The organism is Bacillus gaemokensis (assembly GCF_001590835.1).
GTDB lineage: Bacteria > Bacillota > Bacilli > Bacillales > Bacillaceae_G > Bacillus_A > Bacillus_A gaemokensis.
This window is the reverse complement of record NZ_LTAQ01000034.1, coordinates 1-103,363: the sequence shown is the minus strand read 5'-3', so window position 1 is coordinate 103,363 and position 103,363 is coordinate 1. Positions and strand designations below refer to the sequence as shown.

Genomic DNA, 103,363 nt, shown 5'->3' with positions numbered 1-103,363 from the left:
TCACGATTATATTGAGTATTATAATACGGAACGTATTCAAGAAAAGTTAAACTACCTGTCTCCTATAGAATACAAGAAACAGGTAGCATAGGTGTTTTTTCATGTCCCAAATCCGTGGGTCAGTTTTGTTCATGTCTCATTAATTGGGTTCACTTTAAATAGGAGTCGGCTTTTCTAATACATAACGTATTTAACCTCTGTTAAAGAGGGTCACCTGGCGTAATCGGATCAACTGGCTGTCGCACAAACTGCCCATGAAGCAGAGTATTCCCATTCTGAATAACCCCCGCAGCACTGATTCCCCATGTGTTTACGGTAACTGGCGAAAGAGGATCAGTAGGTGTTATCGGGTCTTGCGGCGCCGTCACCCGAACTACATACAGAGGGTCCCCTGATATGAACGTTCGGACGCTAAATAATTGCCGAGGTGGAATCGTAAATGTAACCGGAGCGATAAACGGATTTACGCCCTCTGGTGTACCTTTAGATTCGCCCATCTTTGTGTAGTTGATAGAGGTTGTTATCGTCCGCTACAATATCGATAGATGCTGTGTTGTTGTCTAATAACTGTCATTGCATAAAATGGGGAGTAGGCGGAAAAAACGGGAGCTTACCGTGTTTGTTGGAAAATTACTGACCAAGAACGCGTTCCATTTTGTGATACGGCAGTCCCAACACCGAAGTAATTAAAACCCGGGTTCAAAATCATCTCTCTGTGTCCAAATGTGCTAATATTTATCCACCAGTTTATTGCTTCCTCGACAGTTCCAGGTCGTCCGCAATAAAGAATCCAACCCAAATATACTCCTGTAATACCGGCGTCCTTTAACATTTTACCCTCGTCTCCACCAAAGGTAGGACTGTAATGCTGACAATTTCCAGTAGTAGCCACGTCATTTGCTTTTAATTGGGCTACTTGAGTTAACTGGTTATTTATAGATAAAGGGTTTCTCCCGGCTTTATGTCTTTCTTGATTAATAAGGCTTATCATTCGAGTTACTTCAGGATCAATTTGCCTTATATACTCCTGAAAATAGTCAAAAGGATATTGATCATAATTTTGGTTATATCCAAAAGGATAATAGTACGGATGAAACATAAATTGCCCTCCCAATTTAGTTGAATTAACCATATATGTTATGCGTGATTCAATCATTTGGTAACTTGTTTATTTAGTGGAATACTAGGGTGATTAAAGGGAGTAAAAAATATATTTGGGATTTTACCGCTTTTAGAAGAAATCCTCAACCGTTACCTCAAAAAGCTACTACCAAAGTCCTATTTACTCTTTTCCAAGACGATGAAGAAACTTTTCAGTTCGGACTAGCACAAGTAAATGGAAATTATTATTATACGGAACCTGATATTCATCCAATTGTCGATGATTGTTATAAAAATCTATATGGTCAAGAAGAATAAATTTTTTAAGCTTTTCTGTAACTAATGGGGGGCTGTATTTGAATTTTTAAAATTTAAGTCTTGATAACCATTTGCTACAATGCCGGAACAATTTGTAGGTATTCAACCAATTATGGGGGAGAACATAAAAATACCACGTCCTATCATAACGTAAGACACCTAGGAACGAATTGAAAATCGGCTAATGATTTCGTTATTAACCGAAGAAGAAATACTAATTACATACTGCGAAAACGGTGTTTATTGCGGTATTTATTTAACGAAATCGACACATTACGGCTTGTACAAATAGTAAGATGTAGGGTGAAATGTGGATAACGATAAACATTGTTAAGAGTGAACGGTATCAATAACCCTATCGAACAAAAACATCCCTCATAAAACGTCTTCAACGAGTATGCTATCGGTACTGTATAGTAAATGTCCAAAATTACCGATACATCGTCCACATTCCAATATCCTTAAATCCTAACCGCTTATAAATTCGTCCAGCAGCTGGATTGTTATAAAACAAGCAAAGCGTACGACTTTCTCTAGTAAAATCCTGAATCATTTTTTGCAATATGAGTGAAGCGTATCCGTTACCACGATGGTTTGGATGCGTACATACACCAACAACCATTGCAGATAGGGAGTTTTCAGCGGATGTGGAAGCGGAAGCGACGATTTCACCATCTTCTTCAATGTAGTATGTACGACCTGTATTCGTTTCTAGAGATTGTCGCAAAAAAATTTCTGATTGTTCTGTATGAGGGAATTCATTAATTTGACTTCGTAGCTTCATAATTCGTTGTACATCATTTACAGATGCGAGTTTAATTATAGTATCAATTGGAGTTTGAGGGAGTCTAGTATCATCTGCACATTCACAAAAGTACATTTTATTTTTTGTCCCTAGATGTACACCATGTATATCTTCAAATTTTTCTACAATGTTCGATTTACCAGAGATTTTAAGTGGCATATGAGGTGAAAGAATTGTCTCATAGTCAGCAGCTGAAAAATCATTTTTTCCATATGGGATAAACGAATCATGAAAGCGTAGTAATACTGACTGTATGACTCTATTTTCGGCAAAATCTCCCCACAATTCTTGAAAATTTGCCTCGTAACCGAATGCTTCAATATCGCCAATGATAAATAAGTTAATGGCGGCTTCTTCTTTTAGAAATGTAAGCACTTGTTCATGATCACTCTTTGTTAATTTCCGTATCATACATTATCGCCTCTTTATTTTGTTTTTTCTAAATATTATTACTTATTGTTTTTGAAATCAATAAAAAATTTTATGTTTAGTTCACAAAGTTTCGGAAAAACTAGGAAAGATATGACAAAGGAGGTTATAAACGGTGGATCATCCAATTCAAGGATTAATGAAGGCAGCGATGGAAAATTTAAAGGAAATGGTTGATGTTAATACAATTGTTGGAGAGCCGGTTCAGACGGCTGACGGTGGTGTAGTATTAACTGTTTCTAAAGTAGCATTTGGATTTGGAGCAGGGGGATCTGATTTTCAGACAAATGATGGACTGAAAGCGCAAGGGAATCCAGCGTTTGGTGGCGGTAGCGCAGGCGGTGTCTCAATTACACCAGTAGCATTTCTTGTAGTGAACAAAGATGGCGTAAATATCCTTCACTTGCAAAATGCGACGCACTTAGCTGAAAAAATGATTGAACTTGCGCCGCAAACGATTGATAAGATTCAATCCATTTTTCAAAAAAATGAAAAGTACGATGAACCTCATCGTCCGCAAAATCCAGAAGAAATCGCGTAAAAAAGCCTGTTTTTTAACAGGTTTTTTTTCTTGTAATCAGTATGTAATAAAACTCATGAAATTGTAAATAGTTTTTGAAGTTTTTTCTATGTTTCTAAAATTTTTCATGTTAAAATATGCTATAGAATTGAAACATATAAAACGAAGGTGGCTAGGTGCTTTGTCTGGAGGATCTGACCAAGTAAAAAATATGATATATATTAATGGTAATCGTCGAGGTCATTGTTTTATTACATCTGGAATAACGTTTGAAGAGTTTGCAAGTAACATCCCTTCACCACTTCATCAAGTATTGCTTTTAAAACATAATTTTGAGTGGACAGATTTTCATTATCATACTTTATTTGAATATGTTGAAGAAGAAAATATACATAAGCTAATTAAAGCAGAGATTGATGAATTTGATGAATTTTGTTGGGTGGATTTTGATGATGCAAGCGATTTAGATGAATTGGAGCCAAAGGAAATTGCAGAATTGTTATATTTGGCTCACAAAAAAGAACCACTTGGAAGAGCGTTTTTCCCACTTTTGAAAAATAGATTTGTCTATTTTTCACATGATGACGGTTGGTATAACAAAGTGTATTACCGTAGAATTTCTGATTTTGTAGGGATGCTTAGCAAAGTGATTCCTTATAAACTCGGTTCATTTGGAAAAAAACGATTTTCTTTCTTTCAAAAATCAAAAATATTCCCAGCGATTTCAAAAGAAGTCATCCTTGGGCTTGTTCCATTAATGGAAGACGGGATGTACATTGATTTAGCAGGGAAAATTGAGTCAAGAAGAGGTCTAGAGATTCCTGTATATGTAGTTGGTTCGTATGAAAGTACGGATGAGGTACTAGATAATATAGAGGAATTAAAAGAAAGTGCAACAGAAACTGGTTGGCTTATTTTTGATAAGAAAGAACAAGAGTGGCAATGGGTTATGGACTAAGAAAACTTGACGATATCGGTCAAGTTTTCTTGCTTTTTTGAAAGGAGAAAAGATGAAGAAATATTATACAATTGTGGGTATTGTAAGTATTATTCTTGTTGCAGTACTACTTCTAACTTGTCCAAAAGAATCTGATTTTGGGTCATATTTAAAAGATAAGTATGCTTTAAACTGTAATCAAAATAACTTTGACTGTACACAAAATGTAGGGAAGTCAAAAGAAAACATGAAATTTGTAAGCACTGATACAAGAAATGGTGTGTTCTTTATAAAAGTGAAGCAAACATTTGAAACAGCAGCTGGTAAAAAGAAAGAGTATAGCGGAGTAGGTATACTTGGGACATTTCTTTTTGTTACGGAAAAGACTTTCTAGTTATAGAAGGTCTTTTTTTTGTGCGTATGTTCATATAGATGAAATAAGACAAGCTAAGGGGGGAGAAATATGGAAAGAAAATGTATTGTTTGCGGTGGCAAAGAGTTTTTTTCATCTACACTATACGCACGTACGAAACAAGATTGGGCCTATGCTCCGAATATGTATCGGTTTGAAAAGGTATTTATTGAACATAGAGATGAAGAAAATTATCCAGTGTTTCAAGAGATTACGGCAAATCATTGCTGTGAGTGTGGGCATATTATGCTATATCATGAATGAACACACCAAGTATAACTTGGTGTGTTTTTCTATAGCGCTGACAAAGCAAGTGGATATAACAAAGTAAACAAAACAGAAAAACTACCAAATCCAATTGCTGTATAACCCAGTGTTTTTGTCCCAAAATTGACAGCTAATAAGCCAATTAAAATAGAAAGGGAGCCAAGTGTAACAGGATAAAAGGCAATCGAGAATAAAGAAAGAAATAGTGCCACATAACCGATAATTGTGCCGGTATTGGTGCCTTCTATCTCATGTGCGATCTCTTTACGCCTTTGTCTTATCGGAAGATGCCCTGGCGTGATTTCAGCTGCATACTCTTCGTTTTTTTCACCACTTTTAAAATGATGTGTTCGTTTTCTAGGCATGTACATCCCTCTCTTTCAATTGGGTGTATCTTTATTATTTTTCATAAAGAAAAGAACATGAGTATGAATTATATCCAAGTCATACAAAATTTGGAGAATATATGAGTCTGTTGCTATCTTATCCATCTCTCAGCGAGAATAAACAGGAATTCAGGAAAATGATGTAGAATGAAATGAATGAAAACAAGTGAAGGTAGGGGAATGCATGACAAAATTTAATTGGCATGAATCAGCAGAGAAAAAATGGGACAATAATGCAGAATTTTGGAATCAAAATAGCGAGGAAATGTGGAATCATGGGAGTCGTAGTACAATTATCCCGTTTTTTGAAAAGTATGTAGAGAAGGGCAGAGCGGTTTTAGACGTCGGATGCGGTGATGGATATGGTACATACAAATTAAGTCTTGCAGGATATAAAGCGTGCGGAATAGATTTATCAGAACAGATGATTCAAAAAGGGAAGGAGCGCAGCGAGGGACCTAATTTATCTTTTATAAAGGGAGATCTTTCTTCATTACCTTTTGAAAATGAGCAATTTCCAGCAGTATTAGCAATTAATTCATTAGAATGGACAGAAGAGCCATTACAGGCATTAGAGGAGATAAAACGTGTGTTACAACCAAATGGATATGCATGTATTGCTATTTTAGGACCAACAGCAAAGCCACGTGAAAATAGCTACTCTCGTTTATATGGAGAAGATGTGGTTTGTAATACGATGATGCCTTGGGAATTTGAAAAGCTTGCAGAAGAGCGAGGGTTCCAAATAGTGGATGGTATTGGCGTATATAAACGAGGGGTAAATGAAAAAATGCTGGGACAATTGTCAGTAGAACTTCAGCAAGCATTAACATTTTTGTGGGTATTCATGTTAAAAAAATAAAGCCTGAAGAAATACACAAGATTTAGAAGGTGAATAAGTGCAGAAAATACAAAAAAATGATACAATATGGGCAGAATCAATTAAAGGGGGACTAGGGTATATGACAACTACTACAACAGTTAAATCCGATATTGAAATTGCACAAGAAGCAAGTATGAAGAAAATTCAAGAGATTGCAGCTGAGTTGGACCTTTTAGAAGAAGAATTAGAGCCGTATGGCCATTATAAGGGGAAGTTATCTCTTGATATTTTTAAGCGCTTACAAACGGAGAAGGACGGAAAAGTTGTTTTAGTGACAGCAATTAACCCAACTCCAGCAGGGGAAGGTAAATCAACAGTAACAGTTGGTTTAGGCCAAGCATTTAACAAAATTGGTAAAAAAGCAGTAATTGCACTTCGCGAACCATCTCTTGGACCAACTATGGGATTAAAAGGCGGGGCAGCAGGTGGCGGTTATTCACAAGTAGTACCAATGGAAGATATTAACCTTCACTTTACTGGTGATATTCATGCTATTACAACTGCAAATAACGCATTAGCGGCGTTTATTGATAACCACATTCAACAAGGCAATACACTTAAGATTGATACACGTAAAATCGTTTGGAAGCGTTGTGTCGATTTAAATGACCGCGCTCTTCGTAATGTTGTAATTGGTCTTGGTGGACCAGTTCAAGGTGTGCCGCGTGAAGATGGCTTTGATATTACAGTGGCATCTGAAATTATGGCCGTATTCTGCCTTGCAACAGATATTCAAGATTTAAAAGCACGTCTATCTCGCATTGTAGTTGCTTATAACTTTGACAATCAACCTGTAACAGTTAAAGATTTAGGTGTAGAAGGGGCATTAACACTTCTATTAAAAGATGCGCTAAAACCAAACTTAGTACAAACATTAGAAAATACACCAGCGATTATTCATGGTGGACCGTTTGCTAATATTGCTCACGGTTGTAACAGTGTTATTGCAACAACAATGGCAGCAAAATTAGGTGATTATGTTATTACAGAAGCTGGTTTCGGAGCGGACTTAGGTGCTGAGAAGTTCTTAGATATTAAAGCACGTGCAGCTGGTATTAAACCAGAAGCGGTGGTTATCGTTGCGACAATTCGTGCCCTTAAAATGCACGGTGGTGTGGCAAAAGATCAGTTAAAAGAAGAAAATGTAGATGCATTAGCAAAAGGAATGGAAAACTTACAAAAACACGTTGAAACCATTCAAGCGTTTGGTGTTCCATTTGTGATTGCCATTAATAAATTCATCACTGATACAGATGAAGAAGTTACATACTTACAGGAATGGTGTAATGAGCGCGGTTATGAAGTATCATTAACAGAGGTTTGGGAAAAAGGTGGACAAGGCGGCGTGGACCTTGCTGAGAAAGTGTTGAAAGTAATTGAAAAAGGTGACAATAAATACGCGCCACTTTATGAACTAGAATTGCCATTAGAAGAAAAAATCCGTACAATTGCTCAAAAAGTGTATGGTGCAAAAGATATTGAATTTGCTCCAAAAGCGCGTAAGCAATTGACTCAATTTGCAGGAGAAGGTTGGAGTAACCTACCAGTATGTATGGCAAAAACACAGTATTCTCTTTCTGACGATGCAACAAAATTAGGTCGACCATCTGACTTTATTGTTACGATTCGTGAATTAAAACCATCTATTGGTGCAGGGTTTATTGTAGCATTAACAGGAACAATGTTAACAATGCCAGGTCTTCCAAAACAACCAGCTGCACTTCAAATGGATGTAAATGAGGATGGAAAAGCAGTAGGTTTATTCTAAAAGGTTGTAATTCATCTCGTTTATCTGTAAACTATATATACATCAAGTGGCGCCTTTCCATCGAAAGGCGCCTGTTTTTTGGAGGAAATTATGTTTGATCCAACTGCTTTTGAAAATTTAAAAGTAATCGTTGAAGGAGCTGTCTACGATTTTGATCTACATGGTGATATTCTTGTAACGGATCGAAAAGATATGATGGACCTTGCATCGCTAAGCCGTATATATAACATTTCATTTCGATTAAATGAACCGTTTGAATCGCTAGTAGAAGCGACATTTTCTTTATCTGTCGATGCGAAGAATTTATCCGGTGAGATATTAGAAGTGCCGCAATTTATACCAGGTTGTGAAATGAAATTGCAATTTACATTTTCGCTACAACAACCAGAAACAGATTGTCAAGAACTTGAATTATTATTACAATCCATCTGGGGAAAAGAGCGAATGATTACGCAGAAAATTTCATACGATTATAATAAGAAAGCGATTTCATATTATAATAAGGTAGAGGTTCTATTTCAAAAAGCGATTACAGAAGACCATGTTGATGATTTAATAGCTGTTATTTCTCACATGATAGAAACGGTGCGAACAATACAGCATTTTCTTCAAAAATAGAGATAAAGGAGAAAAACAAATGATAAAAGATATGCAACCATTTTTACAACAAGCTTGGGAGAAGGCTGGTTTTAAAGAGTTCACTGAAATTCAAAAACAAGCGATTCCAACCATTTTAGAAGGACAAGACGTTATAGCTGAATCTCCAACTGGGACAGGAAAAACATTAGCGTACTTATTACCACTTTTACATAAAATTAATCCTGAAGTGAAACAACCACAAGTTGTAATCCTAGCACCAACGCGTGAACTTGTTATGCAAATTCATGAAGAAGTTCAAAAGTTTACAGCAGGAACTGATATTTCAGGTGCATCTTTAATTGGAGGTGCGGATATTAAGCGCCAAGTAGAGAAATTGAAGAAACATCCAAAAGTAATTGTTGGTTCACCGGGACGTATTTTAGAATTAATTCGCATGAAAAAGTTAAAAATGCATGAAGTAAAGACGATTGTATTTGATGAATTTGATCAAATTGTAAAACAAAAAATGATGGAAGCTGTATTGGATGTAATTAAATCAACAATGCGCGATCGTCAATTAGTATTCTTCTCAGCGACAATGACAAAAGCTGCGGAAGAGGTAGCGCGTGATTTTGCAGTTGAGCCACAATTAGTTCGCGTAACACGTACAGAGACAAAGAGCCTAGTTGAGCATACGTATATCGTTTGTGAACGTCGTGAAAAAAATGATTATATTAGAAGAATTATGCATATGGGTAATGTGAAGGCTGTTGCCTTTTTGAATGATCCCTTCCGCCTAGATGAAATTACTGAGAAACTGAAATTCCGTAAAATGAAAGCAGCAGCTCTTCATGCGGAAGCAAACAAACAAGAACGTGAAGCGACGCTACGCGGAATACGTCATGGAAAATTAGAAATCTTACTAGCGACAGATATTGCAGCACGTGGGTTAGATATCGATGATTTAACACATGTAATTCATTTAGAATTACCTGATACACTAGATCAATATATCCATCGTTCAGGACGTACAGGACGCATGGGTAAAGAGGGGACAGTTGTTTCGCTTGTAACACCACAAGAAGAGAAGAAATTACTTCAATTTGCGAAAAAGCTAGGCATTCAGTTTAAGAAGCAAGAAATGTTTAAAGGAACATTTGTGGAGTCTAAACCGAAAGTGCCAAAGAAAAAGAAACCAGCATTTACTGGGAAGAAAAAACCTAGATAATGTGAAGCGTTCATTAATAGTGGAAGAATAAAAGTGAGAAGACGTGTCTGTATAAAGCAGTCACGTCTTTTTATTGGTTTTCTCTATAACACTTCTTATTGAAGTATAACGAGCGCGTTATACTTCAATAAGAACCTAAAAAATGATCTTCAAAGGCTCTTTTATTTTTGGGGATTTTCAACAGTATCGTTTAACAGATCTTTTCTAAAAAGAAAACACCTTGTTCAATAGAAGTTTCTATATAGCCGATAATTTGATCGAATGTAAACACCTGTAAGTCTATATGCAAATCTTGCTTTGGATACAGCATATCGTCAAAAATAAGTTTTTTAAAGGCTAGCAAATTTTCTTCTGTTACTCCTTCAATGTTTACTATATTTGCTTTTTGGTTAAGGAGCGGAAGGAATTGCTGATCTCTATCGTAGTGGTGTAACAATTTTCCGTTTAATAATTTAAAATCATTATAATACATAGATACAATTGCTTGATCATGCTCTATCCTATTTTTGAGCCAAGGAAGAAAAAATCCATTGAGCCAATTATTATCGGCAATAAGGTGGGTATAATACCCTAAAACAAAAGGGGAATTTATATACTTTTTATATTTTTGAAGAAACGCGTCAAAGTCAATTCTTCTTGTATAATTCTTTGTTGTCCCAGCATAGAAATGTGAAGCCACTTTTTCTTCTTTTGAACGAACTGCATCAGGAGCGACTCCACCAAGTAAGAAAGATGTTTTATCTTGGATGGATAATTTCTCTGCAATACCATTTGCAATAATTAAATGCATAATTCGTGATCCCATAAATGACACCTCTATTTAACATCAAGAATGATTTTCCCTGTACTCTGTCTACTTTCGACCCATTTATGTGCTTTCCCTGCATCTTGAAGTGTAAACCGTTTACCAACTTCAATTTGTAAGCTGCCATTACGTAAGTACCGAAAAACTTGCTCCGCAGTGTTATGAAGTAGCTCAGGATGTTTTTTACGAGTTGTTCCAAAGCTAAATCCAAGAATCGAACGACAACTTGCGTGTAAATCCTTCGTCTGGAATGTACCGATTTCACCGCTTGCATTACCAAAATGGACGAGACGTCCATAGTAAGCAAGACATTTCAAACTTTTCTCTGACACAGTTCCAGAAATGGAATCTAATATAACGTTAGCACCTTCTCCGTCAGTAAGTTCATTTACCCTCTCTACAAAGTCTTCATTTTGATAACAGATTACGTGGTCAGCACCAGCGTCTAAAGCGATTTTTCTTTTTGACTCGCTTCCGACTGTTCCAATAATTTTTCCAGCGCCCAGTGTTTTAGCTAATTGAATAGCTGTTGTTCCAATTCCGCCAGCTGCTGCATGAATGAGAACTGATTCACCTTGCTGTAATCTTGCAACATTTGCAAGTAAATTATAACTCGTAAAAGATACGATCGGACAAGCGGCTGCGGTTGTGAAGTCAACTTCATCAGGTAACACAAACGTAAGGTTTTCATTTGCGATAACATATTCAGCATATGAACCATTAAGAGGAAAGGCGATTACACGCTGTCCTACTTGAATGCTTTTTACATCTGCTCCAACTTTTTCTACAATTCCTGCTGCGTCTATCCCAGGAGTAAATGGAGGGGGGCTGTTTCCTTTTTTACCATAGCGAGATTTAATATCAGCAAAATTGACGCTTGTAGCAATAACTCGAATTAACACCTGCTTTTCATTAAAAGTCGGCATATCTACTTCTGTATACTTCATTGTTTCAGGTCCACCAAATGCAGTTACAACAATAGCCTTCATTTGTATGTCCTCCTAAAAATACATTCTACATATTATTTTAAATCCCCATCACAAAATGGAAAATTATATAATTGTTATAAAAGATTATAAGTGGACGTTATAAAGCGATTAATTAGTTTATGGAAAAATTCATATTAAAAAATCGAACGAAATGTTTTTTACTTGCCAATATATAGTGTAGGACAAAGGAGGGGAGAAGCATGGATCAGGAAACAGACTATCACTATCTCATCGAGCGGACCTTATCAGGAAATCAAGAGGCATACAGTGAACTGTATGATAAAACGATTCAAGATGTTTATAAGGCAGCTCATTTTTTGGTGGGGGATGAAGCCCCCCACTGATTAAAGTTTCACTTTATTTGTGTATATCCAGAAGGGTTTCATTCTTGTCGGATTTGTATAATGTTAGTTTGCTTTTTTTATGAAACTATCTAACAAAGAGTAACCGGCTATTATACTTATTGTTGTGGTAAATGTTGTATTTAAAATAGTCATCATAGCTAAATAGGGAAGAAAATTTACGATAGATGAGGCTAATAGAATAGGGGAAAAGGCCAAAATTGTTGCAGGTAGGACAATTCCAACAAATTTTTCTAGCTGAAAGTGCCAGTGTTGTTTGTTCTGTTTATTATTGAGAAGTTGAAAGAATCGTAGTGTGATGCCGATGAAGAATGGGAAAAATGCAAAAAAATAATTTAGGATAAAAATTATAAAACACTTCGGCTTGTTGATTTAGATAAACTTGAAGTCGTACTCCTGCAAATAGCAATATAACAATAAATAAAGTGAAACATAAATATTTGGTAATGCCCCTCATTGTATCACTCCTTGTTATTTATCATATTTTTCATTATAAAAGAAAAGGCAGAAAACGAAAAATCGTTTTCTGCCTTTATGTAATGACGATATTAATTTTTCTGTTCTTTATTAATTGTCATAATAAAGAATCCGACAAGACCACCAACTAGTGGAAGAGAAATCATTCCTGCAAGAGAAAAGTATTTACTTAAAAATAGTCCGTTTACATCCATCACCCAGCCAGCGACAAATAATAACATCATGTATAGTACGAAATAAAACTCGCGATTTGAAAGCATTTCACGTTGTGCAGTTTTCATTATCAACACCATCCTTTTTTCAGTATAATGGAATTGAAAATGTCACAATTTAGAATGTAAACTGTCACATTTTGTTCACGATTTAATCGTAAAACTTTCCAAGGGGAATGTCTAGTAATTTGTGTTGAATTATTGAAGAAAAATAAAACGCTGTCATTAGACGAGAAAGATAAATACATATATGATTAGAATAAGTATGAATTAGTAGAGGGGGATGGTGACATATGACAATTTATGATTTTTCTGCAAAAATAATTACAGGAGAAGAAAGATCGTTGAAAGGTTATGAAGGAAAGGTGCTTCTCATTGTAAACGTTGCAAGCAAATGTGGATTTACACCGCAGTATAAAGGGTTACAAGCTATTTATGAAAAATATAAAGACCAAGGATTTGAAATTCTAGGTTTCCCGTGCAACCAATTTGGAGGACAAGAGCCAGGTGCAGAAGAGGACATTACTAGTTTTTGTGAATTAAATTACGGTGTATCCTTTCCAATGTTCGCTAAAGTTGATGTGAAAGGTGACGGTGCTCATCCGCTATATACGTATATGACGGAGCAAGCGCCAGGCATACTTGGCATGAAGGCAGTGAAGTGGAACTTTACGAAGTTTTTAATAGGGCGTGATGGAAACGTGATTGATCGTTTTGCGCCGCAGACGAAGCCGGAAGAGTTGGAGAAGGAAATTGAAAAACTTCTCCGTTAAAAAATCACGAGTCACACCCGCAGCGCCGATTCTCTATGTGTTTACGATAACAGGCGAATGTGGGTTAATTGGTTGTATCAGATCAGTTGGAAAGAACGCTCGAACGCTAAATAATTGCCGTGTAGGTATCGTCGTTGCTGTTGCCATTTCGTAACGAACTAATTAGCTCTCCGTAAAGGTATTCGTACTTTGGGTATTCCAGAGCGACACAAGTATTTTTCTAATTAGTTATCGATACGGTTACGGTTTGTGATTCGCCACTTTGATTTAGAATGGAAACCTGAATGAAGTCGGTGTTTGCGTTTCGGAATAAAGGACCAGAGGAGAATGTTTGCCAATAACAACAACTATGATTTTTTCGACTAAGATACATTTTTTTAATATAACAATCGTAATCATAGTCGTAATAATATTCAGATATATCCATGCCTAATTCAATCCTCATTTCTTTTTAGTACATGCTATGCGATGTTATTCCCTTTTACCAGACCGCATTCTTATCCAATTACTTACTTTTTTCTTAAGAAATATATATTTTAATAATTTACTAGGTGATTTATGGTAAAGTGTTTATTAAATTAAGAAAACAAAGTGGGAATGGTAGAGTGGAGTATCAAGATACATATAGATTAGAAGTGAAAATGGGGGTATAACATATGGAAAGTTCTATTGATAAAACATTAGATTTCCTTTTTGGAGGGAACAACTCTACATTATTGGTTGCAAATTTTATTTTTAGTATTATTTTAATCATTATTGGTCTGGTATTAATTAAAAGCCGTAAGAACAATCAAAAAAGTACAATTGGTTCCACCCTAGTCGTCATTGGACTTGCCGTAACCGTATTTAATCTAGTAAGGATTGTACTTTAAAAGTAATATAATGTCGATATAACACGAAGCTGGGCGGGCTATACTCACAACGTAGAAAGATAAGCCCGTCCTCTTAGAAACCGATCCTTTACTAGTGGTCATCAGATTTTGGTAGGAAATTAACGATAGCTAATGCAATCAGAAAAATTGGTAGCATATACAGTGTAAACCTAATTATTCCTGGATCATCATAGAGTAGGTAACTAATAATTCTTAAATTGGAATATTGAGTTCCAAAAGACGTGGTGACGCTACTACAACCTCAAATAAAAAGAGCGCTATTATTTAGCGCTTTTCTCATCTTCTATAATGATTTCTCCATTTTCTTGTTCTTACTTTTTAATTTCTTCAATAAAGAATGCAATGATACATAAGAGCTATTAAGAATAAAAATGCATCAATATTATTCAAAAGTTCCATTTTTATACCTCTTTTGGATAGGAATAAAAAACTATTTTTCATTATATACGGAAAAATAGATATTGTTCCTATTACCTTTCTACAATAAATTCATAGATTACTAGTAACTCGTCTGAAAGGAGGGGGATAAATGGAATTGCAATTATTAGTAACTTGTATTTTACAAGAGAATGGTGCGTTCTTTTTAGTGACAAAAGTAGATGATGTTATTACATTAAAAGTGCCAATCACAGCAAGTATAGCAGCTCTATTTCTAGCATTAGGTGTTCCAAGATGCTCCTAGTTTAATGTAGAAAATAGTAGGTAGGTGAGGCATGCTTCTGCCTACTTACTATTACATAATAATATTATGTAAATTTAAATGCGAGTTAGATATAAATATTTTCTAAATAAATGAGTGAAGAGCATATATAACTTCAGCTAGTTTTAATCTCATTTAATGCTTACAGAATATTCCTTGATATCGTTTCATTTACAGAGATGTCACGGCTTTAAAAGGACGAGCATATACTATAGTACTTCATTAACTTTAATTACTTTAGCTTTCGTTAATGAAAGATTTCAAAATCTCTAAAAAGGATAATCTTGAATAAGAATAATCTTTTTTAATGATGAAAATCGATGAGGTGACAATAGATATGAGAAAAAGGACGTATGATATTCCGATAGAATTACGAAGAGAATGGTTTTTAGTAGAGTTAGCCTACTTAACTAAGAAATATGGAATTGAAATTGCAACAAGAGAGAGGGAACAGCTACCATTTTTGAAAGACCAAATAACAAAATTAAATATAGGTGTTGGATTACAATACGATAAATATGATGAAGAATATATTATTAATTTATAGGTTAATGGTAGCTACTTTTACACTATCTCTAGAGTAGGGGGTTCTTTTTTCTTTAAGTTAAATGAATTGAAAAATTAGAAAGAATGTATGCACACCAAATAGCATTTAATAATAATATGTAGAGTGATATAAAGATATTTGTATAAATGAAAATAATGTAAAAGTATTTCTAGCTACTTTTAAAAGCGGGGGATGTGAGCGTGTGGAAGAAATCAATAATTTAAAAGCAAAATTAGAAAATTTGAAGGTAGATCAAAAGGAAATAATGCGGGATATTCGTAACTTAGAAACACGTACAACAATTAATGAAAAGGATATATCCACAATCAATAAACAATTAGAAAAAATAAGTCTAAATACAACTTGGATTTTACGAATTATTGTTAGTTCAATTGTTTTGGGAATCTTGGGGTTATTAATGAAAGGGACGTTGTAATATGGATAGCATCTTTATGCCAAGTACATTGGAAAACTTGCTGTAAAGTAGAATTACCATTTGAACCTCCAAAAGTCACATCAAGATAATCTTTCTATCAATATACGAGCTGTTAATTAGGAGGGGAAAGCTTATACCTGCACTATCATACGTTCTGTCTATATTGAAAAATAAAAAACATTTACGTATTTAGTGTAGATAAGAGCTTATTTCGTGATTAATTTTTTAATCCGATTTCATGCGAAAAGACATAAAAATATATAACCATTTATAGGATCAAGTACAAATAAAAAGTGTCACAAATGCTTGTGTAACAAGCGTTTATGACACTTTTATATTTTACAAAATGGACAAATTTAAAACTGCTCATTCTTCTCCCAAGATTCTACGAGATAACTACAAAGTCCTTATATATCAAGGGTTGTGTGGTGTGAAAACTGTAAATGACCACTTATCTCCACGTTTGCGAAAATATCCTTTCGTGTTTAATACCTCTTTAAAAGTTAATTGTTAAGTTTGCAATGTTGAGCTATTGCTTCATGTAATTTACTAGCTAATAAGGATAAAGTCCCTCGATTAACAAATAAAGGCCAACTTATTGAGTATTTTAAGAATGAATTGGAGAATAAAGCTAAATTGTATACGTCATTGGATTTAAATAAAATAAAGCAAGTAATTGAAAAAATAAAATATTTGAACAGTTGAGAATGGGTATTGAAATTTTGTTTTAATTTTAGGTAAAGAGGGGAATGGAATTGAAGATTTTTATTATTATCTTATAGTTTTAAAATTAATACATTAAGAGATTTTATACTAGATATCAAAATTAATATAAAGAAACAAAAAGCGTCGTATTATAAAGTTCACCTAATCTCTGCACAATATGTAGTTTTTTTATAAAGCAAAGCCCCACCTTTTACTTGAAGTACTCTAATATTAATTTCGTTTTATTATATTTATAATTAGATATTATAATGTAAAATCCTTAATTTGATATTATTATTTGGGCATAAGCTTCATGAAAAAAGGAAGAATAGGAATAGGATGTTTTTAAAGAATCATTCTTTAAAAACATCGAAGGGAGGTTATAATAATGTCAGTAAGTAATTTAGATAAACTAGGATTAGCTCTTTCGGGTGGAGGTTTTCGAGCGGCATTTTTTCATCTTGGAGTTCTTGCGAAAATGGCCAATTTAGGATTACTTCGTCATGTGGAAGTTATATCTACTGTATCGGGTGGTTCTATAATTGGTGCATTATACTATCTTCATATAAAGAAATTACTAGAAAATAAAACAGATGATGAAATTAGTGATGAAGATTATCAAGAAATCATCGAGAAAATTGAAATTGACTTTCTTCGGGCTGTTCAAAGGAATTTTCGATTATATACTTTTCTCAACCCATTGAAAAATTTAAAAATGAGTTTACCTAACTACTCTCGAAGTGATTGTATTGGTGAACTTTACGACAAATATTTATATCGCAATGTACTTGATCATCATAATAATGTTCCAATAAAAATGAAGGATTTAAAAATAAAGCCACTTGGTGAAGAGTGTCCTTTTGATCCAATTGAGGGAAATAAAAATCGGAAAGCCAAAGTGCCCATTTTAGTTATGAACGCTACGGTTCTAAATGATGGACATAATTGGAATTTTAGTGTAGGGAATATGGGGGAAACAAATGTAGAAGAATTAAATAAGACGCTTGATAAGAATCTAAGGCTTAAACCAGTCAAGTCATATGAAAATGTATACAAACATGGAGGGTTTGAACTAGGGTGGGCTGTTGCTGCTTCAGCATGTCTGCCAGGAGTTTTTGCTCCCCTTGCTATCAGTGGTCTTTATGATGAAGGAATACGTGTACAATTAGTTGATGGCGGTGCTCATGATAATCAGGGAGTTATTGGATTGTTGGATAATAAATTAAAATGCACATATTTTATCATCAGTGATGCATCTGGACAACTAAATGATGAAAAGGAACCTGGCGTAGAGATACCTAGTGTTTTAAAACGTACCAATAATATTTTTATGGATCGTATACGTGAACAACAGCTTTCAAGAATTATAAAAGAGCACTCAGATAATGTAGCTCTCTTACACTTGAAAAAAGGCTTACCAATAAAGGAGATTTCCTATTATGATAAAGAGCATAAGCTTTGTGGTGAAACTATATCACATGTAACCGAGCCATCTTCAGAAGTCTTTGGTGTTAATGAAGAAGTACAAGATTTTATTTCTAAAATTAGGACGGATTTAGATTCCTTTTCAGAAGTTGAGGCATATTCACTTATGTTGGATGGGTATAAAATGAGTGGGTATGAGTTTGATAAAACAAACATAAAAAATTTAATTTGTAATAAATCCTTAAAAGAGAAGAAATATCAATTTTTTAAAATGGAAAAATGGGTCTCATCTTCAATTGCTGATTCCTATTATAGGGATATACTCGAAGCTGCCGGTAAGAGATTTTTTAGAACTTTTAGGATAAGCTTGTTAGTAAAGATAATAATTACTTTATCAATCATCTGTTTTTGTTTTACTTTAGTTCATATTTATGGTGCTAGCTTTGAACAGTGGAGAAATGAGCCTGTAACAAAAGGGCGTATATTGTTATTAGTTGTATTGCTAATTTTTTTAGTTAGTTTATATTTAAATAGGTATGGTGTTTCATACCAAAATCAAATTCTACAGTTCTTACTAAGTGGTATACCAACAGCGATCCTTTCATTAATGGGGTCTGCTCTTATTTGGATTCATCTTCTTACATTTAATCGGTTATTTTTATATCTAGAAAGTTTTACATATTTTGAGAAGAAACAAGTTATAAAGAAAAAATAAATTGTTATTATTCCGTTTTTTATGCTGTATTGGAAGAACCTGTTGTCAGGTTCTTTTTATATTCCGAAAAGAATCAATTGGAGCGAAACATGCAATTCTTTGGTTCTTAATTTGGATAGGATAAGTGAGTTTGATTAAATTTATAATTACTTATTTTAGACGCTACCGTGATCAGTACAGCGTTTTATTATTTTATATAAAAAAGGGTGAAAATATATAAATATTCGCTCCTTTGTTAAAATAAAATCAAGTACAAATGAAAAGTGTCATAAATGCTTGTATAACAAGCGTTTATGACACTTTTATAATTTTTATATTTTACAAAATGGACCAATTTAAAACTGTTCATTCTTCTCCCAAGATTCAACAATATAATGAGCAATTGTTGGGTTAAAACCTTTTCCAACTAAAAACATAATCGCAGCAACTTCTGTTAAGGCATGCTTATGGGATGTATACTTTGCTTCGTTCATACCGTATTCTACCCATGGTTTTACAAAGTCTAATACAGGTTTCTTTAAAGGTAAGAATTGTGTACCAACAACTTGTTGAATTTGCTGCTGTGTTGGTTCAGTTGGAATTTGCGTAGCAGGACCTGGCGGTAAGATTTGTATTTGTGTCGGATCAAATGGAGCTGGCGGCAAGATTTGTGGCTGTGTTGGGTCTAATGTTGGCGCTGGCGGTGAAACACGCGGATCATGGTATGGTTGATACATTTGTGGTTGTTGATATTGGTATTGTTGCGCGATGTATGGATTTTGCTGGTATTGCGGCTCTTGAGTTTGCTGAGATACGTGTTGATTTTGTTGACGTTGAGGCTCTTGAGTTTGCTGAGCGATGTATTGATTTGGTTGGTATTGAGGTTCTTGAGTTTGCTGAGATACGTATTGATTTGGTTGGTATTGAGGTTCTTGAGTTTGCTGAGATACGTGTTGATTTTGTTGACGTTGAGGTTCTTGAGTTTGCTGAGATACGTGTTGATTTTGTTGACGTTGAGGCTCTTGAGTTTGCTGAGATACGTATGGATTGTGTTGGTATTGCGGCTCTTGAGGGTGTTGCGCGACGTATAGATTATGTTGATATTGCGATTCTGGATATTGTTGCGCTAAGTAAGGTGGTTCTTGCTCTTGGTATGGATTTTCAGTTTGTCCTTCTTGGTACCGCTCTTCTTGATTTTGGAAGTAGTATGGTTGTTCTGGATAAGGATGTTGATTATTATAGAACATCTTATTTCCTCCTCTATGATCGTACATACAACATAGTGTATGGGCGGACAAGAAAATATGTGATGAAAAAATGAGAGCGTGTTACAATAAGAAATTGGGTGAAGATAAATGAAAAAACAAGAACAAATTCAAGAAACAGTTACTTTTGTAAAAAGTATTTTAGAAAAAGATGCCAGTGGGCATGATTGGTATCATATTGAGCGTGTACATAAATTAGCGATTTCTTTATCAAAGCAAGAAGGTGGAGATCGCTTTGTAATTGAAATGGCAGCATTGCTTCATGATGTAGCGGATGAAAAGCTGAATGACAGTGAAGAAGCAGGTATGAAAAAAGTTTCTGATTGGCTAGAAGGATTAGGTGTTACTGAAGAAGAAAATGAACATATCCTTCAGATTATTGCAAATATGTCTTATAAGGGTGGACATGGTGGTAAAGTAGAAACATTGGAAGGGAAACTTGTTCAAGATGCCGATCGTTTGGACGCTCTTGGCGCAATTGGTATTGCTCGTACGTTTGCTTATGGCGGAGCAAAGGGACGTTTAATGTATGATCCAAATGTTCCTCCGCGTGAAGAGATGACAAAAGAAGAGTATCGCAAAAATAATGATCCGTCATTAAATCATTTTTATGAAAAACTTTTAAAGCTGAAAGAATTAATGAATACAGTTACTGCAAAACGAGAGGCCGAAATTCGCCACCGTTATATGGAAGAGTTTATAGAACAATTTATGAAAGAGTGGAATGCGCAAATATGAAAATGCTAACAGTAGAAAACGTATCGAAATCATATGGAGATAAACCGTTATTTGATGGATTATCATTTAGTATTACAGAAGGACAGCGTGCAGGGATTATTGGTGTAAATGGAACAGGAAAATCAACACTATTAAAAATTATTGCAGGGCTAGAAATTCCTGATACGGGTGATATGACGCATACACGTGGCTATACAATTAGCTATTTGTCACAGCAACCGGATTTCAAGGGGAATTTAACAGTACTTGAACAAGTATTCCATGGTGATACACCACTTATTCGACTTCTTCGTGAATATGAACAAGTATTATTAAATATAGAAAAAAATCCAAGTGACGAAAAAGTACAAGAACAACTATTTGCGGTGCAGCAACGTATGGATGCAATGAATGCATGGGAAGCGAATGCGAATGCAAAATCGCTTTTAACGAAGTTAGGCATTACAGATTTTACCGCAACTGTTGAGAACTTATCTGGTGGACAAAAGAAACGTATTGCCATGGCGCAGTGCTTTATTGAAACACCTGATTTATTAATTTTAGATGAGCCAACCAACCATCTTGATCATGAGACAGTAGAATGGTTAGAAGAATATTTATCACGGTATACTGGAGCAGTTTTACTTGTAACACATGATCGTTATTTCCTAGACCGTGTTACAAATCGTATTTTTGAACTAGATAATGGTAATCTGTATAGCTATGAAGGAAACTATAGTACATTTTTAGAAGCAAAGGCACTTCGTGAGGAACAAGAATTAGCGCAAGAATCAAAGCGTCAAAATCTATATCGCCGTGAACTAGCTTGGATTCGCCGCGGTGCGAAAGCTCGTTCTACAAAACAAAAAGCACGTATTCAGCGTTTTGATGAATTGAAAGAACAAGAAGGTCCAGCAGTGAAGCAATCTGTTGATATTTCACTCAGCGGGAGCCGTTTAGGCAAAAAAGTACTTGAATTAAAGGATGTAACGAAGAGGTTCGGTGAAAAAACCGTATTACATAATTTTAATCATATTGTGAAACCAGGCGATCGAATTGGTATTATTGGGGCGAATGGTAGCGGGAAATCATCTTTATTAAATATGCTTGCCGGCAAATTATCTCCTGACAGCGGTGAAGTTGAAGTCGGACAAACTGTGAAAGTTGCTTATTATACGCAAGAAAATGAAGAGATGAATTTAAATCAACGTATGATTGAATATATTAAAGAAATTGCAGAAGTAATTCATACAACAGATGGAAAAGTCATCGGGGTATCTCAAATGCTTGAGCGCTTCTTATTCCAGCCACATTCACATGGAACGCCACTTGGTAAACTATCTGGTGGTGAAAGAAGACGTCTGTATTTATTACGTCTTTTAATGGGAGAGCCAAATGTACTTCTATTAGATGAGCCGACGAATGACTTGGATACACAAACGTTAACAGTACTAGAAGATTATTTAGAAGATTTTCCAGGTGTCGTTCTTACGGTATCGCATGATCGCTATTTCTTAGATAAAGTCGTAGATGAATTATTTATATTTAGTGGTGGCGGAGAAGTTCGTAAATTCTTAGGAAGCTATAGTGATTACCTAGATATACAAAAGGTGCAAGAAATATTAGAAAAAGCAGAAGTACAGAAAGAAAAGAAGGTCGAAGAAGCTCCAAAACAGCAGCGTAAACGTAAACTTTCCTATCACGAACAACGTGAATGGGAAACGATTGAAGATACGATTGCAGCTCTTGAGGAGAAGCTTGAAACGATTGGAGAAGAACTTGCAAATGTCGGATCTGATTTTACAAAGGCGCAAGAACTTTCTGAAACGCAGCAACAAACAGAAGAAGAGTTAGAAAAAGCGATGGAACGTTGGAGCGAACTATCTGACATCGTTGAAGGTTTAAAATAAAAACAAGCTGCATATATTGAAATGTAAAGAGAAAAACTTTACACTATTGGTAGAACCTATTTTAGGAGGGAAAAAATGAGAACATCTAATCCAATGTTGAAAAAAGAGGCATTTCGTAAAGAAGGAGCGAGCGCTTCTGCGATGACGATTGGTGGAGCAGTTGGTAAAACATTCATTATGCTTGTCTTACTTCTTGCGACGTCTGTCTATTCATACATACAGATGATGCAAGGCACAATGAAAATGCCAGTTTTAATTGGTTCATTAATTGTTGCGGCAATCATCGCATTTGCGTCTATGTTCTTCCCACGTATATCACCGATTGGCGCACCAATTTATGCGGCAGTAGAAGGTGTTGTGTTAGGAAGTATTTCAGCAGTTTATACAATGAAATTTGGAAATTCTATCGTATTGAATGCTGTATTACTAACAATTTCAATTTTATTTGCAATGTTAGTTTTATACGCAACTCGCGTAGTAAAAGTGACGGATAAATTCCGTACAGGCGTAATGGCTGCAACGCTTGGAATTATGGTTATGTATTTAATCGTGTTCCTATTAAACATGTTTGGTATTACTGTTCCTTATATTCACCAAGGTGGAACAATTGGTATCATCATTAGTGCGGTTGTAATTGTAGTTGCTGCATTAAATTTATTACTAGATTTCGATTTAATCGAAAACGGCGCACGTAGTGGAGCTCCAAAATATATGGAGTGGTACGGTGCAATGGGTCTAATGTTGACTCTAGTATGGTTATACTTAGAAATTCTTCGTTTCGTTTCTTACTTTACGAAAAATGACTAATTGAAAGAAAATCCTGCATGTTTGAAACATGCAGGATTTCTTTTTGTATTTTTTTAGATTTAAAGTGGCTATTTTCTGTTAGAAATATATCATTTTGCATTTTTTACCTATCTTCTATTTTTTTCTACAATAAAGAAAAAATGTGAGGTGGTATAAAGATGATGAATCGAGTTGTATTAATCGGAAGATTGACCAAAGATCCAGAACTATACTACACAAAGCAAGGAATTGCTTATGCACGTATATGTGTTGCGGTAAACAGAGGGTTTCGGAATAGCTTAGGAGAACAGCAAGCAGACTATATTTATTGCGTAGTATGGAGAAGGGCTGCTGAGAATGTATCAGAGTATTGTCAAAAGGGGTCACTTGTTGGAATTACAGGGCGAATTCATACGAGTAATTATGATAATGAACAGGGGAAGAAGGTATATAAAACAGAAGTTGTGATTGAAAGGATTACGTTTTTGGAGCGGAAGAGGGAGGAGGCTTCACAGTAAAGGGAACACTATCGTGTGAAAAATAGACGAATGTACATGGGAGATACTTAGGTAATAAAAAATAAAATTATTGTTGAACTTGTGAATTCATATGAAGAAGTTTAACAATGCTTCGGGGAGAGCTTCCTCATTTAACGACGAAAGTAAATTTTTAGTTTGCTGAGTTTTCGTATGTTGATTTATCCCGCATTAACGGGCAGTAAGACCCCTACCTCAAAATTCAGCGAAAGCATAGAAGTTAGGTAGGGGTCTTACTGCCCGTAAAAGCCCGATTCGTTCAACTAATAATCAGTGGGGGATGAAGAAAACCCCCACTGATTAAAGTTTCACTTTATCTAAGTAATTGTATACAATTGCTTGACAAAGAGAATTATAGGGGGATTTTGATGAAGTCTTCTTACTTCATATTATGGCTTCGATATCTGTATTGTTACATTATGCAAGTACATAGACTAAGGCTTTATTTATAAAGATTTAAAAAATGATTATCAAATTAATGCCAAGAAGAAAATAGCAGCTATACAAACACTTTTTATAGAAATTGTGGTATTCAATTGAGGGATAAGTACTTGCTGGAGGGGAAGTATACTAATGTATATTGAATGAATTAAGGAGGGAAAAACATGCCTGTAAAAGACTATGGTGTATTAAAAGGAAAAGCTCAGGATACTAAACATAGTAAAGACGCAAAGCATTTAGAAGTTCTTATTCAAGATAGTAATGAAATAAAATATCGAATTGCCATTAATGTTGCATCACAAGCTTGTCCTTCTGAAGTATTATATTTTGCAAGTGAAAATTTTAATTCGGAAGAAATTACGCAATTACCTGAACTTCCAGATGGGTTTACTCGTATTAGAAACAATACTCCTGATATTGGTATTGATTTCATTCGGGGAAATTTATTTGATAGCAAACAAATGATCCCACTTCCTAATCAGGAAGCAGGACCAGACAATGATTTATATGAGAAATTAAGTAATTATATACAAAAAGCAATAGATGAAGAAGCTGTTGTATATGCGTTTGGAGATATCTGGGAAAATGAAGATAAAGAAGATCAATACTTTCATTTTCATCCAGGTAACGGGATCCATGATATTCATATGAATCAAGGGAATTTAGGCAAATGGAAACGTGATGATGGAATATGGCAGGATGGCGCTTTACTTATACACTTTGAAAAGCAGGGAAAATGGGTGGGGATTTTCCTTGCTTTCCAGTCTCAATCTTGGTGTACAGATGAACAAGGGCATGCGATTAAATCGGTGGAAGAATGTAATTATACTGGCGAAAAAATAGATCATAGTAATCAGTGTGCAAAAAAAGAGAATAGTGACCGCCCAAAAAAAGGGAAAAATAATAAGAAAAAAAGAAAAATCAAGAAAAAGAAAAATCAAGAGGGAAAAAGAATTAAGCAAAGAGAGAAAAAGCGAAAAAAGAGAAGTTAATTTTTAATGATATGTAAAACTAAAGGCCATCCAACAGTAACTACTGTTGAATGGCCTTTTAAAATGATATCAAATTTACAATTATGGTTTATAAGTGAAAAGGATATTCAAAGTTTTAGAATGTTTTTCCCCCTATAGTACTTATTGTCTGTAATATAGGGCACTCAAATTATGAATGCGTTACAGAAACAGTCTTTGTTACTAATTTTACTGCTTCTTTTGCATCAATTCGTCCTAAACCATATTGCTCATTCCATTCTTCCCCCTCTGGAGGATTTTTCCGTGCTGTTTTCACTAAGATGTCACGAATTTGGTCTATAGTGAGGTTAATACCATGTGCTTTTGCTTCAGCAAGAACTAATGCAACAATACCAGTTACAGCTGGTGCAGCCATACTTGTACCTGACATTTCGGTATTTTTATTAATTGTACCAGAAGCAGCTGCCATTACTTTATGGCCAGGAGCACTAATCTCTGGCTTTTGTCGACCATCTCGTGTTGGACCAGCACTTGAAAAGAATGAAATAGGAGCATTTGGAACATGCGCATCATAAGAACCCACTACAATACTTTTGTGTCCACAAGAAATGGAACCCAGTGTATGAGTATTATCATGAGGTGGCATAAAGTTAGATTGACCACCATCATCCCGTTCAATCCAAGCCTGGAATGTACCATTATTTACGTTAACGCCTTGAAGTCGGATGGTCCAATCCCCTGTAGGTAATCCACTCTCTAAGAAGATACCAATTACATTGTCGCCGTTGGTAGAATCACTTTTTCGATTAGCCACAAAAATTAAGGTGTTTCCCTCGCTATCATCTAGGACTCCGTTTTCTCCAAGTTTAATATCTCCGATGCTATCTCCATTAGGGGTAATAATCTCAACAAGAAAATCATCTTCACCGTTGTACCATATTTCTAATTCGTTGAAGGTGAAATCTCTCTTTTGAACTTGCCAGTGAAGGTCGATAGAGCTCCCTTGGGATACTACACCTTGTGCATGAATTCCATCATTAAACGAGTTACTAGCCGCAATAACTATAGAACGGTTCGGTTTCTCAATTAATAGACCGTCTATTCCTTGCTCCACAAGAGATGTTCCGTCATGTGCACCACCATTTGTTCCTAAACTAAGGTTAATTACACAAGGACGGTCTCCCGCTGTATCAAAAATGAATTTTAATGCGTCAAGAAGTTGTCTAGAGTCTCCAAATGTACTGTTAACAACATTTTTTCCTTGCCACTCGATATCATTTGCAGAAAGTTGCACAAATACTAAATCTACATTTGGAGCTACACCTGGTATACCAGTTCCGTGACCATTTCCAGCTGCTATATCCATAACATGTGTACCATGCTCAGGATCACTTGGATTAAAGGCAACGGTAGGGTAACCTAAAGTTTTATAAGGTTGAGAAGAATTCAAAGCATTATTAATTTCTTCTTTCGTAAAGACTTTTCCATATTCAACTGGACTTCCCATGGCTTTCTCAGCATTTTGATCCCAGATTGCGAGTAGTCGTGTCGATTTATCTTGATTTTGGAAGTTTTTGTGAGCAAAATCACAACCGAAATCCACGATACCTACCACAACTCCTTTACCACTATGATCCTTTGCTGCACTTGGTGGAAGAAGATCATTTTTAGCCTTTGTTTCTTCTATTGTTTTGTTTAATAAGGGTCTAACCGGTTTTGCAGCTTTCAAACTTAGTACATGGGGGGACTGGCGTATATTTTCTAATTCAGCCACGGATACTTTAGCTGTCACGATCCGACCAGATTTATCTGGTGCCATCGAGATATCGTTAGTTTGAAGGACGCCAGGAATTGCGTTCCAAGCATTAATATCTTTTACCTTTGCGATAACTGGTATTTCCCTTTCAGTAGCTGTATCAGCTGCATGAGTGTCTATTTCTTGTTGGTTTTGTTTAATAATTCTTTGTAGGCGTGGATCAATATTCGTTGGGATCTGTTCTGTTGTCTTCTTTAAGCGCATGTTTTTTCTCCTTTTAATTAGAAAGTGTTATAAATGTAGAGTGCTTTCGTAACAAGTATTGGAGTATATTGTTACTTTTATGTACATAGGTGAAACGATGGGTATAATTACCGAATTTCAAAATGTAGAGAATCTGCTGTGAAAATTTTTCAAGCGACATAACTAGAACCACTACTAACTAGAGGTTCTTCTATTTCCGATAGAGTGGCTTATCACCATTTCAGTTTTTATTGTTCTTTATAAATGATTTAGAAGTGATTTTTTGTGAAATTTTTAATGCGATAATAGATGAAACTTAATTGAAGAAAGGGATTAATTGATATCGGTTTGAAGCACATAAAAATACCAATTATAGATACGAATTTGTGATAGAAATCATTTGGATTTGAAAGAGCCTATGATTGAGGGATGAAACGTTACCAATGACGATGAAGAAAAATCAGAAATGTTTCATGACTATTATGGATATGGAACGTATGTAGTTGGAACAAGATCACTTAATTGGATAATAGAAGAGGTACAGTATGGTATTGAGAAAAAGGTAAATATTATTTCTATATCTTTAAGTACTATCTTTTTCAACAAATTACGACGTAAAGTTATAAAAAAAGCTGTAACGCATAATATATTGATTGTATGTGCTGCTGAAAATTATGGAAATCATAATTCTTTGAATAAAGAATTGGATTATCCGGAGTGCCTACAACGCAGCAAGTTCAGTGGATCCAATAATTTTTCTGAACACAAGTAAGGGAGTGTCTGTATTAGTTCTAGGTGTGGAAATAAAAAATCTATACAACAAATTACGAGATATTTTCATGACTATTCTACATGTAATAGGGGCATTAACTTAATTAATGAATCATTAGCTTTATTTAATAGGAATTAAAGAGAAATTAGTGTTTTTGAAAGAACATCCAATTGATTTGAAACAATATCTTTAAAAGGAGTAGTGCTCATGAATTTACAAAATGATCCCTCATTATCAAATAAAGAAATGAATTTTAGAGTTATGTTAGAAACTGAAGTGAATGGGAAGCTAAAAGTTCTTAGAGAGAATCAAGAGAGGATTAATCAGAGTCACACAGCTTATTATGATCAGGAAAAAAATCAGCAAGATGTAAATCAATACTATCAAAACATTCATTTCCAAACTTTAAATGGTAAAGAGTTATTTAAATCACTTCACAATTTACTTGAAACAACGCATCGCGAGCAGTTTAGCTATAAAAACAGTGGACACCACTTAGAAACATGGGTTGACTTGCATGCTGATGGTAAATATAAAAGTCTTTATTCAGGCAAACAAGCAGATCCTGCGATTGTGATTCAAAGTGAACTGGAAACGAAGGTTGTGTTGAATGAGGTTCCTGGGGAAGATGGAGATATCCTAAATATTGAGCATGTCGTACCTCAATCTTGGTTTCGAAAAAAAGAGCCAATGAGAGGAGATATGCATCATTTATTTTACTGTGAAAAGGGTTGTAACTCCTTTAGGGGAAACAAGCAGTATCATGATTTTCCTGATTTTAAACCAGAAGCGTTTACAGCGAGCAAGGTAGTAGAAGAGTGTGGTATGAGTGAATTGGAGGAATTTGAACCAGAGTATGGAAAAGGGATGATAGCGAGAGCTACCCTGTACTTTCTTATGCGTTATCCAGATAAGATTTTGCCTGAATTTAAAAATAAAATCAACATTCCTTTACTTTTGCAGTGGCATGCTGATTTTCCGCCTAATTCTGAATATGAAAAGCATCGTAATCAAGCTATTTTTGAACTACAGGGTAATAGAAATCCTTTTATTGATTTTGCCGAGTCTGCATCTAAAGTTGATTTTAGTTTCATTAATGTACACCATTAATTAGATGGAACAGTTTTAGTCGTTTAAGCATATGATTTCAATTTACAAAATAATTTATATTAAGTGAGTTAATAGGATAAACATAAAAACTACAAATCTGAAGTTAACCCTTAAAACCGGATACTTATCTTAAAGTAATGAGTTAAAAGTAAAAAAATATCTTCGATTTGTTTCATATTAGCTAAAATAAAAAAGTCTTTTCATTCCTAATGATGAGACTTTTTTATTTTGTTTCACAAACTTATCTTGAAGTGTAAGTCATCTATTTTTATATACATAAATACCGTTCATTCGGAAAAGAGTAAACATGATTTACAAATTAATAAGGTTTAATAAGTTTAGAACAATTTATGAAATGGTCAGATGAAAATAGCACAGTTTAAAGATGGTAGCTTCTTAAATAAAGTAGAAGGCTTCACCTAATATTAAGAACAGTGCAATTTTCACAAGTTGCTGTTTCTTGAGAAAAAGTAAGTATTTGTAAAGGTAATTCTATTATGTACCGAATAATAAAGGACATATTAGAATTACCTTTAAACCAGGAGGTAATAGTCAGATGATACAAGAATTGTATACTTATCGTGCAGGAAAAAAGATTTTACTCCAAAAACAAGAAAATCAATTTGTGATTAGAACAAGTCCAAATAATTTTAAAAAGCAACATGAGCTTTTAGACGTTGAACAAGTTTCTCCAGCGTCTTTTCGCATTACAACAGATGAAAGTGATCTTGAATTTTTGATGGATAAAGCAAGAAAAATTGCTCCAACCCATCATGCATATTATCGTATTGAAACTAACGATGAATTTCTTATTACGGATCGTATCTTTGTAAAATTTTGCAATGCGTTTTCTGAGGAAGATATTACTCTTTTTACTACACGTTATAAATTATTATTGCTAGAGAAATATGATGAATATAACTATCTTTTTCAGCTTACTAATGCTACTGGTATGAATCCAATTAAGTTAGTTGTTAAGCTTATGGAAGAGGAACCACTTGTACAATCAGCAGATCATGACTTAAATCATCAGATGCATACATACGATTTAGAAATCCCGCGTGATCCAGCTTATTCTAAGCAATGGCATTTACATACGCACTTCCGGAATACAGATTATGATCCTCGATCTTCTACAAGGTGTGAGGATGCATGGAAAATTCTTGACCATTTTGGCAGTGGAGATGTTGTTATAGGTATTACGGATGATGGTTGCAAAATAGAGCATCCTGACTTTAATTCGACAAATAAATTTGCTGGTTATGGATATTTCCAAGAGGAACGTCTTATTACCAATTTAGATAGTGATTTTCAGATACAACAAATGTATACCACTTGCAAGAACCATGGTACTTCTTGTGCAGGAGTCGTGGCAGCTGAAGTAGATGCACAATTTACTGTAGGGGCAGCGCCAGGTTGTAGACTCTTTCCTATTAAGTGGGAATCTAAAGACGGAGGATTATTTATAAGTGATTCTAAATTAATGACCGTTTTAAAATATATTGCTGATAAAGTAGATGTATTATCGAATTCATGGGGAAGAAGTCCTGAGAGAACTTGGCCTAGTCAAGTCATAGAAAAAATTACGGAATTAGCTAAAACTGGTGGACGGCGACGTAAAGGGATTGTATTTTTATGGGCAGCAGGAAATGAGAATTGTCCAATTGAACACGATGCTTTAGTTGATGTACCGTATACTGATGGATGGAATAAAGGATTATGGGTAGGGGTAGAGAAGACTAAAAATTTTCATCACTCATTAGTTGGAATCCCAGGGGTTATGTTTGTAGCAGCTCTCAGTAGTACTGCACAAAGAAGTCATTATTCGAATTATGGTGCAGGGATTTCAATTGCAGCTCCTAGTAATAATCTTCATGAATATTTTCGAATGCCCGTAAGAGGGATACCAATTACAACAGCAACAGGCTCCATCCCTTTATTACATGGAGCTTGCATACCAGAAAACGTAACAAGTCGTTTTGGGGGAACTTCTAGTGCGACACCTTTAGTAGCTGGAATTGCTGCGTTAGTCATTTCGGCCAATCCTCAATTATCCGCTCTGGAAGTAGTTTCAATTCTAAAACGAACGGCCTCAAAAGATTTGAATTTTGAAGGTTACCAAAAGACTCCTCCAGGGCCTTTTGATACGGATACTTCATGGGATGTATCACCGATTTCACCTTTTGATAAAGGAACATTTATCAATACAGGAAGTAGTGATGGAACATGGAGTGCTTGGTTTGGACACGGTAGAGTAGATGCAGTAGATGCGGTTAAAGACGCTTTAAACAGTAGACAAGAACAGTAATGTAATATTGTGGGTAAGGCTCCAGTTGGTGAAATGCTTCTTGTTCAACAACTTGCACAAGTGACAATCTATCGTCGGAAATGGCTGAGACTTGGAAAAACTCTCCTATAGCTCCGTAGCGCTCCTCATCCCCAAGAAGTATTATCCAATGTTCTGGATAATACAACTTTATATTATAGTTGGGGGAAATAGATTTTAGTGGGGACGAGGATGCGAGGATAAATCAATAAGGATTGGAATAAAAGGAAGAAACTATTATTATACTTCCTCCTGATTTAAGATAAATGTTACTGCTAATACCATGGGTTTCGTCGCAGGTTTGTCTTTACTTATATGCGAAATTATTTCATCATTTAAAACAATTTGACCCAGAATACAATTGCGATTAGGAAAAGCAAGCATCCCAGTAGGAGTATAAAGATAGAACATGTTACAATACAGCTAAGAACAAGCAATAAAGGAGAGTATATTTACGTGAAGATTAAAGCAATTGAACCAACGCCAAGTCCAAATACAATGAAAGTTATTTTAAATGAAGTGTTACCATCAGGGGCACGTAATAACTATACAAACGAAAATGCAGAACAAGCACCAGAACAGGTGCAGCAAATTTTAAAGATTGAAGGTATTAAAGGTGTATACCATGTAGCCGACTTTTTAGCAGTAGAGCGAAATGCGAAGTATGACTGGAAAGGGCTTTTACAACAAGTTCGTGCTGTGTTTGGAGAAGAAGTAACAGAAGGAGATGAACAGGAGCAGCTTTCGCATTTTGGTGAAGTGAAAGTATTCATTCAAATGTTCTTTACGATTCCAATGCAGGTGAAATTAACAGATGGGACAATGGAAGAGCGAGTTGGATTACCAAACCGCTTTAAAGAAGCGATTATGAAAGTACAAATGTCTGCACCTAACGTTGTTAAAGAGCGTAAATGGATAGAACAAAGTACACGTTACGGTAATTTTGAAGAAATCGGGAAAGAAGTTGTAGAAGAAATGGTCGCTACTTATCCAGAAGACCGTGTTGAAAAAACTGTAAAAGAATTATTAGATCAAGCGGGTGCTACGGAAGTAACTGTAGCAAAGCGTGAACCATATAAAGTAACAGAAGAAATGATGGCAGATTCTGATTGGAAAAAACGTTATGCAGCTCTTGAGCAAATGGATCCTACTGAAGAAGACATTTCGGTACTACAAAAAGCGTTAGAAGATGAGAAAGTATCCATCCGTCGTTTAGCGACAGCTTATTTAGGTATGGTAAAAGGTGAGGAAGTATTACCATTACTATATAAAGCATTATTAGACCGTTCTGTAAGTGTACGACGTACAGCAGGCGATTGCTTATCAGATGTGGGTGATCCAGCAGCGATGTTTGTTATGATTAAATCTCTTAAGGACCCAAGTAAATTGGTACGCTGGCGTGCAGCGATGTTCTTATTTGAGCTTGGTGATGAGAGTGCAATTCCAGCATTACGCATAGCGCAGGATGACCCAGAGTTTGAAGTAGCAATGCAAGCTCGTTTAGCATTAGAACGTATTGAGGGCGGAAAAGAAGCGAAAGGGTCTGTTTGGAAACAAATGACGGAGTCTCGTAAAGGAGAATAATCCTATGCTCGTTTTCTATGATAGTTGGTGTACGATGTGTACGGCAGTTGCAGAGCGCACGAAGAAATTGGATAAAAAAGGTGCGATGAAGTTTGTTTCTTTTCGAGATAAAAATGTAGTTGAAGAGTATCAGCTCTCTGAAGCGTTGCAAAGTAAGATGGAACAAAGGCTTTATATTTTCAAAGATAACAAATGGTACGATGGAATTAGAAGCATATATGTGTTGGCAAAATATATACGAGCATATTGGTTTGCAGTTCCATTTATTAAGTTATCTATGTTACTTGGATTTGGAAATAAAGTATATGATTATATCGCCAATAATAGAAAACTTGTACCTGTTGGTCACTGTTATGAAGGGGTTTGTGAAATCCCTTCAAAAAAATGATGACATCGCTATCTTTCTTTTGCACCTATTATAAGAGCGTGATATGATGAATTTGGAATGAAAGTTGAAGGAGAGATTACAAGATGTCAAATGCATACGAAGAGTACATGCGTCAAATGGTAATTCCAATGCGCCAAGAGTTAGTGCGTGCGGGATTTGAAGAATTAACTACAGAAGAAGCTGTAAAAGAATATATGGACAATGCAACAGGTACAACATTAGTTGTCGTAAACTCTGTTTGTGGCTGCGCAGCTGGCTTAGCACGTCCATCAGCTGGTCAAGCGGTTGTACGTGCTGAAAAACAACCTGATCACCTTGTAACTGTGTTTGCAGGACAAGATAAAGATGCAACTAGCACAATGCGTGAGTACTTCGGAGATGTTCCTCCATCCTCACCATCTATGGCGTTATTAAAAGGTAACGAAGTTGTTCACTTCATTCATCGTCATGAGATTGAAGGAGCAACAATGGAAGATATTATTAATAACTTAGAACAAGCTTTTGAAAAGCATTGCTAAAAAAGGGGAGAAGTGATTCTCCCTTTTTTCTTTATATATTGAGGTGAAAAGATGATTGTAACAACAGCAGGACGCACAAATAAGGAAATGACAACTTATGCAAAAGAGGTAGCGGAAGAATTACAATGCTCTTTTGTAGTACGTAACGATGTATCTGTGTCCAAACTATATGAGCAGTTTGGACAAGATGTACTTGTTGTAGGAAAGAATCGATTAGCAATTTATCCAAAAGGTATAGAAGAGTCGTTCTTCTTCCATCCTAACTCTGCAATGTTTCGTGTGAAGAGATTAATGCGAGGGGAGCACGATCCATTTGTACAAGCAGCAAAGTTAGAAAAAGGAATGACGGTGTTAGATTGTACGCTTGGTATGGCGTCGGATAGTATTGTAGCAAGCTATGTTGTTGGAAAAGAGGGATCTATAACAGGGCTTGAAGGAAACAGGTATATGGCTTATGTAATGGAGAAAGGTTTACAAAAGTGGTGTTCGGATGTTTCAGAAATTGATGAGGCAATGCGTAGAATTGTAGTAAAGCAAACAGAACACTTCACCTTTTTAAAACAATGTGCAGATAACAGTTATGACGTTGTCTATCTGGATCCAATGTTTGAAGAAACAGTCATTGAATCAGACGGGATTCGTGGTTTAAAACATTTTGCCTTATATAATGATGTCACAGATGAAACAATCGCAGAAGCAAAGCGTGTTGCTAGAAAGCGTGTAGTTTTAAAAGATCATTTCCGTAGTACGCGATTTGAACGACATAACTTCTTTGTGTTTAAAAGAAAAAGTGCAAAATTTCATTTTGGTGTAATTGAACCTTGATAATTGTTTGAAAAGATGTATAATAAGCAATAATCAATTATATATAATGTCGTAGACGAAGAGAGTAGTCCTGTTCAGAAGTAAAGCGAGCTAGGGATGGTGAGAGCCTAGTATGGAGAAGAGGATGAAGCGCACTTCGGAGATGCTGCTTGAAAATAATAGTAGAGTAAGCCGGGGGCCCCTGTCCTCGTTATAAACGGGAAAGTGGTTCGTAGTGAACAACAAGGGTGGTACCACGGGTGATAACTCGTCTCTTTTTTAGAGACGAGTTTTTTGTGTTTTAAAAAATAAGGAGGGATAACATGGAATATAAAATTCAATTCGCAAAAAGTTTATCGGAAACCTTATCAGCAGAATTATCATTGGAACAAATTATAGATTTCATTGAAACACCGAAGCAAGATGAATTCGGAGATGCCGCATTCCCTTGTTTTATGCTTGCGAAGCAATATAAGAAGGCACCAGCAGTAATCGCAAAGGAAATTGCAGAGAAATTAGATGATCCATTTTTTACGAAAGTAGAGGCAGTGGGGCCGTATGTAAATGTATTTTTCAATCGCCATATTGTAAGTGATGATGTACTAAAAACGATTTTAGCTGCAAAAGAAGAATATGGGCAGGGGCATTTTGGGCAAGAAAAAACAGTAGTCATTGATTATTCTTCGCCAAATATCGCAAAACCATTTTCGATGGGGCATTTACGTTCCACGATGATTGGGAATTCATTAAAGCATATCGCTGAAAAATGTGGATATGAAGTTGTTGGGATCAATTATATTGGTGATTGGGGTACACAGTTTGGAAAATTAATTACTGCATATAAAAAATGGGGAAATGAAGAACTTGTAAAAGAAGATCCGATTCGTGAGTTATTTAAGTTATATGTGCAGTTCCATGAAGAAGTAAAAGAAAATCCAGAATTAGAAGAAGAAGGACGTGCATGGTTTAAGAAATTAGAAGACGATGATGAAGAAGCGGTCTTTTTATGGAACTGGTTCCGTCATGAATCTTTAAAGGAGTTTTCTCGTATTTATGAACTTCTCGGTGTTGAATTTACGAACTTCCAAGGAGAGGCTTTCTACAACGAAAGAATGGATGACTTCGTTGAGATCTTAGAAGAAAAAGGGTTATTAGAAGAATCGGATGGAGCACAAGTTGTCAATTTAGAAAAAGAAGATATGCCGCCATGTTTAATTAAAAAATCAGATGGAGCTACGCTTTATGCAACGCGTGATTTAACAGCGGCACTATATCGTCAAAACACATATGAGTTTGATAAAGCGCTGTATGTGGTAGGTGCAGAGCAAAGCTTACACTTTACACAATTTTTCACTGTATTAAAGAAACTTGGGTATGATTGGGTAGATGGAATGGCACATGTACCGTTTGGGCTTATTTTGAAAGATGGTAAGAAAATGTCCACGCGTAAGGGGAAAGTCGTATTACTTGAAGAAGTATTAGAAGAAGCAATTACGCTAGCGAAGCAAAATATCGAAGAGAAGAATCCAGATTTAAAGCAAAAAGAGGAAGTTGCGAAACAAGTTGGTGTAGGGGCAATTATTTTCCACGATTTAAAAAATGAACGTATGCACAATATTGAATTTTCTTTAGAAAAAATGTTGAAATTTGAGGGTGAAACAGGACCATATGTTCAATATACACATGCACGTGCTTGCTCCATTTTAAGAAAAGAGAATGCCGAATTTGAAACAGAAACGTTTGAATTAAGTGATGATCATAGTTGGAGTACAGTAAAACTATTGAATAGATTTCCGCAAGTTATTGAAACAGCCTTTGTTAGAAATGAACCGTCACATATTGCGAAGTATTTGCTAGATGTAGCACAAGCATTTAATAAATACTATGGAAATGTTCGTATTTTAGAAGAGAATGAAGAGAAAGAAAGTAGACTTGCACTTGTTTACGCAGTAACGATTGTATTAAGAGAAGGATTGCGCTTGCTTGGAATGGGTGCACCGGAAGAGATGTAAGAAATATAATTTTATAGCTTGAAAATGCTTGAGGATACTGAATATAGTATCCTTTTTTTCTTTTGTGTAATGTAGATACTAAATTAAGTAGTGAATACACAATTCATATGCAGAAAATAAAGAGAAATCAGAGAAGAAATACTTGATAAACTGACCGTTAATGCGGGATAAACAGGATTTCTTCGTATGGTTAGAAGGAAACAATAAGCAAGTTATGATTGTAGAGAGTACTAGTGAACAGCACGGTGTAGACTTTGAATTAAATGATACGTATTTAAAAATATCATTAGTTTGTTTAAATATTAGCCACTGTCGACATGAAATATTATGTTAAATAACATAGGAGGAATTGAGAAATGGCACAAATATTTAGTAATCCAATGTTTTTGGTTTTGATTCTTTTTCCAGTGCTCACGATTATTTTAAGTGCAGTTGTTTATTGGAAAATTAAAAAGTTATTTGTTATGCCAATAATCGTTTTCATACTCTCCTTATTATTTATGCTGATATATGCAAATGAGACATTTCTTTCATGGGTTGTTATATATACAACGTTATCGTTAATAGTCGGGATTTTTCTCAAATTTATTTGGTCTAAATGACCTTAGCAGATTTCTAGATATATGAAACACTTCTTAATATGAAAAAATATTTTTATGTTTAGGAAATGCTTTTATCATTTGCTCAAAGAAAGGGACGGAAGCAGTACTTTTAATATAAATACAAGGAGGTAGCTGAATTGAAAGAGTATGATTGGGATAATAAGTTAGAGTATTTGAGAAATACGAGAGACTTATATTATAACGACGATTATCTAGGATTTTTGGTGAATGCAGTTTGGAAGATTTCTAAACCAGTTCATATTGTTGACTATGGCTGTGGATATGGCTATTTAGGTCTGAAACTATTGCCTCTGTTACCACTAGGGTCTAGATATACGGGAATTGATATGGGGAAGAAATTAATCAATGAAGCAAGAGAAGTATTCAAAAGTCTTCCATATGAAGTGGAATTTATTGAGGCAGATGTTACTGAATTTGAATTAGAAGATAAGTATGATATAGCAGTTTGTCATGCTTTTTTATTACATATGAACGATCCAAAGGCAATGTTACAAAAAATGATAGATTCAGTTGTTGATGGAGGCCATATCATATGTTTTGAGCCACACTGGGTTTCTAATATGTCTTCGTATTATCTGAATAATCTAGAACAATCAGAAATAATCCAACTTGGTGTTCTTCAAAAATTGTTTGAGAGAGATGCAAAACGAAATGGGAAAGATGGAAACATTGGAATTAAATTACCGATATATCTAAATGAACTAGGGATAAAAAAGATTGAGTGTAGAGTGAGTGATAAGGTTAATTTCCTTAATGCTAATGAGGTTCAAAGAGATAAACAGCAATTGTATCATTCACTCAAGGAAGAGGGAATCGGTAACACGCCTGCTGAAAAGGAAGCGTTCATTGAACGTTTAATAAACCGAGGGCTGACATGTAATGATGCGATGACGCAGTACGAAGCAGAATTACAGTTTTCTAAAGAATTCACTATAAATTCTTCTTTAGTCTACGCTCCAAGTATGAAAATCACTTTTGGAATAGTAAAAAATAAGTAACGTAAATTTTTGAATTATAAATAAAGCAACGAAATAAGACTTCTAATTTCGTATACATGTTAGAGGTTTTCTTTTTTAGTTTAATAGTATGGACTAAAAGAAGAACGATAAATATGTAGAAATAGTGTACAAATTCGAATAGATTCGATAGTAATTATGTACTGAAGCAAAAAACTTACCCAAACCATCCATCTCCTATAGAAAAACAGACACAGTCTTGTTATGATAACAAGCATAGTCCTTTTTATAACTCACATGGATAGAATGATGAGAGAAGTTTAAGAAAAGGATGCATACAAGGGAGGAACAGCATGAAGCGAGTTGCTTGGTTTACTGATAGTACAACTGCAAGCTTTACAACAAGTGAAGATAATTTTATTATACCTATTGAAATTGTTATTAATGGAACGGCCTATAAAGACTGTGAGGAAGGTGTTCGTGAACGTGTTTACGATGCGTTAAAAGAAGGAGTAACCGTAACTACGTCACAACCTAATTTAGGAGAGATGGTTGCACTCTTTTCTAAATGTAAAGAAGAATATGAAGAAGGATTTGCGGTCACAATTAGTGGGAAAGTAAGTGGTACCTATCAAAATATGATGCTCGCAGCAGGGATGGCGGGATTTCCCTTAATTGTAATAGATAGTGAAACAACAAGTTATCCAATGGATGAACTTTTAATAAAAGCTCAAACGTTATACCGTGAGGGTATGACTTTACAAGATATACAAAAAACAATACAGCATGTTGAACGTAGTCCTTACTATGTATTTCCAAAAGATCTGAAAGGTCTATATGCAAGTGGACGTGTGAAGGGTGTGCAATTTATATTAGGCAGTCTACTAAGCGTAAACCTAATTCTAGAAGTACAACATGGCGAACTTGTGTTGAAAAAGAAGGTTCGTAAAATACAAAAATGTAAAGAATATATACAAAATGAACTTGAAAAAGAAACTCCGAACGTAGTACATGTTTTCCACGCTAATGATGAAGCAGGTGCAGAAGAATGGATTGCCGATTTTAGAAAAGTATTTCCTGAAATGACTTTTCTACTTTACCCAATCCCTATATCTTTTGCTGTTCATGCAGGAGCTGGAACAATTGCGATTAGCTTTTCGAAAGGGAAAACCCGGGAATAATTCACGGGTTTTTTGATTTTCTAGTTCTTAGTTTCTGTGTTGATGGAAATAATTCAGAGAGTGAGAGATGAGTTATTTTAGTAATAAGCAAGTGATTATAGTTTAATGCTGTTTTTTCATTTTCCATAAAAACAAGCAAAGGTAACCTAAAAGAAAAATACTAAATATGTAGAAAGCGTTTGTTAATCCAAATAAATCTGATAAGCTTCCGCTTAATATCGGCCCGAAAAACATACCAATTGAGTAGGCCATATTATAGATAGCAAAAAGTATGCCATAAGCACGAATTCCTTTTTGGTCTGCAAGGTATGTGAGTTCTGGCAAGGCGGGTGCTAGAAGAAGGCTAAAACTGATTCCTAGTATAGCAAGTACGAATATTTCAAGGCTGGTATGAGAAACAATCGCTGTAAATGGGAAACATAAAGCAGCTAAAGCTATACCAATTGCCATTGTTTGTTTTCTACCAATTTTAGTTGAAAGTGTTCCAATGATTGGAGCGGTAAAACCATATGCTAGAGTTGGGACAGCGAATAATAGTCCAATTGTTCCAGGGCTAAGCTGCAAGATGTCTTGTAAGTAGAGAGGAAGAGTTGGTTCTAAAGCACTAGGTAAGGTTGACCCCAGAATAATAATGCCAATGATAATAAATAGGGAGCGCATCTTAAAGATAGATCGATAGGGAATTTGTGGATCTGGATCGTATTTCGGTTCATCACGAAGCAATGTGATTCGCAATATACCATCGACGAAAGCAATAGTTGCAGCTACGATGAAAGGAAGATGATAACCACCCCATTGATAAAGTACCCCGCCGATTGTTGGACCAAGGAGCATTCCAGCTGCTTGGCCAGATAAAGCGAGCCCCATCGCTTTTCCACGTTCTTGCAAGGGGAATACATCTGCGAGAAGTGCTAAACCAGCTGTCCATGTTGCAGCAGCAGATACGCCTTGTAGCATCCTTGCGAGCACGAGTAACCAGAAGCTATCGGCGAGTCCAAATAATATAGTTGCAGCTGCAAGTCCAAATAAGCCTAGAATCATAGGGAGACGTCTTCCAAACTTATCAGAAACAACTCCTAAAATAGGAGTAAAGAAAAGTAGAGTAATAGCGTAACTTCCGAATAAGAAACCAATTTCTGCTTGGGAAGCACCTAGCGTTTCTGCGTAACTTGGTAAGATTGGAACAATCACTCCGTAGATTAGCATATCTGTAAAGACAGCTACTGCAACAACTCATAAAGAAGCTTTTTGTACGCGAGACATTTTTAACCCAGTTCCCATCATTTTCCTTCCATGTGCTTCTTATCTTCTAATCGAGACAACATTTTTTCCATCTTTTCAATAAAGCGTAGCTGCACGTCACACTGTTCATAAATATTCTCAAAAATAAGGCTTACATGTTCTGGAATTTCTATCATTTTTTCTTTAATAGATTGTCCAGCTTTCATACTTTCGTACATCTCTATAATTGTCTTTTTTTGATCTTGTAAGGCGGATGAAATGTGATCCACAGAAACAGTATTCTCGTTGAAAAAAGTGAGTGCGGTATATAATTCTGTTGGGAAAGCGACTGAAGATTGTTGGAATGACTGAAGCATGAGTATAAGGAACTCATCGTTTCCAGCAGGCGTAATACTATAAATTGCTTTGGAGCGATTACCTGTTTTTTCAACAGCATCAAGCTCTACCAATCTTTCTTTATCCATTTTTTTTAAAGCATGATAAATCGAAGCGGGAAAAACACCTGCCCAAGTATCAGTTTGTGCCGATTGCATAGCTTGTTGTAATTCATATCCAGACATTGGACCATATTGCATGAGTAAACCTAGTACCATTAATCGTGTCATGTATATCCTCCGTTCAAATAAATACTAAACGTTTAGTATTTATTTGAAATGTATGTGGAAATATTTGTTTTGTCAATAAAAGGATGGTATTTATTTTATTGTTTGAGTTTAGTAAGATTCCTATATCAAAAAATAATCATTTTTACCATTTTAACCAAGAAGACTCCCTCCTCTGGACAAATCACAAAGATAATTGAAGCGGAAGCCATTCGCTTAGTTGACTTAGCAGAGCGGTATAACAAGCCGATTGTAATAGAGAAGTTAGATACCACGCAATCAAGGGCAGGTGATCGATACGGAAATAAGCGAGCGAATCGAATGAAGAGTCTGTTCGCTTATCAGAAGATGACAAGTGCGATTCTGGGTCGTGCGGATAAAAGGGGCGTGGCTGTCTTTCAAGTCAATCCATCTTACACTTCGATCTCAGGGAAGATGAAATATATGCGGAAATTTGGGATCTCAATCCATCAATCTGCCGCCTTTACAATTGGTCGTCTTGCCTAAGGACACTACCGAATTTCTATATCGTTGTATCCTCTTTGTTGAACGAGAGGAAGTGTTTTTTGTTTGGGCAGAAACATATGAATCCCCCACCTTAAGCTCATGTAGAGGTAGGTGGGGACAGTTCAATATTATTGAGCAGATATTTAAATATTATTTTCTATTATCGGGAGAGATATAAGATTTTTGTTGAATACATACTATAAGCTGTGTAAAATCTAAGCAAGTAAATAAGAATATGAATTCCAGGTGCGAAGTAAAAATAATCACTTGAGGTGAATGCATGTTAGAATTTAGGCGGTTAGAAATGTGTTTGAAAGAGAAAAGATTTGTAGATGGATTACAGGAGGTAAATCAAGAAATTGATCGTATAAAAGAGATGAATAGGCTTTCTTATGTGAAAGAGTGGCTTTTCTCAATTTCATCAACTGAGGCGTTTGATACACTGGTTCGTCTAACAGATGAAGGACTTATGCATCAATATAGTGGGTTCTTAATACGATATTTTTATAAAAAATCTCCAAATATGAGAACGCTCTCCTTATACTGTGATGAGCTAATTGATGATAGAAAAGTACTTGATGCTGAAAAATTACTAAAAGATGCTTTGCAAGATATAGAGGAAGATCAATTAGATGGCGATATTTTGTCTAAAGCTTATTTTACATTGGGAAGATGTCTTCTAGAAATGAAACGAAATGAAGAAGCAGAATTATATATGAAAAAAGCGGAACATTATAGCACACGTCCAGTTTTTGATAAATGGGGATATTTTTATATACAAACAGGAGAATGGGAGAAGGCAGAGCAGTCGCTCTTATCTGGGATAGAATATGAAGAAAGTGAAGAGTTAGCAATCTATTTATTATCACAGCTATATGCGTATAAAGGGGAACAGAAACAAGCTCTACAATTCATCAATCATGCAATCGAAAAGTTTCCGCAAGTACCGTATTTCCATTTTGAAAAGGTGAAGAATTTACTAGATTTACATCATTATGAAGAAATGGTTGCAGTGATAGATGAAATCGATCAAATGTTACCACATCATTCGTATAAAGCTTATTTTACACATTTACGTGCAGAAGCATTGTATAAAATGAATAAGATGGAGGAATTACTTGCTTTATTAAAAAAGGAAGTATGTTTAAAAGGCTCAATATATCATAATGTAGAAAAATATCTTAACGGAAAAAAGGTTCGGCTACCATTAGTTCCAATCGTTCAGAAAGATAATTATTGTGTTCCAGCAAGTTTAGAAATGATGCTCCGAGTATGGGGAGAAAACCGTACGCAAGATGAAGTGGCAAATCATATATTTGATGTAACTGGATCAAAGTTTTCAGACACGGTTACTTATTTGGAAGAAATAGGTTATATTTGTCGTTATTTTAAAGGAACAGAAAAAAATTATAAGCAATTGCTCGATCACAATATTCCAGTACTACTCAGTCTAGATATAGAACATGCGTCTCATGTTCAAGTTCTTTCTGGGTATGATGAGCAGTTACAATCGTTTATTATTCAAGATCCCAATTTTCTAGAGCCACTTTTCGTTGAATATGACAAGTTGCAGGAGAGATATCGTTATACAGACTGTTTATCTATCGTTTTTGTATCGAAAGAAAAAGAGGAACGATTGTCATTTTTATCAAAAGAAGAAAATGCATATTTCAGAGCATTATTTTCTCTTACAGATCACTTGGAAGAGCAAGATAAAAAGGGGATTGAAAAGCTTGTATCATTTTTACAAGCACATAAGGAGAACCCCTATACATGGCTATACACAATTAAACATTTGGATGTCGAAGTAGATCAAGAATTTATTCTTACTTGTGCCGAAAGGTTAATGGAGCGATACCCAGATTCAGATTTTGTAAAGTTACACAGCGCGCAATGTTTTATTCGTCTTCGGGATATGAAACGAGCTGGTGATATATTACAAAATGTAAAGAAAAAGAATCATCAAGCATTGTATTATTTTATAAATGGACGATATTCTTTAGAAATGGAAGAGTATGAAGAAGCGATTGTAAGTTTTCAATCATCATTACAATTGGATGCGGATCAATCGGTAGCATGGAGTTTTCTAGCATTATCATATATGTATATGGATCAGCCTGAAAAAGGAATAGAGATGTCACATATTGCTATACAACGTCATCCTGAAAGATTTGTTCTCGTAAATCACGGTTTGATATTAATGGATTTAGAACGTTATGAAGAAGCGTATCGAGTTTTTAATGATTTATTGAAAGATTACAAGTATGAAGCTCATATATGGTATGAAAGAGCTAGATGTGCACATCTAATGGGGAAATTGCATTTAGCGATAAAAGGATTACGTATAGCAAGCCAGCTAGAAAAGGCAGAACCATATCCATATGTGAAACTATCAGAAATATATGAAACGGATGTAGAGGATGAGAAGAAGGCAGAAGAAATTTTATTGCAGGGCATCGAAAACTGTGAGGATCCATCGTCATTATATGTTCGGTTAGGAGATTTACATTTTCAGAATGATAAGTTTGAAAAAGCTGAAGAAATATATAAGCGTTCTTTAGAAAAAAATGATGAAGATGTGTATTCACATTTCGGTTTGGTACAAATTTATATGGCGAAAGAACAGTATGAGACTGCAAAACAATATATTTTAGATGTAGAAGAGCAATTTGAACAAAATCAAGAATTTCTAATGAATGCGGGAATGGTGTTGTGGGACGTAGAAAATGAGCTAGGAGCAAATGAAGACCAATTAAAGATAGCTCTCTCTAAATTAGAAAATGGCATTCGATGTTTGAAAAATAATATAGCAAATGTTTTAGAAGAGTATGTGAGTAGAATTGAAGGAACACCATTTGTACAGCGTGGTATTGCATTTTTAAGAAAACTAGAAAAAGAGCGAACAGATTATACAGAGTATGGCTGCTATGCAGGTATCTTATATGAATCGCTTGAGCAATATGATCAAGCAATGAAGCGATATACTCAAGTAATCAAGCACAGGCCGAGCGCTCTTCCATATTTCCGCATTGGGGAATCTTTTATGATCTTAGGGGAGTTGGAAGAAGCAAAAAGGGCATATGAATCTTGCTTAGAAATAGATTCAAATTTTACAGGAGTGCACGTGAAATTAGCGGAGATATATGAAAAAGAAGAAAATGCCTTGAAAGAACAATATCATATGCTTCAAGCAATGAAGCAAGAACCGATGATCGTAAATATGGAGTATTTAGCAGAGCTTTCGGTAGAAAATTCTCTTCATAAAGAGCTTGTATTTGAGTTAGAAAAATTAGCTGACAAAGTGAATGAAATGTGGCGTTTAGACTCTCTTGCATATGTATATGGTGCCATGAAAGATATGGATAAGGAACAAGAACTGATTGAAGAAGCTTTGCAAATGGATGAAGAACATGTAGAGGTACAATATCATTATGCAAAAGTACTTGTTAAGAAACGAAACTCGGAAGCGATGTCGATTGTTACAAACTTAATAAAGCGAGATATTGAAAGTGAACGTGTATTTGATGTGTATGTTCAAGCGATGGAACAACAGCGAAAGGTATCTCAAATACGGGATTCTCTTCATCTGCTGCCAATTAAGAAAAAGGAAAGAAGTATTGCATTTATGTATGCTGCATCTGTAATCGCTGAGAGACTAGCTGAGAGACAACAAAATGAGCAGCCGAAGAGATCAATCTTTACAAGAGCATTTTATCGAATGAAAAACCGTGCGCAAGAAATTTCATTAATTACGATTGTTATTGATTTATTTGAAATATCCTTAAAATTAAATGCCAAAAATAGTCTGGCAGCACAGCGTTTGGCGACGTTTTACGAAAATGGAAATATGATTACAGAAGCAATAGAGGTATTACAAACATCATTAGAAAACAAGTGGGATTTTGATACGGCTCAGCAATCTGTGAATCTATTACTTAATCATAGTGATGAAAATGAAGCGATGTTAAGAGATGCCCTCGAATTAATAAAGCAGATGCTTAGAGAGCGACCGAATCATTATGATGCTTTGTTATTACATTCAAATGTTTTAGTTATGTTAGGGCAAGAGAAGCAGGCAGAAAAAATCTGTTTGCAACTAATCGAAAGAATGCCTTTTGTGAGTAGAGGATTTCTTAGCTTATCAGAAATATATCAAAGTGAAGAAAGGTTTGAAGAATCTATTTCTATGTTGGAAAACGGAATTTCACATCATCCAAAAGAGAATGCGATGTGGCTTGCTTTAGCGGATTCTTATCATCAAATAGGAAGAACAGAAAAGGCAGAAGAACTAACAAACCATATACTATTTTTCGATTCTTCAGATTTGTTAGCTCGATACAACCGGGTATGTTACTTAGCTGTATTAAATCGAAATGCAGAGGCGAAAGCAGAACTTGAAATCATTCTTCATGAAGATGAAACTGGCTTTTTTGCAGAGCTGGCGGAAGAAGATGAAGATTTAGAAGTAGTATGGGAAACGATAAAGTAATGGGAACTTTTCGTGATGTATAAATTTCGAGAAGTAGGATATAAATAAAAATATATTTTCGAATTGATTGACAATTCGTTGTGTAATGGAATAAAATAACTGTTAATAAAAGTATACAAATCTGAAGACGAGAAAGAGTAAAATATCGTACTGTTCTCCAGAGAGTCGGCAAACTGCTGAAAGCCGGTGTACAGACTTTATTTGAAAATCATCTCCGAGGAGCCGTGGCTGAATAGAGTAAGCTCGGACGGATGTCTACCGTTACAAAGAACGCGTATGTTAGTACGTTGCTAAGTGCTATTAGTTGAGATGCTAATAGAATTAGGGTGGTAACGCGGGTAAACCCGTCCCTACTTGATAGGGACGGGTTTTTTGTGTGCTTTTACAAAATTTCAAAGGAGTGATTGTAAGTGGAAAAGGTAGACGTAAAAGAATCAGCTGTAGGGAGAGAAACACGAATTCGTAAGCAGTGGAACCAGCAACATATCTTTGAGCAATCAATTCGAAATCGTGAAGGCGCACAATCTTTCGTTTTTTATGAAGGACCGCCAACTGCAAATGGATTACCACACGTTGGCCATGCACTAGGACGGACGATTAAAGATTTAGTAGCGCGATACAAAACAATGACAGGATATAAAGTACTTCGAAAAGCAGGATGGGATACACATGGATTACCGGTAGAATTAGGAGTTGAAAAGCAACTTGGCATTTCTGGTAAACATGAGATTGAAGAATACGGAATTGAACCATTTATCAAAAAATGTAAAGAAAGTGTATTTACGTATGAGAAGCAGTGGCGTGAATTTACGGAGAGTATCGGATATTGGGTTGATATGGATGACCCGTACGTAACTTTGCAGAACCCTTATATCGAGAGTGTATGGCATATTCTTGGGACGATTCATGAAAAAGGATTGCTATATAAAGGCCATCGAGTTTCACCATACTGCCCAAGTTGCCAAACATCACTTAGTTCGCATGAAGTAGCTCAAGGGTATAAAACGGTAAAAGATTTAAGTGCAACGGTAAAGTTTAAAGTGTTAAATAGTGAAAATGAATATTTTCTTGGATGGACCACAACGCCATGGACGCTTCCTGCCAATGTAGCACTTGCGGTTCATCCGGATATGGAATATGTAAAAGTAAAGCAAGTTGATTCTGTTTATATTGTTGCAAAAGAACGTGCGCAGGACGTTTTAAAAGAAGACTATCAAGTATTGTCTGTTCATAAAGGAGAAGAATTGGTAGGTACTTCCTATGCAGCACCATTTCTTATGGATGAAGTTACGAATGGATATCGTGTTATTCCAGCAGACTTTGTTACGGGAGATAGCGGAACTGGGCTTGTTCATATCGCGCCAGCTTATGGAGAAGATGATTATAAAGTGGTACAGAACCAAGGTTTGTCGTTTCTTCATGTTGTAGATGAAAAAGGTGAATATACGGAAGCTGTACCATTCTTACAAGGGAAGTTTGTGAAAGAATGTGATGTTGACATCGTCCGTTATTTAGCGCAGGAAGGATTGCTGTATTCAAAAGAGAAATATGAACATAGCTATCCGCACTGCTGGCGCTGTGATTCGCCATTGCTTTACTATGCTGGAGAAAGCTGGTTTATTCGAACGACTGAAATCAAGGAGACTTTCTTGAAGAATAATGATGAGGTCACATGGTATCCCGATCACATGAAACATGGGCGATTTGGGAAGTTTTTAGAGAATATGGTGGACTGGAATATTAGCCGGAAACGATACTGGGGAACGCCGTTAAATGTATGGGAGTGCGAAAGCTGTGATCATCAATTTTCACCGAAAAGTATTGATGAATTAAGAGAGCATAGCACGGGTCGTGCAGAAGAAAATTTAGAGTTGCATAAACCATATGTAGATGAAGTGAAGGTATGCTGTGAAAAATGCGGGGGCGCGATGACTCGTACGCCGGAAGTAATCGATGTTTGGTTTGATAGCGGTTCGATGCCATTTGCGCAATACCACTATCCATTTGAAAATAAAGAATTATTTGAGGAACAATTTCCAGCGGATGTAATTGCTGAAGGTGTTGACCAAACGCGTGGCTGGTTTTATAGCTTATTAGCAGTAGCGGCTTTATACACAGGAAAAGTACCGTACAAACGTGTGTTATCACTTGGGCATGTGTTAGATGAACAAGGACAGAAAATGTCTAAAAGTAAAGGGAATGCATTAAACCCAGTAGATTTAGTCGAGAAATTTGGTGCGGACGCATTAAGATGGGCTCTTCTTGTCGATAGTGCACCTTGGAATGCAAAACGTTTTTCTGAAAGAACGGTACAAGAGGCGAAATCTAAACTTGTTGATACACTTGTAAATGTATACAGTTTCTATGTGTTATATGCAAATTTAGATAAGTATGATCCGCAAAAGACACATGAAGTAACGCGCACAAAGTTGGATGAGTGGATGTTATCACGTCTTCATAGCACGACGAAGAAAGTAAGAAATGCACTCGATGAGTATCAATTTACAAATGCAGCTCGTGAAATTGCAGCATTTGTAGATGAGGTAAGTAACTGGTATGTGAGACGTTCGCGTAATCGTTTTTGGGAGTCTGGCATGAATCCTGAGAAAGCAGCTGCATATGCAACTCTTCACGAAGTACTTGTTACAGTTAGTAAGTTGCTTGCTCCGTTTACTCCGTTTGTCGCGGAAGACATTCATCTTAATTTAGAAGGAAACAGTGTTCATTTAACAGATTATCCAATAGCAGATGAAACACTTATTCAAACAAAGTTAGAAGAAGAAATGGATGCTGTTTTACAAGTTGTTGAGCTTGGGCGTAGCAATCGAAATCAACATTCATTAAAAGTCAAACAGCCATTAGCAGAAATCGTATTACTCCAGCATCATGAGCAAAGCGTAGATTGGAGATCCTATCGTGATATTGTTATGGATGAGCTAAATGTAAAAGAATTTCATGTAGAATTAGATGAAACAAAGTATACAACGTATCAGCTAAAGTTGAATTTTAAAACAGCAGGACCGAAATTTGGAAAGAGTGTTAATGCTATAAATCAGTGGTTAAAGCAATTATCGCAAGAGGAAGTACAAAGATTTGTTGGGGCTGAGAAAGCATTGTATCAGCTTGGAGCAGGAGAAGAAGTTGTAATCACACTTGAAGATGTATTAGTAGAACAAGTACCGCAAGCAGGCTTTTCTAACACTACAAATGGAAAATATACAGTTATGTTAGATACGAATGTTACTGATGAATTGTTCCAAGAAGGAGTAGCACGTGAATTTATTCGAGCGGTTCAAGAGTATCGAAAACAGTTGAATTTACCAGTGAACTTACGAGTAGATATCATTGTTGACACAGAAGATGAATTACAAAACACCTTAACGAAGCATAAAGGTTTATTAGAAGAAAACCTATTAGTAAAACAATTTACGTTTGAAGCATTGTCACAAGAAGACGATGAAATTCCTTTAGGTGAGAAAAAGGTTCGGATTAAGTTGAGCCCAGCAAAATAATATGTAGATGGAAAGTTCGAATCATATACGATTCGAACTTTCTTTATCGTGCGGGAGATAGAGTGATATAGTCAATCTTTGTAATAGATTAATAACTTATCCACTTATCTTTCTCATAACCTACTCTATAGGTCCTCTAGAAAATTTATTTCTCCATAAAACACTGAATAATATACTAAAAATGAAAAAACAAATGGCGAAGGTTAATACGAAAATTAAAGATTGATTTTCAAGTCTGTTTAAGAGAATCAATGTTCCTATACCTAAAATGACATGACTTACATAATGAGTCAAAGTTAATTGTCCGGTTTTAATGATTGACTCAATAAACCAACTTTTTTCATACCTTTCAGTAATATATAAGCAAAGGATCAAGAGTATTAAAGCAGAACCTGTGGCAGATAAGATGTATAAAACGTTCGGTAAAATAGGTCCTGTATTAAATAAAAAGATAGAAGCTTCTTTTCCGATATAGGGGATGAAAAAATGAGTCAATGTTTTTGACAACAATTCAGTAGTTGTTGTAATGATTAGGCTAATTATTAGTAGTTTGTTTCTAATGTTTTTATTATGAAGATCCATTCGTCCAATCAACATGCCAATTAAGAAGAAAGAGAACCATGGGAAAATAGGGTGGTAGCCGTTAAAGAATAAATTGCGAAGAAATCCTTCTACTGACCAAAAATCTACGTAGTTTATAAATGGGATAGGACCTCCCCAATCTTCAAAGGCATTAAAGGTTAATTGAAGGTATTGTGCAATAAGTAAAATGAGTATCGATAACCAAAGCAATATCTTTTTATTTACTGTAATGAATAAGGATGCAATAAAGAGGTAAACGCCGTAGTAGTGTAATATATCACCTGTCCAGTCGATTGTATATAACAATAAGCCTAATACAAACAAGAATAGTGACCGTTTCCATATCATTTTTCGACTGGCCATAATTTTTATTTGATCATCACTGATAATAGAGGATTTCGTCATAAGGGAAATACCGATACCTGCAAGGATAACAAATAAAGCAGAAGCGCGACCTTCAAATAGAGACATAAAAGTGATTAACCACGGGGGACCGTTACCTTCAGCCCCCGTTATAACCATGAAATTCACAATTAACATTCCAAACATAGCCCATGCTCTGGCAAAATCTAATCCAATAATCCGTCTTTTAATTTCCATGGGGATCACGCTCTTTAAATATGCTGCGAACAGCTTCAATCCATATTTGTTTATAATTCATGTTTGTATCAAACATCATGAAGTTTCCTATATTATCAAGTACCAATGCAAGCATATGAGCTTTTGAGGACCAGTTATTATCTTCAATTAGTTGTAATGAACTCGCTTTCGCAAGGAGAGCTTCAAAACCATTTAAATACTCTCTTTGTATGGCGAAAAATCGCTCGCTGTACATGTTGTTTCTAGATGCAAGTAACATATATTCTTGTAAGACACGATTAAAATAAGGATCCTTATTTTGTTCGTCAATCATGTTTAAACCAATTTCAATACATTTCTCAATAAAATTATCCTGTGTAAATTCTTCCGTTTTAAAGAAGGTTGAAAATTGAATTGCCTGACATAGTTCATCAAATAAACCTTCAATTAACGCATCTTTAGATTTGAAGTAATAATAAATAGAGGGTTTTGCTATTCCGACTTCTTCGGCAATCATTGTATATGTTGTTTTGGCAATTCCGTACTCTGCGAATAAACGATAACTTGCCTCGATTATTGCAGAAAGAGTTTCCTCACTTTTACTCATCATTAAGCCTCCTAAAATATAAGATCATATTCAGAGTAGCATGCATTAAAATTTTTTCAACATATCGTTAGGTAAAAAAATCCCGTTTTTTATTTCCTCCATATAAATTACGACTAGTTATTATTTAACGAAAAACAGATATTTCTACGTAATACTCATAATGAATAATATGTTTCGAAAGTATTTATCATTTTGATACAAAAATATTGAGAAAATATTACTTTACGTATTTATGTGAAAAAGAGAAAGGGAATATAATCAATCTTATAGAATTACTCGTACATTCAAAATTTATTATGAGAATGGAGAGTGATTCTAATGTTCAAAAAAAGAGTAGTAGCAATTGCTACAGCAATACCATTAGTATTAGGTACAATATCTACTGTTTCAGCGGTAGAAGAGACACAGGTACAAGTAAAGATAGACAGGTATTCTCCTCAGGAAAAAGCGGCCGAATATTTAAAAGCGAATGCTGAGCAATACGCATTAAAGGCAGATCTATCAGACTTACAGTATATTTCAACAACTGATACACAAGTAGCCTCATATGTTAGATTTCAACAAGTAGTAAATGGTGCCCCTGTATTTTCAAGGCAAGTAACGGTGACTCTTAACGGTAAAGGACAAGGCTTGCTTGCAGTCTCTGATTATCAGCCTGTTCAGAATGTGAAAGAAATAAAACAAAAGATTACTGGAAAAGAAGCGGAACAGAAATCCCAGTCCTATGTTGCTGGAACAGCAAATGAAAATAATTTATGGGCACCGACGATGCAGGAATTTGGATATATGATTGAAGATGGGGTTGCTATACCGGTATACCGAGTTGTAGTCCACTCCAATCAACCATTTGGTGCATGGGAAACATTCATTGACGCTGAAAGTGGAAAGTTACTAAAAAAAGTAGATATAAACCGTAAAGCAGAGGGAACAGGGAAAGTATTCTTACCTAATCCTGTCGTATCAAGTGGTAGTTTAACTGGGTTAAAGGATAATAAAGATGCAGATTCTACAGCATTAACGAATCAATTAAAAACAGTTACGTTAAAAGGTTTAAATGGAACTGGCTTTTTAATTGGAGACTATGTCACGATTTCTTCAAAAGCAAATACAAAATCTACATCTCTCCAATTTAATTACACACGTGCGAATGATAGTTTTGAAGATGTGATGTCATACTACCATATTGATACTCTCCAACGTTATATACAACAATTAGGCTTCAAAAATATTAACAATCGTTCTATAAAAGTAAATGTAAATGGAACAACGGACGATAATTCTTTCTATTCTCCATCAACGAAAGCTTTAACATTCGGGACTGGGGGAGTAGATGATGCAGAGGATGCGGGAATCATCGCGCATGAATATGGACATTCTATTCAAGATAATCAAGTTCCTGGCTTCGGAAATTCTGCAGAAGGCGGAGCGATGGGAGAGGGATTTGGTGATTTCTTAGGTGCAACTTATGAAGATGCCGTATCAACGACAGGATATGGAAAAGCATGCGTCGGAGAATGGGACGCGACTGCTTATTCAAGTTCGAATCCAACATGTTTGCGTCGATTAGATAATAATAAGGTGTACCCAAGAGATGTGCAAAATGAAGTGCATGCAGATGGAGAAATTTGGGCGCAAGGAGAGTATGAAATGGCACAATCCTTTGGACGTGATGTAGCTACAAAAATCATTTTACAATCACATTGGTCATTAACTCCAAATGCGAAATTCCGTGATGGGGCAAAAGCGATTAAACAAGCAGATGCTCTTCTATATGGCGGACAGCACGCAGCTGAAATTGATCGGATTTGGTCGGCGAGAGGAATTAGTACAAATTAAGAATATGAATGAATAAGAATGAGCCCCTGTCATAACTGATATTATGTTGAGGGCTTATTCTTATTCGTACCTGATATTAAAAATATAAGTTTACCAACCTGTTAATCTAGGAGTGTTACAGATTTACTGGCGCAAAGGCTGTTTGAGAGAAACTAGGTACAATCTGATTTAATACGCCCTCTAACGATTGACTATAGGTGAGTAAAAGTTCATCGAGGAAGTGTTGCCCTTCATTGGATGAAGTGAGAATGGTCTTTACTAGTTGTGGATCAAATATAGTATGTGGTGAGATTGCTAATGAGTTTACAGCCCAATACATTCCGTATAGTTTGAAATCACGCTCGGTTGTTGCATATTTGAGAAATAAATCCATATATTTTTGACCAAAAGAAATACCCTTTAATTGTTGTGAGCTTACGTATTCGACACCTTTCCATTGTAAATCTGTAGCACAATTGAGCCACCAAGCTGGTTCGATTACATCTTGCATCTTTTTGAGAACACTTTGTTCAAAATGGGGAGTAGGATTATTGTGCTGTTCCTGCAAACAGGCCTCAAGCACTTCTATTTCAATCGCAGCAACGGTCATTCCTTGGCCAAAAATTGGATCGTAAATACAGAATGCATCTCCCAAGACTAACAATCCAGAAGGCCACCTTTTCATTTGTTCAAAGTGATGGCGAAATAGTTCTGGAACACGATAACTTTTTGGGGAGGATATTGGTTCAAATCCGTGCAAGATTTCGCTAATTATCGGGCTTGGGAGCTGGGCAATAGCCTGCTCAAACTCTTCGGCATTTGTAGGAGGATAATGACCACCTGGACGATAGAGTAATACCTCAGCTATATTATTCTCAATAAAGGAAAAGACTCCTGTAAAAGTTTCATTGGTAGGCTGTCCTGCAATGTTAATTGTGTCCCATTTTTCTGTGAGATGTGACAGATGGGTAGGGACTTTATAACGACGGGTACTATATCCAAGAGAGACTCTCAAACGATCTGAATCCGGTACATCATAGCCGTAATCTTGAAGCCAATTTACTAGTTTAGAAGAACGACCACTTGTATCAATTATTAAATCAGCATGCAGTGTTCGTACTTGTTCAGATTTTCCACGTTCGAAGAATTGAATTCCGGTAACAGTTGTCTGATCAATCGTCATTAACAAATCAATTACGTTATGATTTGTGAGAAAACTAACATTAGAAATTTTTTGTACTTGTTTTCGAAGTGCCCATTCAAGCAAAGCTCTACTAAATTTGACATCATTTCGTGGATATTGCATCTCTATCGTGCCGTATTGATTCATGTTTTGGATGATTTTATTCAGAGCTGAAGGCGCCCCTTGTGCTACCAATTCACTTTCATATCCTGGAAAAAGTCTTTCTGTAATTAATTTACCTCGTGGGGTAAAACGATGTGGATGAAAAGCTTGTGGCGTGCCAGGACGATTGTCAGGTGTTTCTGGAAAATTATCTTTATCGACTATAAGTACCTCTTTATAATAGTCAGAAAGCACCCTTGCAGTTAGTAAACCGCCAATACCGCCCCCAATGATAATGGCGCGCTCTGTTTTTCCTTTTGAAAGTGCATAATTGGTATGAGTCATAATCTTAATCTCCCATTCATAAAGTGAGTTTTTAATCAATATCTTTTCATTCCACAATGAGTATTAGTGATTGAATTAGCTTTTTCCTGCATGCTAAATAAAATATTCTGCACTAAAGTTAGTTGATGAGACTATATTTGAAAACTGAACAGCAGTTATTTTTTGAGAAAAAATTATATAAAAAAAGCGTTGTTCTTTTCTAAGAAGAACAACGCAATTTTGCATTTGATATATTTGTTTAATAAGTTGAAAAATGATGAGGGGGAATGCTGATTATAATATATGTTTAGTTGCGTGACGGATCAAATTTTTTCCACATCTTGTAGAAGAATTTCATTTTTGTGCTTCTTTAAAAACAAAATGCTCTTTAAACTTTCTTCCTTCAACCTTCTGACCATTTCTCATTGCACGGAAAGGATGTTCTTGCCATGTAACCATTACATCCACTTCGTCTGCTTTTACGGAAACAGGAAAATTCGCATGTTCAAATCCTGTTTTCCCGCTTGCTAATCGACCTTCTTTTAAAGAAAAGAGTTCATATTTTGTTTTTGTGTTTGGTTCATTTCGGAATACTTCTACTTGGACGTTATATACTTCATCTTTTCCAATGTTTTGTACTGAGAAGTGATACGTGTGAAAAACATCTTTTTTAGGTTGTAACATATCTTTGTCTGTTTTATTTACTTCGTCAATATTGACTTTCCATTGTTTTGAATGTTGTGAGACAGGTAATGATTGTGGGGAATAAGCGTATACTTGATTTGTCAGTATCATGAATAATAGTAATAGTGAGAAACTTACAATCTTTTTCATCTATAGACCTCCAAGATAAATTTACTAATAATATGCGTGAAAAAGTAAGGTGTTATGTAGATAAATAGAAAAATATTCAAGGGGATGGGGAGTCATGATTCAAAAGAATTTACAAGAGATTGAACAAATTATAAATGGAGATGTTTTGGAATAAAGAGAATATAGTAAAAGAAATTGAAGGAATCGCAAATCAAAATGATGATGTTTTAGTGAAAGGATCGCGAGGAATGGCTCTGGAAGAAATTGTTTTGGAATGGACATGAAATAAAAATCAGAAAATAAAGAAAAAACACTTGCGTTTTTTCTTGTAAAGGAATAGAATACTCTGTAAATATAAAAAGTGATGAACAGGAAAAGTACATGATGCAAGGGTCTACAGAGAGCAATCGGCTGCTGGAAAGATTGCGATACTGCATGATGGAAAGACACCTGTGAGTGTTGCTTTGAACGTGATTATTAGTAAAAGCGAACGGTACCTACCGTTATCAGGTCTAAGATGGTCAGTATGACAATTTGGGTGGTACCGCGGAAAAATCCGTCCCTATTTATAGGGGCGGATTTTTGTATTCTTTGAAGGAGGTGAATGACCGTGGATGATGACGATGACAACAATAATGTGAAAAAATATGAAAACATAGGAGGAAAGAATAATGGGGCAAACAATGAAGCGGTCGCTCATTCGTGAATGTAAGGCGTCTAGTAAAAAGGTGGTTTTACTGCAAGGTTGGGTGAAGAAAATTCGTCATCTAGGAAATCTTAGTTTTTTATTATTACGTGATCGAACGGGTGTCATTCAATGCGTATTAGAAAAAGAATTAGCTGGATATAAAGTAGACGTGGAAAGTGTAGTTCAAATTATCGGCGAACTTGTGGAGACTACAAAGACAGAATTAGGTGTGGAAGTGCTTGTAGATAGGGTGCAAATATTAAATACTTCAGAGCCACTCCCTTTTGAAGTGAATAAAAGAAACTTGCAAGTTGGTTTAGACCAAATGTTAAATGAACGTGTCATATCACTTCGACATGAACGGATACAAGCAATTTTCACGATTCAATCTACACTCGTACAGGCATTTAGTGAATTCCTTATAGAGAACGATTTCACACGTATATTTACACCGAAAATTGTTTCACAAGGAGCTGAAGGGGGAGCGAATGTTTTTAAACTCCCATATTTTCAAAAAGAAGCGTATTTAGCTCAATCTCCACAGTTTTATAAACAAATGATGGTAGCCGGAGGATTGGAACGTGTTTTTGAAATTGCTCCTGTTTATCGAGCAGAACATCATAACTCTTCTCGTCATTTGAATGAATATATATCACTAGATGTCGAAGTCGGATTTATTGAAGATTTTCATGAAGTGATGGCATTAGAGAAGGATGTTTTACGCTATATGTTTGAAAAGGTAGGACAGAAATGTGAAAAAGAATTAAATCTCTTACAAGTTACAGTTCCTGTAATGACAGAAATTCCGAAGATTACGCTGGCAGAGGCTCAGCGTATTTTAAAAACAAAGTATCGAAAAGAATCACCAGTAGGGGATTTAGATACTGAAGGAGAAAAGTTACTTGGAAAGTATGTAAAGGAAACATATAATAGTGATTTTGTTTTCATCACACATTATCCGAAAGAAGCGAGACCGATGTACACGATGCCAAATAAAGAAAATCAAGCTATTACAGACTCTTTTGACTTATTATATAAAGGATTAGAAATTACGTCAGGTGCACAGCGTATTCATGAGTATGATATGTTACTTGCTTCTTTTAAAGAAAAAGGGTTACAACCGGAAAATTTTCAGTCTTATATGGATACATTCCGATACGGATGTCCACCGCATGGTGGCTTTGGGATTGGATTAGAAAGACTCGTATATAAGTTCTTAGAACTATCGAATGTTCGAGAAGCAAGTGCATTTCCGAGAGATTGTACGCGTCTTATACCATAAAAAAGAAAAGAATCTTCGTAGCGGTCGCGAAGATTCTTTTCTTTTATGCAGATTTGTATAGTCAAGTCTCTTTCGAGTTAGCTCTTTGTTTGAAATGTGAAAAACGTATTTTTTTTTTTTTTTCCATTTTCTCTTTTGCTAAAATGCTTAAGAGTAGTGAGTTTGCAGTATAATCAATGTCTTTTTCTAATATATGTTTCATGCCTGACATCATCATATACAGAGCTAAGATGGCAATGGTAAATAACAAAACAGGACCAAAGGCTACCCAAGGTAAAACTGGTAAAAGTTTGCTACTAGGACCAATAAAGAAGAGTGTTTCGACGATGTTATGTGAGATAGCCTCGAATAATGCTAAGTGCATCAATAAAACTAAAACTTGTAGCATTTGTTGATTCAGCCAAATAAAAGCCTTTGGAAGTAGGTATGGTTTCAAATGCAATTTGCATATATGAAAAAATCCTCCACCAAGTGTTTTAGAGCTTGTTACAAATTCATGTTGTAATAGTAAGCGGAGTTCATTACTAATGAGCTGAGTTAAATTGGGGATTCCGATTAGGGTAAGTACCGTAATCGTATAAAGAGCCCATTGCGTTTCTCGTGCAATAGCGAAGGTGTTTGTTGCTGATAATAAGAAAATTGCTAATAAAGTAGTCGGTACATATTGGAACGTTTCAAATGCAAATTCTAACCATTTTGTATATCGATAAAAATAGGCGTGCACAAAACCAAATATAAGTGAGAGAAGGGTGCGGAAAAAGCTAATTAAAACAGCATAAAAAATGGGCTTTTTTGCATCTAAAAGAACGGTAATTAAAACATCATAACCATTTTGATCTACACCGAGAGGATGCGAAAAAGATGGTGGCGCTGGAGCAGTAGAAATCGCTTTTCCATCTATATATTGAAAGGTAGATATGGGCTTTATTTGACCGGATCTCGCCTTATTTTCTACGATATAACTCAATACATAGTCCGATTAAAAAACGTTTATTGAGTAGTATTTCTTTAAACATGTAGGTCCCTTCTTCCTGGCAAAATCCATTTTAATAATTCAAATGAAAAATAAAATGGCATTGTTGAAAATGGTTTTGTCACAAGTAAATTCGTATTTTTATAGATCCAAATCACAATTAATTGCACACAGAGCACAAAAAATAAATCAGGTAATGCTTCTAGTACGTGCAAGCCTTTAATAATAAGAGACTGTACTCTTTTTGAAAAATAGAATGTAAGAATTGTTAGAGTAGTAGAAAGAAGTATTGCGACTAGGAAAGCACCAATCATGATTGTTAACGTATGTACATAAGAATCAAGTAAGTACGGAAATAAATCACGGTCAGGTGATTGAAAGGCAGAATTTACTTTATAAGTTATTTTAGTAGGAGTAAATAAGGAAGAAATGACACTTGCTATGGAGTCTATATATTGGTCTATATTAAACTGTAATACGGAAGTGTTTTTAACGCTCGGCGTAGTTGATGAATTTTGAGAAACACCTAAAAATAACTTCGGTAAACAACAAATAAAAATAATTCCGAGGATAATAAAAATAGAACGAACAATAAAGAAACATAAGTTTTTAAAAAATATCATACGAATGAACTCCTTATATTTTTAATTTTTGTAAATATTTTCTATAAAATCAAAAACCCCCTCTTTTTCGACAAAAAATAAATATCTTTCTTGACAGTTATAAATAAAACCTATATAATTCGTAGTAATTTCAAAAGAAGTTATATTCAGAATATTGGAATGCGTTGAATAGGAGTAGTAAGGTCATGTATTTGTACAGAGAGCTATGGGTTGGTGTGACATAGTCAAATGACATCCTGAACTCGCCTAGGAGCAGTAAGGTGGAACAGAAGTCTAATTCTTAGTAAATCTTAACGATTAACCTTCGATATCAGGTTTGTAATCAAACGATTACTACTAAGGTGGATTCATAATGGAATCAATAAGGGTGGTACCGCGTTAAGCAAATGGCTTAGCGTCTCTTTATATAAAGAGATGCTGGGCCATTTTTTATTATATATAGGAAGAAATGGAGGTTTTATTTGGATTGCTCAATAATATTTGTTTATTAATATAAAACGATTTATTAGGAGGAAAATAGGATGAAGCAGACGGAGCAATGGACTTCGAAATTAGGTTTTATCATGGCGGCAGCAGGATCAGCAATTGGCCTTGGAGCAATATGGAAGTTTCCTTATATTGCTGGAAAGAGCGGGGGAGGAGCGTTCTTTTTAATCTTTATATTGTTTACGGTATTAATAGGTCTTCCGCTATTATTAGCTGAGTTTATGGTAGGGCGTAGTACACAAAAACAAGCAATTGGAGCATTTAAAAGTATCGCACCGAATACAAGTTGGCATTGGATTGGACGTCTTGGTGTTGGAACTTGTTTTATTTTACTATCATTTTATAGTGTTGTTGGTGGCTGGGTATTAATCTATTTATTCAGAGGGATAACTGGACAACTTATTACACCGCAGCAAAATTATAGCTCACTATTTACAGAAACAATTGGAAATCCAATCTGGGCAATTGTAGGGCATTTTGCTTTTATGTTTATTACGATTTGGGTTGTATCAAAAGGGGTACAAAATGGAATTGAAAAAGCGAGTAAATATATGTTGCCAGCATTGTTTGTTTTATTTGTCGCTCTTATCGTTCGCTCATTAACACTTGACGATGCAATGAAAGGGGTCAAATTCTTCCTACAACCTGATTTTTCAAAGATTACAGCAGAAAGTATTTTGTTTGCAATGGGACAATCATTCTTTGCGATTAGTATTGGGATTTCTATTATGATTACGTACAGTTCTTACTTAAATAAAAAAGAAAGTTTACCACGTTCAGCGGTAACCATTGTTGGATTGAATCTATTTGTTTCTCTATTTGCTGGGCTGGCTATTTTTCCAGCAGTATTTTCACTAGGCATGGAGCCGACAGAAGGACCAGGATTATTATTTATCGTCCTGCCATCCGTTTTTAGTCAAATCCCATTTGGAAGCTTCTTCTTAACGGTATTTCTTGCACTATTCACATTTGCAACGTTAACATCTGCGTTTTCTCTACTTGAAACGGTTGTTTCAGCTTTAGCGAATGGACAACAGGAAAGAAGAAAGAAATTGTCATGGGTAATTGGATTTTTTATTTTCCTAGTAGGTATTCCATCTGCACTTTCATTTGGGGTATGGAGTGACATCACGATCTTTGGTAAAAATATTTTTGATGCGATAGACTTCTTATCTAGTAATATTTTAATGCCGCTTGGAGCGTTATTTATTAGCATTTTCGTATCATTTAAAATGGAGAAAAAAGTGCTAGAAGCTGAGTTTTTTGTTGGTGGGAATTACGGAAAGTCGTTATTTACTTGTTGGGTATTCTTGCTTCGATTTGTCGCTCCGATTGCGATTGTTATTGTATTTTTGAATGTGATTGGGATTATTTAACATGAAATGTTATAATATTCTGAATTGAAGAGGTGAGCAAATGTATTATTATATTACGGATATATAACGTGTACGTATTCGTGGTCCTCCTATTTGTATAAGAGGTTAAAATATAAAAGTAGGAGGGGAATAATGAAACAGAAAAATGAATTGTTACCACAGGGGAAAATGGTGCAGGTGCGCGGGAAAAAGTTGTATGTTGAGATGTATGGATCATTAAAAAATCATCCTGTATTGTTTCTTCACGGAGGTCCTGGTGAGATGTGTTTTGATTTTTCCTATCATCAAGCACATAAATTACAAGATTTCTTTCGACTCATTGCGATTGATCAAAGAGGAGTAGGACGTTCGGAGGAAATTAGGCAAGAGGAGCAATTTGGATTACGAGATATTATTGAGGACTGCGAAGAATTAAGGAAGATGTTACAAATTGAAAAATGGTCTGTTATTGGGCATTCTTTTGGTGGGTTCTTAGCATTGTTATATTCAATAATGTATCCACAATCTATTCAAAAGATTATTTTTGAAGGGCCTACTTTTGATTTTGCATTAACAAGCAGAGCTTTATTAAAAAAGACAGGTGCTCTATTAAAGGAGTACGGAAAAAAACAGCAGGGGAACGAATGTATAGCTATTGCAGAAAGTGATGCGAACTCAGCGGAATTACTAGAAGCTTATTTGAAATTAAGGGATGGATTAGAAGAAAAAAGAATGGAAATTTATAATTACGTTGAGGATGAAACGGATTATAGTTTATATAGTGACGAGGAGTGGGAAGAGTTTTATGATCGTTCCGATACTCATTTTACAAGGTTGAAAGAGGAAGGAGCAGTTCATCAATCGTTATTATCAAAATTAAAAGATGTGAAGAATTCGATGTTGCTAATCATAGGGAAGCATGATGTTGTAACTTGTGAAACACAAATTCAAACATTTAACAGAGATGCTCAAAATGGTAAACTGATTGTCTTTGAAGAGAGTGGTCATACACCGCACTATGAAGCAGCAGATCGATTTGCAGAAGTTGTGATTGATTTTTTGAAATGAAATAGGAAAAAGGTGCTTCACACAATGAGAAGCGCCTTTTTCTCTGTATTCAATTTTCAGGATGAAAGATTGTAATGTTAGGCCATTTACTTTGCCAGTTCTTTTTTTGTAATCTTTTTTCATACATAGTAGTGCGCTCTTTCGTTTCGAGGAAATGAGGTGTTGGCTTCACTTGTAACGTGAGAACATCTTCTATTCCGCAAGGGGCGGTTAACACAACATTATCTTGTTTATCTAATGTAACTCCAAGAGCAGTCGCTGTTTCTGGAAATTTAGAAATTGCATCAACTGAAGATGAATAGGGTGGCATGTTGTTTATTACATGCATGCGGGCCGGATTTTTCACTGACCATGGAATAATAGAATCTATATTTTTAAGCTTATTCTCTAGCGTTTTCTCTGCTGATTCGTCAAGATTTATAGGATCAAAATAGACGATATCGACATCTGGTAGTGTAGTTCGTTCTTCATATCCGTGAAGAACGTCCCAAATCTTAGAACGAACAAATCCGGCGCAAACCCACCAGTCAGGTAGTTGTAAAGATTTTGCTGTCTGTAATATTTCCATCATCCAAGTATCGTTTTGTATAAGCCCAATAATATCTTGTTCTGTTTTGATATGCATTTTTAATTCCGCCTTTTTTACCTATTATTTTAGAAAGTGCTATGTAGTTAATTTAATGCATGAGCTTAATAATCCATAAAATCCAATGTGCACCAGGTACAAATAAGAGCTGTGCTAATAATGTGCCGAGAAATCTTGAAATCATAAGCCAACCAAACATTTTACTCATTGTATCAGCGCCATTTTCTGATTGAAGAGCACGCTCTGTTAAAAGGGCGATACGCGGATCTAATAGTACAGTTAATAAGATTGTGGCAAATCCATTAACGAGTCCGGAAGCTGTGCTCGCATTCGTCGCATACATTGGATTTAAAAAGGAAGCGTACAAGGCGGAAAGAACACCCGCTGTATAGATGGCAGTTGCGAACATATTAATGAGCATAATACGTTTTGGAATACCACCAATCCTCATCCGATGAATCATTTCAAATTTAGGAAAGCGGATATATTTTTTTGTATACTTCAATTTTTGTATATTATTTGTTTTCATCATTCGGATGAATGAACCATCTGTTTCAAAGTTTTGAATTACATATCCAAATAACTTCGTTAAGGTTGGATATAGAATAATTGCAAGCAGTGTACCGATAGAAGCGGATAATAAGACAAGGCGGATGATTCTTTCTAAATCAATAGAAGAATCTAGTTTAGCTTGATCAACAATCCCACCGATTAAAAAAGCTTGTAGTAAGTTAGATGTTCGTGAAATGAGTAATACCATTCCAACTACGGATAAGGCAACGGCAATCCTTTTTAAACGAACACCAGCTAGTCGAATACTATAAGAACTTGTTTCGACTGCATGGATGATAATCGTGAAAGCCATTATGAAAATTAATGTTGTCGTCATTTGTTTCACCATTTTTCTTTTAAATTATATTTATAATACAACAGGAACACATTTTTTGGTATATCTATTCATGACTTAGGCCTTGGTAGAGAAGAAGAGAGTTGTGAAATGTAATATAAAATTCTAAATAAAAGGAAATTATGATAATACAGAAAAATATAGCGATTTTTCTGATAAATTAAAATGAGCGGAGGAGTGAAATGTATACAACATTTCTATTCGATTTAGATGGCACATTAACTGATCCGAAAGAAGGAATCATAAATTCTGTTTTATTCGCATTGCGAAAAATGGGAATAGATGAACCTAATCAAAAAGAGTTAGAATCTTTTATTGGTCCTCCGATTCAACATTCATTTGCAAATAGGTATGGAATGACCGAAGAACAAGTAGAAGAAGCTGTTGCGTATTTTCGGGAATATTTGCAGCAAAGTGGTCTGCTTGAGAATAGAGTATATGAGATGATTCCTCATATTTTAAAAGAATTAAAGGATGAGGGAAAACGTTTATTTGTGGCAACTTCAAAGCCAACTGTATTTGCGAGGCAAGTTTTAGAACACTTTAACTTAAATCACTTTTTTGAACAAATTATAGGTAGTAATTTAGATGGAACTAGAATAAAGAAAGATGAAATAATTGAGCATATTTTACATACAAATCCTCAGTTGCAAAAAGATGAGGTAGTAATGATTGGGGATCGGAAGCAGGATATTATTGGAGCTACGTGCAATGGAATTGATTCGATCGGTGTATTGTATATGGATATGGAAGTGAAGTGGAGCTAAAAGAGGCTGGAGCGACGTATGTCGTGAAACATGTCGAAGAGTTACGTAGCTTGTATACAAAAGATAAAAGTTTAACAATATAAAATAAAAGAAAAAAATCCCTTTATAACGAGCAATAGCTAATTTGTTTTCGTTTAAAGGGATTTTTCGTATGTAATAGAATAATAATAACTATACTTTATTGTTATGAAAACTTTGTTATAAAAGGAGGAGAGATGTAAGTATTTGAATCTATGTAGGTAGGATATGTTCTAGAATACATAGAAAAGTTTTTGTGATGCGTTGGAATAACTCTAGGGATAAAAGATTGAATTTTCGGTCAAAGGGGGAGGCGAAATTGGAGCTAGTTATTATATTATTAGCACTTAGTTTGCTTATGTTTGTTGCTTATAGGGGATTTTCTGTTATATTATTCGCCCCAATTTTTGCTCTTTTTGCAGTATTTTTAACGGAACCTAGTTTTGTGCTGCCTTTCTTTTCAAATATTTTTATGGAGAAAATGGTCGGATTTATTAAGCTATATTTCCCAGTATTTTTACTTGGAGCGATTTTTGGTAAGGTTGTAGAAATGTCAGGGATTGCAGATTCTATTGCTAAAACGATTATTGAATTAGTCGGTGAAAAACGAACGATTTTAGCAATTGTTTTAATGGGCGCTATTTTAACGTATAGCGGTGTAAGTGTTTATGTTGTTGTGTTTGCAGTATATCCATTTGCAGCAAAACTGTTTCGACAAGCAAATATTCCAAAACGCTTAATACCGGGAACGATTGTACTTGGTGCTGTAACTTTTACGATGGATGCACTGCCAGGATCACCGCAAATTCAAAATGTAATTCCGACGACATTTTTCAAAACAGATATTTATGCGGCACCTATACTGGGTATTATAGGAGCTATTTTTGTCTTAACGTTAGGATTAATCTATTTAGAGAGTCGGCGTAAGAAAGCAAAGGCGGCAGGAGAAGGGTATTTTGGTTTTGGAGATGTAAATTCTGAAATGGCAGCATCTCTAGAGCTAGAGAAGAAGGGAAATGTAATTCTTCAAAACATTGAAATTTCGAGGGTGCAGCAAGTGATTGCTTTTGTGCCTCTTATTTTAGTAGGGGTTATGAACAAAGTTTTTACGATGACTATACCGAAGTGGTATCCAAATGGTTTTGATTTTTCTTCAATTGGAATGAAGGGATTTGGTAAGGTAGAGTTAAGTGCAGTACTTGGCATCTGGTCAGTAGAATTAGCACTCATTATGGGCATTATAACGACGCTTTTATTATATTGGAAGCGTGTTGTGACAGGATTCCAAGCGGGATTGAATACAAGTATTGGAGGCGCGTTGCTTGCAACAATGAATACTGGAGCTGAATTTGGCTTTGGTGGTGTGATTGCAGCACTTCCAGGATTTGCAATTATGAGAGATAGTATTTCTGCAACTTTTACAAATCCATTAGTAAATGGGGCGGTGACAACAAATGTTCTTGCTGGTATTACAGGTTCAGCATCGGGAGGAATGGGAATTGTTTTAAGTGCTATGGGGGATAAATTTATTGCAGCTGCTGAACAATATCACATTCCACTTGAAGTCATGCATCGCATCGTTTCAATGGCATCAGGAGGAATGGATACATTACCTCATAATGGTGCAATTATTACGATTCTGACAGTAACAGGGTTAACACATAGACAGTCGTATCGTGATATATTTGCGGTTACAATTTTGAAAACGGTTGCTGTATTTTTAGTAATTGCATTTTATACGTTTACAGGAATATACTAATAATTTTAGTAGTATGAGAAGGAATAAGTAATTGTAGTGGAATGCTTAATTTGATAATTTATGCAGTGTAAACTTCACGTTATAAAATATTTAATAGAACAAGAAGGGGTGAATGACTTGCAAGAAATCGCGGAGTTTCGTATGCCAAAGACCGTATTATATGGAAGGAACTCACTTGAAAAATTAGGGGAACAAGCAAGTAAATTAGGAAAGAGAGCTTTCATTATTAGTGATTCTATTATGAAGAAGCTTGGCTACATTGATGCATGTGTGAAGCAACTGAGGGCGAAAAGAATAGATGTTATCACATATGAAGAGGTAAATGCGGAACCAACAAATATTCATGTTTTGGAAGCGTTAACACTTTGTGCAGAATCAAAATGTGATTTCATCATTGGAATTGGCGGAGGAAGTTGTATTGATGTGGCAAAAGCAGTAGCAGTTCTGTTTACAAACGGAGGAGAGATTGGAAAGTATGCTCAAAATCATATAGAAATAGAAAAGCAACCATTACCGCTCATTGCAATCCCAACAACATCTGGTACGGGATCGGAAGTGACTAGTGTTGCTGTTATTACAAATAAAAAAACTGATATAAAAACGATGATTAAGCACCCAAGCTTTACTCCCCAGATAGCGATTATTGACCCAGTATTGACGCGTTCTGTACCACCTCATATTACTGCAGCAACAGGAGTAGATGCATTATGTCATGCGATTGAAGCTTATATTTCTAGGTTTTCACAACCACTCACCGATGTACTCGCGCTTTCTGCAATTGGAAGCATCATAAAATATTTACGCATTGCTTATGAAGATGGAGATAATATGGAAGCAAGAGAAGCGATGATGATTGCTTCATTACAAGCTGGTATCGCCTTTTCAAATGCATCCGTTACATTAGTTCATGGGATGTCTCGACCAATTGGAGCGTTATTTCATGTACCTCATGGCATATCAAATGCGATGTTATTACCGGCTGTTTTAGATTTTACAAAAGTTTCTTCAGTCAAACGACTTGCAGATATCGGACGGCACATAAATCCAGATTTATATTCGCTATCTGATGAAGAAGTTTCCAATCAGATAATTCTTGAAATAAAGCAGCTTTGTTTTGATCTTAAGATTCCTAATCTCAGAGGATACGGAATTGATCAGAATGAATTTGAAAATGCCCTTTCAAAGATGGCGAAAGATGCACTTGCTAGTGGAAGTCCTAGTAATAACCCGCGCATTCCGTCTTATCATGAAGTGAAAAAATTATATCGTATATGCTTTGATTATCAATATGAAACTTCTATAAGTACCTCATTAAAATTCTGAATATTCTTCAAATATTTCCGTGGAAATGAAAAGGGGGTAGGAAATGGAATTAGTAATTATTTTATTAGCTCTTTGTATGCTGATGTTTGTTGCCTATCGTGGTTTTTCAGTTATATTATTCGCTCCAATCTGTGCGCTATTTGCTGTTTTATTAACGGAACCAAGTCATGTATTACCGTTTTTCTCAAATATTTTTATGGAAAAGATGGTTGGTTTTATTAAATTATATTTCCCTGTTTTCTTACTTGGAGCAATTTTTGGTAAGGTAGTAGAAATGTCCGGTATTGCCGAGTCTATCGCAAAAACAATTATTCAGCTTGTTGGTGTTAAACGCTCTATGCTAGCAATTGTTCTTATGGGAGCAATTTTGACTTATAGCGGCGTCAGTTTGTTTGTGGTTGCTTTTGCGGTATATCCATTTGCGGCTAATTTATTTAGAGAAGCGAATATTCCAAAACGGCTCATACCTGGAACGATTGCTCTTGGAGCGATTACGTTTACAATGGATGCTCTTCCAGGAACTCCGCAAATTCAAAATGTAATTCCGACAACATTTTTTAAAACAGACATTTATGCAGCGCCATTTCTTGGAATCATCGGGGCAATCTTTGTGTTTCTTGTTGGTATGTTCTATTTAGAAAGTCGAAGAAAAAAAGCCGAAGCAAATGGCGAAGGGTACTATGGATTTGAAAATGAAAATCATGAAATGGCAGCTACAACTGAAACAGAACAAAATATAAAGCCGATTATAAGTACTCCTAAAATTACACCACTTCGCCAAGTGCTTGCTTTTGTACCACTTATTTTAGTAGGGGTAATGAATAAAATATTTACAGTGGCAATTCCCACATGGTATCCAAAGGGATTTGATTTTTCATCGATTGGACTAAAAACGTTTGGAAAAGTAGAACTTTCGGGTGTATTAGGGGTATGGTCTGTAGAACTGGCACTTTTAATTGGAATTATTACAACGATAATCTTAAATTGGAAACGTTTATTTACAGGGTTTCAAGCTGGTTTAAATGCAAGTATTGGTGGTGCTTTACTAGCGGCGATGAATACTGGAGCGGAATATGGTTTTGGAGGAGTTATTGCAGCACTTCCAGGATTTGGCGTTATTCGAGATGGTATCTCCACAACATTTACAAACCCACTTGTAAATGGAGCAGTTACAACAAACGTCCTTGCTGGAATTACTGGTTCGGCATCAGGAGGTATGGGAATCGCCTTAAGTGCAATGTCAGAGAAATATATTGCAGCTGCCGAACAATATAATATCCCATTTGAAGTAATGCATAGAGTGATTTCAATGGCATCAGGAGGAATGGATACATTACCACATAACGGTGCAGTTATTACTTTATTAGCAGTAACAGGATTAACACACAAACAATCGTATCGTGATATTTTTGCGATTACGATTATTAAAACGTTAGCTGTGTTTGTGGTGATTAGTGTTTATAGTTTGACTGGGATTGTATAAAGGAATAGTAGTAGTAGGGGTAGTAGGGAACAAGACTTTATATTATTTGGATAAAGTCTTGGTTTATTGTATTAAAATTATATAATAAGATAATTCTATAATAATTATTAGATGGGGAATGTAAGATGAAAACGGTAGGACTTATTGGTGGGATGAGTTGGGAATCATCATCTGAATATTACATTCAGCAAAGTGTCTATTGTATAGTGTTAATTTTGAAGAGATTGAACGCTACCAATCTGAAGGTGATTGGGAAAAGGCGGGAAAAGTATTAGGGGAAGTTGCATATTCTTTTGAAAAAGGTGGAGCAGACTTCATTGTGATTTGTACAAATACAATGCATAAAGTTATTCGTAATATAAAAGCGAAAGTAAATATTCCTATTTTACATATTGCTGATGCGACAGCCAAGGAAATAAAAAAACAAGGCACTCGAACAGTTGGTTTGCTTGGAACGAAATATACGATGGAACAGGATTTTTACAAATCCCGCATAGAAGAGAATGGAATAAAAGTAATTGTACCAAATGAATCGGATAGAGAAATAGTAAATGGAATCATGTATAACGAGTTATGTTTAGGAAAGATTAATCAAACATCAAGAGATTCCTATAAGAAGATAATAGATCTTCTAGTACAAAATGGAGCAGAAGGAATTATATTAGGATGTACGGAAATAGGACTATTAGTAAAACAAGAAGATTCTCAAGTTCCATTATTTGATACGACGATTATACATGCTGTTGAAGCTGTGAATACATCTTTAGAATAACGACTATAATTTTATTATGTAAACAATATTTGGTATTATAGATGGAAAACATTCAGAAAATACTTTATAATGTAAGTGGTTACAAAAAGGGGGAGTATGAATGTTTTCACTTCAGCCAATTGCGTTTGTACATAATGAAAGAAAAATGATAATGGATGACGAATGGGGAGAAGTACAATCTCTTATTACATTAACTGATTCCTTTTCGGAAGAAAGTATACAGGGCATTGAAAGTTTTTCGCATATTGAAGTGATTTTCTATTTTCATAAAGTGACAGATGAACAGATTCAATATTCTGCTAGACATCCTCGAAATAATAAGGAATATCCGAAAGTAGGTATTTTTGCGCAGCGTGGGAAAAATCGTCCGAACCGATTAGGAGCGACAATTGCGAAGGTTGTAAGACGGGAAGGGAAATCAATTGTAGTTGAAGGATTAGATGCAATTGATGGCACTCCTATATTGGATATAAAGCCTGTTATGAGGGAGTTTGTACCAAGTGAAGGAATTATTCAGCCAGATTGGGCCACGGATCTTATGAAGCAATATTGGCAAGGGAGCGGAGTAAAGTGAAAATATATGAAGCAACAATTGCAGATTTAGATGGATTAGCAGCTGTATTTAATAATTATCGCGTATTTTATAAACAAGAATCGAATGTAGAAGAAGCAAAGGTATTTTTACGTAATCGTATAGAGCAGAAAGAATCTGTCATTTTTGTAGCCGTTGAAGATGGACAATATCTTGGATTTACCCAATTATATCCGTCTTTCTCCTCTGTTTCGATGAAGGAATTATGGATTTTAAATGATCTATTTGTACAAGCCAACAAGCGCGGTGCAGGTACTGGGAAGAAATTGTTAGAAGCAGCTAGAACTTTTGCATTAGAAAATGGTGCAAAGGGTTTAAAACTTCAGACGGAAATTGATAACATATCAGCACAGCGATTATACGCTGAAAATGGCTATTTAAGGGATAATCGTTATTTTCATTATGAGTTAACTTTTTAAGAATGAAATATATATTAGGAGCTCAGCGTACCAGATTGGTATGTTGAGCTTTTTTATTGGTGAGTTGTTCAAGGTATATTCTCTTAAAGTATGTATATTATATCATGAGCTTAAATGAAAGAAGTAAGGGAGGATAGTTTATGAAAGCAATTATATGCACAAAATATGGATCCCCTGATGTTCTTCAACTAAAGGAGATAGAAAAACCGATTCCCAGGGATAATGAAGTGCTAATAAAAATTTGTGCGACAACAGTAACATCTGGGGACTGTAGAGTTCGAAGTTTTAAAAGCCCAATTTTGTACTGGATTCCTATGCGAATCATCTTAGGTTTTAGAAAACCAAGAAAACCTATATTAGGAACAGAATTAGCTGGAGAAATTGAAGCGGTAGGAAAAAATGTAGAGCGATTCAAGACAGGCGATCAGGTTTTTGCATTTACGGGGATGAATTTTGGTGCTTATGCTGAGTACATATGTCTTTCTGAAGACGGGTTGGTGGCAAGAAAACCGAACAATATGACTGATGAGGAAGCTGCGGCTGTTCTTTTTGGGGGAACTTCAGCATTACATTTTCTGAGAAAAGGAAATATCAAGAACGAGCAAAAAGTTCTTATTTATGGAGCTTCTGGAGCAGTAGGGACTTCCGCTGTACAGCTTGCCAAGTACTTTGGGGCAGAAGTTACTGGGGTATGCAGTACCAAAAATTTAGAATTGGTGAAATCTCTAGGGGCTGATACGGTATTGGATTACACGAAAGAGGATTTTACGAAAAGAGGAGAATTATATGACATCATCTTTGATGCAGTTGGGAAAAACTCGAAATCTAATTGTAAAAAAGCATTAAATCCAAGCGGGACATACATTTCAGTTGAAGGAGGAATAGCGAAGATACGTACTGAAGATTTAATTTTCCTCAAAGAGCTTATTGAAACAGGGAAGATAAAATCGGTCATAGACAGATACTATTCACTGGAACAAATTTCAGAGGCTCATAGATATGTAGAAAAAGGACACAAAAAGGGAAATGTAGTCATAACTTTGAATCATAATAAAACCTAACAAAGCTCTGTGCTTGACGTCTTATAGTGCCTAAGTATTTTGGCTGTTATGTGGCCAACAATGCATATTAATTATAAATATAAACAGATTTATATCCTTCACGTATAAGGGGGTTTTTGTAGTATTGCTTTCATTGTTAAACATACTGTTCCTGCGCCGTACTATTCTTTAATACATTTTTTAAATTCAGATTTTCTTCCTTTTTTTGGATGTAACCCCCTTTTTAACAACTGTATTTAAAAGGGGGAGAACAGTACAACTTTATTTCAAATCAACAAGTCGATTTTTATTGTTTCAATATCCATTTTGTAGCATCCTCAAAATTCGCTGCAATATAACTTGGTTCAATGTGAGCCCATTTATCGCGATATGTATGCAATGCGTCATGTCCAGCACCCGTTTGAACTAATATCGTTGTTGCATGAACAGTCGCACCTGCGACGATATCGGTCCAGCGATCGCCAATGACGATACATTTTGTTAAATCCAGCCTATGTGTTTCTGCTGCTTGTAGGAGCATGCCCGTACTTGGTTTACGGCACTCGCATCCTTCTCCATGTCTGTGTGGACAAAGGTAGACGTCATCAAAACCGAATGCCTTTAGTTCTTGGATAAAGTCACTTGCAGCTGCTTTTCCATCAGCGATACCAGGCTGGTTTGTAAAGGAAAATAGTTTTATATTTTCTTCTTTTAACGCGCGTAAGGAGTTTGGTGTAAATGGAAATAAGGTAAATTCACCAGGATAATGTATGGTTGTATCTCCTCCAATTGTTCCATCTCGATCGATAAAAATTGCTTGAATATTTGTCATAATAATAGTTCCCTTCACCTAGTAGATTAAAAGTATTTTACAAAGCGATATCCGTTTACTTCATAGCCTAATTTTTTATAGAACGGATGAGCTTCTGTTCTTTGAATACCGCTTACAAGCCAAGTTCCAATACAGTTGTGGTCTTTCGCTAATTGTTCTGCATAATCCATTAAGATTTGTCCGATTCCTTTTCGGCGTATTGTAGGGTCAACGCTAATAATTGAAATTTCTCCATAACGCGTTACGTCTTCTAAGTTTTCTCGTATACGAAATCCTAGGAATCCAAATATCTTATCTTCCTCTTCATAAACATATAGGAAATCAAACGGGCTCATTTCAACAAATTGCAAGCGGTTTTGCATATCCTTATGAGAAATAGATGAGCCCTTTAATTCTTTTGTCAGTGAACATAGTGCTTCTATATCGTTTACAGTCGCTTTTCGAATGCAAAATGTCATACAATCAACTCCATATGTAATAAATTAATGACTTCAAACTTAAAATATTCTGTAAAAAAATGTTTTTTCCTGCTGGTAAAACCAATGTTTGATAAATTAGATATATAGAATAATATTTCAAAAGAAAATATGTTATAATTTCCCTGGAGTTAACTGTAAGTGAAAAGAGGGGAAGCGATTTGTTACAAGTCAATATTCGCTCAGCGGGTTATGAAATAGGAGAAAAAACAATCCATGATATAGCATTTTCAATTGAAAAAGGTGAATTGGTTGCTTTGATTGGTGCAAATGGCGCTGGGAAAAGTACGACAATTAAATCAATGCTTGGCTTGCTGGCAAATATGGATGGTGAAATTTTATTTGGTGAAAAAGACAATCCATATGCATATGTACCAGAACATCCAACGTATTATGATTATTTAACACTATGGGAACACATTGAATTATTAATGGCTACACGCGGTTGTGAAGTAGGGAGCTGGGAAGAAAGAGCAAGAGAGTTATTATATACGTTTCGAATGGAAAAACATAAACATGAATACTTATCGAAGTTCTCAAAAGGTATGAAACAAAAGTCGATGTTAATTTTAGCTTTCTTAACAGAACCGGACTTTTATATTATTGACGAACCGTTTATTGGGTTAGATCCAGTGGCAACGCGAGAGTTTTTAAATTTCTTATATAAAGAGAAAGAGCGCGGGGCAGGTATTTTACTTTGTACACACGTACTTGATACAGCAGAAAGAATCTGTGAACGATTTTTACTTATTTCACAAGGTACATTATTAGCAAATGGTGACTTACAAACGATTCAATTACTAGCAGAAATGCCGGGAAGTCCATTATTAGATTGTTTTGATGCAATCGTAAGGCGGGAACAACATGATGAAACAACAGTTTTATAAAAGGTTACGTCATGAATTGCAAAGAAAATGGAAATCAATTCGTTCTGTAACGGATTGGACGGTAGCTTTATATATTATTATTCCAGCACTTGTATTTAGCGGAATCTATTATCATTCATTATGGAAAAGAGAATTATCGGCGGAAGAACCGGCTTATTTTTTACTAGGTCTATTTGTATTTTACTTTGTTACATATTCTAGAGGAGCACGTTCGTTCTTTGAGCAAGCGGATAGCCTGTTTTTAATTCAGCATCCAGTTCATATGCAAAAGTTAATGAAATATGGCATGGTGTATACATGTATTCGAATGAGTATAACAAATATAATTGTGACGCTGGTTATGTTACCTATATTTATTAAGAGTATGAATGCGTCTCTATTACAAGTCGTATTATTTTGGTTGGCCTTTACCACTTTTCGATACATGTTATCACTTTTGGTAAGATATATTGATGTGCGTGGAGGGAAGCGCTGGGCGTTATGGATTGTAAAAATTATATTATTTATTATTAGTTTCATTTGCTTAGGAAGTGGTGTATTTTTAGGTTTCAAAACTCCAATGTATTCAATACTATTTGTCATTTTATGTATTATAATTAGTGTAGTATTAATAAAACAAAAAATGAATTATCAGCGTTTCTTTTTTAAAGAAGTTGAAAAAGAAAAGGAAGAGAGTATGCGCTGGACGATGGAAATTATGCAATTCAGCGGTCAAGCAACAAAACCAAGTAACAGTTCGAAGCCATGGTTGTTTCCACGATCGAAGCATATACTGGGGAAAAAATCTAATTCGCGTATTATTGAATCATTTTTAAAGGAGTACTTTCGATCAGGTGCCTCTTTAAGTTTTTATATTAAAATTATTTTCATGAGCGCAGCATCTGTGAAAATAACTCCATGGTGGATTGCACTTATTATTATCGTATTTGCTTGTTTTGCAATTGCACGTTACTCAGGTGATCAATGGAATGAATTTGCTAACAAAATGTTTCTGCAATTATATTGTGAACAAGGGAAGTTGTTATGGCTAAAGGGAAGAGCGAAAATGTATTTGTTTATTCCAGCCGTTTTCATTTATGGAACAGTTATACTTGCGCAGTTTTATTTATTACCGGCTATTATCATTGGAATCTTATTATTAATAGTAATAGGGTGGATTGTATTCTTGCCATAAAAAAGAGCCGTTACGGCTCTTTTTTAGTCTGTAATGGACTGATAAATAAAATATAACAGAACAAAAATGCTCACGACGGAGTACATGACATCAAGAGTCATTAAAATTCCTCCTCAATTTAGTTGTATTTATAGTGTATGAAATCTTACTATTCCATATTCAAATGAAAAAAATATGAACATTAATAAATTTGTAAAGTGCAAAAATTAGCATCATTTTGTATAATGGAAGAAACAACCGTTATAAAGTGGAACTTCCATCAGTGGGGAGCTTCAGCTCAAATTGATGGTTAGTTGAACCAATCGGGCTTTTATGGGCAGTTATCCTCCACTTATCTTTTTCAATTCTCTCTGAATCTTGAGGTGGAGGTCTTACTGCCCGCTAATGTGGGATAAAAATATAATGAGTGGAAGAGGAGGGAATAAAAAAATGCCAAATTGGTTTAGAAAGACGTTAGTTGCATTAATTACTGTGTTTACATTTGGTTTAGTGACGCCTCCTTCTATTTTGCTTGATAATGCAAAAGCGGACAAGCCTACAAGGCAGCAGAATTTGGAGCAAACGTCCTATACATATGAAGAAAGTCGTAACGAAATAACATCGGATGCCTTTCTCACCTATGCGATGCAAGAGGCTGAAAGACAATCCATGCAAAAATTCGGCTCTAAAATTGGACCTGTCATTGAAGATGAGTTTAAAGATGTTATTTTACCTAAAATAGAAGAGGCAATTGCAGAACTTGCAACGGATGTACCACAAGATTCTTTACAGTCATTAGCGATTTCACAAAGACCGACAGGCGGTAATAACGAAAAGATTTTTCACGTGTATGATGCGAAAACAGGAAATGACTTGCTACGTTTCCATGTAAGACGTGACCATCCACCACAAGATGGATATTATTTCAATTTTCATTACCATCGCTCTGATGATGGATATATAGCACATCATGAGCTAGGGGATATTTATTGGAATACGAATATGCCGCCGAAATGGCTTTCTTAATGAAGAAGAACAAGGAGGATCTTGTTCTTTTTGTTTTTTATAAGTTAAAGGTGAAATGTAGTTCACCGCCGAATAAAGTATGTTTAGATTTGAAAAAAGAAGCTAGGGGAGCATTCAGTATGCAGAAATATATTGTGTTTGATTTTGATGGTACTTTAGTAGATTCACAAAATATATTTGTTCCTATTTATAATCAACTTGCCGAGAAGCATGGATATGAAACGGTAAGGGAAGAAGATATTGAACCTTTACGAAAATTATCTATTCCTGAAAGGTGTAAACAGCTTCGCGTACCACTTTATAAATTGCCTATATTAGCGTTAGAGTTTTATAAGCTGTATCAGCCGGCTATTAAAGATCTAGTCTTATTTAATGGCATGAAGGACGTATTAGATGAATTACATAGAAATGGCTATGGAATCGCGGTAATATCCTCTAATTCAGAAGAACATATTAGAGCCTTTCTACATAATAATCAAATAGAAAACATTCAAGAGGTATTTTGTTCGAAAAATTTGTTTGGTAAAGATAAAATCATCAAGAAGTTTTTAAAAGAGAAACAATTAACAGAAGCGGATATGTTGTATGTTGGTGATGAACAACGAGATATTGTCGCCTGTAAAAAAGTTGGTGTAAATGTTATATGGGTTGAATGGGGATATGATGTGTTGGAAACGGTAAAAGAGGATTCGCCGGATTATATGGTGAATACGCCAAATGAAATTTTGCATATCGTACAATCTGTTCATTAAGATGAAAAAATGGGAGGAAAGGACGATTAAACAGTTTGAACCTGGTATTCATCATATTGAGTTTTGGGTAGAAAATTTAGAGAAATCCATACATTTTTATAGTAGATTATTCGCTATCATCGGTTGGAAACAGTTGGATGATACTGCATTTAGTACAGGCAAGGTTGAGATATATTTCAAGGAAGTAGATGAAAAGATTGTAAGGACATTAGGTCCGAGGCATATTTGTTAACAGGCTGTAAATCGGATGGTAGTTGATGAAGTCGCGTGTTTTCTACAAGGTGTTCAAGCGAAGATTATACGTGGGCCCATTGAGATGAATCATTACTCGGATGGGTATTATACGGTAGATTTTTATGATCCAAATGGGTTTATAGTGGAAGTAGCATATACGCCTAATGTAGAAATGTGAGGAGGCGACAGGATGAGTCGTATTGAATTACTTCAAAATAGAATAGGTATTTTAAAATCCGCCAAGCGAATTGAAGAAATATCTAAAGGTTTTTCTCCTGATAAAAAATATATCGTAACGGTTTCTAGTCAGGAAAAATACTTATTACGAACTGGTGATATAAATGAGTATAAAAGAAAGAAAATGGAGTTTCAAATCTTAAATGAAATGCAAAAACGTAATGTCCAATCACAAAGGCCGATTGAACTAGGGGTGTTGGAGAACGAAGGGGTATGTTATAGTCTTTTTTCGTATTTAGAAGGGGAAGATGCAAAGAAATTATTACCAATGTATACACCTAAAGAGCAATACGATATTGGAGTAGAGGCAGGAAAAGATTTAGCGAGAATGCATACATATATGGCACCTCAGGTGATAAAGCCTTGGTATGAAAGGGCGATGAGAAAGCATAGAAACTATTTAGAGGCATATAAAACTTGTGGAATTACAATAAAGAAGGATGAGGAAATTATTAAGTTTATTGATAGAAACGAAATGTACTTAAAAAAGCGACCAAATCAATTTCAACATGATGATTTTCATTTGGAAAATATTATTGTACAGAACAAAAAATATGTAGGAGTCATTGATTTCAACGGGTATGATTGGGGAGATCCACTTCATGATTTTGTAAAGATTGCAGTATTTGCAAGAGAGATTAGTATCCCGTATTCGATTGGACAAATTCACGGCTATTTTAATGGAACCACTCCAGAAGAGTTTTGGCGACTATATTCTGTTTACGTAGGCATGACCATCTTTTCATCAGTAGTATGGTCTTTAAGGGCAGCGCCACACATGTTAGATGACATGTTGGAGCGTCTTTATATAGTTTTAGAGGATCATAAAAACTTTGAACTGTTGCAGCCGGCATGGTTTCAACCGGAAATATTTTGTGTGAATAATAGTTGAAAATAGATGGTAGGTATGAGTCCATTTAATAAGATTGAACTCATACCTACCATTAAAAATTACCACTCACTATGTTTTAACACATATAAAGCCTCTTTTAAATCGACATCTTCTTTTATGTGTTCAGGAGTCCATGGAATATATATGTGGTTGTATCCCGATTCCAGACATTCCTTCACCTTTATCCACTCTTGAAAGCCTTGAGGTAGGATACCAAAGCTCAAATATGTCATTCCATTGCATAATTGCTAAATTAGAGTAATCATTAAGCCCAGCTGTTGGACGCCCAATTACTTTTACTTTAGAAGATTTCTTACATGTTTCTACAAAGGAATCTCCAGAGCTCCCACATGTGACTGTGACATCTGCTAAAACGACAACTTTACTTGGTGTCTTTCTCCCCTTAACTTTTAATACTTGTAGTTCTGGTGGTAGTTCAGATGGATCAAACGTAACGAATCCTTTATTATAATTCTTTTTTAAATCATGGATAAATATATCAAGAAATAGTTTGGACCCTTCATCTAGAGGTTCTTGACTTTCCACTTGAAAATCTTTAATTCGTAAATCATAGTTTCGCTTCATATGATTTAGTTGCATTGTATCTGAAGCATTTGAGGAATCGAAGAGATTTATTTCTTTATCCTCAAATAAGTAAGGAAGTAACTTAAAATAAGAATCATCGCTTCCGCCACGATTCGTCCGAACGTCAACTATTAAATTTAGAGAAGAATCTAATTCATGTTTATAGTTAAGAATTAACTGATTGATAGCTTCAGCGTTCCCAAAGTCTGTTAATGTTATTAAAAGTGTGTCTTGATTATATTTTTCACATAAACAATAGAGGGAAGCATAGTTCTCCCTCTATTGTTGTATTCTTATTTAACTTTCGTAAATGTAAGAGGTTGTGTACTTAACATAGCAGGTACGTGTAATTGAATCGTTTGGAACTGTCCGCTTGTATCCATCTCGTAAGAAAGCAGCACATTCATTTCGATTTGGAATAAATTTAATGTTGCGTAAAACATATCATAGTGATGGTGATGTAACTGGACTTTTAGTTCCGTGAACTGTAAATATAACTCCTCATTTTGTTTATACACTTCGAGTGTTCCATAAGCAGGGTGCTCAAATGTTCCACTGTAGTCTTCTAATGCATGAGAAGGTGCAGTCTCTTTTATTTGCTTTGGAAGTGATTGGTTTCCTTCTTTCATCATTTCTTTTATTTTCGCAGTGTCTTCTAGAGCTCGTTTATGCCAGTCAATTGTTTCTAATCCGAGGAGTTCGTCATAGATTTGGTTTGCGAGATACATAGGGAGTAATGTAGTTCCAGCGTTCGTTAAAATGACAAGCCCTATATTTTCTTTTGGAATGAATGAGACAAGTGCAGAAAATCCATCAATACCTCCGCTATGATGAATCACCTTATAACCACGGTAGGCGCTAATAAACCACCCAAGAGCATAACTATTCAATGGAGATTCAGGTGTTGATAAAAATGGCTGGTCAGGAATTGTATTGTGCGGTGTATACATTTGCTGTAGTAACTCGGAAGATAGTAATTCATGATCTCCAGTTTTTCCTTGGTTAAGATGGAAAAGTACCCAATTCGCCATATCTTCGATTGTAGAATTGATACATCCAGCAGCTCCTACTGTATCAAGGTTACAGAACGGTACTTCGCTTACTTTTCCATCTTTCACAACGTAAGGTAATGCATAGTCATTCGTACGTTGTGAGTCTGTAACAGAGAAATTGGTTTGTTCCATTTGAAGTGGTTCTAAAATATGTTCTTTTACATATTGTTCCCATGTTTGATCTGTAATGTTTTCTACAATGTAGCTGATTGTTGCATACATTAGGTTGTTATATAAGAAAGCTGTGCGAAATGGTGCATCAAATGATAAATGCTTTATTTTTTCAACGATGTCTTTTCGTGTTAAGGAAGAGTTGTACCAAAGAGTATCATGACGACTTACTCCAGAACGGTGAGAAGCTAAATCTCGCGCTGTAATTTGTGAGCTTGCAAATACATTGGATAAAGAGAATGTAGGGATATAAGATTGAACAGGGGTGTCCCAATCAAATTGTTTCTGTTGTGCTAATAGGCTTAAAGAGAGTGTACCAAACGCTTTAGTTGCAGAACCAATTGCAAATCGTGTTTGGGGTGTAACAAGTTCTTTCTGTTCTAAATTACGATATCCAAAACCTTCTGAAACAATGACTTTTCCATCTTTTATAACTGCGACAGCAGCTCCTGGAACTTGTAAATCTTTCATCATTTTTTCCATTGTTGTTTGTAGTGTACTAACAACAGGGATTTCGATTTTAGACATGTTTTTAACCTCCAAATATAATTTATTCTTTCGCACTATACTTTCTTTGATAGAAGGTTAAAAACCTTTCAATATGTAAAAATTAAGAATTTTGTAATAATCATTAAAATTAATATTTATTTAGAATTTTATTTTTATTACAATTAGTTTAAATAAAAGCTTTTATTCATTTTGTTATGCATCGAGGTTTTTTGTATGATAAACTCCATATAGGAAATAGATGTGAAAGAGGGTTTTTCTTATATATGAAACATGCTGAATATGAATACTTAAACTTGTGCCGCCACGTTATGGAGAATGGCACGAAAAAGGAAGACCGTACAGGGACAGGAACTGTATCTGTATTTGGATACCAAATGCGTTTTGACCTTAGTAAAGGATTTCCTTTATTAACAACAAAACGTGTTCCATTCCGATTAGTAGCAAGTGAATTGCTTTGGTTTATGAAAGGTGATACAAATATTCGCTACTTACTTCAAAATAACAATAATATTTGGAATGAATGGGCGTTTAAAAGCTGGGTAGAAAGCGATGCGTACGAAGGACCAGATATGACAGACTTTGGACTTCGCTCGCAGCAAGATGAAGAATTTAAGAAACAATATGATGAACAAATGGAAGTATTTAAAAAGAATGTATTAGAAGATGATGAGTTTTCAAATCAGTACGGCTATTTAGGAGACGTATACGGAAAACAGTGGCGCGCTTGGAAAACAACAGCAGGTGAGACGATTGATCAGCTAAAGGACGTAATCGAAATGATTAAGAAAACACCAGATTCTCGCCGCTTACTTGTTTCTGCATGGAACCCTGAAGATGTACCGAGCATGGCACTGCCACCATGTCATACGTTATTTCAATTTTACGTAGCAGATGGAAAACTTTCATGCCAGTTGTATCAACGCAGCGGTGATATTTTCCTTGGCATTCCATTTAACATTGCAAGTTATTCTCTTTTAACACACTTAATTGCACATGAATGTGGCCTAGAAGTAGGGGAGTTCGTACATACAATTGGAGATGCACATATTTATACAAATCATTTTGAACAAGTGGAAAAGCAGTTAGCACGTGAACCGCGTCCATTCCCTACACTTACATTAAACCCAGATGTGAAATCTGTTTTTGACTTTGAAATGGAAGATTTAACATTAGAAGGATATGATCCACATCCGGCAATCAAAGCACCTGTCGCAGTGTAATCGTAAAAGGAGATGAAAATATGATTATTTCATTTATGGTCGCAATGGATGAAAATAGAGTAATCGGTAAAGATAATAAGTTACCGTGGCGTCTGCCAAGCGAGTTACAGTATGTTAAGAAGACAACAATGGGGCATCCACTTATTATGGGTAGAAAAAATTACGAAGCAATTGGAAGGCCACTTCCAGGAAGACGCAATATTATCGTAACACGTAATGATGATTATCATGTAGAAGGTTGTGAAATTGCGCATTCTGTAGAAGAAGTTTTTGAGCTTTGTAAAAATGAAGAAGAAATTTTTATTTTTGGCGGAGCGCAAATTTATGAGTTATTCTTACCATATGTAGAAAAATTGTATATAACGAAAATCCACTATGCGTTTGAAGGAGATACATTCTTCCCAGAGATTGATATGAAAGATTGGAAAGAAGTATTTGTAGAGAAAGGTGTGACGGATGAGAAGAATACGTACACATATTACTATCATATATACGAAAAGCAATAATAAGGGATTGATGTGAATGGGAATGTTCACATCAATCTTTTTATTTAGATAACTAGATAGAACTTTATGTGTGAGTTAGCTTGGTGGTATAATGAGAGAGCATGCGTTTGATATTTTGAAGGATCGAAAAAATTCCTGACAGATAGCGATACTTACAATTTCTTTGTTTAACAAAAGGAGGAGAACCATTTGAAAAAAATATGGGGGATGCTTTTTCTGTGTCTCGTACTTGTATTAGTTGGATGCGGTAAAGAGGAAAAACCAGAACAAGCATTTGATACATATGCAAAAGCATGGAATAAACAAAAATTTGCAGATATGTATGATCAATTATCAGAAAATGCAAAAAAAACCATTTCGAAAAAAGATTTTACAGAGAAATATCAAAAGATTTATGAGGGCATTGAAGTTAAAAATCTGAAAGTAGAAACAGGAAAAGTAAAAGAGGGTAAAGAAGATAAAGGGCCTGTTCCTTTTAAAGTGAGTATGGATACTGTAGGTGGACAAATTTCCTTCTCACATGAAGCGAAGCTTGTAAAAGAAAAAGATGGAGATAAAGAATCTTGGAAAATAGATTGGACTCCAGATTTCATTTTTCCAGGTATGACAAAAGACAGTAAAATACGCATGCAAACATCTCAAGCGAAGCGCGGGGAGATATATGATCGTAATGGAAAAGGACTTGCAACGAACGGAAGAGCAAATGAAATTGGCATTATTCCAGGTAAACTAGGCGAGGCTGCGCCACAGACAAAAGCAACAATAGGGAAACTACTTAATATATCTGTGGAAGAGATTGATCAAAAGCTTGCAGCGAAATGGATTAAACCTGATTCATTTGTACCAATTGGAATTTTACAAGAAGGTGCAGCGCAAAATGATTATATTTCTTTAGACGGTGTAACAACTCGACAAGTAAATGTCCGTACATATCCATTAGGAGAAGCTGCTGCTCATTTAACAGGATATATGGGTAAAGTAAATGCAGAAGATTTAAAGAACCTGCAGAAAAAGGGATATCAGGCGGATGATCCCGTTGGAAAAGCTGGTTTAGAGCAAGTTTTTGAAGATAAGCTACGCGGTAAAAAAGGTGGCCGTGTCTTTATGGAGGATGCACAAGGAAAAGAGAAAAAAGATTTAGCAAAAACAGAAGCAAAAGATGGGGAAAATATTACGTTAACAATTGATAGTACAATTCAAGAAAAAACTTTTAACGAGATGAAGGGAGAAGCTGGTTCAAGTGCAGCTGTGAACCCGAAAACTGGTGAAACAATTGCACTTGTAAGTAGCCCTGCCTATAATCCTAACGTAATGGTAAGAGGAGCATCGAAAGCGCAACGTGAAGCATGGAATAATGATCCGAAAAAACCAATGACGAATCGATTTACACAAGCAACTGTACCAGGATCTGTATTTAAAGCAATTACAGGTGCAATTGGTCTTGAAACAAAAGCAATTGATCCGAAAGAAGAATTGAAAATTGAAGGATTACAATGGACAAAAGATTCTTCATGGGGAAATTACTATGTAACACGTGTGAAAGATGCAAGTCCAATTGATTTTGATAAAGCAATGAAGTATTCAGATAATATTTACTTTGCACAACAAGCTTTAAAAATTGGTAAAGATAAATTTATAAGTGAGGCAAAGAAATTTGGATTCGATGAAAAATTACCAATCGAATATGGATTCCCAACTTCAAAAATAACAAAAGATGATATGAAAAATGATATTCAATTGGCAGATACAGGATATGGACAAGGTCAAGTGTTAATGACGCCTCTTCATTTGGCATTAACATATGCACCGATTGTAAATGAAGGGAATATTCCGTCTCCACATCTTATTAAAGATGACAAACAAGCAAAACCTTGGAAAGAAAACGTGATTTCTAAAGGGAATCAAGATATTTTAAAAAATACGTTAACAAAAGTAATCAATGATCCGGACGGTACAGGGAAAATCGCTAAGATTGATGGAATGACCCTTGCTGGTAAGACGGGAACAGCTGAGCTGAAAGAATCAAAAGAAGCAGATGGAAAAGAACTAGGATGGTTCGCTGCATTTGATGCAAATTCACCAGATATGATTGTTACAATGATGATTGAAGATGTAAAGGGACGTGGTGGAAGCAACGTTCCTGGTGAAAAAGTGAAACATATTTTTCAAAAGTAATAGATGAAAAAACTACCTCCATGAGAAAAAGGAGGTAGTTTTTTTAGAGTCATATGCAAATAATATCTCTGTGGATTAAAGTTTTGCTGTGTGAAACGGTTAGGTTTACTTACTAAAAAAAAGTAGCTATTTTTTATTGACAAAGAAAAGATGTTTTTGTATTATACTTACATAAGGTAAGTAATTTACTTTTAAAATAAAAATCTCAAATTAAAGATAATATCCATAAAGGGAGCGAACAAAAATGACAAAAGTACTATTTATTACAGCAAATCCAAATTCAGCAGAAGGATCTTTCGGTATGGCGGTAGGCGAAGCTTTCATCGAAGCATATAAAAACGAACATCCACAAGATGAAGTTGTAACAATCGATCTATTTAACACAACTGTACCAGAAATTGATGCAGAAGTATTTGCGGCTTGGGGTAAATTTGCAGCAGGTGAAGGTTTTGAATCATTAAGCGAAAGCCAACAACAAAAAATCGCAGCAATGAATACAAACTTAGAAACATTTATGAATGCAGATCGTTATGTGTTTGTAACACCAATGTGGAACTTTAGCTATCCACCAGTAGTAAAGGCATACTTAGATAACTTGTCTATTGCAGGTAAAACATTTAAATATACTGAAAATGGACCAGTTGGATTACTAGAAGGTAAAAAAGCTCTTCACATTCAAGCGACAGGTGGTATTTATTCTGAAGGGCCATACGCAGCGATGGACTTCGGTCGTAACCACTTACATGCAGTATTAGGATTTATTGGGGTAACTGATGCTGAGTACCTTGCAGTTGAAGGTATGAATGCAAATCCAGAAAAAGCACAAGAAATAAAAGAAGCAGCAATTGCAAATGCACGTGAACTAGCAAAACGTTTCTAGTATAGAACGTTCGAAAATGTCCAAACGATTATCGTTTGGACATTTTTTCTTCTTTTTCCTTCGTTTGTCTAGTATAATGAATGACGGAATGATAATAGGTGGGGGTTCTGTATGATTCAAACGTTTTTTAAAATTTTTTATTTAATCTTAATCGTAATTGGTATTACACCGAGGCTGTGGCGGATAAAAAGAAGAGCAAATACAATGTCACCACAAGAAAAAGATCGCCTTGTGTATAAGACAACGAATTGGTTTGGCAAGAAGATGGTGCGTGTAGCAGGTTCGACTGTACAAGTGAATGGGCTTGAAAATGTGCCACAAGATAAGCCGGTACTTGTTGTAAGTAATCATCAAAGTAACATGGATATTCCAGTTTTACTTGGTCACTTAAATAAGCCCATTGGATTTGTTTCAAAAGCGGAAATTAAAAAGTTTCCACTTGTGCCAACGTGGATGGAATTGATGAATTGTGTGTTTATGGATCGTAGTGATCGTCGTCAGTCTCTTCAAGCTATTAAAGATGGGATTGGATTTTTAAAGAATGGTCATTCTATCGTGATTTTCCCAGAAGGAACGCGCAGTAAGGGCGGTGAAATGGGAGAGTTTAAAGCTGGAAGTTTTCATCTTGCTGTAAAATCTGGCGTGGCTATATTGCCAGTAACATTAGATGGAACATATAAGATGTTCGAAGCTAATGGAAATCAAATGAAACCAGCCCATGCGACTGTAACCATTTCAAAACCAATTACACCTGAGCAATATGCAAGTATGGATGTTAAAGAATTAACACAATATACGAAAGATATTATTGCAGCTCAATTACATAAGTAATAAAAAAAGTCTCAGCTTTTTCAAGCTGAGACTTTTTTTATGCAACAGGCAAGACGTAAAATAATACGCAGAAAAACATCATTGTGCTACCACCTAATACAAAAAGGTGCCAAATTGCATGATTGAAGGGAAGTTTTTCCCAAAGAAAGAAAATTGCTCCTACTGAATATAGAATCCCGCCAATTAATAGTAGTGAAAATCCATGTCCAGTTAAGTTTTCATAAAGTGGTTTAATCGCAACAATAATGAGCCAACCCATAATGATGTAGCATAGTGTAGACATTTTAATAAAACGGCGTACAAAGAAAATTTTAAAGATAATGCCACCAATGGCTAGCGTCCAAATAATTGCAAGAAGTGTCCAGCCGAGTGGACCACGCAGTGTGATGAGTAAAAACGGTGTATACGTGCCGGCAATTAGTAAATAGATGGCAGAGTGATCTAAAATCGTAAATAATTTTTCCACTTTTGGGTGATGGATGCTATGTAATAACGTGGAAAATAAATAAAGTAAAAACATGCTCACACCGTAAACAGTAAATCCAACTACAGCAGAAGCTGTACCGTGTTTTGAAGCATGAATAATTAATATAATTAAGGCAGGGATACTTAAAATGGCACCGATACCATGAGTAACCGCGTTGGCAATCTCTTCTTTTACAAACCTCGTCATCCGTGTTATGTTTTGCGTCATAATCTGAATCCTCTCCATTATGGTGAAATAAGATATAGTTTCTTTTACCATATCATATACAAAAGAAATAGAAAATGAAATTTGTATAATTGATTATATTTTTGAATTTTTGCGACAAAAGACAACGGATACATTGACGTTTACAAACTTTTTTGACAAAATAAAATTATGGGATAGTAGGACAAGGAATCTACTTATAAGGGAGATGGGGAAATGTTATCAAATATCGGTTTTCCAGGTTTAATTCTAATTTTAGTAGCTGTACTGATTTTATTTGGCCCTAAAAAATTACCAGAAATCGGACGTTCTTTAGGTGAGACGTTAAAAGAATTCAAAAAATCTACAAGAGAATTAACGGATGATGCGTTTCAAGATAAAGAAAAAAATAAATAAATAAATAAGACTGAATGTAAGATAATGAATTTTCTTGTATCTATTTTTCTCGCTTCGTATAAGCGTTAATCATTTATTTCTATAAATCATAGTGGGAAGAATAGTTGGATTTTCGTTGTACTGGATGAAAGAAGTGTGGTGGACGAGATGGAAGATCGAGAGATGAGTATTGTAGAACATATTGTAGAACTTCGAAAGCGTGTAATAATTACGGTCTTATCGTTCGTAGTATTTTTAATAATCGGCTTTGTTTTCACGAAGGATATTTATTTTTGGCTAGTAAAAGATTTACCGATGAAATTGACAGTTCTCGGTCCGAGTGATGTCTTATGGATATTTTTCTCAATTGCTACTGTGTTTGCGATTGTGTGTACAATTCCGTTAGCAGCGCTGCAACTTTGGTTATTTGTGAAACCAGGTTTGCATCCACGCGAACAAAAGATGACGTTAATGTACATTCCGGTACTTTGTATATTATTCATAGCGGGTTTATGTTTTGGGTATTTTATTGTGATGCCGTTTCTATTTCATTTTCTAACGACCATTGGCAATGAAATGTTTAATACAATGTTTACGACAGAAAAGTATTTTCATTTTGTATTAAATTTAACCGTTCCATTTGCAGTTATATTCGAGTTACCGGTTGTCGTTATGTTTCTAACCAGTATTGGTCTTTTAACGGCGGACTTTCTTCAAAAGATAAGGAGATATGCTTATGTCATATTGATTGTTATAGCTTCTTGTATATCTCCACCTGATTTTTTATCACACAGTTTAGTAGCGGTACCTCTTATTTGTATTTATGAAATAAGCATTGCTTTATCCAAGATCGTAAGCAAACGGAAAAGAAAACGGGAAGAAATACAATCAAAAAGTGCCTCGTTATGAAGGCACTTTTTTTATTTATTTGTTATACTATGACTATAATCGTATACAATATAAAGAAGAAAAAAAATATAGAATCTCCGAAATTTAGACAAACTTTTCACCATTGTAAGTTTATACTGAAGTTATAAATCCAATAAAAAAGAGGATTGATATCGTGATCATGAAAAGTTTTTATTTCACCCATTCAACAGGGAATTGTGTCAAAATATTTGAAATCCCTGTCCTACAAGCACAACATCCGTTAGCATTTCTAATTCAGTCACGTCTTCAACTATTTATTGCTAAAATTCAAAAACAAAAACAACCGAGATTCTCATACTCTTTTCGCGAATATTTACAAAGTTGCTTAAAGTGGAATGATTATTCGAATGTGTATCAAAAAAATTCGCTTGAAAAAAATGCATAGTCCAAAATAGAGGCAGGGCAAATGTGCTCTGTCGTTTTTTTTGGACATAAAAATAAAAGAAATTTGTCAAAAATCACTTCAAACTGTTGAAAGCAGTGTGAATACTAGTATAATAACAAGGAGAGCGTATTGGAAAGGGAAGAAGTAAAATATGCAAAAAATTAAAATTGTTACAGACTCAACTGTGGATTTATCACAAGATGTGATTAAAAAATATGATATTCATGTTATCCCATTGTCCATTTTTGTAAATGGACAAACATACTTAGACCGTGTTGATTTACAGCCGGATGAATTTATTGAAGAAATGCAAAAATCAGAAGAATTACCAAAAACATCACAACCAGCAGTCGGATCATTTGTTGAAATGTACGATCGTTTAGGAGAGGACGGCAGCCAAGTTCTTTCCATCCATCTAACACATGGTTTAAGTGGATCGGTTGCAACAGCTAATACTGCAGCAAAAATGACAGATACAAAAGTTACAGTAGTAGACTCCTTGTTTATTACGCATGCGTTAGCTTATCAAGTAATTGAAGCAGCAAAAATGGCAAAGGAAGAACGGTCTTTAGAAGATATTTTAAAGCGTGTTGAAGAAGTTCGTAAAAATACTCGTCTATTTGTAGTTGTTGATACGTTAGAAAACCTTGTAAAAGGTGGTCGAATTGGAAAAGGGAAAGCTATGATTGGTTCTCTATTAAATATTAAGCCAATTGCAAGTATTGATGACGGTGTATACAACCCTGTTGCAAAGGTGCGTAGCCAAGGACAAATTGTAAAAACATTGATGAAGATGTTTGAAGAAGATACAGCTGGTAAAACAGTAAAGGCAGTAGCTGTACCACACGCGAAAGCATTACCACTAGCACAAAAAATGAAAGAAGCGGTTGAGAAAATTAGCGGATTTACACAAACAGAAATTTTTTACACAACGCCTATTATTAGTACACACACTGGTGTAGGAGCAATTGGATTTTCTTATTTTGCTGAATAAAAAAGAGCTACTTTGAGGGTAGCTCTTTTTTTATTCAGCTATTTGCGGGCAGTAATTAAATGTTCACTTTATCTGTTTAGATGTATTATAAATCGCTTTGAAATGAATATCTAAAGGAAAGAGGTGGGTGCAACAAACGGAACATCATAAGTGGTTGTAATATAAAATGATGATCGTAATGAAAGCACTTATTGAAATCGTAAAGCGCCGTTGTAAATACTCCTTCATATAATATTCCTTTCTCCTCTTACAGGTTTTTATATGACGAATATTTTATCCCGCTATTCGCAGGCAGTAAGACCCTCACCTCAAAATTCAGTGAAAGCAAAGAAGTTAGGTAGGGCTGCCTGTAAAATCCTGATTGGTGAGGGCTAATAATCAGTGTGGAACTGATTAAAGTTTCACTTTATTTCATCATATGCATAAAAGGGAAAATGGATTTATAATTTCACGTGTTCTTTAATAGACTCTTTTTTTTCAGAAGGGAATTTTTCTGAGATATATGTTTGACCAAGAAATAAAACATGGAGTTGCTCCCATGGCAACATGCGTAAATTCCAATTATTACGTAGTCTTGTTATAGCTTCTCTCGGTGTCTCATCAGCTAGGGCGAAGGCACCGTAATGCATTGGGATAAAGTGGGTAGCATTTACATCTAAAAAGGCTTGCACAGCTTCTTCAGGTGAAACGTGAGAGACTTTCATAAACCATTCAGGTTCATATGCACCGATAGGCATTAAGGCAATATCGATAGAAAATCGGTTTCCGATTTCTTTAAATCCACGAAAATAACCGCTGTCCCCGCAAAAATAAATAGTTTCACTTGTTGTTTTATTATCAATGATCCATCCTCCCCAGTGAGAAGTGTTCATATCAAATAATGATCTTCTCGTCCAGTGCTGAGCGGGGACAAAGTGAAAGGATACTTCATCAATTATTGTAGACTCCCACCAATTATATTCCTCTACGCACATAAATTTTTTGTGTAAAAATAATTTTTTTAATCCGGCAGGTACTAAGTATAGAACATCAGAACTAATCTGCCGAAGGGTAGAAAAGTCTAAATGATCATAGTGGCCGTGTGAAATGAGTACAATGTCTATAGGTGGTAATTCTTGTAGTGTAAGTCCAGGCTCAGTTAATCTAGGAACGAGCTTTAGTTTTTTTGCCCAAACCGGATCGGTTAAAATATTCAATCCGTTTGTTTGTATTAAGAAGGTTGAGTGACCAACCCATGTGACAGTTGTTTTTTTTGCATTCTTTTGTAAAAAATCAGCGTGTTTAACAGGTGATTGTTCCACTAGAAAAGAAAAATCTTTTTTGCTTTGTTTTCTTTCTTTACGCCACTTTAAAAAGGAACGAATTGTTTTTTTTGTACTAATATTATCCATGTTTTCATAGCGTTGTGCCATGAACGTCACCTCGTTTAAAATCATTGTAGTTATATTGTACCGAAAGGTTGTAAAGGGAAAAAGTGAAAAAAATTGATTAACGATTAAAAAAATGTAAAAAAAATAGTTCGTATATCTTTACAAAGTAGAAAGTTTAAATTTTGAAAGGGTGCTTATGTAAAGAAATAAGAGGGGAATAATAATAGTAAATAAAGATAAGTTTGTCTAGTAATCCGCTCAAAAGTAGGAAGTAACATAGTGAAATTCGTACGATTTCGTGAACAAATAGGATAAACAATTTTCTCATAGTGTTTACTTTTGTTATGATAAGCATTACATAAATTAAAGAAAGAGAAGAGAGGTTTGAAAATGAAGCGTTATCAAAAGCTGATTGGTCTCATGGTTGTTTTTTGCTTCTTTATACTTGCAGGATGCGACTCAGGATCAAAACTCCGTAAACCATTAAATTGGGATTTAGAAAGTTTTCAATACATAAACCAAGATGGTAAAAAGTTTGGAACAAAAGATTTAAAAGGGAAAGTATGGGTAGCTGATTTTATGTTTACTAATTGTCAAACGGTTTGTCCGCCAATGACTGCTAATATGACGAAATTACAAAAAATGGCAAAGGAACAAAAGTTAGATGTTCAATTTGTTTCGTTTAGTGTAGATCCTGAAGTAGATAAGCCAGAGAATTTGAAAGCATTTATACAAAAATTCACCGACGATACGAAAAACTGGAATTTGTTAACGGGATACTCATTAGAAGATGTGAAAAAGTTTGCAAAGGATAACTTCCAAACGCTTGTAGATAAGCCCGATAATACAGATCAAGTTATGCATGGAACATCGTTTTATTTAATCGATCAAGATGGAAAAGTGATGAAGAAGTATAGTGGAATTAGCAATACACCATATGAGGATATTTTACGTGATATAAAGCGATTAGTGGATTAAAAGAAGGATGCTTTTAGCATCCTTCTTTTTTGTAACTTTATTTTTTATACTGGGGATTAATCTATGGATAGAATATCATGCTGCTGAGGGAGCTTTGGAGCGCGGATTTCTAAAATTCCATTTTGATAGGATGCTTTTGCATCTTTTTTCTTAATTAAATAGGGAAGTTTAATCATACGAGAAGCTCCGGACATAGATCGTTCGCGGCGATAGTAATTATGTGAAGTTTCATCTTCTGTTTCTTCTAATATTTCGTCTGTTACAGAGATTTTTAAGTATTCACTTTGGATTTCTATTTGAATTTGTTCTTTTTGAACACCTGGAAGTTCAGCTTTTATAACAAGTTCCTCGCCAGTTTCATATAAGTCTACAGGGAATGTTAATAATCGATTCCCTTTTTGGAAAAAGTGATTCATATCAGCAATTACATCGCGCAGTGGTGTTTGTTCAAAGAAATCATCAATTTGTTTTAAATAACTACGAATGGGTGGACGAGACGAAGACTCTTTTTTTTCATCACTCATGTTTTGCCCTCCTAGAAATCAATTTGCAATATCATATGACAAAAGTGTGCAAATGTGAGGGCCTATTTTTCATGTTCACATAAAAAATAGGTTAGAAATGTGAAATGGCGTGATTTTTTTATAGTTTTTGTCGCCATATTGCATTGATTATGCTAGTATAGATAGGGTTGATATAGTAGTATAGAATCAGAATGAAAACTGAAAGAGGGTAAGAAGTATGTGTGGTTTTGTAGGATGTTTATGTGAAAACCCTAGAGAGTTTTCGGAAACAGAAAAACATCAATTTGAAAATATGAACACGATTATTTTCCACCGTGGTCCAGATGACGAAGGATATTTTCGTGATGAACATGTACAATTAGGCTTCCGCCGTTTAAGTATCATTGACTTAGAGGCCGGACATCAGCCGCTAACTTATGAAAATGATCGATATGTAATTATTTTTAATGGTGAAATTTACAACTATGTAGAATTACGTGAAATGCTACTTGAGAAAGGTGCAACGTTTGCAACGCAATCTGATACAGAAGTTATCCTTGCTTTGTATGCACATATGAAAGAGAAATGTGTAGATTACCTTCGTGGTATGTTCGCATTTATGATTTGGGATCGTGAAGAAAAGAAACTTTTCGGTGCACGTGACCACTTCGGTATTAAGCCGTTATACATCGCGAGGCAAGGTGATACAACATTCTTCGCATCTGAGAAGAAAAGTATTATGCATGTTATGCAAGATAAAGGAGTAAACCCAACTTCTCTTCAACATTACTTTACGTACCAATACGGACCAGAACCAGAAACATTAACAACTGATATTAATAAAATTGAGCCTGGTCATTATTTCGTAAAAGAAATTGGTAAAGAGATGGAAATCCACCGCTACTGGAAACCATATTTCAATGCTTCAAGTGCAACGAAAGAAGAGCACATTCAAGCAATTCGCGACGTATTATACGATTCTGTAAAAGTTCATATGCGTAGTGATGTACCAGTAGGATCATTCTTATCTGGTGGTATCGATTCATCTATCATTGCTTCTATTGCGAGAGAGATGAATCCAAACCTTCTAACATTCTCTGTTGGTTTTGAGCGTCGTGGCTTTAGTGAAGTTGATGTAGCAAAAGAAACAGCAGAAAAACTAGGTGTAACAAACCATAGTGTCTTCATTACAGCAAAAGAATTCATGAATGAATTCCCAAAAATTATTTGGCACATGGATGATCCTTTAGCTGATCCAGCTGCTGTGCCATTGTACTTTGTAGCAAAAGAAGCGCGCAAACATGTAACAGTAGTTCTTTCTGGTGAAGGTGCGGACGAGCTATTTGGTGGATATAATATTTATCGTGAGCCAAACTCATTAAAAATGTTCTCTTACATTCCTACTCCAGGAAAGAGCGTTTTAAAAGCATTAAGTGGTGCACTTAAAGAAGGATTTAAAGGGAAAAGCTTCTTAGAGCGTGGATGCACACCAATTGAAGAGCGTTACTATGGAAATGCGAAAATCTTCCGTGAAGAAGAAAAAGCTGAATTAATGAAGTACTACAATGAAAGTGTTAACTATATGGATATCACGAAGCCATTGTATAATGAAATTAAAGACTACGATGATGTAAGCAAAATGCAATACATTGACATGTATACATGGCTACGCGGCGACATTTTATTAAAAGCTGATAAGATGACGATGGCAAATTCATTAGAACTTCGTGTACCATTCTTAGATAAAGAAGTGTTTGATGTTGCGTCTAAAATTCCAACAGAATTAAAAATCGCAAACGGAACAACAAAAGCAATCCTACGTGAAGCAGTGCGCGGAATCGTTCCAGACCACGTGTTAGATCGTAAAAAACTTGGATTCCCAGTACCGATTCGCCATTGGTTAAAAGATGAAATGCATGACTGGGCTGTGAATATTATTAAAGAAAGTCAAACTGAGCATTTAATCGACAAACAGTATGTATTAAACTTACTGAAAGCACATTGTGCGGATAAAGGCGATTATAGCCGTAAAATTTGGACAGTACTTGCATTTATGGTGTGGCATCAAATTTATGTTGAACATAAATACGATACAAACGAGTTCCATGAAGAAACAAAACGTGCGTATAGCTTAGTTTAATTAGAAAAACCTTAAGATTGCATATGATCTTAAGGTTTTTTTCATAAATACGTATTGTACTTGATACAATAATAATAAAAGGATGGACAACATATGATTACGTTTGAAAAAGTGAATGTGGAAACAAAAAAAGTTGTTGAAGAGATGTTTGCTTCCCATAGTTTAACTATGGAGGAAGTTCAATACTGTATAAAGGCAGATGATACATATATAGGTATAATTGATTATAGTGTTCAAGGAGAGAGCGCTATATTATCTAATTTAATTATTCATTTTGATTATCAAGGTTATGGATATGGAACAAACGCTTATTTTACATTTGAAGAAATGATGAAGCGTAGAAGTATTAAGGGTATCAAAGTATCGCGAAGTAATCTAACTGAACAAGCTAGATCATTTATAGAGGGGCTTGGCTGTATGCTAAACAATGAATGGTATATAAAACAGTTCTAATAGAGAAAAGATATTGTAAGGGAGAAATGAATATAGGGTAGGTGGATGTATGACGATGACGTCTGGTCTTTTACTAGTTGGAGGTTGCTTTGTAGTAGCAGAACTATGCCAAATTGTTATTCGGAAAATAATGCGTAACAAGCGTAAACCGTATGAATGGCAATACATTCCGGTATTTTTTATTTTGTTTTGGACTTTGTTTTTCTTGCAAAATATAATCCACTTTCCACCTATTTTAAATATTTTTTTGAAGTTTGGTTTACTTTACAGTGGGATTGGGATTATCATTCTATTTAGTTTGTTTTGTATGCGTCATGTTCATTATCAATCGTACATATTTATTTTAAATTGGTTAAATCGGGATGATAGAAACCGCCTTACATAAGGGGGTTTTTATTTGTTTCTATCACCGATTCTTTATGACTCGCATAAAATAGGACGAGCATAAATATATGTTCTATCTAAATAAAGAAAGGAAATGAAATGGCATATGAAGCTTGTTATAGATGCAGGACACGGTGGATACGACTCAGGTGCTGTTGGAAACGGTTTAATCGAAAAAGAGCTAACACTTCAAATTGCTAGGCGTGTTCGAGATATCTTACTTGCAAATTATACAATTAATATTAAAATGACACGTGATAGTGATGTGTTTATTACATTATCTGAACGTGCAAATATTGCTAATTCTTTTGGAGCAGATTTTTTTATCTCATTTCACATTAATAGTGGCGGTGGAACGGGTTTTGAAAGCTATATTTATAATGGATTATCAGATAGTAGTTCGGCGGCAAATAAGCAACAAAAGATGCATACAGCAGTGAATTCTGTATTAACACAATATGGCCTTCGTGATAGAGGTGCTAAAAAGGCTAATTATGCAGTATTAAGAGAGACAGCAATGGATGCATTATTAACAGAAACCGCTTTTATTGATACCACCTTTGATGCGAATTTATTAAAAAATCAACAGTTTATAGAAGATCTATGTCAAGCATACGCAAGGGGCATTGCAGCAATTTTTGGGTTAGCAGTAAATCCTAATCCTCCAATTCCACAACCACAAACGAAAGGTATTGCATATATTCGCGGAAAGAACGTGAATTTAAGAAATGGTCCATCAACATCATCCACAGTTATCCGTCAGTTAAATTCTCCCGAATCGTATGTAGTGTATCAGGAAAGTAATGGATGGCTAGATTTAGGTGCAGGACAATGGGTATATAATGATCCCTCATATATTGATTATGTGAAATCTGGAAATAGTGATGGGAGTCCAATTGGAGTGGCAAATATTCGGGGAACAAATGTGAATTTAAGAAGTGGTCCATCAGCATCATCTTCAGTTATTCGAAAGCTAAACGCTCCTGAATCATATTTAGTATACACAAACCAAAATGGATGGCTAAATCTTGGAGGGAATCAATGGATTTATTATGATCCATCGTATATCGAATATAATCAATATTAAAAGTTATTAATAAAACCGAATGATAGCCCTACCTTGAATGTCTTGTAAATAGAAGAACGGAGAGGGAGGTTTTTTTGTGAGAAACGATATTGTACATTGATATAAAGTTACGGACCAAATATATAATTATAAAGTTATGGGTATTGTGGCAGGAGCAAAAATCGGTATGATGCTAGGAAGTCGACTGATTCAAATGAAAGAAAATAATATACTAAAGTTGCAAATTGTAAAAGGGTTGATTGGAATAACAATCACCTTTGTATGTCCATATGTTTTTCGAATGTTTCATTTTCATAAAGTGAAATTTTAATCAGTAAGGGATTTTATAGCCCAAGAATAGCGGAATAAATAAAATATATATTAGAAAGGTTTTCTGATATATATTGACAACGTATGCAATATACATTACTCTTTTACTTGTTAATGATAATCGATTTCATCTAGGAGGAAATATGACTCGAACTAAACATATGTTTATGCTCTGTATTGTACTATTAATGGTTATGGTTGCAGGGTGTGACAAAGAAGAAAAGAAAGAAACGAATACTGCAGCAAAAGGAAAAGGTTCGTATGTAATTAAACATGCGATGGGGGAAACAACAATTAAAGATACACCTAAAAAAGTTGTAGTTCTAACAAACGAAGGTGCTGAGGCACTTTTAGCAGTCGGAATTACACCAGTTGGTTCTACAAAGCCAAGAGCAAGTGATGAATGGTATCCACACTTGGCAAAAGAATTGAAAAATACTAAAGTAGTAGGAACTGAGCGTGATATTAACTTAGAAGCTATCATGAAACTTAAGCCTGATTTAATTATCGGGAACAAAATGCGTCATGAAAAAGTATACGAGCAGTTAAAAGAGATTGCACCTACTGTATATGCTGAAACGTTGCGTGGAGATTGGAAAGAAAACTTTACGTTATATACAAAAGCGGTAAATAAAGAAAAAGAAGGTCAAAAAGCTCTGGATGACCATAAGAAACGTATTGAAGGATTAAAAGAGAAACTTGGAGATAAACTAGCATCTAAAGTTTCTATCATTCGTTTCGTTCCAGGTGACGTTCGTATTTATCAAAAAAATTCATTCTCAGGTGCTGTTTTACAAGATATCGGATTTAAGAGACCACCACTTCAAGATAAGGATGGATTTGCGATAAAAGGTATTACAAAAGAACAAATTCCGAATATGGATGGAGATTACTTGTTCTATTTCACATCTGATAAAGATGCTGATAAAAATAATGAAGGAAATACGATAGCGAAAGAATGGACAGAAGACCCACTCTTTAAGCAGCTACAAGCTTCTAAAGATAATAAAGTATTTAATGTAGATGAAGTTATTTGGAACACAGCAGGCGGTATTAAAGCTGCGAATCTTATGTTAGATGATATTGAAAAATATTTTCTGAAGTAAGTAGAATATAAAAGGCGCATCACTATTAAATTGTGATGTGCTTTTTTATATTTACTTAAACTGGGTGTTTCATTGGTAATTAACTGAAAATTCTTTGTATTAATGATAGAGGAGTTGTAAAATGAAATTATTATAAGGAAAGGAGTGGGGAAATGGCAAAGGGTACTCATAAAGATTGGATTTTGTTTAATGGAAGAATTTTGAATGCGAAGGTAGAACCGCCAATGGTTGCATTAGAAGAGCGAGGATTACAATTTGGTGATGGTATATATGAAGTGTTTCGTTTGTACAATGGAAAACCTCACTTACTAGATTTACATTTAGAACGATTCTTTTCATCAATGAAAGAAATCCATCTCGTCCCACCATTTACAAAGGAAGAATTGATTGAACAAATTCAGCAATTAATTGAGAAAAATGAATTCCAAGAAGATGGGAATGTTTATATTCAAATTTCAAGGGGGGAACAGCCTCGAAATCATGTATATGAATCAAATCTAAAGCCAACATATTTTGCAAACATTGTATCGTTTCCAAGACCAATTACACTTATGCAAGAAGGAATAAAAGTAACAGTAGAAGAAGATATTCGCTGGAAGTTTTGTCATATTAAATCTCTAAATCTACTTCCGAATATTATGATTAAAAATAAAATTAATGAAAAAGGGTATCAGGAAGCGATTTTAGTTCGGGATGGGGTTGTAACAGAAGGTTGCCACTCAAATTTCTTTATTATAAAAAATAATAAATTAATTACGCATCCAGAGGATCACTTTATTTTACATGGAATTACTCGACATCATGTCATTTCATTGGCAAAGCTTCTACATATTGAAGTAGAAGAGCGAGAGTTTTCACTACAAGAAGTATATGAGGCAGATGAATGCTTCTTCACAGCTACGCCTCTTGAAATATTCCCGGTCATTCAAATTGGAGATGAACCATTTGGTAATGGGGAAAGTGGACCAGTTACGAAGAGACTACAAGTTGCTTATGAAGAAAGTATCGCGTCTTTAAAAGTGACGCATTAAATGTATAAGGAAAGAGAAGCTGGTATTCTTCCAGCTTTTTTTTTGTGATATAATCGGGCGTAAGGTGATTTTTGAAAACGCTGTAAAAGGGGATTTATGTATATGAATTATGAATCATTTAAAGAGGTAATTCACGGAAGACGTAGTGTTAGGAAGTTTACAGAACAAGAAGTATCTGTTAGTGACATAGAAGAAATTATTGATTGTGCTCGTTATGCTCCAAGCGATACAAACTCCCAAACGTGGGAATTTATTGTCATTATGAATCGAGATAAAATTAAAGAAATCGAACAAATGACATGGGATGCATTACATACGTTAGCTGAACAAGCAACAAAGAATGGAGAGGAAAGAGCTGGTAAGCTTTTAACCCGTTCATTTGGACCATATGCAACGGCTTTTTCGGAAGCACCAGTGTTAATTGTATGCTTAGCTACGCCTTATGAATCAAAGTTTCGTGAAAAAATATTTGATCCAATTAACTTTGTTCCAGATTCAGTATGGGAAGAAGAGGGAATTAAAAGTAGTTGTTTAGCGGCACAAAATTTAATGCTAGCAGCACATGCTAGAGGCCTTGGTACTTGTCCAATGACAGGACCGGTTTTATTAGCACAAGATGAATTGCGACAATACTTACAAATTGAGTCTGAGAAACAAATCAATATGGTAATTTCGCTAGGGTATCCGAAAGATCAACTAAAGAAACTTGCTCGAAAGGCAGTAGAAGATATTACAAAGTTTGTTTTTTAGGATGTTATGTAGAAACATGAAAAGACATTGGACATGTCAATGTCTTTTCATTCTGGAAATGATGAGCCATGCTAAATGTCATAAAGTGAACTCTAGGTGTATATCTCTAGGATCTTTATCATAAATCTTTTGATTGACTTCAACTGTTTTATAAAAATGTTGTTTTTTTTCGGAAGGATGAGAGGTTATATATAGTTTTCTAGCGCCCCTCTCTTTTGCTTTCGTGCAACATAAGGTAAACAATGTCTTTCCGCGATACTTTTCTTTCTAAAGCTATTAGATACATGAATATAGGATAATTCTAGATAGTCTTTGTGTGTACCGAATTCAATATAGTTAAAGATGTTCCTTCTGGTGAAGAAAAGCCTTTAGACTAGAATATTTTCTAATAATATTGGGCTAAAATAGAAAATAAAGAGGAGTTTCTATTTATTTCTTAAAAAATGAATGATGTTAAAAAGAAAATATGATACAGTAATCGTGAAAAAAATGGTTTGTTCACGGAAGTGTTGAAATTTTTATTTATTATATAAAATTATTTTTATATAATAAATAAAACATCAATTTACAGGGGGAATGAATTTTGAAAAAATTCATAATCGCTGGATTGTCTGCTTTGTTATTAGTAGGATGTAGCGTTCCAAACGAACAAGAAGAAGTTAGGTCTGCAAAAGAAGAGCAAGTTGTAAATGCAAGTGATGAAAGTATAGTCTCTTTCCCTGAAGGAGTAATGCCAATAGGAGCAGGCAAGGTAAAAGTAGTTACTCCAGATGGTACTTCTGAAAATGGTAATATACCAACTGTGTTTATAAAGAAGGATACTTTAATCCAGCAAGTCGAATTAGAACTTATCGATTTTCAAAACGATAAAGAAACTTTTGTATTTGTAGATCATATATTTGCAGACAAACATCAAGTGACTAGTGTGACGCAGACAACAGTAGAATTAAAACAAAAAATGTTAGAGACAGGATATCATACAGTAACCGCAGTTCAATTTGAAAATAATGATCCGAGCGGGAAAGTTATTAACTTTACGCAGGTGAAATTTGAAAATAAACCGGCGTCTTAAAAAGTTATATGAACTAATTAGTACATTGCTGAAAAAAGTAATGTACTTTTTATTTTGAGATTTATTGTGAAATGAATAAATGGATTAACAGCAGGAAGGGATTTATCTTTTCCAAACGCAAAGTATGAAAGAAGAGAAGGCACGGGTTTTGAGATTATTGATGTATTAGGGTTTGTATTTTCTTATAAAATGATAATAGAAATAAATATACCTATAATTTAAAATGTATTTCGTAGGGGATTTGCTTGAAAGTGTCGAATGAAATATATTGCGTCGTAAAAACTCGTTTTTTATTGTTTAGCGTGAAACGAGTAAGGAGGAGAATGAGTGATGAAACGTGCTCTTATAAATATTGATTATACATATGATTTTGTAGCTGAGGAGGGGGCTCTAACGTGTGGAAAGCCAGGTCAAGATATTGAGGGCTATCTTGTGGAAATAACGAAGAAATATATTGAGAATGGGGATTATGTTGTATTTGCAATTGATAAACATGAAGAGAATGATTATCATCATCCCGAGACACAGTTATTTCCGCCGCATAATATAGCTGGAACAAAAGGAAGAGATTTATACGGAGAGTTACAAAATGTGTATGAAACATATGAAGATAATGAAAATGTATACTATATGGACAAAACACGTTATAGTGCTTTTGCCGGAACGGACTTAGAAATGAAGCTAAGAGAAAGAGGGATACAAGAAGTTCACCTTGTTGGTGTATGTACTGATATTTGTGTTCTTCATACAGCGGTAGATGCTTATAATAAGGGCTTTCATATAGTCGTACATGAGAAAGCGGTGGCTTCTTTTAATGAACAAGGACATGAGTTTGCCTTAGGGCATTTTAAGTCTTGTTTACATGCGGAAGTAAGGTGAAGATAGGTAAAAGGTGAGATTTATGATTTTTATTAAAGAAGAGACTTTCAAAATGAAGTGACCCCTGTCAAGTAGACAGTATTTAAAAAGCGCCACTAAGCAACCTGAGTTCTATATTTATATGGACTCAGGTTATTTAATTTCTTTTGAAATCTTTTTGAAGTGACCCCTGTCAAGTAGACAGTATTTAAAAAGCGCCACTAAGCAACCTGAGTTCTATATTTATATGGACTCAGGTTATTTAATTTCTTTTGAAATCTTTGGTGATTATAAAATTGTATATATTTGCGCACGRCAAGTTTAACCTCATCGGCTTTACGGAAAGAGTATAGATGAAAACACTCTGACTTAAAGTGGCTGAAGAAGTTTTCTATACAAGCATTGTCCCAACAGTTTCCCTTTCGAGACATACTTGCCTTCATCTGATATTTTTTAAGTAATTGATTATATTGGCGGGATGTGTACTGAAACCCTTGATCACTATGTAAGAGAATCCCTTTGACGTTTCGTTTTTTTCTTGCCTTTTTAAGAGTATCTAACACGAGTTTTAAGTCGTTCCTACGACTGATTTCATAGGCAACAATTTCATTGTTGTACAGGTCCTGAATAGCGGATAAGTACAATCGCTGTCCATTGAAAATCAAGTAGGTAATATCCGTTACCCATTTTTCGTTTGGTTTTGAAGCTTGGAAGTCCCTGTTTAGATGGTTATCTGAAATCACATAGACTTCTTTTTTTCCATAGTAAGGACGTTTTCTTCTAATAACCGCTTTAATGCCTAGTTCACCCATCAACCTTTGTATGCGTTTGTGATTCMAATGAAGGTTGTATGTGACTTTCAGCCACACTTGTACTCTTCTGTATCCATAAATYCCTCTAAGTTTTTTATGGCACATCAATATTTTTTTCTTGATTTCGGCATCCTCCAATTGTTTTTCAGAAAAAGTTGAGTTTCGTTTTCTCCACTTATAGTACCCACTTCTGGTTACACCAGCAATATCGCATAGAATGGTAACCGTATAACCTTTTTCTAACATCTCATGAATGACTTCAAACTTTCTCGTTTTGGATATAGCTTTTATGCCTCCTTTTACATCCCTAAGAGCTTTTTTAACATTTCATTCTCCGCTTCTAATCGTCTAATCTTAGCTTCTGAATCTTCTGGTTTCGTTCTTGGTCTACCTAAACCTGTTCCTTTCGCTTTACCGCGTTTTTCTTCTAGCCCTTTGATCCCTTCTGCTTCAAAGTGTTTCACCCAACGACTTACGACTGAGTGATGAATTCCTAATTCTTTAGCAACGGTTTTATAGCTCATTCCTTCTTTCAAGTACAAATCTACTGCTTTTTTCTTAAATTCTATATCGTAAGTTATTCTAATTTTCCCCATAGAAAAATCCCCTCCATAGTAAACAGATTAATGTGCTTTCTTTTTACTGTCTACTATAAGGGGATCATATCA

93 protein-coding genes, 9 pseudogenes and 4 other annotated features are annotated in these 103,363 nt (G+C 35.1%); of the genes and pseudogenes, 73 read left to right on the top strand and 29 right to left on the bottom strand.

The window, feature by feature from the left end; translation table 11 throughout:
* The first annotated feature begins 10 nt into the window (after positions 1 to 10).
* The gene (locus tag AZF08_RS32240) at positions 11 to 91 is read left to right on the top strand and encodes an IS3 family transposase (RefSeq protein WP_075382401.1); all 81 of its coding nucleotides are present in this window, start codon (positions 11 to 13) and stop codon (positions 89 to 91) included.
* A 109-nt stretch (positions 92 to 200) separates the two neighbouring features.
* Here AZF08_RS32240 and AZF08_RS30105 read toward each other — a convergent pair whose 3' ends face one another.
* Both AZF08_RS30105 and AZF08_RS19860 read right to left on the bottom strand, forming a co-directional pair.
* Positions 201 to 497 carry a hypothetical protein gene (locus tag AZF08_RS30105; protein WP_033673696.1) on the bottom strand — a complete coding sequence of 99 codons (297 nt, stop codon included), beginning with the start codon at positions 495 to 497 and terminating at the stop codon, positions 201 to 203.
* A gap of 113 nt (positions 498 to 610) precedes the next feature.
* Positions 611 to 1,099: a CAP domain-containing protein gene (locus tag AZF08_RS19860; protein WP_051725666.1), complete on the bottom strand. Its 489-nt coding sequence runs from the start codon at positions 1,097 to 1,099 to the stop codon at positions 611 to 613.
* 89 nt (positions 1,100 to 1,188) lie between these two features.
* Here AZF08_RS19860 and AZF08_RS19855 point away from each other — a divergent pair, with 89 nt between their 5' ends.
* A complete protein-coding gene (locus AZF08_RS19855; RefSeq protein ID WP_051725668.1) occupies positions 1,189 to 1,419 on the top strand; it encodes a hypothetical protein in 231 nt (76 codons plus the stop codon).
* A 430-nt stretch (positions 1,420 to 1,849) separates the two neighbouring features.
* Here the strand turns inward: AZF08_RS19855 and AZF08_RS19850 are convergent, their stop codons facing one another.
* Entirely contained in the window at positions 1,850 to 2,635 is a 786-nt protein-coding gene (locus AZF08_RS19850; RefSeq protein WP_033673697.1) for a GNAT family N-acetyltransferase, read from the bottom strand.
* A 133-nt stretch (positions 2,636 to 2,768) separates the two neighbouring features.
* On the opposite strand from AZF08_RS19850, the gene ytfJ reads away from it, so the two are divergent.
* The 4 genes from ytfJ (at position 2,769) to AZF08_RS19830 (ending at position 4,786) form a co-directional block, all read left to right on the top strand.
* Positions 2,769 to 3,194 (top strand): GerW family sporulation protein, encoded by a 426-nt coding sequence (gene ytfJ, locus AZF08_RS19845; protein ID WP_033673698.1) that lies wholly within the window; start codon positions 2,769 to 2,771, stop codon positions 3,192 to 3,194.
* Positions 3,195 to 3,354: 160 nt separating this feature from the next.
* On the top strand, positions 3,355 to 4,131 hold the full coding sequence (locus AZF08_RS19840; protein ID WP_033673699.1) for a hypothetical protein: 777 nt from the start codon (positions 3,355 to 3,357) through the stop codon (positions 4,129 to 4,131).
* Between the two features lie 52 nt (positions 4,132 to 4,183).
* Positions 4,184 to 4,504, top strand: coding sequence for a hypothetical protein (locus tag AZF08_RS19835; protein WP_033673700.1), 321 nt, complete (start codon positions 4,184 to 4,186; stop codon positions 4,502 to 4,504).
* A gap of 69 nt (positions 4,505 to 4,573) precedes the next feature.
* Entirely contained in the window at positions 4,574 to 4,786 is a 213-nt protein-coding gene (locus AZF08_RS19830) for a hypothetical protein (protein ID WP_033673701.1), read from the top strand.
* 29 nt (positions 4,787 to 4,815) lie between these two features.
* Here AZF08_RS19830 and AZF08_RS19825 read toward each other — a convergent pair whose 3' ends face one another.
* Positions 4,816 to 5,154 (bottom strand): hypothetical protein, encoded by a 339-nt coding sequence (locus tag AZF08_RS19825; RefSeq protein WP_033673702.1) that lies wholly within the window; start codon positions 5,152 to 5,154, stop codon positions 4,816 to 4,818.
* A 205-nt stretch (positions 5,155 to 5,359) separates the two neighbouring features.
* Here AZF08_RS19825 and AZF08_RS19820 point away from each other — a divergent pair, with 205 nt between their 5' ends.
* From AZF08_RS19820 to AZF08_RS19805, 4 genes are all read left to right on the top strand, one after another.
* The gene (locus AZF08_RS19820; protein ID WP_033673703.1) at positions 5,360 to 6,037 is read left to right on the top strand and encodes a class I SAM-dependent methyltransferase; all 678 of its coding nucleotides are present in this window, start codon (positions 5,360 to 5,362) and stop codon (positions 6,035 to 6,037) included.
* 100 nt (positions 6,038 to 6,137) lie between these two features.
* Positions 6,138 to 7,826 carry a formate--tetrahydrofolate ligase gene (locus AZF08_RS19815; protein WP_033673786.1) on the top strand — a complete coding sequence of 563 codons (1,689 nt, stop codon included), beginning with the start codon at positions 6,138 to 6,140 and terminating at the stop codon, positions 7,824 to 7,826.
* A 90-nt stretch (positions 7,827 to 7,916) separates the two neighbouring features.
* Complete coding sequence (locus AZF08_RS19810) at positions 7,917 to 8,444, top strand: hypothetical protein (protein WP_033673704.1); 528 nt, start codon at positions 7,917 to 7,919, stop codon at positions 8,442 to 8,444.
* A 19-nt stretch (positions 8,445 to 8,463) separates the two neighbouring features.
* Positions 8,464 to 9,633 (top strand): DEAD/DEAH box helicase, encoded by a 1,170-nt coding sequence (locus AZF08_RS19805; RefSeq protein ID WP_033673705.1) that lies wholly within the window; start codon positions 8,464 to 8,466, stop codon positions 9,631 to 9,633.
* A gap of 190 nt (positions 9,634 to 9,823) precedes the next feature.
* Here AZF08_RS19805 and AZF08_RS19800 read toward each other — a convergent pair whose 3' ends face one another.
* Positions 9,824 to 10,438 carry a zinc dependent phospholipase C family protein gene (locus tag AZF08_RS19800; protein ID WP_033673706.1) on the bottom strand — a complete coding sequence of 205 codons (615 nt, stop codon included), beginning with the start codon at positions 10,436 to 10,438 and terminating at the stop codon, positions 9,824 to 9,826.
* A gap of 11 nt (positions 10,439 to 10,449) precedes the next feature.
* On the bottom strand, positions 10,450 to 11,427 hold the full coding sequence (locus tag AZF08_RS19795; RefSeq protein ID WP_033673707.1) for a quinone oxidoreductase family protein: 978 nt from the start codon (positions 11,425 to 11,427) through the stop codon (positions 10,450 to 10,452).
* Positions 11,428 to 11,627: 200 nt separating this feature from the next.
* Between AZF08_RS19795 and AZF08_RS19790 the strand changes: the two are divergent.
* Positions 11,628 to 11,759 (top strand): annotated as a pseudogene (locus AZF08_RS19790) (sigma factor); the annotation flags it as partial.
* A gap of 75 nt (positions 11,760 to 11,834) precedes the next feature.
* Here the strand turns inward: AZF08_RS19790 and AZF08_RS30850 are convergent.
* Both AZF08_RS30850 and AZF08_RS19780 read right to left on the bottom strand, forming a co-directional pair.
* Positions 11,835 to 12,246 (bottom strand): annotated as a pseudogene (locus tag AZF08_RS30850) (hypothetical protein).
* A gap of 91 nt (positions 12,247 to 12,337) precedes the next feature.
* Positions 12,338 to 12,559: a DUF3925 family protein gene (locus AZF08_RS19780; protein WP_200875211.1), complete on the bottom strand. Its 222-nt coding sequence runs from the start codon at positions 12,557 to 12,559 to the stop codon at positions 12,338 to 12,340.
* Positions 12,560 to 12,771: 212 nt separating this feature from the next.
* Between AZF08_RS19780 and AZF08_RS19775 the strand changes: the two genes are divergently transcribed.
* From AZF08_RS19775 to AZF08_RS19750, 6 genes are all read left to right on the top strand, one after another.
* Positions 12,772 to 13,251 (top strand): glutathione peroxidase, encoded by a 480-nt coding sequence (locus AZF08_RS19775; RefSeq protein ID WP_033673709.1) that lies wholly within the window; start codon positions 12,772 to 12,774, stop codon positions 13,249 to 13,251.
* Positions 13,252 to 13,907: 656 nt separating this feature from the next.
* Positions 13,908 to 14,123, top strand: coding sequence for a hypothetical protein (locus AZF08_RS19770; RefSeq protein ID WP_033673710.1), 216 nt, complete (start codon positions 13,908 to 13,910; stop codon positions 14,121 to 14,123).
* Between the two features lie 550 nt (positions 14,124 to 14,673).
* Positions 14,674 to 14,826, top strand: coding sequence for an exosporium protein ExsG (exsG, locus tag AZF08_RS19765; RefSeq protein ID WP_033673711.1), 153 nt, complete (start codon positions 14,674 to 14,676; stop codon positions 14,824 to 14,826).
* A gap of 355 nt (positions 14,827 to 15,181) precedes the next feature.
* Positions 15,182 to 15,391, top strand: a complete 210-nt coding sequence (locus tag AZF08_RS19760) for a hypothetical protein (RefSeq protein ID WP_033673712.1) — start codon at positions 15,182 to 15,184, stop codon at positions 15,389 to 15,391.
* A gap of 211 nt (positions 15,392 to 15,602) precedes the next feature.
* Positions 15,603 to 15,827 (top strand): hemolysin XhlA family protein, encoded by a 225-nt coding sequence (locus AZF08_RS19755; RefSeq protein WP_033673787.1) that lies wholly within the window; start codon positions 15,603 to 15,605, stop codon positions 15,825 to 15,827.
* A 1,093-nt stretch (positions 15,828 to 16,920) separates the two neighbouring features.
* A complete protein-coding gene (locus AZF08_RS19750; RefSeq protein ID WP_051725670.1) occupies positions 16,921 to 18,672 on the top strand; it encodes a patatin-like phospholipase family protein in 1,752 nt (583 codons plus the stop codon).
* Between the two features lie 335 nt (positions 18,673 to 19,007).
* On the opposite strand, the gene AZF08_RS19745 is transcribed toward AZF08_RS19750, so the two are convergent.
* Entirely contained in the window at positions 19,008 to 19,898 is an 891-nt protein-coding gene (locus AZF08_RS19745) for a hypothetical protein (protein ID WP_033673713.1), read from the bottom strand.
* 108 nt (positions 19,899 to 20,006) lie between these two features.
* On the opposite strand from AZF08_RS19745, the gene AZF08_RS19740 reads away from it, so the two are divergent.
* The 5 genes and pseudogenes from AZF08_RS19740 to AZF08_RS19720 all read left to right on the top strand — a co-directional run.
* Complete coding sequence (locus AZF08_RS19740) at positions 20,007 to 20,654, top strand: HD domain-containing protein (RefSeq protein ID WP_033673714.1); 648 nt, start codon at positions 20,007 to 20,009, stop codon at positions 20,652 to 20,654.
* On the top strand, positions 20,651 to 22,543 hold the full coding sequence (locus tag AZF08_RS19735; RefSeq protein ID WP_033673715.1) for an ABC-F family ATP-binding cassette domain-containing protein: 1,893 nt from the start codon (positions 20,651 to 20,653) through the stop codon (positions 22,541 to 22,543). The genes AZF08_RS19740 and AZF08_RS19735 overlap by 4 nt, the downstream gene beginning before the upstream one ends.
* Before the next feature lie 75 nt (positions 22,544 to 22,618).
* Positions 22,619 to 23,350: a Bax inhibitor-1/YccA family protein gene (locus AZF08_RS19730; RefSeq protein ID WP_033673716.1), complete on the top strand. Its 732-nt coding sequence runs from the start codon at positions 22,619 to 22,621 to the stop codon at positions 23,348 to 23,350.
* 158 nt (positions 23,351 to 23,508) lie between these two features.
* On the top strand, positions 23,509 to 23,847 hold the full coding sequence (locus AZF08_RS19725) for a single-stranded DNA-binding protein (RefSeq protein ID WP_033673717.1): 339 nt from the start codon (positions 23,509 to 23,511) through the stop codon (positions 23,845 to 23,847).
* A 623-nt stretch (positions 23,848 to 24,470) separates the two neighbouring features.
* Positions 24,471 to 25,139, top strand: a pseudogene (locus AZF08_RS19720) (DUF2278 family protein); the annotation flags it as partial.
* A gap of 328 nt (positions 25,140 to 25,467) precedes the next feature.
* Here the strand turns inward: AZF08_RS19720 and AZF08_RS19715 are convergent.
* Positions 25,468 to 27,297 carry a S8 family peptidase gene (locus AZF08_RS19715; RefSeq protein ID WP_033673718.1) on the bottom strand — a complete coding sequence of 610 codons (1,830 nt, stop codon included), beginning with the start codon at positions 27,295 to 27,297 and terminating at the stop codon, positions 25,468 to 25,470.
* Between the two features lie 958 nt (positions 27,298 to 28,255).
* On the opposite strand from AZF08_RS19715, the gene AZF08_RS19705 reads away from it, so the two are divergent.
* The 11 genes from AZF08_RS19705 (at position 28,256) to AZF08_RS19660 (ending at position 39,550) form a co-directional block, all read left to right on the top strand.
* Entirely contained in the window at positions 28,256 to 29,158 is a 903-nt protein-coding gene (locus tag AZF08_RS19705) for an endonuclease I family protein (RefSeq protein WP_033673720.1), read from the top strand.
* A gap of 556 nt (positions 29,159 to 29,714) precedes the next feature.
* A complete protein-coding gene (locus tag AZF08_RS19700; protein ID WP_033673721.1) occupies positions 29,715 to 31,466 on the top strand; it encodes a S8 family serine peptidase in 1,752 nt (583 codons plus the stop codon).
* Between the two features lie 474 nt (positions 31,467 to 31,940).
* Positions 31,941 to 33,068: a conserved virulence factor C family protein gene (locus AZF08_RS19695; RefSeq protein ID WP_033673722.1), complete on the top strand. Its 1,128-nt coding sequence runs from the start codon at positions 31,941 to 31,943 to the stop codon at positions 33,066 to 33,068.
* A 4-nt stretch (positions 33,069 to 33,072) separates the two neighbouring features.
* The gene (locus AZF08_RS19690; RefSeq protein ID WP_033673723.1) at positions 33,073 to 33,456 is read left to right on the top strand and encodes a thiol-disulfide oxidoreductase DCC family protein; all 384 of its coding nucleotides are present in this window, start codon (positions 33,073 to 33,075) and stop codon (positions 33,454 to 33,456) included.
* A gap of 83 nt (positions 33,457 to 33,539) precedes the next feature.
* Complete coding sequence (locus AZF08_RS19685) at positions 33,540 to 33,974, top strand: BrxA/BrxB family bacilliredoxin (RefSeq protein ID WP_033673724.1); 435 nt, start codon at positions 33,540 to 33,542, stop codon at positions 33,972 to 33,974.
* Positions 33,975 to 34,025: 51 nt separating this feature from the next.
* Complete coding sequence (locus AZF08_RS19680; RefSeq protein ID WP_033673725.1) at positions 34,026 to 34,799, top strand: class I SAM-dependent methyltransferase; 774 nt, start codon at positions 34,026 to 34,028, stop codon at positions 34,797 to 34,799.
* A 43-nt stretch (positions 34,800 to 34,842) separates the two neighbouring features.
* Positions 34,843 to 35,057: a binding site (T-box leader), on the top strand.
* A gap of 44 nt (positions 35,058 to 35,101) precedes the next feature.
* A complete protein-coding gene (gene argS / locus AZF08_RS19675; RefSeq protein WP_033673726.1) occupies positions 35,102 to 36,790 on the top strand; it encodes an arginine--tRNA ligase in 1,689 nt (562 codons plus the stop codon).
* Between the two features lie 160 nt (positions 36,791 to 36,950).
* Positions 36,951 to 37,124 carry a hypothetical protein gene (locus AZF08_RS30545; RefSeq protein ID WP_156029054.1) on the top strand — a complete coding sequence of 58 codons (174 nt, stop codon included), beginning with the start codon at positions 36,951 to 36,953 and terminating at the stop codon, positions 37,122 to 37,124.
* 22 nt (positions 37,125 to 37,146) lie between these two features.
* Entirely contained in the window at positions 37,147 to 37,392 is a 246-nt protein-coding gene (locus AZF08_RS19670; RefSeq protein ID WP_051725672.1) for a DUF2651 family protein, read from the top strand.
* 137 nt (positions 37,393 to 37,529) lie between these two features.
* Positions 37,530 to 38,411 carry a class I SAM-dependent methyltransferase gene (locus AZF08_RS19665; protein ID WP_033673727.1) on the top strand — a complete coding sequence of 294 codons (882 nt, stop codon included), beginning with the start codon at positions 37,530 to 37,532 and terminating at the stop codon, positions 38,409 to 38,411.
* A 311-nt stretch (positions 38,412 to 38,722) separates the two neighbouring features.
* Entirely contained in the window at positions 38,723 to 39,550 is an 828-nt protein-coding gene (locus AZF08_RS19660; protein ID WP_033673728.1) for a DegV family protein, read from the top strand.
* Positions 39,551 to 39,652: 102 nt separating this feature from the next.
* Here the strand turns inward: AZF08_RS19660 and AZF08_RS19655 are convergent.
* A pseudogene (locus AZF08_RS19655) lies at positions 39,653 to 40,765 on the bottom strand (MFS transporter); the annotation flags it as partial.
* Between the two features lie 65 nt (positions 40,766 to 40,830).
* Positions 40,831 to 41,397 (bottom strand): PadR family transcriptional regulator, encoded by a 567-nt coding sequence (locus AZF08_RS19650; RefSeq protein WP_033673729.1) that lies wholly within the window; start codon positions 41,395 to 41,397, stop codon positions 40,831 to 40,833.
* Between the two features lie 141 nt (positions 41,398 to 41,538).
* On the opposite strand from AZF08_RS19650, the pseudogene AZF08_RS19645 reads away from it, so the two are divergent.
* From AZF08_RS19645 to ileS, 3 genes and pseudogenes are all read left to right on the top strand, one after another.
* A pseudogene (locus tag AZF08_RS19645) lies at positions 41,539 to 41,892 on the top strand (IS200/IS605 family accessory protein TnpB-related protein); the annotation flags it as partial.
* Positions 41,893 to 42,181: 289 nt separating this feature from the next.
* Entirely contained in the window at positions 42,182 to 46,390 is a 4,209-nt protein-coding gene (locus AZF08_RS19640; protein WP_033673731.1) for a tetratricopeptide repeat protein, read from the top strand.
* Positions 46,391 to 46,505: 115 nt separating this feature from the next.
* Positions 46,506 to 46,745: a binding site (T-box leader), on the top strand.
* A 55-nt stretch (positions 46,746 to 46,800) separates the two neighbouring features.
* Positions 46,801 to 49,902, top strand: a complete 3,102-nt coding sequence (gene ileS / locus AZF08_RS19635; protein WP_033673732.1) for an isoleucine--tRNA ligase — start codon at positions 46,801 to 46,803, stop codon at positions 49,900 to 49,902.
* Positions 49,903 to 50,022: 120 nt separating this feature from the next.
* Here ileS and AZF08_RS19630 read toward each other — a convergent pair whose 3' ends face one another.
* Both AZF08_RS19630 and AZF08_RS19625 read right to left on the bottom strand, forming a co-directional pair.
* A complete protein-coding gene (locus AZF08_RS19630) occupies positions 50,023 to 51,084 on the bottom strand; it encodes a DUF418 domain-containing protein (protein ID WP_033673733.1) in 1,062 nt (353 codons plus the stop codon).
* Positions 51,074 to 51,670 (bottom strand): TetR/AcrR family transcriptional regulator, encoded by a 597-nt coding sequence (locus AZF08_RS19625; protein ID WP_033673734.1) that lies wholly within the window; start codon positions 51,668 to 51,670, stop codon positions 51,074 to 51,076. Before AZF08_RS19625 ends, AZF08_RS19630 begins: the two co-directional genes overlap by 11 nt.
* Before the next feature lie 318 nt (positions 51,671 to 51,988).
* Here AZF08_RS19625 and AZF08_RS19620 point away from each other — a divergent pair, with 318 nt between their 5' ends.
* Entirely contained in the window at positions 51,989 to 53,506 is a 1,518-nt protein-coding gene (locus AZF08_RS19620; RefSeq protein WP_033673735.1) for a M36 family metallopeptidase, read from the top strand.
* A 115-nt stretch (positions 53,507 to 53,621) separates the two neighbouring features.
* Here AZF08_RS19620 and AZF08_RS19615 read toward each other — a convergent pair whose 3' ends face one another.
* Together AZF08_RS19615 and AZF08_RS19610 are read right to left on the bottom strand one after the other, a co-directional pair.
* On the bottom strand, positions 53,622 to 55,115 hold the full coding sequence (locus AZF08_RS19615; RefSeq protein WP_033673736.1) for an FAD-dependent oxidoreductase: 1,494 nt from the start codon (positions 55,113 to 55,115) through the stop codon (positions 53,622 to 53,624).
* Between the two features lie 333 nt (positions 55,116 to 55,448).
* Positions 55,449 to 55,928, bottom strand: coding sequence for a hypothetical protein (locus AZF08_RS19610; RefSeq protein WP_033673737.1), 480 nt, complete (start codon positions 55,926 to 55,928; stop codon positions 55,449 to 55,451).
* Positions 55,929 to 56,262: 334 nt separating this feature from the next.
* Positions 56,263 to 56,474 (top strand) — a binding site (T-box leader).
* A 104-nt stretch (positions 56,475 to 56,578) separates the two neighbouring features.
* Here AZF08_RS19610 and aspS point away from each other — a divergent pair.
* On the top strand, positions 56,579 to 57,877 hold the full coding sequence (aspS, locus tag AZF08_RS19605) for an aspartate--tRNA(Asn) ligase (protein ID WP_033673738.1): 1,299 nt from the start codon (positions 56,579 to 56,581) through the stop codon (positions 57,875 to 57,877).
* 61 nt (positions 57,878 to 57,938) lie between these two features.
* Here aspS and AZF08_RS19600 read toward each other — a convergent pair whose 3' ends face one another.
* Positions 57,939 to 58,844 carry a peptide ABC transporter permease gene (locus AZF08_RS19600; RefSeq protein ID WP_235190029.1) on the bottom strand — a complete coding sequence of 302 codons (906 nt, stop codon included), beginning with the start codon at positions 58,842 to 58,844 and terminating at the stop codon, positions 57,939 to 57,941.
* Between the two features lie 41 nt (positions 58,845 to 58,885).
* Entirely contained in the window at positions 58,886 to 59,473 is a 588-nt protein-coding gene (locus AZF08_RS19595) for a hypothetical protein (protein ID WP_051725674.1), read from the bottom strand.
* Positions 59,474 to 59,628: 155 nt separating this feature from the next.
* Positions 59,629 to 59,878 (top strand) — a binding site (T-box leader).
* 116 nt (positions 59,879 to 59,994) lie between these two features.
* Between AZF08_RS19595 and AZF08_RS19590 the strand changes: the two genes are divergently transcribed.
* The gene (locus AZF08_RS19590; protein ID WP_033673739.1) at positions 59,995 to 61,335 is read left to right on the top strand and encodes a sodium-dependent transporter; all 1,341 of its coding nucleotides are present in this window, start codon (positions 59,995 to 59,997) and stop codon (positions 61,333 to 61,335) included.
* A 132-nt stretch (positions 61,336 to 61,467) separates the two neighbouring features.
* Entirely contained in the window at positions 61,468 to 62,382 is a 915-nt protein-coding gene (locus tag AZF08_RS19585; RefSeq protein WP_033673740.1) for an alpha/beta fold hydrolase, read from the top strand.
* 49 nt (positions 62,383 to 62,431) lie between these two features.
* Here the strand turns inward: AZF08_RS19585 and AZF08_RS19580 are convergent, their stop codons facing one another.
* On the bottom strand, positions 62,432 to 63,007 hold the full coding sequence (locus AZF08_RS19580) for a nucleotidyltransferase family protein (RefSeq protein WP_033673741.1): 576 nt from the start codon (positions 63,005 to 63,007) through the stop codon (positions 62,432 to 62,434).
* Between the two features lie 52 nt (positions 63,008 to 63,059).
* Positions 63,060 to 63,857, bottom strand: coding sequence for a lipid II flippase Amj family protein (locus AZF08_RS19575; protein WP_033673742.1), 798 nt, complete (start codon positions 63,855 to 63,857; stop codon positions 63,060 to 63,062).
* A 200-nt stretch (positions 63,858 to 64,057) separates the two neighbouring features.
* On the opposite strand from AZF08_RS19575, the pseudogene AZF08_RS19570 reads away from it, so the two are divergent.
* The 8 genes and pseudogenes from AZF08_RS19570 (at position 64,058) to AZF08_RS19535 (ending at position 72,069) form a co-directional block, all read left to right on the top strand.
* Positions 64,058 to 64,725, top strand: a pseudogene (locus AZF08_RS19570) (HAD family hydrolase).
* Between the two features lie 254 nt (positions 64,726 to 64,979).
* A complete protein-coding gene (locus AZF08_RS19565; RefSeq protein ID WP_033673743.1) occupies positions 64,980 to 66,419 on the top strand; it encodes a GntP family permease in 1,440 nt (479 codons plus the stop codon).
* 108 nt (positions 66,420 to 66,527) lie between these two features.
* The gene (locus AZF08_RS19560) at positions 66,528 to 67,742 is read left to right on the top strand and encodes an iron-containing alcohol dehydrogenase (protein WP_275451410.1); all 1,215 of its coding nucleotides are present in this window, start codon (positions 66,528 to 66,530) and stop codon (positions 67,740 to 67,742) included.
* Between the two features lie 43 nt (positions 67,743 to 67,785).
* Positions 67,786 to 69,225, top strand: coding sequence for a GntP family permease (locus AZF08_RS19555; protein WP_033673745.1), 1,440 nt, complete (start codon positions 67,786 to 67,788; stop codon positions 69,223 to 69,225).
* Positions 69,226 to 69,350: 125 nt separating this feature from the next.
* Positions 69,351 to 69,997, top strand: a pseudogene (locus AZF08_RS19550) (aspartate/glutamate racemase family protein).
* 100 nt (positions 69,998 to 70,097) lie between these two features.
* On the top strand, positions 70,098 to 70,571 hold the full coding sequence (locus AZF08_RS19545; RefSeq protein ID WP_033673746.1) for an SAM-dependent methyltransferase: 474 nt from the start codon (positions 70,098 to 70,100) through the stop codon (positions 70,569 to 70,571).
* Positions 70,568 to 71,008: a GNAT family N-acetyltransferase gene (locus tag AZF08_RS19540; protein ID WP_033673747.1), complete on the top strand. Its 441-nt coding sequence runs from the start codon at positions 70,568 to 70,570 to the stop codon at positions 71,006 to 71,008. The genes AZF08_RS19545 and AZF08_RS19540 overlap by 4 nt, the downstream gene beginning before the upstream one ends.
* Positions 71,009 to 71,148: 140 nt before the next feature.
* Entirely contained in the window at positions 71,149 to 72,069 is a 921-nt protein-coding gene (locus tag AZF08_RS19535; protein ID WP_033673748.1) for an NAD(P)-dependent alcohol dehydrogenase, read from the top strand.
* A 286-nt stretch (positions 72,070 to 72,355) separates the two neighbouring features.
* Here the strand turns inward: AZF08_RS19535 and AZF08_RS19530 are convergent, their stop codons facing one another.
* Both AZF08_RS19530 and AZF08_RS19525 read right to left on the bottom strand, forming a co-directional pair.
* On the bottom strand, positions 72,356 to 72,880 hold the full coding sequence (locus tag AZF08_RS19530; protein ID WP_033673749.1) for an HAD-IIIA family hydrolase: 525 nt from the start codon (positions 72,878 to 72,880) through the stop codon (positions 72,356 to 72,358).
* A gap of 26 nt (positions 72,881 to 72,906) precedes the next feature.
* Positions 72,907 to 73,338: a GNAT family N-acetyltransferase gene (locus AZF08_RS19525; protein ID WP_033673750.1), complete on the bottom strand. Its 432-nt coding sequence runs from the start codon at positions 73,336 to 73,338 to the stop codon at positions 72,907 to 72,909.
* 179 nt (positions 73,339 to 73,517) lie between these two features.
* Here AZF08_RS19525 and AZF08_RS19520 point away from each other — a divergent pair, with 179 nt between their 5' ends.
* The 6 genes and pseudogenes from AZF08_RS19520 (at position 73,518) to AZF08_RS19495 (ending at position 78,537) form a co-directional block, all read left to right on the top strand.
* Complete coding sequence (locus AZF08_RS19520) at positions 73,518 to 74,243, top strand: ABC transporter ATP-binding protein (RefSeq protein WP_033673751.1); 726 nt, start codon at positions 73,518 to 73,520, stop codon at positions 74,241 to 74,243.
* The gene (locus AZF08_RS19515) at positions 74,221 to 75,417 is read left to right on the top strand and encodes an ABC transporter permease (RefSeq protein WP_033673752.1); all 1,197 of its coding nucleotides are present in this window, start codon (positions 74,221 to 74,223) and stop codon (positions 75,415 to 75,417) included. The genes AZF08_RS19520 and AZF08_RS19515 overlap by 23 nt, the downstream gene beginning before the upstream one ends.
* A 429-nt stretch (positions 75,418 to 75,846) precedes the next feature.
* Positions 75,847 to 76,422 (top strand): YpjP family protein, encoded by a 576-nt coding sequence (locus AZF08_RS19510; RefSeq protein ID WP_033673753.1) that lies wholly within the window; start codon positions 75,847 to 75,849, stop codon positions 76,420 to 76,422.
* A gap of 119 nt (positions 76,423 to 76,541) precedes the next feature.
* On the top strand, positions 76,542 to 77,174 hold the full coding sequence (locus AZF08_RS19505) for an HAD family hydrolase (protein WP_051725676.1): 633 nt from the start codon (positions 76,542 to 76,544) through the stop codon (positions 77,172 to 77,174).
* Between the two features lies 1 nt (position 77,175).
* A pseudogene (locus tag AZF08_RS19500) lies at positions 77,176 to 77,586 on the top strand (VOC family protein).
* A 12-nt stretch (positions 77,587 to 77,598) separates the two neighbouring features.
* On the top strand, positions 77,599 to 78,537 hold the full coding sequence (locus AZF08_RS19495; protein ID WP_033673754.1) for an aminoglycoside phosphotransferase family protein: 939 nt from the start codon (positions 77,599 to 77,601) through the stop codon (positions 78,535 to 78,537).
* Positions 78,538 to 78,596: 59 nt separating this feature from the next.
* On the opposite strand, the pseudogene AZF08_RS19490 reads toward AZF08_RS19495, so the two are convergent.
* Together AZF08_RS19490 and AZF08_RS19485 are read right to left on the bottom strand one after the other, a co-directional pair.
* Positions 78,597 to 79,401: pseudogene (locus AZF08_RS19490) on the bottom strand (S41 family peptidase); the annotation flags it as partial.
* Between the two features lie 14 nt (positions 79,402 to 79,415).
* On the bottom strand, positions 79,416 to 80,873 hold the full coding sequence (locus tag AZF08_RS19485) for a serine hydrolase (RefSeq protein ID WP_033673755.1): 1,458 nt from the start codon (positions 80,871 to 80,873) through the stop codon (positions 79,416 to 79,418).
* Between the two features lie 245 nt (positions 80,874 to 81,118).
* Here AZF08_RS19485 and AZF08_RS19480 point away from each other — a divergent pair, with 245 nt between their 5' ends.
* The 5 genes from AZF08_RS19480 to AZF08_RS19460 all read left to right on the top strand — a co-directional run bounded on the left by AZF08_RS19480 (position 81,119) and on the right by AZF08_RS19460 (position 86,467).
* Positions 81,119 to 82,075 (top strand): thymidylate synthase, encoded by a 957-nt coding sequence (locus AZF08_RS19480; RefSeq protein WP_033673756.1) that lies wholly within the window; start codon positions 81,119 to 81,121, stop codon positions 82,073 to 82,075.
* A 20-nt stretch (positions 82,076 to 82,095) separates the two neighbouring features.
* Positions 82,096 to 82,581, top strand: a complete 486-nt coding sequence (locus AZF08_RS19475) for a dihydrofolate reductase (RefSeq protein ID WP_033673757.1) — start codon at positions 82,096 to 82,098, stop codon at positions 82,579 to 82,581.
* Positions 82,582 to 82,770: 189 nt separating this feature from the next.
* Positions 82,771 to 84,756, top strand: coding sequence for a penicillin-binding transpeptidase domain-containing protein (locus tag AZF08_RS19470; protein ID WP_033673758.1), 1,986 nt, complete (start codon positions 82,771 to 82,773; stop codon positions 84,754 to 84,756).
* A gap of 244 nt (positions 84,757 to 85,000) precedes the next feature.
* Positions 85,001 to 85,636 carry an FMN-dependent NADH-azoreductase gene (locus AZF08_RS19465; RefSeq protein ID WP_033673759.1) on the top strand — a complete coding sequence of 212 codons (636 nt, stop codon included), beginning with the start codon at positions 85,001 to 85,003 and terminating at the stop codon, positions 85,634 to 85,636.
* A 111-nt stretch (positions 85,637 to 85,747) separates the two neighbouring features.
* Positions 85,748 to 86,467, top strand: coding sequence for a lysophospholipid acyltransferase family protein (locus AZF08_RS19460; RefSeq protein WP_033673760.1), 720 nt, complete (start codon positions 85,748 to 85,750; stop codon positions 86,465 to 86,467).
* A 37-nt stretch (positions 86,468 to 86,504) separates the two neighbouring features.
* Here AZF08_RS19460 and trhA read toward each other — a convergent pair whose 3' ends face one another.
* Positions 86,505 to 87,161: a PAQR family membrane homeostasis protein TrhA gene (gene trhA / locus AZF08_RS19455; protein WP_033673761.1), complete on the bottom strand. Its 657-nt coding sequence runs from the start codon at positions 87,159 to 87,161 to the stop codon at positions 86,505 to 86,507.
* Positions 87,162 to 87,374: 213 nt separating this feature from the next.
* Here trhA and AZF08_RS19450 point away from each other — a divergent pair, with 213 nt between their 5' ends.
* The 4 genes from AZF08_RS19450 (at position 87,375) to AZF08_RS19435 (ending at position 89,842) form a co-directional block, all read left to right on the top strand.
* On the top strand, positions 87,375 to 87,554 hold the full coding sequence (locus tag AZF08_RS19450; RefSeq protein ID WP_033673762.1) for a twin-arginine translocase TatA/TatE family subunit: 180 nt from the start codon (positions 87,375 to 87,377) through the stop codon (positions 87,552 to 87,554).
* Positions 87,555 to 87,701: 147 nt separating this feature from the next.
* Positions 87,702 to 88,442, top strand: coding sequence for a twin-arginine translocase subunit TatC (gene tatC, locus AZF08_RS19445; RefSeq protein WP_033673763.1), 741 nt, complete (start codon positions 87,702 to 87,704; stop codon positions 88,440 to 88,442).
* 154 nt (positions 88,443 to 88,596) lie between these two features.
* A complete protein-coding gene (locus AZF08_RS19440) occupies positions 88,597 to 88,848 on the top strand; it encodes a DUF2535 family protein (protein ID WP_033673764.1) in 252 nt (83 codons plus the stop codon).
* A 151-nt stretch (positions 88,849 to 88,999) separates the two neighbouring features.
* Entirely contained in the window at positions 89,000 to 89,842 is an 843-nt protein-coding gene (locus AZF08_RS19435; protein ID WP_033673765.1) for a DegV family protein, read from the top strand.
* A 440-nt stretch (positions 89,843 to 90,282) separates the two neighbouring features.
* On the opposite strand, the gene AZF08_RS19430 is transcribed toward AZF08_RS19435, so the two are convergent.
* Positions 90,283 to 91,254 (bottom strand): MBL fold metallo-hydrolase, encoded by a 972-nt coding sequence (locus tag AZF08_RS19430; RefSeq protein WP_033673766.1) that lies wholly within the window; start codon positions 91,252 to 91,254, stop codon positions 90,283 to 90,285.
* Between the two features lie 348 nt (positions 91,255 to 91,602).
* Between AZF08_RS19430 and AZF08_RS19425 the strand changes: the two genes are divergently transcribed.
* Positions 91,603 to 92,190, top strand: a complete 588-nt coding sequence (locus AZF08_RS19425; RefSeq protein WP_033673767.1) for an SCO family protein — start codon at positions 91,603 to 91,605, stop codon at positions 92,188 to 92,190.
* 56 nt (positions 92,191 to 92,246) lie between these two features.
* Here AZF08_RS19425 and AZF08_RS19420 read toward each other — a convergent pair whose 3' ends face one another.
* Positions 92,247 to 92,714, bottom strand: a complete 468-nt coding sequence (locus AZF08_RS19420; protein ID WP_033673768.1) for an Hsp20/alpha crystallin family protein — start codon at positions 92,712 to 92,714, stop codon at positions 92,247 to 92,249.
* Positions 92,715 to 92,931: 217 nt separating this feature from the next.
* Between AZF08_RS19420 and asnB the strand changes: the two genes are divergently transcribed.
* The 9 genes from asnB (at position 92,932) to AZF08_RS19375 (ending at position 101,904) form a co-directional block, all read left to right on the top strand.
* The gene (gene asnB, locus AZF08_RS19415; RefSeq protein ID WP_033673769.1) at positions 92,932 to 94,833 is read left to right on the top strand and encodes an asparagine synthase (glutamine-hydrolyzing); all 1,902 of its coding nucleotides are present in this window, start codon (positions 92,932 to 92,934) and stop codon (positions 94,831 to 94,833) included.
* A 93-nt stretch (positions 94,834 to 94,926) separates the two neighbouring features.
* The gene (locus AZF08_RS19410) at positions 94,927 to 95,286 is read left to right on the top strand and encodes a GNAT family N-acetyltransferase (protein ID WP_033673770.1); all 360 of its coding nucleotides are present in this window, start codon (positions 94,927 to 94,929) and stop codon (positions 95,284 to 95,286) included.
* A gap of 55 nt (positions 95,287 to 95,341) precedes the next feature.
* On the top strand, positions 95,342 to 95,671 hold the full coding sequence (locus AZF08_RS19405; protein ID WP_033673771.1) for a hypothetical protein: 330 nt from the start codon (positions 95,342 to 95,344) through the stop codon (positions 95,669 to 95,671).
* Between the two features lie 105 nt (positions 95,672 to 95,776).
* Entirely contained in the window at positions 95,777 to 96,757 is a 981-nt protein-coding gene (locus tag AZF08_RS19400) for an N-acetylmuramoyl-L-alanine amidase (RefSeq protein ID WP_033673772.1), read from the top strand.
* A 452-nt stretch (positions 96,758 to 97,209) separates the two neighbouring features.
* Positions 97,210 to 98,172 carry an ABC transporter substrate-binding protein gene (locus AZF08_RS19395; RefSeq protein ID WP_033673773.1) on the top strand — a complete coding sequence of 321 codons (963 nt, stop codon included), beginning with the start codon at positions 97,210 to 97,212 and terminating at the stop codon, positions 98,170 to 98,172.
* A gap of 152 nt (positions 98,173 to 98,324) precedes the next feature.
* Positions 98,325 to 99,203, top strand: a complete 879-nt coding sequence (gene dat, locus AZF08_RS19390; protein WP_033673774.1) for a D-amino-acid transaminase — start codon at positions 98,325 to 98,327, stop codon at positions 99,201 to 99,203.
* 102 nt (positions 99,204 to 99,305) lie between these two features.
* Complete coding sequence (locus AZF08_RS19385) at positions 99,306 to 99,953, top strand: nitroreductase family protein (protein WP_033673775.1); 648 nt, start codon at positions 99,306 to 99,308, stop codon at positions 99,951 to 99,953.
* Between the two features lie 583 nt (positions 99,954 to 100,536).
* Positions 100,537 to 101,025, top strand: coding sequence for a putative periplasmic lipoprotein (locus AZF08_RS19380; RefSeq protein ID WP_033673776.1), 489 nt, complete (start codon positions 100,537 to 100,539; stop codon positions 101,023 to 101,025).
* A gap of 330 nt (positions 101,026 to 101,355) precedes the next feature.
* A complete protein-coding gene (locus AZF08_RS19375) occupies positions 101,356 to 101,904 on the top strand; it encodes a cysteine hydrolase family protein (RefSeq protein ID WP_033673794.1) in 549 nt (182 codons plus the stop codon).
* A gap of 200 nt (positions 101,905 to 102,104) precedes the next feature.
* Here AZF08_RS19375 and AZF08_RS19370 read toward each other — a convergent pair whose 3' ends face one another.
* Together AZF08_RS19370 and AZF08_RS19365 are read right to left on the bottom strand one after the other, a co-directional pair.
* On the bottom strand, positions 102,105 to 102,977 hold the full coding sequence (locus AZF08_RS19370) for an IS3 family transposase (protein ID WP_407639493.1): 873 nt from the start codon (positions 102,975 to 102,977) through the stop codon (positions 102,105 to 102,107).
* Between the two features lie 17 nt (positions 102,978 to 102,994).
* On the bottom strand, positions 102,995 to 103,291 hold the full coding sequence (locus AZF08_RS19365) for a transposase (protein WP_063177347.1): 297 nt from the start codon (positions 103,289 to 103,291) through the stop codon (positions 102,995 to 102,997).
* Between the last annotated feature and the right edge of the window lie 72 nt (positions 103,292 to 103,363).

Coding starts and splice junctions, on each gene's coding strand:
- AZF08_RS30105 (WP_033673696.1), bottom strand. CDS start 497: ATGGGCGAATCTAAAGGTACACCAGAGGGCGTAAATCCGTTTATCGCT.
- AZF08_RS19860 (WP_051725666.1), bottom strand. CDS start 1,099: ATGTTTCATCCGTACTATTATCCTTTTGGATATAACCAAAATTATGAT.
- AZF08_RS19850 (WP_033673697.1), bottom strand. CDS start 2,635: ATGATACGGAAATTAACAAAGAGTGATCATGAACAAGTGCTTACATTT.
- AZF08_RS19835 (WP_033673700.1), top strand. CDS start 4,184: ATGAAGAAATATTATACAATTGTGGGTATTGTAAGTATTATTCTTGTT.
- AZF08_RS19830 (WP_033673701.1), top strand. CDS start 4,574: ATGGAAAGAAAATGTATTGTTTGCGGTGGCAAAGAGTTTTTTTCATCT.
- AZF08_RS19825 (WP_033673702.1), bottom strand. CDS start 5,154: ATGCCTAGAAAACGAACACATCATTTTAAAAGTGGTGAAAAAAACGAA.
- AZF08_RS19820 (WP_033673703.1), top strand. CDS start 5,360: ATGACAAAATTTAATTGGCATGAATCAGCAGAGAAAAAATGGGACAAT.
- AZF08_RS19815 (WP_033673786.1), top strand. CDS start 6,138: ATGACAACTACTACAACAGTTAAATCCGATATTGAAATTGCACAAGAA.
- AZF08_RS19810 (WP_033673704.1), top strand. CDS start 7,917: ATGTTTGATCCAACTGCTTTTGAAAATTTAAAAGTAATCGTTGAAGGA.
- AZF08_RS19805 (WP_033673705.1), top strand. CDS start 8,464: ATGATAAAAGATATGCAACCATTTTTACAACAAGCTTGGGAGAAGGCT.
- AZF08_RS19800 (WP_033673706.1), bottom strand. CDS start 10,438: ATGGGATCACGAATTATGCATTTAATTATTGCAAATGGTATTGCAGAG.
- AZF08_RS19795 (WP_033673707.1), bottom strand. CDS start 11,427: ATGAAGGCTATTGTTGTAACTGCATTTGGTGGACCTGAAACAATGAAG.
- AZF08_RS19780 (WP_200875211.1), bottom strand. CDS start 12,559: ATGGTGTTGATAATGAAAACTGCACAACGTGAAATGCTTTCAAATCGC.
- AZF08_RS19775 (WP_033673709.1), top strand. CDS start 12,772: ATGACAATTTATGATTTTTCTGCAAAAATAATTACAGGAGAAGAAAGA.
- AZF08_RS19770 (WP_033673710.1), top strand. CDS start 13,908: ATGGAAAGTTCTATTGATAAAACATTAGATTTCCTTTTTGGAGGGAAC.
- exsG (WP_033673711.1), top strand. CDS start 14,674: ATGGAATTGCAATTATTAGTAACTTGTATTTTACAAGAGAATGGTGCG.
- AZF08_RS19760 (WP_033673712.1), top strand. CDS start 15,182: ATGAGAAAAAGGACGTATGATATTCCGATAGAATTACGAAGAGAATGG.
- AZF08_RS19750 (WP_051725670.1), top strand. CDS start 16,921: ATGTCAGTAAGTAATTTAGATAAACTAGGATTAGCTCTTTCGGGTGGA.
- AZF08_RS19745 (WP_033673713.1), bottom strand. CDS start 19,898: ATGTTCTATAATAATCAACATCCTTATCCAGAACAACCATACTACTTC.
- AZF08_RS19740 (WP_033673714.1), top strand. CDS start 20,007: ATGAAAAAACAAGAACAAATTCAAGAAACAGTTACTTTTGTAAAAAGT.
- AZF08_RS19735 (WP_033673715.1), top strand. CDS start 20,651: ATGAAAATGCTAACAGTAGAAAACGTATCGAAATCATATGGAGATAAA.
- AZF08_RS19730 (WP_033673716.1), top strand. CDS start 22,619: ATGAGAACATCTAATCCAATGTTGAAAAAAGAGGCATTTCGTAAAGAA.
- AZF08_RS19725 (WP_033673717.1), top strand. CDS start 23,509: ATGATGAATCGAGTTGTATTAATCGGAAGATTGACCAAAGATCCAGAA.
- AZF08_RS19715 (WP_033673718.1), bottom strand. CDS start 27,297: ATGCGCTTAAAGAAGACAACAGAACAGATCCCAACGAATATTGATCCA.
- AZF08_RS19705 (WP_033673720.1), top strand. CDS start 28,256: ATGAATTTACAAAATGATCCCTCATTATCAAATAAAGAAATGAATTTT.
- AZF08_RS19700 (WP_033673721.1), top strand. CDS start 29,715: ATGATACAAGAATTGTATACTTATCGTGCAGGAAAAAAGATTTTACTC.
- AZF08_RS19690 (WP_033673723.1), top strand. CDS start 33,073: ATGCTCGTTTTCTATGATAGTTGGTGTACGATGTGTACGGCAGTTGCA.
- AZF08_RS19685 (WP_033673724.1), top strand. CDS start 33,540: ATGTCAAATGCATACGAAGAGTACATGCGTCAAATGGTAATTCCAATG.
- AZF08_RS19680 (WP_033673725.1), top strand. CDS start 34,026: ATGATTGTAACAACAGCAGGACGCACAAATAAGGAAATGACAACTTAT.
- argS (WP_033673726.1), top strand. CDS start 35,102: ATGGAATATAAAATTCAATTCGCAAAAAGTTTATCGGAAACCTTATCA.
- AZF08_RS30545 (WP_156029054.1), top strand. CDS start 36,951: ATGCGGGATAAACAGGATTTCTTCGTATGGTTAGAAGGAAACAATAAG.
- AZF08_RS19670 (WP_051725672.1), top strand. CDS start 37,147: ATGGCACAAATATTTAGTAATCCAATGTTTTTGGTTTTGATTCTTTTT.
- AZF08_RS19660 (WP_033673728.1), top strand. CDS start 38,723: ATGAAGCGAGTTGCTTGGTTTACTGATAGTACAACTGCAAGCTTTACA.
- AZF08_RS19650 (WP_033673729.1), bottom strand. CDS start 41,397: ATGACACGATTAATGGTACTAGGTTTACTCATGCAATATGGTCCAATG.
- AZF08_RS19640 (WP_033673731.1), top strand. CDS start 42,182: ATGTTAGAATTTAGGCGGTTAGAAATGTGTTTGAAAGAGAAAAGATTT.
- AZF08_RS19630 (WP_033673733.1), bottom strand. CDS start 51,084: ATGGAAATTAAAAGACGGATTATTGGATTAGATTTTGCCAGAGCATGG.
- AZF08_RS19625 (WP_033673734.1), bottom strand. CDS start 51,670: ATGAGTAAAAGTGAGGAAACTCTTTCTGCAATAATCGAGGCAAGTTAT.
- AZF08_RS19620 (WP_033673735.1), top strand. CDS start 51,989: ATGTTCAAAAAAAGAGTAGTAGCAATTGCTACAGCAATACCATTAGTA.
- AZF08_RS19615 (WP_033673736.1), bottom strand. CDS start 55,115: ATGACTCATACCAATTATGCACTTTCAAAAGGAAAAACAGAGCGCGCC.
- AZF08_RS19610 (WP_033673737.1), bottom strand. CDS start 55,928: ATGAAAAAGATTGTAAGTTTCTCACTATTACTATTATTCATGATACTG.
- aspS (WP_033673738.1), top strand. CDS start 56,579: ATGGGGCAAACAATGAAGCGGTCGCTCATTCGTGAATGTAAGGCGTCT.
- AZF08_RS19595 (WP_051725674.1), bottom strand. CDS start 59,473: ATGATATTTTTTAAAAACTTATGTTTCTTTATTGTTCGTTCTATTTTT.
- AZF08_RS19590 (WP_033673739.1), top strand. CDS start 59,995: ATGAAGCAGACGGAGCAATGGACTTCGAAATTAGGTTTTATCATGGCG.
- AZF08_RS19585 (WP_033673740.1), top strand. CDS start 61,468: ATGAAACAGAAAAATGAATTGTTACCACAGGGGAAAATGGTGCAGGTG.
- AZF08_RS19580 (WP_033673741.1), bottom strand. CDS start 63,007: ATGCATATCAAAACAGAACAAGATATTATTGGGCTTATACAAAACGAT.
- AZF08_RS19575 (WP_033673742.1), bottom strand. CDS start 63,857: ATGACGACAACATTAATTTTCATAATGGCTTTCACGATTATCATCCAT.
- AZF08_RS19555 (WP_033673745.1), top strand. CDS start 67,786: ATGGAATTAGTAATTATTTTATTAGCTCTTTGTATGCTGATGTTTGTT.
- AZF08_RS19545 (WP_033673746.1), top strand. CDS start 70,098: ATGTTTTCACTTCAGCCAATTGCGTTTGTACATAATGAAAGAAAAATG.
- AZF08_RS19535 (WP_033673748.1), top strand. CDS start 71,149: ATGAAAGCAATTATATGCACAAAATATGGATCCCCTGATGTTCTTCAA.
- AZF08_RS19530 (WP_033673749.1), bottom strand. CDS start 72,880: ATGACAAATATTCAAGCAATTTTTATCGATCGAGATGGAACAATTGGA.
- AZF08_RS19525 (WP_033673750.1), bottom strand. CDS start 73,338: ATGACATTTTGCATTCGAAAAGCGACTGTAAACGATATAGAAGCACTA.
- AZF08_RS19515 (WP_033673752.1), top strand. CDS start 74,221: ATGATGAAACAACAGTTTTATAAAAGGTTACGTCATGAATTGCAAAGA.
- AZF08_RS19510 (WP_033673753.1), top strand. CDS start 75,847: ATGCCAAATTGGTTTAGAAAGACGTTAGTTGCATTAATTACTGTGTTT.
- AZF08_RS19505 (WP_051725676.1), top strand. CDS start 76,542: ATGCAGAAATATATTGTGTTTGATTTTGATGGTACTTTAGTAGATTCA.
- AZF08_RS19495 (WP_033673754.1), top strand. CDS start 77,599: ATGAGTCGTATTGAATTACTTCAAAATAGAATAGGTATTTTAAAATCC.
- AZF08_RS19485 (WP_033673755.1), bottom strand. CDS start 80,873: ATGTCTAAAATCGAAATCCCTGTTGTTAGTACACTACAAACAACAATG.
- AZF08_RS19480 (WP_033673756.1), top strand. CDS start 81,119: ATGAAACATGCTGAATATGAATACTTAAACTTGTGCCGCCACGTTATG.
- AZF08_RS19475 (WP_033673757.1), top strand. CDS start 82,096: ATGATTATTTCATTTATGGTCGCAATGGATGAAAATAGAGTAATCGGT.
- AZF08_RS19465 (WP_033673759.1), top strand. CDS start 85,001: ATGACAAAAGTACTATTTATTACAGCAAATCCAAATTCAGCAGAAGGA.
- AZF08_RS19460 (WP_033673760.1), top strand. CDS start 85,748: ATGATTCAAACGTTTTTTAAAATTTTTTATTTAATCTTAATCGTAATT.
- trhA (WP_033673761.1), bottom strand. CDS start 87,161: ATGACGCAAAACATAACACGGATGACGAGGTTTGTAAAAGAAGAGATT.
- AZF08_RS19450 (WP_033673762.1), top strand. CDS start 87,375: ATGTTATCAAATATCGGTTTTCCAGGTTTAATTCTAATTTTAGTAGCT.
- tatC (WP_033673763.1), top strand. CDS start 87,702: ATGGAAGATCGAGAGATGAGTATTGTAGAACATATTGTAGAACTTCGA.
- AZF08_RS19435 (WP_033673765.1), top strand. CDS start 89,000: ATGCAAAAAATTAAAATTGTTACAGACTCAACTGTGGATTTATCACAA.
- AZF08_RS19430 (WP_033673766.1), bottom strand. CDS start 91,254: ATGGCACAACGCTATGAAAACATGGATAATATTAGTACAAAAAAAACA.
- AZF08_RS19425 (WP_033673767.1), top strand. CDS start 91,603: ATGAAGCGTTATCAAAAGCTGATTGGTCTCATGGTTGTTTTTTGCTTC.
- AZF08_RS19420 (WP_033673768.1), bottom strand. CDS start 92,714: ATGAGTGATGAAAAAAAAGAGTCTTCGTCTCGTCCACCCATTCGTAGT.
- asnB (WP_033673769.1), top strand. CDS start 92,932: ATGTGTGGTTTTGTAGGATGTTTATGTGAAAACCCTAGAGAGTTTTCG.
- AZF08_RS19410 (WP_033673770.1), top strand. CDS start 94,927: ATGATTACGTTTGAAAAAGTGAATGTGGAAACAAAAAAAGTTGTTGAA.
- AZF08_RS19405 (WP_033673771.1), top strand. CDS start 95,342: ATGACGTCTGGTCTTTTACTAGTTGGAGGTTGCTTTGTAGTAGCAGAA.
- AZF08_RS19400 (WP_033673772.1), top strand. CDS start 95,777: ATGAAGCTTGTTATAGATGCAGGACACGGTGGATACGACTCAGGTGCT.
- AZF08_RS19395 (WP_033673773.1), top strand. CDS start 97,210: ATGACTCGAACTAAACATATGTTTATGCTCTGTATTGTACTATTAATG.
- dat (WP_033673774.1), top strand. CDS start 98,325: ATGGCAAAGGGTACTCATAAAGATTGGATTTTGTTTAATGGAAGAATT.
- AZF08_RS19385 (WP_033673775.1), top strand. CDS start 99,306: ATGAATTATGAATCATTTAAAGAGGTAATTCACGGAAGACGTAGTGTT.
- AZF08_RS19375 (WP_033673794.1), top strand. CDS start 101,356: ATGAAACGTGCTCTTATAAATATTGATTATACATATGATTTTGTAGCT.
- AZF08_RS19365 (WP_063177347.1), bottom strand. CDS start 103,291: ATGGGGAAAATTAGAATAACTTACGATATAGAATTTAAGAAAAAAGCA.